Source organism: Pseudomonas sp. LBUM1662 (assembly GCF_059695915.1).
Genome location: NZ_CP166793.1, coordinates 4354744 through 4470086, shown reverse-complemented (window position 1 = coordinate 4470086; position 115343 = coordinate 4354744). Strand labels below are relative to the sequence as shown.

Annotated in this window: 102 protein-coding genes and 2 pseudogenes (1 of these 104 running past the window's edge); 53 read left to right on the top strand and 51 right to left on the bottom strand. The window is 60.6% G+C overall.

The genetic code is table 11. The features are described from left to right. Positions 1–218: 218 nt before the first annotated feature. Both ACA049_RS20240 and ACA049_RS20235 read left to right on the top strand, forming a co-directional pair. Positions 219–641 (top strand): RDD family protein, encoded by a 423-nt coding sequence (locus ACA049_RS20240; protein WP_497329283.1) that lies wholly within the window; start codon positions 219–221, stop codon positions 639–641. Positions 642–1080: 439 nt separating this feature from the next. Further along, entirely contained in the window at positions 1081–1287 is a 207-nt protein-coding gene (locus tag ACA049_RS20235; protein ID WP_497329281.1) for a hypothetical protein, read from the top strand. Between the two features lie 21 nt (positions 1288–1308). Here ACA049_RS20235 and ACA049_RS20230 read toward each other — a convergent pair whose 3' ends face one another. The 3 genes from ACA049_RS20230 to ACA049_RS20220 form a co-directional block, all read right to left on the bottom strand. After that, entirely contained in the window at positions 1309–1581 is a 273-nt protein-coding gene (locus ACA049_RS20230) for a hypothetical protein (RefSeq protein WP_497329279.1), read from the bottom strand. 113 nt (positions 1582–1694) lie between these two features. After that, positions 1695–2402 carry a metallophosphoesterase gene (locus ACA049_RS20225; protein WP_497329277.1) on the bottom strand — a complete coding sequence of 236 codons (708 nt, stop codon included), beginning with the start codon at positions 2400–2402 and terminating at the stop codon, positions 1695–1697. 149 nt (positions 2403–2551) lie between these two features. Further along, positions 2552–2755, bottom strand: coding sequence for a hypothetical protein (locus tag ACA049_RS20220; protein ID WP_497329275.1), 204 nt, complete (start codon positions 2753–2755; stop codon positions 2552–2554). Positions 2756–3221: 466 nt separating this feature from the next. Between ACA049_RS20220 and ACA049_RS20215 the strand changes: the two genes are divergently transcribed. After that, entirely contained in the window at positions 3222–3731 is a 510-nt protein-coding gene (locus ACA049_RS20215) for a hypothetical protein (RefSeq protein ID WP_219095991.1), read from the top strand. 89 nt (positions 3732–3820) lie between these two features. Here the strand turns inward: ACA049_RS20215 and ACA049_RS20210 are convergent, their stop codons facing one another. Continuing rightward, positions 3821–4468: a helix-turn-helix domain-containing protein gene (locus tag ACA049_RS20210; RefSeq protein WP_497329273.1), complete on the bottom strand. Its 648-nt coding sequence runs from the start codon at positions 4466–4468 to the stop codon at positions 3821–3823. Continuing rightward, positions 4465–4626 (bottom strand): hypothetical protein, encoded by a 162-nt coding sequence (locus ACA049_RS20205; protein WP_497329271.1) that lies wholly within the window; start codon positions 4624–4626, stop codon positions 4465–4467. Before ACA049_RS20205 ends, ACA049_RS20210 begins: the two co-directional genes overlap by 4 nt. Before the next feature lie 274 nt (positions 4627–4900). Between ACA049_RS20205 and ACA049_RS20200 the strand changes: the two genes are divergently transcribed. The 3 genes from ACA049_RS20200 (at position 4901) to ACA049_RS20190 (ending at position 7560) form a co-directional block, all read left to right on the top strand. Continuing rightward, the gene (locus tag ACA049_RS20200; protein WP_027921432.1) at positions 4901–5116 is read left to right on the top strand and encodes a TOBE domain-containing protein; all 216 of its coding nucleotides are present in this window, start codon (positions 4901–4903) and stop codon (positions 5114–5116) included. Between the two features lie 181 nt (positions 5117–5297). Then, positions 5298–6317, top strand: a complete 1020-nt coding sequence (locus ACA049_RS20195; protein ID WP_497329269.1) for an ABC transporter substrate-binding protein — start codon at positions 5298–5300, stop codon at positions 6315–6317. Positions 6318–6333: 16 nt separating this feature from the next. Continuing rightward, the gene (locus tag ACA049_RS20190) at positions 6334–7560 is read left to right on the top strand and encodes an RtcB family protein (protein WP_497336922.1); all 1227 of its coding nucleotides are present in this window, start codon (positions 6334–6336) and stop codon (positions 7558–7560) included. A 161-nt stretch (positions 7561–7721) separates the two neighbouring features. Here the strand turns inward: ACA049_RS20190 and ACA049_RS20185 are convergent, their stop codons facing one another. The 4 genes from ACA049_RS20185 to ACA049_RS20170 form a co-directional block, all read right to left on the bottom strand. Further along, the gene (locus ACA049_RS20185; RefSeq protein WP_497329267.1) at positions 7722–8150 is read right to left on the bottom strand and encodes a YajG family lipoprotein; all 429 of its coding nucleotides are present in this window, start codon (positions 8148–8150) and stop codon (positions 7722–7724) included. Positions 8151–8267: 117 nt separating this feature from the next. Then, positions 8268–8681 carry a VOC family protein gene (locus ACA049_RS20180; RefSeq protein WP_497329265.1) on the bottom strand — a complete coding sequence of 138 codons (414 nt, stop codon included), beginning with the start codon at positions 8679–8681 and terminating at the stop codon, positions 8268–8270. A 143-nt stretch (positions 8682–8824) separates the two neighbouring features. Continuing rightward, on the bottom strand, positions 8825–9430 hold the full coding sequence (locus ACA049_RS20175; protein WP_497329263.1) for a TetR/AcrR family transcriptional regulator: 606 nt from the start codon (positions 9428–9430) through the stop codon (positions 8825–8827). Further along, positions 9417–10268: a 3-hydroxybutyryl-CoA dehydrogenase gene (locus tag ACA049_RS20170; protein ID WP_497329261.1), complete on the bottom strand. Its 852-nt coding sequence runs from the start codon at positions 10266–10268 to the stop codon at positions 9417–9419. Before ACA049_RS20170 ends, ACA049_RS20175 begins: the two co-directional genes overlap by 14 nt. A 165-nt stretch (positions 10269–10433) precedes the next feature. Here ACA049_RS20170 and ACA049_RS20165 point away from each other — a divergent pair, with 165 nt between their 5' ends. Together ACA049_RS20165 and ACA049_RS20160 are read left to right on the top strand one after the other, a co-directional pair. After that, entirely contained in the window at positions 10434–11447 is a 1014-nt protein-coding gene (locus tag ACA049_RS20165) for an AraC family transcriptional regulator (protein ID WP_497329259.1), read from the top strand. 2055 nt (positions 11448–13502) lie between these two features. Beyond that, complete coding sequence (locus tag ACA049_RS20160; RefSeq protein ID WP_497329257.1) at positions 13503–15317, top strand: ABC transporter ATP-binding protein; 1815 nt, start codon at positions 13503–13505, stop codon at positions 15315–15317. On the opposite strand, the gene ACA049_RS20155 is transcribed toward ACA049_RS20160, so the two are convergent. Then, positions 15289–16242 carry an alpha/beta hydrolase gene (locus ACA049_RS20155; RefSeq protein ID WP_497329255.1) on the bottom strand — a complete coding sequence of 318 codons (954 nt, stop codon included), beginning with the start codon at positions 16240–16242 and terminating at the stop codon, positions 15289–15291. The genes ACA049_RS20160 and ACA049_RS20155 overlap by 29 nt on opposite strands. Positions 16243–16633: 391 nt before the next feature. Between ACA049_RS20155 and rbsK the strand changes: the two genes are divergently transcribed. The 3 genes from rbsK to ACA049_RS20140 are packed head-to-tail and all read left to right on the top strand — an operon-like array spanning position 16634 to position 19991. Next, the gene (gene rbsK / locus ACA049_RS20150) at positions 16634–17560 is read left to right on the top strand and encodes a ribokinase (protein ID WP_497329253.1); all 927 of its coding nucleotides are present in this window, start codon (positions 16634–16636) and stop codon (positions 17558–17560) included. Between the two features lie 44 nt (positions 17561–17604). Beyond that, entirely contained in the window at positions 17605–18936 is a 1332-nt protein-coding gene (fucP, locus tag ACA049_RS20145; RefSeq protein WP_497329251.1) for an L-fucose:H+ symporter permease, read from the top strand. Continuing rightward, positions 18933–19991: an aldose 1-epimerase family protein gene (locus tag ACA049_RS20140; protein ID WP_497329249.1), complete on the top strand. Its 1059-nt coding sequence runs from the start codon at positions 18933–18935 to the stop codon at positions 19989–19991. Before fucP ends, ACA049_RS20140 begins: the two co-directional genes overlap by 4 nt. Here the strand turns inward: ACA049_RS20140 and deoR are convergent. After that, positions 19984–20754: a DNA-binding transcriptional repressor DeoR gene (gene deoR / locus ACA049_RS20135; RefSeq protein ID WP_497329247.1), complete on the bottom strand. Its 771-nt coding sequence runs from the start codon at positions 20752–20754 to the stop codon at positions 19984–19986. The two genes, ACA049_RS20140 and deoR, sit on opposite strands and share 8 nt — an antisense overlap. 121 nt (positions 20755–20875) lie before the next feature. On the opposite strand from deoR, the gene deoC reads away from it, so the two are divergent. Next, a complete protein-coding gene (gene deoC, locus ACA049_RS20130) occupies positions 20876–21559 on the top strand; it encodes a deoxyribose-phosphate aldolase (protein WP_497329245.1) in 684 nt (227 codons plus the stop codon). A gap of 1 nt (position 21560) precedes the next feature. On the opposite strand, the gene ACA049_RS20125 is transcribed toward deoC, so the two are convergent. Together ACA049_RS20125 and ACA049_RS20120 are read right to left on the bottom strand one after the other, a co-directional pair. Further along, positions 21561–22559: an NAD(P)H-quinone oxidoreductase gene (locus ACA049_RS20125; protein ID WP_497329243.1), complete on the bottom strand. Its 999-nt coding sequence runs from the start codon at positions 22557–22559 to the stop codon at positions 21561–21563. Positions 22560–22715: 156 nt separating this feature from the next. Next, the gene (locus tag ACA049_RS20120) at positions 22716–23930 is read right to left on the bottom strand and encodes a YbfB/YjiJ family MFS transporter (RefSeq protein ID WP_497329241.1); all 1215 of its coding nucleotides are present in this window, start codon (positions 23928–23930) and stop codon (positions 22716–22718) included. Positions 23931–24046: 116 nt separating this feature from the next. Here ACA049_RS20120 and ACA049_RS20115 point away from each other — a divergent pair, with 116 nt between their 5' ends. Beyond that, complete coding sequence (locus ACA049_RS20115; RefSeq protein WP_497329239.1) at positions 24047–24922, top strand: LysR family transcriptional regulator; 876 nt, start codon at positions 24047–24049, stop codon at positions 24920–24922. A 169-nt stretch (positions 24923–25091) separates the two neighbouring features. Here ACA049_RS20115 and ACA049_RS20110 read toward each other — a convergent pair whose 3' ends face one another. Next, on the bottom strand, positions 25092–25814 hold the full coding sequence (locus ACA049_RS20110) for a pirin family protein (protein WP_497309901.1): 723 nt from the start codon (positions 25812–25814) through the stop codon (positions 25092–25094). A 349-nt stretch (positions 25815–26163) separates the two neighbouring features. Here ACA049_RS20110 and ACA049_RS20105 point away from each other — a divergent pair, with 349 nt between their 5' ends. Together ACA049_RS20105 and ACA049_RS20100 are read left to right on the top strand one after the other, a co-directional pair. Beyond that, a complete protein-coding gene (locus ACA049_RS20105; protein WP_497329237.1) occupies positions 26164–27114 on the top strand; it encodes a GlxA family transcriptional regulator in 951 nt (316 codons plus the stop codon). A gap of 184 nt (positions 27115–27298) precedes the next feature. Further along, complete coding sequence (locus ACA049_RS20100; RefSeq protein ID WP_497329235.1) at positions 27299–28783, top strand: ATP-binding protein; 1485 nt, start codon at positions 27299–27301, stop codon at positions 28781–28783. Here ACA049_RS20100 and ACA049_RS20095 read toward each other — a convergent pair. Continuing rightward, positions 28748–31600, bottom strand: coding sequence for an ATP-binding protein (locus tag ACA049_RS20095; protein WP_497329233.1), 2853 nt, complete (start codon positions 31598–31600; stop codon positions 28748–28750). The genes ACA049_RS20100 and ACA049_RS20095 overlap by 36 nt on opposite strands. A gap of 447 nt (positions 31601–32047) precedes the next feature. Between ACA049_RS20095 and ACA049_RS20090 the strand changes: the two genes are divergently transcribed. The 3 genes from ACA049_RS20090 (at position 32048) to ACA049_RS20080 (ending at position 34997) form a co-directional block, all read left to right on the top strand. After that, on the top strand, positions 32048–32623 hold the full coding sequence (locus tag ACA049_RS20090; protein WP_497329231.1) for a flavodoxin family protein: 576 nt from the start codon (positions 32048–32050) through the stop codon (positions 32621–32623). Between the two features lie 31 nt (positions 32624–32654). Continuing rightward, entirely contained in the window at positions 32655–33479 is an 825-nt protein-coding gene (locus ACA049_RS20085) for an alpha/beta fold hydrolase (protein WP_497329229.1), read from the top strand. A gap of 75 nt (positions 33480–33554) precedes the next feature. Beyond that, a complete protein-coding gene (locus ACA049_RS20080) occupies positions 33555–34997 on the top strand; it encodes a catalase (RefSeq protein ID WP_497329227.1) in 1443 nt (480 codons plus the stop codon). Positions 34998–35039: 42 nt separating this feature from the next. Here the strand turns inward: ACA049_RS20080 and ACA049_RS20075 are convergent, their stop codons facing one another. Further along, positions 35040–35486 (bottom strand): helix-turn-helix domain-containing protein, encoded by a 447-nt coding sequence (locus ACA049_RS20075; protein WP_497329225.1) that lies wholly within the window; start codon positions 35484–35486, stop codon positions 35040–35042. Positions 35487–35681: 195 nt separating this feature from the next. On the opposite strand from ACA049_RS20075, the gene ACA049_RS20070 reads away from it, so the two are divergent. The 7 genes from ACA049_RS20070 (at position 35682) to ycaC (ending at position 43015) form a co-directional block, all read left to right on the top strand. Continuing rightward, a complete protein-coding gene (locus ACA049_RS20070) occupies positions 35682–36668 on the top strand; it encodes an MBL fold metallo-hydrolase (RefSeq protein ID WP_497329223.1) in 987 nt (328 codons plus the stop codon). A 34-nt stretch (positions 36669–36702) separates the two neighbouring features. Continuing rightward, positions 36703–37623, top strand: coding sequence for a LysR family transcriptional regulator (locus ACA049_RS20065; RefSeq protein WP_497329221.1), 921 nt, complete (start codon positions 36703–36705; stop codon positions 37621–37623). A gap of 1195 nt (positions 37624–38818) precedes the next feature. Further along, positions 38819–39178: a DUF6124 family protein gene (locus ACA049_RS20060; RefSeq protein ID WP_497329219.1), complete on the top strand. Its 360-nt coding sequence runs from the start codon at positions 38819–38821 to the stop codon at positions 39176–39178. A gap of 304 nt (positions 39179–39482) precedes the next feature. Further along, positions 39483–39899, top strand: a complete 417-nt coding sequence (locus ACA049_RS20055; RefSeq protein WP_497329217.1) for a DoxX family protein — start codon at positions 39483–39485, stop codon at positions 39897–39899. Further along, the gene (locus ACA049_RS20050; protein ID WP_497329215.1) at positions 39892–40485 is read left to right on the top strand and encodes an antibiotic biosynthesis monooxygenase; all 594 of its coding nucleotides are present in this window, start codon (positions 39892–39894) and stop codon (positions 40483–40485) included. The genes ACA049_RS20055 and ACA049_RS20050 overlap by 8 nt, the downstream gene beginning before the upstream one ends. Further along, a complete protein-coding gene (locus ACA049_RS20045; RefSeq protein ID WP_497329213.1) occupies positions 40482–42320 on the top strand; it encodes an amidohydrolase in 1839 nt (612 codons plus the stop codon). The genes ACA049_RS20050 and ACA049_RS20045 overlap by 4 nt, the downstream gene beginning before the upstream one ends. A 68-nt stretch (positions 42321–42388) precedes the next feature. Next, a complete protein-coding gene (ycaC, locus tag ACA049_RS20040) occupies positions 42389–43015 on the top strand; it encodes an isochorismate family cysteine hydrolase YcaC (protein WP_497329211.1) in 627 nt (208 codons plus the stop codon). A 126-nt stretch (positions 43016–43141) separates the two neighbouring features. On the opposite strand, the gene ACA049_RS20035 is transcribed toward ycaC, so the two are convergent. Together ACA049_RS20035 and ACA049_RS20030 are read right to left on the bottom strand one after the other, a co-directional pair. Then, a complete protein-coding gene (locus tag ACA049_RS20035; protein WP_497329209.1) occupies positions 43142–44569 on the bottom strand; it encodes a mechanosensitive ion channel domain-containing protein in 1428 nt (475 codons plus the stop codon). Positions 44570–44725: 156 nt separating this feature from the next. Continuing rightward, the gene (locus ACA049_RS20030; protein WP_497329207.1) at positions 44726–45745 is read right to left on the bottom strand and encodes an alpha/beta hydrolase; all 1020 of its coding nucleotides are present in this window, start codon (positions 45743–45745) and stop codon (positions 44726–44728) included. A gap of 244 nt (positions 45746–45989) precedes the next feature. On the opposite strand from ACA049_RS20030, the gene ACA049_RS20025 reads away from it, so the two are divergent. Continuing rightward, on the top strand, positions 45990–46886 hold the full coding sequence (locus ACA049_RS20025; RefSeq protein WP_497329205.1) for a LysR family transcriptional regulator: 897 nt from the start codon (positions 45990–45992) through the stop codon (positions 46884–46886). A gap of 146 nt (positions 46887–47032) precedes the next feature. Here the strand turns inward: ACA049_RS20025 and ACA049_RS20020 are convergent, their stop codons facing one another. The 3 genes from ACA049_RS20020 to gspG form a co-directional block, all read right to left on the bottom strand. Further along, a complete protein-coding gene (locus ACA049_RS20020) occupies positions 47033–47656 on the bottom strand; it encodes a hypothetical protein (protein WP_497329203.1) in 624 nt (207 codons plus the stop codon). Positions 47657–47806: 150 nt separating this feature from the next. Next, on the bottom strand, positions 47807–48994 hold the full coding sequence (locus tag ACA049_RS20015) for a type II secretion system F family protein (RefSeq protein WP_497329201.1): 1188 nt from the start codon (positions 48992–48994) through the stop codon (positions 47807–47809). A gap of 14 nt (positions 48995–49008) precedes the next feature. Next, positions 49009–49443 carry a type II secretion system major pseudopilin GspG gene (gspG, locus tag ACA049_RS20010; RefSeq protein ID WP_094471703.1) on the bottom strand — a complete coding sequence of 145 codons (435 nt, stop codon included), beginning with the start codon at positions 49441–49443 and terminating at the stop codon, positions 49009–49011. Positions 49444–49638: 195 nt separating this feature from the next. Here gspG and ACA049_RS20005 point away from each other — a divergent pair, with 195 nt between their 5' ends. The 20 genes from ACA049_RS20005 to ACA049_RS19910 all read left to right on the top strand — a co-directional run bounded on the left by ACA049_RS20005 (position 49639) and on the right by ACA049_RS19910 (position 72269). Further along, positions 49639–50247, top strand: coding sequence for a lytic transglycosylase domain-containing protein (locus ACA049_RS20005; RefSeq protein ID WP_010455720.1), 609 nt, complete (start codon positions 49639–49641; stop codon positions 50245–50247). A gap of 402 nt (positions 50248–50649) precedes the next feature. Beyond that, positions 50650–56484 carry a manganese-oxidizing multicopper oxidase MnxG gene (gene mnxG, locus ACA049_RS20000; protein ID WP_497329199.1) on the top strand — a complete coding sequence of 1945 codons (5835 nt, stop codon included), beginning with the start codon at positions 50650–50652 and terminating at the stop codon, positions 56482–56484. 177 nt (positions 56485–56661) lie between these two features. Beyond that, positions 56662–58614, top strand: a complete 1953-nt coding sequence (locus ACA049_RS19995) for a YncE family protein (protein WP_497329197.1) — start codon at positions 56662–56664, stop codon at positions 58612–58614. A 13-nt stretch (positions 58615–58627) separates the two neighbouring features. Further along, entirely contained in the window at positions 58628–59284 is a 657-nt protein-coding gene (locus tag ACA049_RS19990) for an SCO family protein (RefSeq protein WP_497329195.1), read from the top strand. Then, a complete protein-coding gene (locus ACA049_RS19985) occupies positions 59281–59904 on the top strand; it encodes an SCO family protein (protein WP_497329193.1) in 624 nt (207 codons plus the stop codon). The genes ACA049_RS19990 and ACA049_RS19985 overlap by 4 nt, the downstream gene beginning before the upstream one ends. Positions 59905–59913: 9 nt before the next feature. Continuing rightward, positions 59914–61464 (top strand): cytochrome c/ABC transporter substrate-binding protein, encoded by a 1551-nt coding sequence (locus ACA049_RS19980; RefSeq protein WP_497329191.1) that lies wholly within the window; start codon positions 59914–59916, stop codon positions 61462–61464. A gap of 14 nt (positions 61465–61478) precedes the next feature. Further along, positions 61479–62432 (top strand): peptidylprolyl isomerase, encoded by a 954-nt coding sequence (locus tag ACA049_RS19975; RefSeq protein ID WP_497329189.1) that lies wholly within the window; start codon positions 61479–61481, stop codon positions 62430–62432. 218 nt (positions 62433–62650) lie between these two features. After that, positions 62651–63184, top strand: a complete 534-nt coding sequence (locus ACA049_RS19970) for a response regulator (protein ID WP_094471710.1) — start codon at positions 62651–62653, stop codon at positions 63182–63184. Positions 63185–63268: 84 nt separating this feature from the next. Next, complete coding sequence (locus ACA049_RS19965; RefSeq protein WP_497329187.1) at positions 63269–64975, top strand: GspE/PulE family protein; 1707 nt, start codon at positions 63269–63271, stop codon at positions 64973–64975. Beyond that, positions 64956–65759: a hypothetical protein gene (locus ACA049_RS19960; protein ID WP_497329185.1), complete on the top strand. Its 804-nt coding sequence runs from the start codon at positions 64956–64958 to the stop codon at positions 65757–65759. The genes ACA049_RS19965 and ACA049_RS19960 overlap by 20 nt, the downstream gene beginning before the upstream one ends. A 1-nt stretch (position 65760) precedes the next feature. Further along, positions 65761–66306, top strand: coding sequence for a PilN domain-containing protein (locus ACA049_RS19955; RefSeq protein ID WP_131059660.1), 546 nt, complete (start codon positions 65761–65763; stop codon positions 66304–66306). Then, positions 66293–66841: a GspMb/PilO family protein gene (locus tag ACA049_RS19950; protein ID WP_109632942.1), complete on the top strand. Its 549-nt coding sequence runs from the start codon at positions 66293–66295 to the stop codon at positions 66839–66841. Before ACA049_RS19955 ends, ACA049_RS19950 begins: the two co-directional genes overlap by 14 nt. After that, a complete protein-coding gene (locus ACA049_RS19945; protein ID WP_497329183.1) occupies positions 66841–67359 on the top strand; it encodes a hypothetical protein in 519 nt (172 codons plus the stop codon). The genes ACA049_RS19950 and ACA049_RS19945 overlap by 1 nt, the downstream gene beginning before the upstream one ends. Continuing rightward, positions 67356–69191, top strand: a complete 1836-nt coding sequence (locus ACA049_RS19940) for a secretin GspD/PilQ domain-containing protein (protein ID WP_497329181.1) — start codon at positions 67356–67358, stop codon at positions 69189–69191. The genes ACA049_RS19945 and ACA049_RS19940 overlap by 4 nt, the downstream gene beginning before the upstream one ends. A 2-nt stretch (positions 69192–69193) precedes the next feature. Continuing rightward, positions 69194–69667 carry a type II secretion system protein gene (locus tag ACA049_RS19935; RefSeq protein WP_109632936.1) on the top strand — a complete coding sequence of 158 codons (474 nt, stop codon included), beginning with the start codon at positions 69194–69196 and terminating at the stop codon, positions 69665–69667. Positions 69668–69670: 3 nt separating this feature from the next. Next, positions 69671–70045, top strand: coding sequence for a type II secretion system protein (locus ACA049_RS19930; protein ID WP_042932745.1), 375 nt, complete (start codon positions 69671–69673; stop codon positions 70043–70045). Then, complete coding sequence (locus ACA049_RS19925) at positions 70020–70565, top strand: type II secretion system protein (RefSeq protein WP_497329179.1); 546 nt, start codon at positions 70020–70022, stop codon at positions 70563–70565. The genes ACA049_RS19930 and ACA049_RS19925 overlap by 26 nt, the downstream gene beginning before the upstream one ends. Beyond that, complete coding sequence (gene csgE, locus ACA049_RS19920; RefSeq protein ID WP_497329177.1) at positions 70562–70954, top strand: curli production assembly/transport protein CsgE; 393 nt, start codon at positions 70562–70564, stop codon at positions 70952–70954. The genes ACA049_RS19925 and csgE overlap by 4 nt, the downstream gene beginning before the upstream one ends. Then, positions 70951–71370, top strand: a complete 420-nt coding sequence (locus ACA049_RS19915; protein ID WP_109632931.1) for a curli assembly protein CsgF — start codon at positions 70951–70953, stop codon at positions 71368–71370. Before csgE ends, ACA049_RS19915 begins: the two co-directional genes overlap by 4 nt. Positions 71371–71402: 32 nt before the next feature. Then, a complete protein-coding gene (locus ACA049_RS19910) occupies positions 71403–72269 on the top strand; it encodes a CsgG/HfaB family protein (RefSeq protein WP_497329175.1) in 867 nt (288 codons plus the stop codon). Between the two features lie 567 nt (positions 72270–72836). On the opposite strand, the gene ACA049_RS19905 is transcribed toward ACA049_RS19910, so the two are convergent. The 11 genes and pseudogenes from ACA049_RS19905 to ACA049_RS19855 all read right to left on the bottom strand — a co-directional run bounded on the left by ACA049_RS19905 (position 72837) and on the right by ACA049_RS19855 (position 84303). Further along, the gene (locus ACA049_RS19905; protein ID WP_497329173.1) at positions 72837–73226 is read right to left on the bottom strand and encodes a hypothetical protein; all 390 of its coding nucleotides are present in this window, start codon (positions 73224–73226) and stop codon (positions 72837–72839) included. Further along, on the bottom strand, positions 73219–73563 hold the full coding sequence (locus tag ACA049_RS19900) for a hypothetical protein (protein ID WP_497329171.1): 345 nt from the start codon (positions 73561–73563) through the stop codon (positions 73219–73221). The genes ACA049_RS19905 and ACA049_RS19900 overlap by 8 nt, the downstream gene beginning before the upstream one ends. Before the next feature lie 303 nt (positions 73564–73866). Beyond that, positions 73867–74244 (bottom strand): hypothetical protein, encoded by a 378-nt coding sequence (locus ACA049_RS19895; RefSeq protein WP_497329169.1) that lies wholly within the window; start codon positions 74242–74244, stop codon positions 73867–73869. After that, complete coding sequence (locus ACA049_RS19890) at positions 74244–75581, bottom strand: hypothetical protein (RefSeq protein WP_497329167.1); 1338 nt, start codon at positions 75579–75581, stop codon at positions 74244–74246. Before ACA049_RS19890 ends, ACA049_RS19895 begins: the two co-directional genes overlap by 1 nt. A gap of 190 nt (positions 75582–75771) precedes the next feature. Next, positions 75772–76732: pseudogene (locus ACA049_RS19885) on the bottom strand (IS110 family transposase). A gap of 927 nt (positions 76733–77659) precedes the next feature. Next, positions 77660–79108 carry a curlin gene (locus ACA049_RS19880; RefSeq protein ID WP_497329165.1) on the bottom strand — a complete coding sequence of 483 codons (1449 nt, stop codon included), beginning with the start codon at positions 79106–79108 and terminating at the stop codon, positions 77660–77662. A gap of 27 nt (positions 79109–79135) precedes the next feature. Continuing rightward, positions 79136–79597 carry a curlin gene (locus ACA049_RS19875; RefSeq protein ID WP_497329163.1) on the bottom strand — a complete coding sequence of 154 codons (462 nt, stop codon included), beginning with the start codon at positions 79595–79597 and terminating at the stop codon, positions 79136–79138. A gap of 61 nt (positions 79598–79658) precedes the next feature. Continuing rightward, positions 79659–81905: an Ig-like domain-containing protein gene (locus ACA049_RS19870; RefSeq protein WP_497329161.1), complete on the bottom strand. Its 2247-nt coding sequence runs from the start codon at positions 81903–81905 to the stop codon at positions 79659–79661. Positions 81906–81940: 35 nt separating this feature from the next. Then, a complete protein-coding gene (locus ACA049_RS19865) occupies positions 81941–83287 on the bottom strand; it encodes a hypothetical protein (protein ID WP_497329159.1) in 1347 nt (448 codons plus the stop codon). Positions 83288–83629: 342 nt separating this feature from the next. Beyond that, positions 83630–83788, bottom strand: coding sequence for a hypothetical protein (locus ACA049_RS19860; RefSeq protein WP_497329157.1), 159 nt, complete (start codon positions 83786–83788; stop codon positions 83630–83632). A gap of 2 nt (positions 83789–83790) precedes the next feature. Then, a complete protein-coding gene (locus tag ACA049_RS19855; RefSeq protein ID WP_497336920.1) occupies positions 83791–84303 on the bottom strand; it encodes a phage protease in 513 nt (170 codons plus the stop codon). 1387 nt (positions 84304–85690) lie between these two features. Between ACA049_RS19855 and ACA049_RS19850 the strand changes: the two genes are divergently transcribed. From ACA049_RS19850 to ACA049_RS19825, 6 genes are all read left to right on the top strand, one after another. Then, positions 85691–86050: a DUF6124 family protein gene (locus tag ACA049_RS19850; protein ID WP_497329155.1), complete on the top strand. Its 360-nt coding sequence runs from the start codon at positions 85691–85693 to the stop codon at positions 86048–86050. Positions 86051–86407: 357 nt separating this feature from the next. Then, on the top strand, positions 86408–87856 hold the full coding sequence (locus ACA049_RS19845; RefSeq protein ID WP_497329153.1) for a sensor histidine kinase: 1449 nt from the start codon (positions 86408–86410) through the stop codon (positions 87854–87856). 186 nt (positions 87857–88042) lie between these two features. Next, positions 88043–90850, top strand: a complete 2808-nt coding sequence (locus tag ACA049_RS19840; protein WP_497329151.1) for a multicopper oxidase domain-containing protein — start codon at positions 88043–88045, stop codon at positions 90848–90850. Further along, entirely contained in the window at positions 90847–91878 is a 1032-nt protein-coding gene (locus tag ACA049_RS19835; RefSeq protein ID WP_497329149.1) for an SCO family protein, read from the top strand. The genes ACA049_RS19840 and ACA049_RS19835 overlap by 4 nt, the downstream gene beginning before the upstream one ends. 103 nt (positions 91879–91981) lie before the next feature. Further along, entirely contained in the window at positions 91982–93475 is a 1494-nt protein-coding gene (locus ACA049_RS19830; RefSeq protein ID WP_497329147.1) for a sensor histidine kinase, read from the top strand. Continuing rightward, complete coding sequence (locus ACA049_RS19825; RefSeq protein WP_497329145.1) at positions 93444–94871, top strand: sigma-54-dependent transcriptional regulator; 1428 nt, start codon at positions 93444–93446, stop codon at positions 94869–94871. The genes ACA049_RS19830 and ACA049_RS19825 overlap by 32 nt, the downstream gene beginning before the upstream one ends. 3 nt (positions 94872–94874) lie before the next feature. Here ACA049_RS19825 and ACA049_RS19820 read toward each other — a convergent pair whose 3' ends face one another. Continuing rightward, positions 94875–95261 (bottom strand): hypothetical protein, encoded by a 387-nt coding sequence (locus ACA049_RS19820; RefSeq protein ID WP_497329143.1) that lies wholly within the window; start codon positions 95259–95261, stop codon positions 94875–94877. Positions 95262–95439: 178 nt separating this feature from the next. Here ACA049_RS19820 and ACA049_RS19815 point away from each other — a divergent pair, with 178 nt between their 5' ends. After that, the gene (locus tag ACA049_RS19815) at positions 95440–96246 is read left to right on the top strand and encodes a class I SAM-dependent methyltransferase (RefSeq protein ID WP_497329141.1); all 807 of its coding nucleotides are present in this window, start codon (positions 95440–95442) and stop codon (positions 96244–96246) included. Between the two features lie 152 nt (positions 96247–96398). On the opposite strand, the pseudogene ACA049_RS19810 reads toward ACA049_RS19815, so the two are convergent. The 18 genes and pseudogenes from ACA049_RS19810 to ACA049_RS19725 all read right to left on the bottom strand — a co-directional run. Continuing rightward, positions 96399–96533 (bottom strand): annotated as a pseudogene (locus ACA049_RS19810) (addiction module antidote protein); the annotation flags it as partial. A 1036-nt stretch (positions 96534–97569) separates the two neighbouring features. Beyond that, positions 97570–98262, bottom strand: coding sequence for an N-acetyltransferase (locus ACA049_RS19805; protein WP_497329139.1), 693 nt, complete (start codon positions 98260–98262; stop codon positions 97570–97572). A 115-nt stretch (positions 98263–98377) separates the two neighbouring features. Beyond that, positions 98378–99169, bottom strand: a complete 792-nt coding sequence (locus ACA049_RS19800; RefSeq protein WP_497329137.1) for a ChbG/HpnK family deacetylase — start codon at positions 99167–99169, stop codon at positions 98378–98380. Beyond that, entirely contained in the window at positions 99141–100358 is a 1218-nt protein-coding gene (locus ACA049_RS19795) for a GNAT family N-acetyltransferase (RefSeq protein WP_497329135.1), read from the bottom strand. The genes ACA049_RS19800 and ACA049_RS19795 overlap by 29 nt, the downstream gene beginning before the upstream one ends. A 4-nt stretch (positions 100359–100362) precedes the next feature. Next, on the bottom strand, positions 100363–101052 hold the full coding sequence (locus ACA049_RS19790) for an N-acetyltransferase (RefSeq protein WP_497329133.1): 690 nt from the start codon (positions 101050–101052) through the stop codon (positions 100363–100365). Between the two features lie 86 nt (positions 101053–101138). Beyond that, the gene (locus tag ACA049_RS19785) at positions 101139–103058 is read right to left on the bottom strand and encodes a hypothetical protein (RefSeq protein WP_497329131.1); all 1920 of its coding nucleotides are present in this window, start codon (positions 103056–103058) and stop codon (positions 101139–101141) included. After that, positions 103055–104359, bottom strand: coding sequence for a lipopolysaccharide biosynthesis protein (locus tag ACA049_RS19780; protein WP_497329129.1), 1305 nt, complete (start codon positions 104357–104359; stop codon positions 103055–103057). The genes ACA049_RS19785 and ACA049_RS19780 overlap by 4 nt, the downstream gene beginning before the upstream one ends. Further along, on the bottom strand, positions 104356–105357 hold the full coding sequence (locus ACA049_RS19775) for a polysaccharide deacetylase family protein (protein WP_497329127.1): 1002 nt from the start codon (positions 105355–105357) through the stop codon (positions 104356–104358). The genes ACA049_RS19780 and ACA049_RS19775 overlap by 4 nt, the downstream gene beginning before the upstream one ends. Before the next feature lie 12 nt (positions 105358–105369). After that, complete coding sequence (locus ACA049_RS19770; RefSeq protein WP_497329125.1) at positions 105370–106506, bottom strand: glycosyltransferase; 1137 nt, start codon at positions 106504–106506, stop codon at positions 105370–105372. Continuing rightward, on the bottom strand, positions 106499–107467 hold the full coding sequence (locus ACA049_RS19765; RefSeq protein WP_497329123.1) for a glycosyltransferase family 2 protein: 969 nt from the start codon (positions 107465–107467) through the stop codon (positions 106499–106501). Before ACA049_RS19765 ends, ACA049_RS19770 begins: the two co-directional genes overlap by 8 nt. Beyond that, positions 107464–108831 carry an O-antigen ligase family protein gene (locus ACA049_RS19760; protein ID WP_497329121.1) on the bottom strand — a complete coding sequence of 456 codons (1368 nt, stop codon included), beginning with the start codon at positions 108829–108831 and terminating at the stop codon, positions 107464–107466. Before ACA049_RS19760 ends, ACA049_RS19765 begins: the two co-directional genes overlap by 4 nt. After that, a complete protein-coding gene (locus ACA049_RS19755; RefSeq protein ID WP_497329119.1) occupies positions 108828–109916 on the bottom strand; it encodes a glycosyltransferase family 4 protein in 1089 nt (362 codons plus the stop codon). Before ACA049_RS19755 ends, ACA049_RS19760 begins: the two co-directional genes overlap by 4 nt. Further along, on the bottom strand, positions 109913–111505 hold the full coding sequence (locus tag ACA049_RS19750) for a GumC family protein (protein ID WP_497329117.1): 1593 nt from the start codon (positions 111503–111505) through the stop codon (positions 109913–109915). The genes ACA049_RS19755 and ACA049_RS19750 overlap by 4 nt, the downstream gene beginning before the upstream one ends. A 17-nt stretch (positions 111506–111522) precedes the next feature. Beyond that, on the bottom strand, positions 111523–112548 hold the full coding sequence (locus ACA049_RS19745; protein ID WP_497329115.1) for a polysaccharide biosynthesis/export family protein: 1026 nt from the start codon (positions 112546–112548) through the stop codon (positions 111523–111525). 22 nt (positions 112549–112570) lie between these two features. Next, positions 112571–113218 (bottom strand): CpsD/CapB family tyrosine-protein kinase, encoded by a 648-nt coding sequence (locus ACA049_RS19740; RefSeq protein WP_497329113.1) that lies wholly within the window; start codon positions 113216–113218, stop codon positions 112571–112573. Continuing rightward, positions 113219–113965, bottom strand: coding sequence for a sugar transferase (locus ACA049_RS19735; RefSeq protein ID WP_497329111.1), 747 nt, complete (start codon positions 113963–113965; stop codon positions 113219–113221). Continuing rightward, the gene (locus ACA049_RS19730; RefSeq protein ID WP_497329109.1) at positions 113962–115020 is read right to left on the bottom strand and encodes an NAD-dependent epimerase; all 1059 of its coding nucleotides are present in this window, start codon (positions 115018–115020) and stop codon (positions 113962–113964) included. The genes ACA049_RS19735 and ACA049_RS19730 overlap by 4 nt, the downstream gene beginning before the upstream one ends. After that, positions 115017–115343, bottom strand: partial view of a UDP-glucose dehydrogenase family protein gene (locus ACA049_RS19725; RefSeq protein WP_497329107.1) — the end only. It continues 1026 nt past the right edge of the window; only the last 327 of its 1353 coding nucleotides appear in the window; its start codon lies off the right edge, out of view — the gene reads right to left on this strand; it ends in the stop codon at positions 115017–115019. The genes ACA049_RS19730 and ACA049_RS19725 overlap by 4 nt, the downstream gene beginning before the upstream one ends.

The following is a 115343-nucleotide window of genomic DNA, read 5'->3' as shown; positions in this document are numbered from 1 at the left end:
TGTTCGCAGCACTGGCCTTTTTCATGTGCGTGAGATTTGCGTGACTCCTCGATTTTTCACGTCTGCTTCCTCTTCAAAATTATAAGTACCGGTCCATGCGAATCGGTTGCTGATACCAAACTTTGGCCCACCGTTTTCCAGCGCTTCGCTCGCGTACGCTAAATATTCTTTGTGCGGCGCCGATATCTCTGATCCACATACCAACGGAGTGTCAACGCATGGAAGTCAGCAATACCCAAGGCGAGTATCAGAAGCCCAAGAACCTGGCTGGTCTGGGGCGTCGATGGGGAGGGCAAATGATTGACTCCTTTATCACTGTATTTCTCTTTTTCTTCATAGGGCGATCAGCCGATTTTGTTGGCTTGCCGTCAACTGTGGTCGGCGCGCTCGCTCTCGGCTCAGGCGTGGCGTATTACCTGTTTTCCGATGCAATGCCGAACGGCCAAAGCCTTGGCAAAAAGTTGCTGGGCATGTCAGTGATTGATGAGCGCAGCTACCTCAGCTGTAATCTCTATCAATCTTTCATGCGAAACATCACAACGCCTTTCCTGAGTATTTTTGACTGGATATTCATTTTTTTTGGCTCGCGGAAACGATTGGGCGACATGATCGCATCGACGATCGTGATTCGGTCCAAGTAAAGATTAATGCATCGGCGCCGGACTTAAATGGAATTGAAGATATGCACACCTCACATTGCGAGCCTCTTGCTGGCGACGTTTCTCTTGGGATGTAGCAGCGCCCCAAAGGAAAAGACTGAATTTGAGAAGCAGGTCGACGCGGTGCCAATGCCCACGACCGAAGCTGACCGCCTGGAGCAATGCAAGAACCTCAGTAACATGTATCTCTTCGAGTTGCTGGGCTCTGGCGATGCGATGGGCGTTTCGTCACTGTTCCAGTCTCGACAGCCTTCGAGGGCCATAGCCCTCCACCAGCGTATGATCTCGATAAACTGCACCAGAGCAGAAAGACAGCCGTGGCTGGCGTTATAAGCTCAACGGATCAGATTAGTGCGTTCCAGTGGTCGATACGCTTGAGCGGGCAACTGAAGCAAACACCTCCCGGCAAAAGGGTTACTCAATGCCGAAGAAACAACCGGAAAGCAAAGCAGCGACTGCTGCTGAAATCGAGCGCTCCATCCAGGCTTTGAACAAAATGGCAGAACGCCTTTGGGGCGAAGGCCGGGAAGTTGAGGCGAAAGCCCTCCTCGATGCCTTGGACTCTCTGAACCGAGCACTGGATCGAATCAGGATTGGCGAAAGTCGCAGGGTTGTGACGCTCCATTAATGCGGACTAGGGGCTCACCGCTTACTGCTTCGGCTTTGTTCCCTCATTGCCCGATCCACTCGAGCTGGCGGCATCTTTTTCAATCTCCTCCGACTCCGCACCAGAATTAGACCCTGCTGCTTCCTCACCCTTTTTGTCTGCCTTTTCCTTGTTGGACTCTCCCCCCTGGTTAAGCCCCGGGAGGGCACTCGGTGGGATAGTTGCGTCCTCCGTGACCTTCTCGGCCGCGAGAGAGTAGAGCGAGCAGACCGACAGGAGTCCCGCGAGCATAAGAGCGGCAATTTTGTTGTTCATTTTTTGCGCCTACCGTGCGAGTGGATGTATGCATTTGAAGAGCGCGGCGGTTGAACGTGCTGATGCCAGGACGAGCGGTACAAGAGCGCGACACCTGAACTGACAAAAAAACGTCAAGCCGCAGCTTCGAGCGTATCGAGATCCAAAAGGGTGAAATAACCCACATCCGGCTTCCAGCCAGCCGTGTCGATATGAATCACATTGCCAAGCCTGACGGGTTTACGAACGGGTGTATGCCCAACGACCAGCGCGCGCAACCCCTCAACGCCCTGCATCTCCCGCCACTCGAGCCGGCTTCGTGACCACATGCAGCGGTTCTGCACCTGCATCAGCCGCTCGCTGCTCTCTGGCGATTTCAGTGCAACGAGCAGTTGCCCCCATGATGGAAACGGACAATCGGCATGCACGATGCCAATCAGGCCATGGGCTGTTTCGACTTCAATCGCGATAGGCAACTCGGCGAACTTCGCTGCGAACTCTTTCTGCTCGGACAGCGACAGGCCCGTAAACCATAAGCCGCCGTTGTAGATCCAGCTATCAACGTCGCAGGTATCAAAGTGAATCACGTAATCATCATGGTTGCCGCACACTGGGTGGAACCATGGCTTGGCCAGCCAATTGAGCGCGTCACGGCACTCGGGCCCGCGATCAATCAGATCGCCAACGCTGAACAGACGATCAACCGTGGGGTTAAATCTGGCTGCATCCACAGCACCCTGTAACCGAGTGAAGTGGCCATGTATGTCGCCGACGGCGAAATCCCGGCCAACCGTGTTTGCGGCGAAGCGCTTCACCCGCGTCATCGCTGAGATTTCGAACATCGCAGTGCCTCATCCGCCAATCGCCGGCAAGCTTGTGGTCAGTTGAGTTTAGGCCGCGTCGGCGCAAATCGCGGGGGGCATAAGGTAGATCACAAAGAATTAAAGAAAAACCCGGCCATTGCGCCGGGTTTTTTTCGTCAGGGTCAGCGTTAGTAGCCGGCCACCTGGGCGAGGTGGCTGTCCTGCGCCACACCGATGAAGTGCAGTGCAACGTGCGGTTGTTCATCGGGGGTGCGGATTTCAACGCTGCCGACTACTTGAAGGTGTCGCTCACTCAGCCCGGTCGACTCTTCTGCCTTTGCCATAGCCATTTTTCTCGCGTGGTTCGCTGCGATTTCATTGAGAGTTGACACGTTACATCTCCGGGGGGACTGACCAAGCATTGATTAGATGGCTGCCGCGTCAGAATTACGTCGTTCTGGGGCTGCCAAGACCGGCTTGTGCAATCGCTAAGCCAGACAGGGCCGCCAGATACGCGCCAGGTTTTGATATGCGACGAGTGGTTGTCGCGGACATTTTTTTCAGCCCCGGCATGGGCGCGCAAATAGATGACGCTGGTTAGAACGATTATTTCCTTCGGTTATTTATATAGGCTTCTGGCGCATATCCATAACCATGGAAAGCACGTTGCGACTCGCTTGGCGTCTGTCATCCAAGCCACCTGTTCGTTGTGACAGACATGAGTGTCCAGCTGATTCCGTTTGCGTTGCTTCAGCATTCATTCCAGCTGTTTGATCGCCATCTTGTTGTGAGTGGGCCATTGCTTAGAATCCGCTCCATCAGCTTTGTCCAACTATCAATCCTTCAGGGAGCCACACCATGATGAACGCCATGCAGATGCAAATGCCGATGAACGCCAACATGCCGATGATGCCGATGATGGGCATGCCGATGATGATGGCGACCATGAGCTGCGAAATGATGGACGACGGCATGATGTGCAAGATGATGCCGGCCGCTGGCATGGACATGGCCATGTTCAAGAACAGCGCTGAAATGATGCAGATGATGATGAACTGCGGCATGCCAATGATGATGCACTGCGGCAACATGAGCATGATGTGCATGTCTCAGTCGGCCATGGCCATGCCGATGATGAACATGATGATGCCAATGCCGATGATGGGCATGCCGATGCCATCGATGAAGTGCGTGATGGAATGCACCCTGATGGCCGACTGCATGATGTGCAAAATCATGCCGATGGCCGGCATGAACATGGACATGATGAAAAACTGCTGCGCCCTGATGATGAAAATGATGAACGACTGCAGCATGCCGATGATGATGAGCTGCAATGGCATGCCGCTGATGTGCTGCACCTGCTGATCGTCTAAGCAGTCATCAAAACGCCCGGCTAATGCGGATTAGCCGGGCGTTTTGCGTTTGATCTTCGTAGGAGCACGGCTTCGGTGTTTTCAGTCCAGGCGTTCCGGGTAGGTCACCACCAGATACGCCACCGCTTCACTGTCCGCCGGGTTGCGATAGCGGTGAGGCTGGTCGGCATAAAACAGGATCGAATCACCGGTGGAAAGCAGATAGCGCTCATCGTTGACGCTGATTTCCAGCACACCTTGAGCCACTACCAGGTTCTCCTGGACACCAGGTCCATGACCCTCGGAGACGTCCTCCCCCAAAGGGCTCAGCCGCAGTTCGTAAAACTCTGATTGGCGCGCTACGTCGAAAGGGAACAACGCGCGGCTGACAAACGCGCCGCTGGCACTGACCAGGCGTTTGCTCTGGCTTGCCGACAACACCGCCACACCTTCGAAGGCCCGATGCTCAAGAAACGCGGCCACCGACACCTTCAATCCCTTGGCGATTTTGCACAGCACCTTGATCGAGGGCACGCTGCGTCCTGACTCGATCTGCGCGAGCATCGCCCGGCTCACACCGCATTGGCGGGCAAGGGCGTCGAGGGACAGATGACGCTTGCCTCGCAGGCGTTGCAGGTTCTGCGCGACCCGCTCGCAGATCGGGTCTTCTTCCAGTTGCTCCAGGGAATTCAAATCCAGCACAGGTTCGTCCGCGCTCGCCAGAAAGCGCGAGGGTTCGTTCGCGTTCACGCCTGACGTGTCTCGGTCGACTGGCATGCCTGAACCCACTGATAAGCCTGCAGGCCGGCGTTGCGTGCGTACATTTCCCACATGGCCCGTGCCCGTTGCTGAGCCTGTTTGCGTTTGCGGTAGCTGGCGAAGTCGATGAGGTTGTCAGTCGGATTCATGGGGCACTTCACTGTGGATGAATGACGGGATGAGCTGAGACTACGCGGATATTTTTATAACGATAAATACTGATTATCTATTTATTAATTCTTTTTGGTTCTTATCTACGGGGAGAATCAACCCGACCTTCAGGCCGTTTGCAAGCAGCTCTTGATATTCCTAAAAAGCATAAATAGATAATTATATATTCCTTTTGTTGTTTGTTCGGGTGGTGCACTTTGAAGGCCTGCGCATCCATGCGGATGTGTCCGACACCAGACAGGAAGCCTCAACATGACCATCAAAGCGATCAACGTCCGCAACCAGTTCAAAGGCGTCATCAAGGAAATCGTGCAGGGCGAAGTGGTGTCCGAAATCGACGTGCAAACCGCGTCCGGCATCGTCACCTCGGTGATTACCACCCGTTCGGTGCGCGACCTTGAATTGAAAGTGGGCAGCGAGGTGATTGCCTTCGTCAAGTCCACCGAGGTCTCGATCGCCAAGCTCTGAAGTGCCCGTTCGAAGTCCAGCATCTGTGGCCTCGGCAAATGCCGGTAACGACGAAAATCCTGTGGGAGCGAGGCTTGCCCGCGAAGAATCCACCGCGGTTTTTCAGGTATTACGCGTCATCGTTCTTCGCGGGCAAGCCACGCTCCCACAGGTTCTGCGTACCCAAAACGTTGAGGTTTTCATGGCGACTCCCTTCAAGCGCTCCGCGTTTACCCTGCTGGCCGCCTCTGTGGCGGCGGTGAGTGCATTACTCAGTCCCGGCGTTCAGGCCGAAGGCAAAATCAGCATTGCCCAGCAATTTGGCATCGGCTACCTGATCCTCGATGTGATGCGCGATCAGCAACTCATCGAGAAACATGGCAAGGAGCAGGGCCTCGACATCAAGGTCGACTGGAACAGCATCTCCGGTGCCACGGCGATGAACGAGGCGCTGCTGGCCGGTGCGCTGGATGTGGTGTCAGCCGGGGTGCCGCCGATGCTGACGATCTGGGACCGGACCAAGGGCAAACAAAACGTCAAGGCCATCGCTTCGCTGGGGTCGATGCCCAACTACCTGCTGACCAATAACCCGAACGTAAAAAACCTCAAGGACTTAACTGAAAAGGATCGCATTGCCGTTCCAGCGGCGGGAGTCGGCTTCCAGTCGCGCACCTTGCAGATCGAAACAGCCAAGCAGTTTGGCGCTGAGCATTACAAAAAGTTTGACGACATCTCGATCAGCCTGGCCCACCCGGATGCGACGTCGGCGCTGATTGCCGGCGGCTCGGAGATCAATTCACACTTTTCCAGCCCGCCATTCCAGTACCAGGAATTGCAAAGCCCCAACGTGCACAAGGTGCTGAGTTCCTACGACGTATTGGGTGGCCAGGCCACGTTCAACGTGCTGTACACCACCGAGAAATTCCACGACGAAAACCCGAAAACCTACAAGGCGTTTTACGCTGCGCTGGCCGAGGCCGAAAAAATCATCAAGGCCGACAAGCCCGCTGCGGCCCAGACCTATATCCGCGTGGAGCAATCGAAACTATCCTTGCCTTTGGTAGAGAAAATTGTCGCCGACCCCGAAATCGACTTTACCGTGGTGCCACAGCGCACCTTTATCTACGCCGAGCAATTGCAAGCGCTAGGCGTGCTGAAAAACAAGGCAGACAGCTGGAAAGATTACTTCTTTGAGGAAGCACATGGCGGTGCAGGCAGTTGAGAAAATACCGGACATCATGCAAAAGCAGAGCTACCAATTGCTGGAAGTCGCCAACGGCAAACCGATCAAACTCTGGACCGAAGGCGTCCCGGTAGAAAACGAAGCCAGGCAGCAATTGATCAGCACCGCGAAGATGCCGTTCATCTTCAAACACCTGGCGGTGATGCCCGACGTGCATCTGGGCAAGGGCTCGACCATCGGCAGCGTGATCCCGACCGTAGGCGCGATCATTCCCGCTGCTGTCGGCGTCGACATCGGCTGCGGCATGATCGCTGCGCGTACGTCGCTGACGGCCAGTGATTTGCCGGACAACCTGCACGGCTTGCGCTGCGCGATCGAAAAAGCGGTGCCCCACGGCCGCACCGTTGGCCGTGGCGTTCGCGACAAAGGCGCCTGGGACAGCGTTCCGAAACAGGCCGATCAGGCCTGGGCTGCGCTGAACCCACGGTTCAAGGTGATCACCGACAAGTACCCGAAACTCACCAATACCAACAACCGCGGACACCTGGGCACGCTGGGCAGCGGTAACCACTTCATCGAGGTGTGCCTGGATGAAACCAACCGGGTCTGGTTCATGCTGCACAGCGGTTCACGCGGGGTCGGCAACGCCATCGGCAACCTGTTTATTCAACTGGCTCAGGCCGATATGCGCCAGCACCTTGCTGATCTGCCGGACCGTGATCTGGCCTACTTCAAGGAAGGCAGCCGGCATTTTGATGATTACGTAGAAGCCGTGAATTGGGCTCAGGACTTCGCCAAACAGAACCGTGCATTGATGATGCACGCGGTGATTCAGGCTACGAGGAAAGTGATCAGCAAGCCGTTTGAAGTCGCTCTGGAAGCGGTGAACTGCCACCACAACTACGTGCAGAAAGAGCGGCACTTCGGCCAGGATATTCTGGTCACCCGCAAGGGCGCGGTGTCGGCACAGAAGGGCGAGTTGGGGATCATTCCGGGATCGATGGGCGCGAAGAGTTTTATCGTTCGCGGGCTCGGCAACGAGCAATCGTTCTGCTCTTGCAGCCACGGCGCCGGTCGCGTGATGAGCCGCACCAAGGCGAAAAGCCTGTTCACCGTCGAAGACCAGATCCGCGCCACCGCCCACGTCGAGTGCCGCAAGGATGCATCGGTGATCGATGAAATACCGATGGCCTACAAAGACATCGACCACGTCATGCACGCCCAGCGCGAACTGGTGGAAGTGCTGCACACCTTGCGGCAGGTGGTGTGCGTGAAGGGGTAGTAGATCAACGTCAAAAGATCGCAGCCTCGTTTCACTCGACAGCTCCTACAGGAATACGCGTGCACCCCTCGATGGTTTCAACCCCACGCGCCCACGTCGATACAGGAATACGCATCCCAATGTAGGAGCTGTCGAGTGAAACGAGGCTGCGATCTTTTGATCTACCGATACTTGATCACAATCCCCTTGAGTTTGCGCCCCTCGATGGTTTGTACATCGCGAGCCCACAGCGGCCCGTTGACATAAGCACCCACCGCCTGGATATGGTCGTAGACCACTACCACGGCATCACCACCAAGCTTGGCAGCCTCGTCCCGCAGTTTCTCTTCGACCTGGGTGATAGGCGGTGCGGGATCAACACTCGCATCGATCAACACTTCACCCAATCGCACATGGGGACGAAGCGGTTCGGTGCGCAACACCACGACCTCGCTGGGCAGCGTCGGCGCAGGATGCTCGACGCCCACATACGCGGTGGTCTGCGCATCGACGGTGGCGCAACCACTCAGCGCGAGAAGGGTGGCAGCGAGCCCTCCCGCCAGCAGTGACAGTTTCAAACGGGTGGACCAGAGCGCGTCATGAGCAGGCATGGTGGTTTCCTCCAAAGGGTCGCTGCTAGGCGGGGTGGCTTGTTGACGGTAGCAGACGGCCCGGGAGTTTCCACAAAGCCCAACCCTTTCAGGGTGGGCTTTTTCATGCATGAACAGTCATTGATCCTTTTCGCAATTGACCATCCACGACACACCGAAGCGATCCACCAGCATTCCGAAACGCGCCGCCCAGAAAGTCTTTTCCAGTGGCATTTGCACGTTGCCGTCTTCCGCCAAGGCGCCAAAGACACGCTCGGCTTCGGCAATGCTGTCGACATTCAGCGAGACCGAACACCCGCTCATGTCATCAGTCGGGCGATCCGGTGTGGTGTCCGACCCCATGATTGCCTGATCGCCCACCGCCAGACGGGTGTGGATGATCAGGTTGTGCAGGTCCGCGGGAAAATGTTCGCGCGCCGGGCTTTCGCCGAAGGTCATCATCATTTCGATCTGGCCTTGCAGGGCTTGCTCATAGAAGGTGAAAGCGGCTTTGCAGTCGCCGTTGAAGATGAGGTAGGGATTGATTTTCATGTTTTGCTCCCGGTAACCGTGGGGCTGGAGACCCACATTGGCCTTTGAAGTGACTCCAAGTAGCAAAGCGTTAGAGGCGGGGTTGTGCCGGGTTTGTTTAGACGTTTTTTCTATTGAAGAGGCGAGGCTTATTGCCTCAACAATCAGGCCACCGCACGCGTGGCGGATGGGGAGCGCAGCAGGCGCTCGACGGCACCGGTCACCAGGTTTTCCAGCAGCTCGTCACGCTGCGCTTCATCCAGCGGATGCTGCCCCAGCCAGCCGGGGGCGCTGTTGAGGAGGTTGGCGATGGCGTGTCCGGCGGCAATCAAACCCTGTTCGCCGAGACGGGGCGGGGCGCCGAGCATCTTCAGCAACTTACGCTCGTATTGCTCGCGCAACTGGCGAACACGCGCTTGTTGCTCGTCGTTCAGGCAGCCGCTGTCGCGTTCCGCCAGGCGAAAATGCCACGGCATTTCCCGGTGCAGATTCAGGTGTGCGCGAATCAGGTTGGGCAGTTTGTCGCGTTTGGCCGAGGCCTTTTGATCGATGCGCCCCAGGGTCGACAACAGTTCCTCGTAGAACTCCTCGATCAGGTCGAGCAGCAAGTGCTGCTTGCTCGGGTAATGGTGATACAACGAGCCCGGGGACAGCCCCAGGCACGTGGCCAGCTCACGCATGCCGACCTGCCCGAACCCCTTGCTGGCGAACAACTCCAGCACTTTGTCCCGGTACTCGGCGAAGCGCGAGCAACGCTCAGGCATAGGCATGGAAGCCACGTCCTGTCTTGCGTCCCAGGTAGCCGGCGGCGACCATTTCCTTGAGCAATGGAGCGGGGCGGTATTTGCTGTCGTTGAAGCCGTCGTAGAAGGCTTCGAGAATCGCCAGCACGGTGTCCAGGCCGATCAGGTCGGCCAACGCCAGCGGGCCAATCGGCTGGTTGCAGCCCAGGCGCATGCCGGCGTCGATGTCTTCGGCGCTCGCCAAACCTTCCTGAAACACCAGGATCGCTTCGTTGATCATCGGCACCAGAATGCGGTTGACCACGAAGCCCGGGCGGTTGCCGGCGGTAATCGCGGTTTTGCCGAGGGTGGTGGCCATGTCCAGCGCGAGGGCGTGGGTCGCGTCGCTGGTTTGCAGGCCACGGATCACTTCGATCAGGCCCATCACAGGCACCGGGTTGAAGAAGTGCAGGCCGATGAAACGCTCAGGCTGGGTGACGCTGGCGGCGAGTTGCGTAATCGACAGCGATGAAGTGTTGGAGGCGATCACGCACTCGGTGCTGACCTGCGCGGCGATCTGTTGCAGCACGCGCAGCTTCAGGTCGAGGTTTTCGGTGGCGGCTTCGATCACCAGCTGCACGTTCTGCAGGCTGCTGTAATCGGTGCTGGTGCGGATCCTGGCGAGGGCGTCGAGCTTTTGCGACTCGGTCAGGGTTTCCTTGGCAATTTGCCGGTCGAGGTTCTTGCCGACGGTGGCCAGGGCCTTTTGCAGAGCGCTGTCGGAGATGTCGATCAAGGTCACGTTGAAGCCGGCCAGCGCGCAGACTTGCGCGATGCCGTTGCCCATGGTGCCCGCGCCGATCACGCCAATGTTTTGCAGATTCATGTGCCGTCCTTCCGATCAAACCCTGCGATACCTTGGCCGCCGCAACGGCCGAAGGCGTACTATTGGCCGCGAGTCTAGAACCGGCAGGGCGGTTGTCCTATGCCGCAACTGTTCAACGGTGCTGGTGTTTTTTGCCATTCGGGCGATGGGGAGAGAAGCGTTCAAATGCGGGAAAAGGACTCGGTGGCGGCCTACTTCGTGCAGGCGATGATCCATGGGCAAGGGCACAACCTGCAGCGCTCGCGAGCGGCGCTGGAAGAGGCGGGCATCGACCCGGCGTTGATCGAGCAGCCAACCGCACGCGTGCCGGCGAGCGCGTTCGCTGCACTGTGGCTGATTCAAATCCGCGAACTGAACGATGAATTCTTCCGACTCGACTCCCACGGCATGCCGCCCGGCAGCTTCGCGCTGATCTGCCGCGCCTTGATCCAGGAACCCGATCTGCACAAAGCCATGCGCCAATGCCTGGCCAACTTCGCCCTGTTCCTGCGCGACTTTCGCGGCACCCTGACCGTGCGCGGCAAACGCGCGATCATCAGCCTCGACACCCACGCGCAAAACGCAGACGCCAGCCGTTTCGGCGAAGAGACGTTCCTGGTGTTGATGATCAGCCTGCTGTGCTGGCTCGGCGGCCGGCGCATTCCAATCGACCGCGCGGACTTTCGCCATGAGCGCGTTTCCCTCAGCGACGACCGATTGCTCTGGGGTCCCAATCTGACCTTCGGCGCCGAACGCACCGAAATCGAATTCGCCAGCCACTACCTGCGCCTCCCGGTGGTCCAGGACCTGGCGTCACTGAAAGTGTTTTTGCGTACGGCACCGCAATGGCTGGTGATCCGCTTTCGCAACCAGCACGGCCTGGCGTCGCAAGTCCATCAGCGCCTGCGCAACAGCCATTACAGCCAATGGCCGACCTTGCAGGCGTTTGCCCTCGAACAACACCTGAGCCCCAGCACCTTCCGCCGCAAACTGGAGCGGGAAGGGTGTTCGTATCAGGAGATCAAGGACGAAGTGCGGCGCGGGGTGGCGTTTGAGCAGTTGCGTGAGAGTCGGGCGAGTATCAGTGACATTGCTGAACAGTTGGGGTTTCAGGAACCGAGCGCGTTTCATCGGGCGTTCAAGAAGTGGACGGGGGAGAGTCCGGGGCGGTATCGGGCGCGGTTTCAGGATGCCCAGTGAGTGTTTTCCAACAGCATCATGGTGGCGGAGGGGAGCAGGCCACACGTCCCCTTGTAGGAGCTGTCGAGTGAAACGAGGCTGCGATCTTTTGATCTTGCCGTAGCTTTGCCCCGGCCGACGCAATGCGTGCGTTCTGCCTCTGGGGAAGGGGCAGCAGATCAAGATCAAAAGATCGCAGCCTCGTTTTACTCGACAGCTCCTACAAGTAATAAGTGATGCCGGGGTGTGCAGCGGTGCCATTTTTGGGGTCGTTTCGCAGCCCAACCGGCTGACCTGAGCTCAAGCACACACATTCCCTTGTAGGAGCTGTCGAGTGAAACGAGGCTGCGATCTTTTGATCTTGCCGTAGCTTTGCTCCAACCGACGCAATGTGCGCGTTCTGCCTCTGGGAAATGGGCAGCGGATCAAGATCAAAAGATCGCAGCCTCGTTTCACTCGACAGCTCCTACAAGTAATAAGTGATGCCGGGCTGTGCAGCGGTGCCATTTTTGGGGCCGTTTCGCAGCCCAACCGGCTGGCCTGAACTCAAGCACACACGTTCCCCTGTAGGAGCTGTCGAGTGAAACGAGGCTGCGATCTTTTGATCTTGCCGTAGCTTTGCTCCAACCGACGCAATGCGTGCGTTCTGCCTCTGGGGAAGGGGCAGCAGATCAAGATCAAAAGATCGCAGCCTCGTTTCACTCGACAGCTCCTACAAGTAATAAGTGATGCCGGGGTGTGCAGCGGTGCCATTTTTGGGGCCGTTTCGCGGCCCATCCGGCTGACCTGAACTCAAGCACACACATTCCCCTGTAGGAGCTGTCGAGTGAAACGAGGCTGCGATCTTTAGATCTTGCCGTAGCTTTGCCCCGGCCGACGCAATGCGTGCGTTCTGCCTCTGGGAAATGGGCGGCAGATCAAGATCAAAAGATCGCAGCCTCGTTTTACTCGACAGCTCCTACAAGTAATAAGTGATGCCGGGCTTTGCAGCGGTGCCATTTTTGGGGCCGTTTCGCAGCCCAACCGGCTGACCTGAGCTCAAGCACACACGTCCCCTTGTAGGAGCTGTCGAGTGAAACGAGGCTGCGATCTTTTGATCTTGCCGTAGCTTTGCACCGGCCGACGCAATGCGTGCGTTCTGCCTCTGGGGAATGGGCAGCAGATCAAGATCAAAAGATCGCAGCCTCGTTTCACTCGACAGCTCCTACAAGTAATAAGTGATGCAGGGGTTTGCAGCGGTGCCATTTTTGGGGCCGTTTCGCAGTCCAACGGGCTGACCTGAACTCAAGCACACACGTTCCCCTGTAGGAGCTGTCGAGTGAAACGAGGCTGCGATCTTTTGATCTTGCCGTAGCTTTGCCCGACCGACGCAATGCGTGCGTTCTGCCTCTGGGAAATGGGCAGCAGATCAAGATCAAAAGATCGCAGCCTCGTTTTACTCGACAGCTCCTACAAGTAATAAGTGATGCAGGGGTTTGCAGCGGTGCCATTTTTGGGGCCGTTTCGCAGCCCATCCGGCTGGCCTGAGCTCAAGCACACACGTTCCCTTGTAGGAGCTGTCGAGTGAAACGAGGCTGCGATCTTTTGATCTTGCCGTAGCTTTGCCCCGGCCGACGCAATGCGTGCGTTCTGCCTCTGGGGAAGGGGCAGCAGATCAAGATCAAAAGATCGCAGCCTCGTTTCACTCGACAGCTCCTACAAGTAGTAAGTGATGCCGGGCTGTGCAGCGGTGCCATTTTTGGGGCCGCTTCGTAGTCCAACGGGCTGGCCTGAGCTCAAGCACACACGTTGCCGTGTAGGAGCTGTCGAGTGAAACGAGGCTGCGATCTTTTGATCTTGCCGTAGCTTTGCCCCGGCCGATGCGATGCGTGCGCTCTGTCTCTGGGAAATGGGCGGCAGATCAAGATCAAAAGATCGCAGCCTCGTTTTACTCGACAGCTCCTACAGGGGAACACGTGCGCCTGAGCCAGGCTGGAACTCCATGGGGCATGCGAACAACCATTACAGTTGTCCAGCTGAAGTACCATGACGACATTGTCGTGATTAGCGACCCTCATTTGCCGAGTTCATCAATCCATGCCTGCGGCACTTTCCCGTTTCACCTCATTGCTCGACCAGGCCCGACGCGCCTTGCTCCTGGTCTGGGGCACTTCTCGCGGGCTGTTCCTCGGCCTGGTGCTGGCCACCTTGATCGCGGGTGTCCTCCCTGCCTTGGCCGCCTGGCTTGGCCAGCGCATCGTCGACGCGGTGGTTTTCGCCATGCAATTGCACGCGCAGCAGGGCAGTGCGCCGTTGTGGCCTGTAGTGCGTTATGTGTTGTTTGAAGCTGGCGTGCTGGCGTTGCTGTCCGGGACGCAGCGGGCGTTGTCGGTTCAGCAGTCGTTGTTGCGGGTGCAGTTGGGGCAGAAGGTCAACACGATGATTCTGGAGAAGGCCCAGACGTTGTCGCTGGTGCAGTTCGAGAATTCCGAGTTCTACGACAAGTTGGTGCGGGTGCGGCGCGAAGCGTCGACGCGGCCTTTGGCGTTGGTGATGAAGTCGTTGGGGCTGATCCAGAACCTGATTGTGTTGATCAGCTTCGGCGTGTTGCTGGTGCATTTTTCGCCGTGGGCGCTGGTGTTGCTGGTGGTGGGCGCGTTGCCGGTGTTTTTCGCCGAAGCGCATTTTTCCGGGGATGCGTTCAGGCTGTTCACGCGGCGGGCGCCAGAGAGTCGGCAGCAGAATTACATCGAGACGCTGCTCTCCCACGAGGGTTACATCAAGGAGGTCAAGCTGTTCGGCTTCGCGCCTCTGCTGTTGCAGCGTTATCGCGAGACGTTTGCCCGTCTGTATGCCGAGGACCGGCGGCTGACTTTGCGCCGGGATGGCTGGGGATTTGTCCTTGGGTTGCTGGGCACTGCTGCGTTTTATCTGGCTTATGCGTGGGTGGTGGTCGATACCGTTCACGGCCAAATCAGCCTCGGGCAGATGACCATGTACCTGGTGCTGTTCAAGCAGGGCCAGACGGCGGTGAGCAGCAGTTTGAGCGCCATCAGCGGTCTCTACGAGGATGGATTGTACCTGTCGAGTCTCTACGAATACCTCGCCGAACCGGTGGTGGCCGAGGCCGGGCATCTCACGGTGGGCGCGGTGCCCGGCGATGGTTTGCGTTTCGAGAACGTTGGTTTCCGTTATCCGGGGGCGAGTCGTGCGGCCCTTGAAGGCATCGACTTGCACCTGGTGCCGGGACGCAGCCTGGCGCTGGTGGGGGAGAACGGTTCGGGCAAGACCACGCTGATCAAGTTGCTGACCCGTCTGTATCGCCCCGATCACGGGCGCATCCTGCTCGACGGCAGCGATTTACAAACGTGGGAAGAAGACGCGCTACGTCGGCGCATTGGCGTGATTTTTCAGGATTACATCCGCTACCAGTTCTCTGTCGGCGAGAACATCGGCGTCGGCGATACGCTGGCGTTCAACGATGAACAACGCTGGAAAGAAGCCGCCACCGAAGGCATGGCCGCGCCGTTCATCGAGGGACTGGATCGAGGCTACGCCACACAATTGGGCCGCTGGTTTGCCGGCGGCCAGGAGCTGTCCGGTGGGCAGTGGCAGAAGATTGCCTTGTCCCGCGCTTATATGCGCCGTAACGCCGATATCCTGATTCTGGACGAGCCGACCTCAGCCCTCGACCCGGCTGCGGAAGCGGCGGTGTTCGAGCATTTCAGCGAACACACGGAAGGGCGAATGACGCTGCTGATCTCGCACCGGTTTTCCAGCGTGCGCAATGCCGACCACATCATCGTGCTGGATCAGGGATCGATCCTTGAGCGCGGCGATCACGACAGTCTGGTCGCTGCGGGCGGGCGCTATGCGCAGTTGTTCAACCTGCAAGCCCGGGGTTATCGCTAGATCCGGCCACCTGCGCCGGTTTTGCCTTCATCAGGTTCTCGATTGCCTGGCGGTATTGGCTGCCGCCCAGGCTCATGCTGTTGTTGTGCGTGCCGCCGGGTATCAACAGCAGGCGCTTGGGTTCGCTGGCAGCATTGAACAACTGCTGGCTGAACCGCGAGGGCATGAACGGGTCGGCCAGGCCATGCACCACCAACAGCGGCATGTCGATGTCGACGATCTTGTCGATGGAATCGAATTTCTGCGACAGCAGCCAGCGCACCGGCAACCATTTCACCGGCAGGTTGCTGTCGGCCACTTGCGCCACGGCATCGCCCAGCGAGGTGAAGGTGGACTCGATCACCAGACCGCGCACCGGTATCGCGCTGTGGTCCTTTTTCGCTTGCGCGGCCAGGTCTGCCGCGAGGTCGATGGCCACCGCGCCGCCCAGGGAATGACCGTAGATCAGGCGCTTGTTGGCGTCCGGTTGCATCGCCTTGAAGCGCTCCCAGGCGACCCGGGCGTCCTCGTAAACACTGGCTTCCGACGGCAGATCACCCTTGCTCTGGCCAAAGCCGCGATAGTCGATGGCCAGCACCGAATAACCCATCGCGCGCAATTGCTCGATGCGGAAGGCCTGGCCAGTCAGGTTCCAGCGCACCCCATGCAGATACAGGATCGACGGCGCATCACGACGCGCGGCCGGCCACCACCAGGCATGCAGGTTTTGCCCGCCCTTGAAGCTGGCAGGCTTGATGTCGAATTCCTGAACATCCTTTGGCAAACCGCGATACCAGCCGGCGGTGCCCGGCTCGATGCGGAACAGCAGTTCGCGCTCCTTGTATTTGAGCACGCCGCAACCCACGGGCAAGCCGACGACCAGCGCGGCCATGCACAGCCAGGGTAGCCAGCGTCGGCTCAGGCGGCTTATCAGAGTTGAAAACATGCAAAGGCCCGGAGGGTGAAAAGGAAAGTTCGGGTTTTAACAGATGCGTGGGGGCGGTGGGGATAAATTCGACGGTCGTGCGTTGCCCCATAACTAATGTGGGAGCGGGCTTGCTCGCGAAGACGTCGGCACATCCAGCATTAAATTGACTGAAACTCCGCTTTCGCGAGCAAGCCCGCTCCCACAGGGGAACGCATTCTAATGTGGGAGTGAGCCTGCTCGCGATGAGGCCATTTCTACTCACACATCTTTAAAGCCATGCGCAAAGCCATTCGTCTTTGCCTCAAACCCTGCGCAACAAAAAGATTGAATAATCACACATAATGTTATTTAAATAACAAAACAACAACGTCCAGCATCAGTCTGGCAGCCGGATCAAGGTGGGATAGCAATGAGCAAGATCGCAGTCATCGGCAGCAACATGGTGGATCTGATCACTTACATCGACCGCATGCCGGCCCAGGGCGAGACGCTCGAAGCGCCGGGGTTTGCCCTCGGCTGTGGCGGCAAGGGCGCCAATCAGGCGGTGGCTGCGGCGAAGCTCGGGGCGGATGTGCTGATGCTGACCAAGGTTGGCGATGACATGTTTGCCGACAACACCCTGGCCAATTTCCAGCGCTTTGGCATCGACACCCGTTACGTGCAGCGCGTGCCCGGCGTGTCCAGCGGTGTGGCGCCGATCTTCGTCCAGGCCGATTCGCACAACAGCATTCTCATCGTCAAAGGTGCCAACGCCCATCTGGTCCCGGCGGATATCGACGCGGCGGCCCAGGCACTGCGCGAGTGTTCGCTGATCGTTCTACAGCTCGAAATCAACGTCGACACCGTTTACCACGCCATCGAGTTCGGCCGCGCGCACAACATCCCGGTGCTGCTCAACCCGGCGCCGGCCTTGTCGGGCCTCAGCCGTGAGCATTTGGCGCAACTGGATTTCCTGGTGCCCAACGAATCCGAGCTGGCACTGATTACCGGCCAGACCGTGGACTCGCCAGAGTCGGCGCATAAAGCCGCGCAGACACTGGTCGCCAGCGGCATTCGCCACGTCATCGTGACCCTCGGCCAGCAAGGCGCGCTGTACGTGGGCGAGGAGGGCGAGTTCCAGATCCCCGGCCTGTCCGTCGCCGCGCGCGACACCACCGGGGCCGGCGACGCCTTCATTGGCTGCTTCATCCATCACTGGAGTCGCGACCGCGACATCCGCGCCGCCATGACCCAGGCCGTGGCGTATTCCGCTTGCTCGGTCACCGGTCTGGGCACCCAGACCTCCTACCCGGACGCCACTGCATTTGCTGACTTCAAGCGCCAACTCGGCGCTTGAAATCAAGCTGATTCACCCCTCGACACTCACCACGGAGAACAACAATGACAAAGCCTCCGCTCCAACAGACGGCCGATGGTTTCTACCTGAACCGCACGCCCTGGTTCGCCTTCATTTTGCTCTGCAGCATCTTCGCGCTGTGGGCGGCGGCCGCGAGCATGAACGACGTGCTCATCGCGCATTTCAAGAAGGCATTCCTGCTCAGCGATTTCCAGACTGCGTTCGTGCAATCGGCGTTTTACCTGGGCTATTTCTTCGTGGCGATTCCGGCCGCGCTGGTGGTTCGCCGTTTCAGTTACAAGACCACCATCCTCATCGGCCTGATGCTGTACATGTTCGGTTGCCTGCTGTTTTTCCCGGCGGCCTCGACCGCCAAGTACGGCATGTTCCTGCTGGCGCTGTTTGTGATTGCGGCGGGGCTGTCGTTTCTCGAGACCGCGTGCAACACCTATTCGACGCTGATGGGCCCGCGTGAAACCGGCACCCGTCGCCTGAATATTTCCCAGACCTTTCACCCGTTCGGCGCGATGGCCGGGGTGTACGTCGGCAGCTTCGTAATGTTCAAGGACACCGACGCGACCCGCGAGCAGCTCACGCAAATGAGCGCTTCGGACGCGGCGGTCCAGCAACTGCAAATGATCCAGTCCACCTTGCTGCCGTACAAATGGATGATCGCGGTGTTGGTGCTGATGTTCATCCTGATCGCCATCACCCGGTTCCCGAAGTGCAAGGGCAATCAACCGAGCAGCACGAAAACCGCCAGCCTCGGCCAGAGCCTGTCGCGGCTGTGGCGCAACAAGCGCTTCACCTTTGGTGTGTTGGCGCAGTTTCTGTACGTCGGTGCGCAAGTCGGGGTGTGGAGTTTCACCATTCGTTTGGCGATGCAGTTGGGCGGCATGAACGAGCGCAGTGCTTCGTGGTTTTTGCTGACCACCTTTGCCGCGTATTTCGTCGGCAAGCTGATCGCCAACGTGCTGATGCGCAAACTGCACCCGGCCAAGGTGTTGGCGGTGTATGGCGTGCTGTGCATCGCCTTGCTGGCTTATACGATTCTGGTGCCGAACATCACCGCTGTGTACGCAGCCGTCGGCGTCAGCGTGTTCCTCGGTCCGTGCTGGCCGACCATCTACGGCCTGACCATTGATGGCCTCGGCGAAGACACCGGCGTCGGCGGTTCGCTGCTGGTGATGAGCATCGTTGGCGGCGGGGTGATTCCGATCTTCCAGGGCCTGCTGTCCGATTACAGCGGCGGCAATATGCAACTGGCCTACAGCGTGCCGTTGCTGTGCTTCATCGTGATCGTGATGTACGCGGTGCGCTGCCTGCGCCATTCCGACAGCGAGCGGGCGCCGGTGGGTGCGGTGGTGGCTTCATGAACACGCGGATCAATCTGCAGCCGTCGCAGTTCGGCGAGGCGCGCAAAACCTTGCTGGAATCGGAGGCGTTCACCGTCAGTTCCTGGGTTTATCCCAGTGGCGTGCTGGCGCTGGAATTGGCCAACAGCCGTGGCCGTCTGGTGGTGCTGCCGTATCTGGGGCAGATGATCTGGTCGGCCGTGTTCGACGGTTGCGACCTGACCATGAGCAACCTGTTCAGCCAGCCCCGGCCCAGTCCAACGGTGATCGGCACTTACGGCTGTTTCATGTTTCACAGCGGCCTGCTGCGCAACGGTTGCCCGAGTCCCGAGGACGATCATCCGCTGCACGGCGAGATGCCTTGCGCAGCGATGGATCGCGCCTGGCTGGAGGTCGGTGAAGACAGCGCTGTTCAATACCTGAGATTGGGCGGCGAGTATGAATACGCCCAGGGTTTCGGTGACCGATACCTGGCCAAGCCAAGCGTGACTTTGCGCGCTGATTCAGGGCTGTTCGACATCGCCCTGCAGGTGACCAATCTGGCGGGCAAGCCGATGGACCTGATGTACATGGCGCACATGAATTACGCCTATGTCGAAGGCGCTCGTTTCATCGAGCCCTTGGGTTTCGAGCGGGTGCGCTTGCGCAGCAGCGTGCCGGCGCATGTGAAACCGACACCGGCCTGGACTGAGTACATGCAGGTGCTGGCGAAAGATCCGCAGCAATTCAAGCGTCTGGATCAGCCACAGCTCTACGATCCCGAAATCGTGTTTTTCTTCGACGACGTGCGGGCGGACGACAGCGGCCATGCACATTTTCTGCTGAGTCATCCCGACGGCGCCGCGTTCTACACGCGCTACCGTCCGGATCAATTCGACCACGCCGCACGCTGGATTTTGCACAACCCCGATCAGCAGGTGGCAGCGTTCGTGCTGCCATCCACCTGCGAACCGGAAGGCTATCGCGCCGAGTCTGCCAAGGGCCATGTGCGTTCGCTGGCGGCGGGGGCGACGTCTGATTTCAGCTTCACCACCGGTTACCTCAGCGCGGTGGAGCAACAGGCCTTGATCAGATGATCAACTGCGCGCCGCTGGCGCTGATGGCGTCGCGGTAGGCCTTGGGGATTTTCTTGTCGCTGACCACGAAGTGGAAATCCCTGAGGTCGGCGAAATGCGCGGTGCGCACCGTGTCGAACTTGCTGTGGTCGGCCAGCAGCAGCCGCTGTTGCGCTTGGCGCAGGACCTTCTGCTTGACCTCCACTTCATTGAAGTTGAAGCAGGTCACGCCGAAGTCCTGGCTGATGCCGGCCGCGGAAACGAAGGCCCAGGTCAGGCGCACGCTGTCGAGGATGCCGGTTTCGGTGGTGTTCTCGAACACCTGGTTCTTGCGATGAAACGTGCCGCCACACATCACGATCTGGCAGTTGGGTTTTTGCGAGAGCTTGAGCAGCACGTTCAGGGAGTTGCACACGGCGGTGAACTCGAGTTCGTCGGGGATGAAGTCGACCACGAAAGGCGTGGTGGTGCCGCAGTCGAAGAACACCGTGTCGCCCGGCTGGATAAACCCGGCGGCGAGTTTGCCGATGCGGCGTTTTTCTTCGACGTGGCGGGTGTCCTGTTCGGCCACGCGGTAATCGCCGGGCTCGTTGCCATCGTGGATCTTGGTGATGTAGCCACCGAGCAGCCGCAGGTGGTCGGTGTATTTGCTGAGGTCGCGGCGCAGGGTCATCTCGGACACGTCCAGCAATGCCGCCATCTCGCGCAGATGAATGGCGCTCTGGTCTTGCAGGGCTTGTTGAATCAGCTTGAGACGCTCGGCTTTTTTACTGTCCACAGGCATTCCGGGGTTGATTGTTGATGTTATTTAAGTAACATTATTTGTGAGTTTTGTAACGTTTTTGCGCGAATCACCCTCGATTGTGGCGCAGGGGCATTTGAATATACAAACAGGAGTTTTTTCCATGGCACACCTCGAACCCCAAGCGCTGGCGCAGTACATCGATCACACCTTGCTGGCGCCCGATGCTTCCCGCGAGCAAATCGCCGCATTGTGCCGCGAAGCTGCCGAACACGGTTTCTATTCGGTGTGCGTGAACTCGGGCCAGGTGCCCCATGCCGCGCAGTGTCTGGCCGGGCAACGCGTGAATATCTGCGCGGTGGTCGGCTTCCCGCTGGGCGCCGGGCTGAGCGACACCAAGGCCTTCGAAGCTGAGCGGGCGATTGCTGCCGGCGCCGGGGAAGTCGACATGGTGTTGAACATCGGCTGGTTGAAGGACGGCTTGTTTGATCAAGTGCGCGACGATATTGCCCAGGTGTTGCAGGCGTGCGGCAAGGTGCCGTTGAAAGTCATCCTGGAAAACTGCCTGCTCACCGACGCGGAGAAGGTGAAAGCCTGCGAGATCTGCCGTGAGCTGAAGGTCGCGTTCGTCAAGACATCCACCGGTTTCAGCCGCAGCGGCGCCACCGTGGAAGACGTCGCGCTGATGCGCCGCACCGTCGGGCCTGACATCGGCGTCAAGGCCTCCGGTGGCGTGCGTGATTACCCGACCGCACTGGCGATGATCGAAGCCGGCGCCACGCGACTGGGCACCAGCTCGGGCATTGCGATCATCAGTGGCGCAAAATCGGCGGGCGAGGGCTACTGAATCAGTCCACCTGCAACACAATTTTGCCGATGTGATCGCCGGCTTCCATCCGTGCGTGGGCCTGTGCCGCGTCGGTGTATGGGTAAACCTTGTCGATCATCGGCAGGCAACGCCCGGCGGCGAGTACCGGCCACACGTATTCGCGCAGCTGTTCGGCGATCGAGGCTTTTTCTTCGCGGGTGCGCGAGCGCATCAGCGAGCCGGTGATCGTCGCGCGTTTGCCCATGATCGCCATCAGGTCGACATCGTTGGCGCGGGCACCGCCGAGGAAGCCGAGCATCACCAGACGACCTTCCATGCCCAGTGCCGCGATGTTCTGATTCAGGTACGAGCCGCCCATGATGTCGAGGATTACGTTGACGCCTTTGCCGGCGGTTTTTTCCGCGATGACCTGGACGAAATCCTGGTCGCGGTAATTGATCGCCTCGGCGCCCAGCTTGCGGATCGCCGCACACTTTTCCTCACTGCCCGCCGTGGCGAACGCCTTGACGCCGAATTCACGGCAGAGCATCAGCGCGGTAGTGCCGATGCCGCTGGTGCCGCCGTGGATCAACGCACGCTGGCCCTTGCTGGCGCCGCCCATGTCGAACAGATTGGCCCAGACCGTGAAGAAGGTTTCCGGGACCGCCGCTGCGTGTACCCAATCCATGCCTTCAGGAATCGGCAGCGTCTGGCTGGCCGGTGCTACGCAGTATTGCGCGTAGCCGCCACCATTGGTCAGCGCACAGACGTTGTCGCCGACGATGAATTCGCTGACGCCCGCACCGATCGCCACCACTTCACCGGCCACTTCCAGCCCGGGAATCGGGCTCATGCCGGGTTTCATCGGGTACTTGCCGGCGCGTTGAATCACATCGGGACGGTTGACCCCGGCGGCGTGCACGCGAATCAGCACTTCGCCTGCGCCGGCGGTGGGCAGCGGTTCCTGGCGCGGCTTCAGGACTTCGGGGCCGCCGGGTTCGGTGATTTCAATCAGGGTCATGGTGAGGGGGAGCGTCATGTTGGAGTCCTGTAGAGAAGTGTTCAGTAAGTGGGACCGCGTCTTCACGCGGTAGATCAAAAGATCGCAGCCTCGTTTCACTCGACAGCTCCTACAGGGGATCGCGTTCCAAATGTAGGAGCTGTCGAGTGAAACGAGGCTGCGATCTTTTGATCTTCATGGGCAACTCACTGCTATCTGCTGATGGCGACGATTCAGCAAACGCATGGCCTGTTCCAGCAGCAACGCAACCACAATCGCGCCCGCGGCAATCACAAACAACAACCCATGCTGCCCACCGCTGGCATTGAACAACGCCGAATACACAAACCCTGCAATCGCCTGAAACGTGGCAAACGACACCGTGGCGCGGCTCCAGGCGATCTGCTGCTGGTGATGGTTCGGGAGCAGTTCGTGAACCCGGGCCAGCGCCAGGGGAACGATGCCCGGCGGGAATGAACCGAGGATCACGGCCAGCAAGGCCAGCGCCGTGAAGGAGCTGGAAATCGACAGCAGGCCAACGGCAATCACCTGCACCACCAGCACCAACCGGATGCTCAATTTCGCCCCGAGTTGATCGGCCAGAAAACCGTAACTCACCGGCCCGATGATCGCACCGAGGCCGTACATCACCCAGATCAGCGCGCCAACATGCGGCCCGGTGCCGAGCCCGCGGGCCACGTAATCCACCAGGAACACCATCGCCGGCACCAGCCCGGCGGCCATGAACGCGTATTGGGCGAACAACAGGTAAACCCCTGGATCGGTCGGCGTGGTGGTTTTCTCGATCGACACGTCAACGGCTTGATGATGCGCCTCTTTCGGCCAGCCGAACCAACTCGCGGCCGTCAGAACCAGTGACAGCAAGCCAAGGCCAAACCAGGTTTGCTGCAAGCCAAGGCTCAGCAGCGGCGGAACAATCGTTCCCGAGCCGGCAATGCCCAGGCCGATGCCGAGGAAAATCGCACCGCTGGCCAGGCCTCGGCGCGACGCGGGCACATGCGGCAACACCGTCGCGGCCACCAGCACCATGATCGCGCCGCCGGCAACGCCCGACAGCAAGCGCCAGCCGAAGAACCAGCTCACCGACAACGGAAAACCACAGGCGAAAAACGACAAGGTCACGGCCAGCATCATCAGGCGCAGCGCGGTTTTGTTCGACGTGCGGTTGGCCAGTGGCCGGCCGATCAGCGCACCGATCAGGTAACCCACGAGGTTGGCGGCGCCGAGGTAAACCACGTCGCTGGCGGAAAACCAGTGCGCCTGGATCAAAGAGGGAATCAACGGCGTGTAAGCAAACCGCGCCAGGCCGATGCTGACCAGGCTGGCGGCGAGGCCGGCGAAGATCGGCAGCCAGATCGCGCTGCGCGGGGTGGTCGATGTGCTGTGCATGGGGAACGTCCTGTGAGTTTTTACCGCTTGGCCTCCAGACTATCTTGAACAGCTGATGCAATAACGCAGCGATTTTGCGTTATGGTGATGCGATTATGCATCGGCAGGGGAAGGGCATGAATTGGGATGACGCACGGGTGTTTCTGGCGGTGTGCCGGGAGTCGACGCTCCGGGGCGCGGCGCGGGTGCTGGGGGTCGATCAGGCCACGGTCGGTCGACGGATCACGGCGCTGGAGAAGTCGTTGAGTGCGACGTTGTTCCTGCGCACTTCAGAAGGCTATGCGCTGACGGCGGTGGGGGAGGCGGCGCTGGCGGCCGTGGAGAAAATGGAGCATTCAGCGCTGGAACTGGAGCGTCAGATTCAAGGGCTCGACGACCGACTGACCGGGCTGGTGCGGGTCAGCACCACCGACTCCCTGGCCATCGATTTCCTGATCCCGGCCATTGCTAACCTGCATGAACAGCACCCCGACGTGCGGGTGCAACTGGACGCCTCCACGCAGATTCTCAGCCTGGCCAAACGCGAAGCCGACATCGCCGTGCGCAATACCCGGCCGGACAACCCGGACCTGATCGCCCGCCGCATCGCGCGCTGGCCGGTGGGCCTGTTTGCTTCTCAGGCGTATGTGGACGCCCATGGCGTGCCGGCGCCGGGGTCGGCGTTCGAGGGGCATGATCTGGTGGTGTATCAGCCGTATCTGCAGGGCAACAAAGACCTGACGCTGGTCTCGGAACCGCTGGGGCGTGGGCGGATTGTGGCGAGTCTGAGTTCCAGCCTGCTGGTGCGCCGATCCCTTGCGGCGGGGCTCGGGGTCGGGGAAATTCCGGTGTACATGGGGGAGCGGGACGGGCTGGTCAGGCTGTGGCCGGAGCGCACGCGACCGGTGCCGTATGACGTGTGGCTGGTGACCCACGCGGATTTGCGGCATACCGCGCGGGTTCGGGCGGTGATTGATGAAATTGTTGCGGTGTTTTCCGGTACCGGTGAGTGAAGATCAAAAGATCGCAGCCTCGTTTCACTCGACAGCTCCTACAGGTGTACGCCAATTCCTTACCGCCCGGGTTCGGGCGGTAATCGATGAAATTGTCGCGGTGTTTCAGGGGCCGCAGCCAATCCCTGTAGGAGCTGTCGAGTAAAACGAGGCTGCGATCTCTTGATCTTTATGGCATTTCCGGCAGCTCTTGCGGGCGTAAATCAAACACCAGCACCTCGGCATCCACGCCGTTGCTCAACGCGAGCACCTGCTCATCACGAACCCGCACACCATCGCCTTCCTGCAGCTGCACGCCGTTGAGTTCGACGCTGCCACGGGCCACGTGCACATAGGCGTAGCGGTTGGCGGCCAGTTCCAGGGTGGCGCTTTCCTTGCCATCGATCAGCGCGGCATACACCCGTGCGTCCTGACGCACCTTCAGCGAACCCTTGGCCCCGTCGGGGGAGATGATCAGTTGCAGGCGCCCGCGTTTTTTCTGGGTGCTGAAGTGCTCTTGCTGATAACGCGGTTTGGCGCCGCTGACTTCCGGCACGATCCAGATTTGCAGGAAGTGCACCGGCCGCGTGGCCGAATGGTTGTACTCACTGTGCGCCACGCCGCTGCCGGCGCTCATCAATTGCACATCACCGGGGCGGATCACCGAACCGGTGCCCAGGGTGTCCTTGTGTTCCAGCGCGCCTTCGAGCACGTAGGAGAAAATCTCCATGTCGCGGTGCGGGTGCTGGCCGAAACCTTTACCGGCCGCTACGCGGTCATCGTTGATCACCAGCAGGTCGGAAAAACCCTGCTCTTTCGGGTTGCGGTAGTTGGCGAAGGAAAAGGTGTGGAACGACTTCAACCAACCGTGATTGGCGGCGCCGCGATCAGAGGCTTTGCGAAGGGTCAGCATGATGAAATCTCCTGTGGGGACGTTGATTCGTCCGAGTGAGGAGAAGGTTAATGGTTACTGGTTGATGCAATAAGTAGATGGATATTGAAATACTGTCTCGTTCAAGTTGACAGTGATGAACGGGCAATGAGGTATTTCCTCCTACGCTGGCGCCGTACATTGGCCATAATGCACAGCATCTTTCTAATGCCCGAACACAAAACCCCTGTGGGAGCGGGCTTGCTCGCGAATGCGGTATCACATTCAACATCTTGGGTGACTGATACACCGCTTTCGCGAGCAAGCCCGCTCCCACAGGGGGTTGGGTTTGGCAGATGGACCTTCTTTTGACTTCAGTGATTTTGAACCCATGAAAACCGTGGCTATGGTGTTGTTTCCGGACTTTCTGCTGCTCGACATGGCCGGGCCCATGGAAGTGTTTTCCATCGCCAATCGATACCTGGCAGCGGATGACCGCTATGAGCTGTCGACCCTCGGCACCGAACATGGCGCGCTGCGCGCTTCCAACGGCGTCAGCGTGCAGGCCGATCTGCACATCGATCAGGCCGATCAAGCCTATGACCTGTTGCTGGTGCCGGGCGGCCCGGGCGCCTACAACGAAAAACATCCCCCGTTGCTGTGCTGGCTCAAAGACGCTGTGCATCGCGCCGAGCGCTACGGCTCGATCTGCACCGGCGCGTTCGTGCTGGGGCATGCCGGTCTGCTGGACGGGTATCGCGTAACTACCCACTGGCATTACACCGAACGCCTGATCAAAGGTTTTCCCAAGGCAACAGTGGAGACTGACCAGATTTACGTGCAGGACCGCAACCTCATCACCTCCGGCGGCGTCACCGCCGGCATCGACCTGGCCCTGTCGGTGGTCGCCGAAGATCACGGCAAGAAGGTCGCCCAGGACGTGGCCAAGGTGCTGCTGGTGGTGATGAAACGCCAAGGCGGGCAGGCGCAGTTCAGTCCGTTGATGGCCGCCGTCGCACCGCAGGAAACGCCGATCACCCGCGTGCAGAACCATGTACTCGAGCACCTCGACGAAGCCTTCAGCATCGAACGCATGGCCAGCCTGGCGAACATGAGCACGCGGCACTTCGCCCGGATGTTTGCCCGGGACGTGAACATGACGCCCATGGAGTTTCTGCAAAGCGCGCGCATCGACTGCGCGCGGAACCTGCTGGAAACCAGCGACTTGCCACTCAAGACCGTAGCCTTTAAAAGTGGCTTTGGCAGCGTGCGGCATATGCGCTTTCTGTTCGCTGAAAAACTCGGTCTGACCCCGACGCAATACCGCGAACAGTTCAGCTAGAGCGTTCTTGGCCGTTGTGCGCACCGCAATGGCCGTGACGCTCCCACCGTGGCAGTTGTACCGTCACGGAGGCCTGCCAAGATACCCGTGAACTCTTTGCAATGGAGGTGCGGGAGCCTGGAAGGTGGGTGCGATGGATATTTCCGCACTGTGAACCGGGCCAGGTTTCAGCACGCAAACGTGCATGAACAGCCTCAGAGATTTAAACAGCGACACGGTGCTGCGGTTCGGCCCCTACGCATTCCACCAGCGGCAACGGCTGATCCTGGACGGTGATCGGCCGTTGCGCATGGGCGGTCGCGCCCTGGATATCCTCCAGGTGCTGGTCGAGCGTGCTGGCAACGTCGTCAGCAAGGACGAGTTGATTGCCCAGGTCTGGCCGACGTCGGTGGTCGAAGAGATCAACCTGCGCGTGCACATTGCGGCCTTGCGTCGAGCCCTCGGCGACGGGCAGGATGGCCAGCGCTACATCGTCAACATTCCCCAGCGCGGCTACAGCTTTATCGCCCCGGTGGACCCGGTGCCTGCGGGCTCGCTGGTGTCGATCGAGGCCGTGCAAAAACATCAACACAACCTGCCGGCACGACTCACGCACGTGACGGGTCGGGATTCGATTGTCGGCAGTCTGGTCCGGCAGTTGCCGCTTCGGCGTCTTCTGACCCTGGTCGGTCCCGGTGGCATCGGCAAGACCACCGTGGCGCTGCGCGTGGCCGAATTGCTGTTGCAGCACTATGAAGATGGCGTGTGGCTGGTGGATTTCGCAGCACTCGATGACCCTGCGCGCGTAGTCGATCATCTGACGCAAACCCTTGAGCTGGAGGTCGGCACGACCCTGGACGTGCTGGCGCAACGGCACACGTTGCTGGTGCTCGACAACTGTGAACACCTGCTGGAGCGCTGCCGGACCCTGGTCGAAGACTTGCTGGCGTCGGCGCCACGGCTGTCGATTCTGGTCACCAGCCGTGAACCGCTGCTGGCGACGGGAGAAACGGTGCAGCGCTTGCCGTCCCTGGCGGTGCCACCCGCGTCGGTGTTGCACAGTGTGGCCGAGGCCATGGGCTATTCGGCAGTGCAGCTGTTTGTCAGTCGCGCCCGGACCCGCCAACAAGGGTTTGCGTTGCGCGAACAGGACCTGAAAGCGGTGCGTGAAATCTGTCGTCGGCTCGACGGTTTGCCGCTGGCCATTGAACTGGCGGCCGCACAGATCGATGCGCTGGCGTTGGTCGGTTTACAAGCTCAGCTGGATAACTGTTTTCAGTTGCTGACCCTGGGCCGGCGCACGGCCGTGCCCCGGCATCAGACCCTTAAAGCCGCGCTGGACTGGAGTTATGAGCGGCTGACCCAGCTGGAGCAAATCGCTTTGCAGCGCCTCTCGGTGTTCAAAATGTCTTTCACCCTGGACGCCGCCATTGGCGTGAGCAGTTGCGAGGTGCTCAAGGCCAACCCACTGGCGGCGCTGGTGCAGCGCCTGGTGGCCAAGTCGTTGCTCTCGATGGATCAGGTCAACGGCACAACGCGATATCGCTTGCTCAACACCACGCGCACCTATGCGCTGGAGAAGCTCGAACACAGCGGCCACCTGCGCACGTTCGAGCGGCGTTACTCGCATTACATCAGCCGTGCACGCTGGGTCTCAGGCGTGCAGTTGCCCATGGAGCTCGTCGAGTAGCCGCCGGACTTTGCTCAGGTCCGGCGTGGCAAAACCTTCGGTGAAGCGGTTGTAGATCGGCGCCAGCAGTTCATGGGCTTGCTGATACCGACCCTGACGCTGCCACAGTTGCGCCAATGAGGTGGCGCTGCGCAGTTCCCAGGCCAGGGCGCCCTGATGCCTGGCCACATTCAACGCCCGAACCAATATCTCCTCGGCTGCGACGACCGTGCAGGAGCGAGCCTGCTCGCGATGGCGTCCACCCAGGCAATCCATCTGCGGCTGATTATCCTCCGCCAACAATGCATCGGCCCCGGCCCGCAATACCTCCGCCGTGCTCCATCCCGCCGCCCCCGTATCGGCCCGTTGCAACAAGGCTTCATCGACGAACGCGGTGTCCAGCGTGACCATGATTTCCTTGATCAGCCCGGCGTCCGGTGCTGGGGTTGACGGTGCTTCAGCCTGGTCAATCACCCGCGCATACTGTTGCGCCCACGTATAAAACAGCAGCACCGAATGTTTCTGCGCCTGCTCCAGCAGCAGCTGTAAAAGTGTGCGCGCGGTTTTACTGTCGCCGTTGTAGTGGGCGATCAGGCAGCCGGCCAGCGCCAGGGTGTAGCAAATGGAAGTGCCGTGGTTGATCTGGATCGCGATGTCCAGTGCCTGGCGGGCGGTGCGCCAGGCTTGTTCCGGTTGACCTTGCAGCCAGAGGATGCGCGCCAGAATCGTCAGGGCGGCCACGCTCTGATCGTATTGCACGCCGAAACCGTGGGTGAAGCGGTTGAGGTGTCCGCTGTGGGCCATGCGCTGGATGACCTGTTCGGCATTCACCCGGGCCAGGTGCTGATTGCCGGCAAAGTGCAGGGCCAGCACGCGCAAGCGGTGCGTGCTCAGCGACAGCACGGGGTCACCCTGCGCGCCCAGTCGATCGAACAGCTGGCTCTGTTCCAGCGCCATTTGGTAATGGCCGCAACTGAGGTTGACCGCCATGTGCCCGGACACCGCCCGCAGTTGGCCGGCCACGTCGTTGTTGTGTTTGGCCAGGGTTCTGGCGCTGACGAACGCGGCGATGGTTTCGGCCGTGCCGCCCTGGGTGTGGTAGCAGGAGCTGCCGAGGGCCAGTTTGAGGGACATCTGCAAGTGAGGGCAGGGCTCGGGCGCCGCCTCAAGCAAGGCCAGGGCTTTGCGTACGTAAACGCCGTGTTCCTTGAGCAGCGACAGTTCCTGCCAGAGTGGCGTCGAAGTCGCGGTTAAACGGATCGCCAGTGCCTGCGGACCTTGAGCGTTCAAGCCCCAGTCGAGGGCGGAACGAATGTCATCCAGGCTGCGAGCGTAACGCTCGATCCACAGGCCGGTGGAGATCAGTTCCCAGTCGGTTTGAGCCTGATGCATCAAGGCCAGGCAGCGCTCGGCGTGGCGCTTTCGCGTGTCCGGCAGATCCACGGTCTGGTCGAGTTTTTCCAGGGCGTAGCTGCGCGTGGTGTCGAGCAAGCGATAGAACACTTCTTCGTCGCCCACTTCCACGTTCAGCAACGACTTGGCCACCAGTTGCGTGATCGAACCAAACACTTCGCCGGGCTCGATGTGTTCGCCGACGATCACCGCCGCGGCCGATTCCAGCGTGAAGCCGCCCCTGAACACACCCAAGCGGCGCAGGCAGGTTTGTTCGCAGGCGTTCAGCAGTTCGAAACTCCAGTCGAGCGTGGCGCGCAGGGTCTGGTGTCGCCCCAGCGTCGACGGACAGCCTTGGGTGAGCAGGCGAAAACTGCCTTGCAGCTGCGTCAGCAACCCGCTCAGGCCGAAGTTGCCGACTTGCGCTGCCGCCAGTTCAATGGCCAGCGGAATACCGTCCAGACGGTGGCAAATTTCAATCAACAGCGGCAGGTCGTCGTCGCTCAGCTCGAAGCTGTCGTGGCTGGCCATGGCCCGCTCGACGAACAGTTGCAGCGCGGAAAAGGTCAGCGCCTGGGCGCGGTCCAGCACCGCGATGGGCGGTGGGCAATCGAGGGATTCGAGGCGCTGGACGAACTCACCTTCGGCCCGCAGGCTCTCGCGGCTGGTGGCCAGGATGTGCACGTGTGGCGCGGCGCGCAGGATGCTTTCGCAAAGCAGGGCGACGGCGTCGAGCAGGTGCTCGCAGTTGTCGATCACCAGCAGCATCCGTCGCTCGCGCAGGAACGCGGCAAGGCTGCTCGTCGGTTCGGTGTCGTGCAGGGACAAATCCAGCAGCGTCGCCAGATGGGCGGTGATCAGCGCCGGGTCATTGATCGGCGCCAGGTCCAGCAGGCGAATGCCGTCCCGATAGCGACCGATCAGCAGTTCGGCGACGCGCAGCGCCACGGTGGTCTTGCCGATGCCGCCGGGGCCGACGAGGGTGATGAAGCGCTGGCGTGACAGCTGCGTGACCAGGCTTTCGACGAGCAACTGGCGCCCGATCATGCGCGTGCGACGGACGGGCAGGTTATGGGCGCTCGGCTCGATGCTGTCGCTCGCGGGCTGCCGCTCGATCGGTTCCAGCGAGAACGGCGCGACAAAACTGTAGCCGCGCTGGGCGACGGTGACGATATAGCGCTGACCGGCCTGGCCGTCGCCGAGGGCTTTGCGCAGGGCCGCCATGTGCACGCGCAAATTGATGTCTTCGACGACGCTTTTGGGCCAGACCCCGGCGATCAGTTGCTGTTTGCTGACCACGTTTCCTGCGTGTTCCAACAGGATCAACAGAATATCCATGGCGCGCCGGCCCAGGCGCAGGGGCTGGTCGGCCTCCAGCACCAGGCGTTGTCCGGGATAGATCCGGTAGGGGCCGAAATGAATGGCCTGCTCGGGGGAAAGGGTCAACGTGGCGCTCCTGCTTGCATCCGTCTAATTCGCGGTTTTCGAGCATATTCGTCAGGTTTTTCCGGTAACGCAACGAGGGTTCCGGTGACTGTCTGGTGTTCGCTGCGACCGGCTGTACCAGGCACCACGGGCGGGCGCCGTGTTTATTGGGTGCAACCGTCGCAAAGCAGGTGTTCAGGCTTTTGGCGCGCCAATGAAAATTAACAACGTTTAACTCGTCCTGCGTCTGGTCTACGCCCAAAACTCCCACCTTTAGGCGCTGTATAGGAGCCGTGTAGGAGCCGTGTAGGAGCTGTCGAGTGCAACGAGGCTGCGATCTTTTGACTTTGATTTTTACGAACAAGATCAAAAGATCGCAGCCTCGTTGCACTCGACAGCTCCTACACGGCTCCTGCATGGCTCCCGCACAGCTCCTGCAAGGATAGAACATGTCATGAGGACGCCGGGATGAGCAACGTGGTGGTGGTTTATCACAGTGGCTACGGGCACACCCGGGTCATGGCCGAAGCCGTGGCCCAGGGTGTGCAACGCCATTTGGGCAGCACCTGCCTGCTGGTTCCGGTCGACGAAGTGGAGCAGCACTGGGACCGACTGCACAGCGCCGACGCCATCATCTTCGGCGCCCCGACCTACATGGGCAGCGCGTCGGCACCATTCAAAGGCTTCATGGAGTCCACAGCGGCGTTCTACCTCGCCCAGCCGTGGCGCGACAAACTGGCCGCCGGCTTCACCAATTCCGGCTGCCTGTGCGGCGACAAACTCAACACCTTGCTGCAGATGGCGGTGTTCGCCGCGCAGCATTCGATGATCTGGGTCGGCCTCGACCTGCTGCCGGCGCGCTCCAGCACCGGCGCCTTCGACGGGCAAATGAATCGCCTCGGCAGCTCGCTCGGCGCCATGGCCCAGTCGAATGTCGAACAGTCCCCCGACCTTGCCCCACCTGCCGAAGACCGTTGCACCGCCGCTCATCTGGGCGAGCGGGTGGCGCGTCTGGCCGAACGCATGGCCTCCCCACCAATTTGATCCACCCCCACACTCGCAAAGGAGACATCGCATGAGTACGTTCACGACTCGAGACGGCACCGAGATTTACTACAAGGATTGGGGCACCGGCCAACCCATCGTCTTCAGCCACGGCTGGCCGTTGAACGCCGACAGCTGGGAATCGCAGATGATCTTCCTGGCCTCCAAAGGCTACCGGGTGATCGCCCACGACCGTCGTGGTCACGGTCGCTCCAGCCAGCCGTGGACCGGCAACGACATGGACACCTACGCCGATGATCTGGCGCAGTTGATCGAGTTGCTCGACCTCAAGGACGCCGTGCTGTTCGGCTTCTCCACCGGCGGCGGCGAAGTGGCGCGCTACATCGGTCGCCATGGCACCGGTCGCGTGGCCAAGGCCGGGCTGATTTCCTCGGTGCCGCCGCTGATGCTCAAGACCGAAGCCAACCCCGGCGGTCTGCCGATCGAAGTGTTCGACGGCATTCGCCAGGCGTCCCTGGCCGACCGTTCGCAACTGTACATCGACCTCGCCAGCGGGCCGTTTTTCGGCTTCAACAAACCGGGCGCCAAGCCGTCCCAGGGCATGATCGACTGGTTCTGGATGCAAGGCATGACGGCCGGCCACAAGAACGCTTATGACTGCATCAAGGCGTTCTCGGAAACCGACTTCACCGAAGACCTGAAGAAATTCGACATCCCGACACTGGTGCTGCACGGCGACGCGGACCAGGTGGTGCCGATCGAAGCGGCGGGCATTGCCTCAGCAAAACTGGTGAAAGGTTCTACGCTGAAGATCTACCCCGGCGCGCCCCACGGCTTGACTGATACCCACAAGGATCAGCTCAACGCTGACCTGCTGGCGTTCCTCAAGGGTTGATGTACCCCGGCGCGGGCGTAGATCCGCGCCGGTTTTCGCTCCTGATGAGAGCAGACAACCATCGAGATCAAGTTCATGAAAAAGCTCACAAACGCCACCGGCGCCCCGGTGGTCGACAACCTTAATATTCAGACCGCCGGCCCTCGTGGACCGGCGCTCTTGCAAGACATCTGGCTGCTGGAAAAACTCGCCCACTTCGACCGCGAACTGATCCCCGAACGACGCATGCACGCCAAGGGTGCGGGCGCCTACGGCACCTTCACTGTCACCAATGACATTACTCGTTACACAAAAGCCAATATCTTCAGTTCAGTGGGCAAGGAAACACCGCTGTTCGTGCGCTTTTCCTCGGTGGCCGGCGAACGTGGTGCGGCGGATGCCGAGCGCGACATCCGTGGTTTCGCGGTGAAGTTCTACACCGACGAAGGCAACTGGGACATTGTCGGCAACAACACGCCAGTGATTTTCTTCCGCGACCCGCTGCGTTTCTCCGACCTCAATCACGTGGTCAAGCGCGACCCGCGCACCGGCCTGCGCAACGCCACCAGCAACTGGGACTTCTGGACCCTGCTGCCCGAGGCGCTGCACCAGGTGACCATCGTCATGAGTGATCGCGGGATTCCCACCAGCTTCCGCCACATGCACGGCTTCGGCAGCCACACGTTCAGCCTGATCAACAGTGACAACCAGCGCGTGTGGGTGAAGTTTCACTTTGTCTGCCAGCAAGGCATCGAAAACCTCTCGGACGCCGAGGCGGCAGCGGTGGTCGGCAAGGACCGCGAAAGCAATCTGCGGGACCTGTATGAAGTCATCGAGCAGGGCAATTTCCCGCGCTGGAAACTGTGCATCCAGGTGATGGAAGAACAGCAGGCGCTCAACTACCGGCATAACCCGTTCGACCTGACCAAAGTCTGGCCCCACGGCGAGTTTCCGCTGATCGAAGTCGGCATCATGGAGCTCAATCGCAACGCCGAGAACCACTTCGCCGAGATCGAACAAGCGGCGTTTTCGCCAGCCAACGTGGTGCCGGGCGTGAGCTTCTCGCCGGACCGCATGCTGCAGGCGCGGTTGTTTTCCTATGGTGATGCCCAGCGCTATCGCCTGGGGGTGAACTTCAATCACATCCCGGTCAACGCTCCACGCTGCCCGGCCCACAGCTACCACCGCGACGGCGCCATGCGCACCGACGGCAACCTCGGCGGCACCGCCAGTTATTTCCCGAACAGCCTGGGTGAGTGGCAGGATTCGCCGGAACTGGCCGAGCCGCCGCTGCCGCTGGAAGGCTTCGCGCAGCACTACGATCATCGGCTGGAAGAGGACCATTACGAGCAGCCGGGTAACCTGTTCCGCTTGCTCGACCCGGTGCGCAAACAACTGCTGTTCGACAACACCGCGCGGGCCATGAACGGCGTGCCGCAAGCGATTCGTCAGCGCCATATCGATAACTGCAGGAAGGCTGATCCGGCGTATGGGTTTGGCGTGGCTGAGGCGTTGGAGCGGTTGAGTCCGTTGGGGTAAGGCAGGATCAAAAGATCGCAGCCTCGTTTCACTCGACAGCTCCTACAGGTGAACACCAAAACCTGTAGGGGTTGGCGTCGCCTGCGATCTTTTGCTCTTGAAAACCTGACAACGCCAGGCAAACGGGTTGATCCCTTCGCTGCGGGTGAAGATGTGGCAGAAGTGCGCCTGATCGCAGAAGCCGCATTCGAGGCTGATTTGCGTCAATGTCAGGTCGGTGCTCTGGATCAATTGCTTGGCCCGGGCGATGCGCTGGTGGCGAATCCAGTCCTGCGGCGAGAGCCCGGTGCTGCACTTGAACGCGCGGGAGAAATGACTGCGGGAGAGGGCGCAGGCGCGGGCCAGTTCGGTCACTTCAACGGTTTCACCGAGGCGCTCGAGGATCAGTTGCTTGGCCAGGCTTTCGCGCCACGGGGTCAAGCCACCGGTGGTTTTCTTTGGCGCGTCAGTGACAGGCGCGCGGGCGACGTTTTGCTGAGAATGGGCCATGACAGATGTCCGTGTCGGTGAGCTTCATTCTTGGTCGCAGGGCTCTGGCAGGCGAGTTAAACGTTGTTAATTCCGTCCGTGCGCGGCGCTAACTCAGCACATGGCTGCAATTTCCATGGGCGTGTCCCGTGCAGAATCGACGTCATCCGGCGGCGTTTACCTCGCCGCTTTTCTGACTCGATCAAGGGTGAATGCATGAAACATTCTCTGGTTTGCGCGCTGGGGCTCGCGGTTGCGCTGGCGTCCGGTATTGCCTCGGCACAGGCACCGACGCAGGTCGGCACACAAGTGCCGGGTTATTTCCGCCTGGCGGTGGGCGATTACGAAGTGACGGCGCTGTTCGATGGCTATAACGACCTGTCGCCCAAACTGCTCAAGGGCCTGACCCAGAGTCAGATCCGCGCGCTGCTGGCCCGTCGCTCGATTGAAACGCCAGGCGTGCAGACCGCGTTCAATGCCTTTCTGATCAACACCGGCAAGCAACTGATCCTGGTGGACACCGGCGCCGGCCAGTGCATCGGCGAAACGGCCGGCATGCTCTCGGACAACATCAAAGCGGCCGGTTACGAGCCTGCGCAAGTCGACACCATCCTGTTGACCCACCTGCACCTGGACCACGTTTGCGGACTGGTCGACGGCCAGCAGAAACCGGTTTTTGCCAACGCAACGGTGTTTGCGGCAAAGGCAGAGGCCGATTACTGGCTTGATCCGCAGGCGCTCGCCAAGGCCCCGGAGGGCGCCAAGCCGTACTTCAAAATCGCCCAGGACTCGACCGCGCCGTACGTAGCCGAAGGCCGTTTCAAGACCTTCGCCGCCGGCCAGTCGCCGGTGCCGGGCGTGGTCGAAGCCGAGCTGGAAAGCGGGCACACGCCGGGCAGCACCACGTATCGCTTCACCTCCCAGGGCCAGAGCATTCTGTTCATGGGTGATCTGGTGCATAACCTCGCGGTGCAGTTCGAACACCCGGAAGTGTCGATCGGTTTTGACGTCAACAGTCAGCAGGCAATCAAGAGCCGCGCCAAGGTGTTCAGCGATGCGGCGGTGAGCAAGACCTGGGTGACGGCGGCGCACTTGCCGTTTCCGGGCATCGGCCACATCGCCGCAGAGGGTAAGCACTTCCAGTGGGTGCCGGTCGAATACGGTCCTTACAAACGTGCGGCCAAAGTGCCGCTGATCGAGTAAAGTCCCCGGCTGAACACACAAGGAAACCGTGCCTATGAACCGTAACGATCTGCGTCGCGTCGACATGAACCTGCTGGTGATTTTCGAAGCGTTGATGTTCGAGAAGAACCTGACCCGTGTGGCCGAAAAGCTGTTCATGGGGCAACCGGCGGTGAGCGCGGCGCTAGGACGATTACGGGATCTGTTCGACGATCCGTTGTTGCTGCGCAATGGCCGCGGCATGGAGCCGACGGCGCGGGCGCTGGCGATTCTCAAGGAGCTGCAACCGGCGATGGATGTGATTTCCGGTGCGGTCAGTCGCGCCAAGGAATTCGATCCGACGACCAGTTGCGATGTGTTCCGCATTGGTTTGTCGGACGATGCCGAGTTCGGTTTGTTTCCGCCGTTGTTGCGGCAATTGCAGGAGGAGGCGCCGGGGATTGTCGTGGTGGTGCGTCGTGCCAACTATCTGTTGATGCCGGCATTGCTGGCCTCGGGAGAAATTTCCGTGGGGGTGAGTTACACCACGGATTTGCCGGCGAATGCCAAGTGCAAGAAGTTGCGGGACATTCCCTGCAAGGTGCTGCGTGGGGACAAGCGACCGGGGACGCTGACGCTCGATGAATACTGCGAACGCCCGCATGCCATGGTGTCGTTCTCGGGTGACTTGAGCGGCAATATCGATCTGGATCTGGCCAAGGTTGGCCGCAGCCGTCGGGTGGTGTTGGGTGTGCCGCAGTTCAGCGGGTTGCGGGCGTTGCTGGCCGGGACTGAGATGATTGCGACTGTGCCGGATTATGCGGCGTGTGCGTTGGTTGAGGGGTGTGCGTTGCGGGCGGAGGATCCGCCGTTTCCCATTGATGCGGCGCAACTTTCGATGGCGTGGAGTGGGGTGCATGATAATGATCCGGCGGAGCGGTGGTTGCGGTCGCGGATCAGTGAGTTCATGTCTAGGCCTTTGCCGATTTCGGCTTGAACGTGGCGGCCTCCGGGCCGACCAGGTTCTTTCAGGTGTACATATCCATTGCTGCGGTAGCGGCGGCTGGCGGTTTCGCCCTTACGGCGACTCACTTTTTTTTCAAACGCCAAAAAAAAGTAAGCAAAAAAAGGCTCGCCCCAAACGTCCGGCCCCTCGCTTAGGCTCGGCGTTCCTTCGCTCCGGTATCCATCCGGGGACACTGCCCTACGGTTGGCTTCGCTGCACCTACATGCAGCGTGTTCGACTGCGTCGAACGGCGCTGCGCGCCACTCCCCGGATGAACACCTGCACTCAGCCTCCCGAAGGGGCGGGTGGATCAAGATCAAGAGCTGCAGGCGAGCTAACGCTCGGCCTGTTGAGTGGTGAAAAGCTTACGGTGTGCACCGTCCCCTGTAGGAGCTGTCGAGTGCAACGAGGCTGCGATCTTTTGATCCTGATCTTGACGGCCTGACAGCCAACCAGTCTCTTGCCGATGTGGGAGCTGGCCTGCCAGCGATAGAGCCCCGAAAGCCAACCAGTTTCTTGCTGGTACACATCCTTCCACTGTAGGAGTTGTCGAGTGCAACGAGGCTGCGATCTTTTGATCTTGATCTTGACGGCCCGCCAGCCGACCAATTTCTTGCAGATGGACACCAACCCTTGTGGGAGCTGGCTTGTCGGGTCGCCGCATCGCTGCGATGGCGGCCTGATAGCCGACCAGTCTCCTGCAGGGACACACCATTCCCCTGTGGGAGCGGGCTTGCTCGCGAATGCGGTGTGCCATTCAGCATTGAAGTTGGCTGGCACTCCGTATTCGCGAGCAAGCCCGCTCCCACAGCGGAAATGTGTTGATTCGAGGGCTGTGTTTAATGGTGTTTAAGGTTACGTCCTGAAAGCTACAGATCCTTGCGCCGTTGCCTACGACTGCGCCAGAATCCGCCGGCTTGTGTGCTTTGACCCTGGTCTTTATCGTTTCCGCATCGCTGTCAATCAGCGGTCGGGTTTAGCGACCTGAACAGGTATAAGCGCAACAACGCTCCGTCTTATTGCAGGCGTTCCCTGTCTGCAGTTTCGATATGGTGGCTGTGCGCGGGAGGCCTTCGGGTCTGCCGGGTCTTATACCTCTCGGTTCGCTAACCTGCGTACAGCCGCCACCCTTACTTGTTTAGCGACAGGTGCTGGTGGTTCCAACAGGTATAACTGGAGTCTCACCATGTTCAAAGCCACACCCAATCCCCCGGAACCCGACGACGTTTCCCCCTACGATCCTCTCGATCCCAAAAAGCTCAAGGAAGCCGCCGACCGCGCGCTGGATCACTATCTCAATCCGTCTGCCCTGAAAGCCCCCGTCATCCGGAAACCCAGCACAATGTTTATCATCGCCCCAGATATCGATAACGAAAGCCTGTTGGTCCACGCTTGCGAGTCTCTGGCGTCGGCGAGTGTGCTGGCCGGTGATTTTGCGGGGCATTTGGAGGGGCCGCAGCGGCATACGATGCTGGGCATTCAGCAGGTCAGCATGCTGGCCGAGCTGGCGGTGAATCGGGCGCTGGATGGTGTTGATCCGCGGTAACGGCGTCAGGTGAAAAGAACGGTCTCGATGAGGCCGTTTTTTGTGCCTGGCAGAAACCTGCCGAGCGATGAAGATTCCTGTGGGAGCGGGCTCGCGAAAGCGGAGTGTCAGCCAACATCAATGCTCAATGACACTCCGCTTTCGCGAGCAAGCCCGCTCCCACAGGGATCTTCAGTGGATTGGAGGTCGCAGCCCCCCGCAGAAAAGAGCACGTACATTCAATTTTTCCCGCCCCCACACCGGCACTATCGAATGACGTCCCGGCGCATCGTTGCCGGTGGTTTTTCATTTGTGCAGGTAGCCCATGAACGCTTCACGATGGGATGAACGGGCCCAAGACTGGGGGCTGCTTTTTCTGCGGGTCAGTGGCGGTGTGTTTCTGCTCTGGGTGCACGGTCTGCCGAAGCTGCTTAACTTCAGCGCTCAACTGCAGGTCATCGAAGACCCTTTTCACCTGGGCGCGAACGTCACGCTGATGCTGGCGATTTTTGCCGAGGTGGTGTGCCCATTGCTGATCATCGCCGGGGTGTTAGTGCGTTTGGCGTGCCTGCCGATTTTGGCGGTGCTGCTGATTGCGCTGCTGGTGGTGCATGCGCAATGGAGTCTCGAGGAAGGGCAGTTCGGCTGGCTGCTGTTGATTGTGTTCACCAGCCTTTTTATCGCCGGGCCGGGACGGCTGGCGTTCAATGTCCGATTTGCCGGAGCTTTGCGTTATGCCTGAATCCAATCGTTTCGAGGAAGTCGTGACCCTGGTGATCAAGCACCGGGTCAGGGCTGGTTTTGAAGTGCCCTACGAAGCCTGGTTGCGCAACATTGTCAGCATCGCCGGGCAGCAGGAAGGGCATTTGGGCGTGGACGTGATGCGCGGTAAAAACGCCGGCCTCGACATGTACACCTGCGTGCTGCGCTTTTGCTCCACTGACGCGATGCAGCACTGGCTTGATTCGCCGCAGCGGCTTGAACTGGTCAACGAAGCCACACCGATGCTCGCCGACGGCGACCAGACCGAGGTCAATCCGGTCAATGAATTCTGGTTCGCGCCGCAAGCCGACGCCGCTTCGCCACCGCCGCCGCGCTGGAAGCAGGCCGTGGTGACGTTGCTGGTGATTCTGCCGCACACCTTGCTGGTGCCGCTGCTCTGGGGGCCGCTGCTGCAACTCAACGCCATCCTGTCCAATTACGTGGTCGCGACGTTTCTGATCACGCTGACCATCGTCGTCTCGGTGGTGTACCTGTTCATGCCGATGGCGACGCGTCTGTTCGCGCCCTGGCTGTCTCATTCCCCTCAGTCCAAGGAAACGCGATGAACGCCGATCTGATTTTATTCAATGGCCAATTTCATACCGTTGACCGTGAAAACCCGCGCGCCAGTGCAGTCGCGATCAGCGAAGGTCGCTTCGTTGCGGTCGGCACCGATGCCGAGGCCATGGCCCTGCGCGGGTCGGGCACGCAGGTCATCGACCTCAAGGGCCGTTGCGTCATTCCCGGCCTCAACGACTCGCACTTGCACCTGATTCGTGGCGGTCTGAATTACAACCTCGAACTGCGTTGGGAAGGCGTGCCGTCGGTGGTTGATGCCTTGCGCATGCTCAAGGACCAGGCCGATCGCACGCCGACGCCGCAATGGGTGCGCGTGGTCGGTGGCTGGAACGAATTCCAGTTCGCCGAAAAGCGCATGCCGACCCTCGAAGAGCTCAACCAGGCCGCGCCGGACACCCCGGTGTTTGTCTTGCATTTGTATGACCGCGCCTTGCTTAACCGCGCTGCATTGCGCGTGGCCGGTTACACCCGCAATACGCCGAACCCGCCGGGTGGCGAGATTGTGCGCGATAGCAACGGTGAGCCGACCGGCATGCTGGTGGCGCGTCCCAACGCGATGATTCTGTACTCGACGCTGGCCAAGGGCCCGAAGTTGCCGCTGGAGTATCAGGTCAACTCGACCCGCCAGTTCATGCGCGAGCTCAACCGTCTCGGCCTGACCAGCGCCATCGATGCTGGCGGCGGTTTCCAGAATTATCCGGACGATTACCAGGTGATCGAGCAGTTGGCCAAGGACCAACAACTGACCATTCGCATCGCCTACAACCTGTTCACGCAGAAGCCAAAAGAAGAGCTGACTGACTTCAAGAACTGGACGTCGAGCGTGACCCTGCATCAGGGCGACGATTACCTGCGACACAACGGCGCCGGGGAAATGCTGGTGTTCTCGGCGGCGGATTTCGAGGACTTCCTCGAGCCGCGTCCGGACTTGCCGCAAACCATGGAAGACGAGTTGGAACCGGTGGTGCGCCACCTCGTCGAGCAGCGCTGGCCGTTCCGTTTGCACGCGACGTACAACGAATCCATCAGCCGCATGCTCGACGTGTTCGAGAAGGTCAACCGCGACATTCCGTTCAACGGTTTGCCGTGGTTTTTCGACCACGCTGAAACCATCACACCGCAGAACATCGAGCGGGTGAGGGCGCTGGGTGGCGGGATTGCGATTCAGGATCGCATGGCGTTTCAGGGCGAATATTTTGTCGAGCGTTACGGCGCCAAAGCGGCTGAAGCCACGCCGCCGATCAAGCGCATGCTGGCCGAAGGCGTACCGGTCGGCGCCGGCACCGATGCCACGCGGGTGTCCAGCTACAATCCATGGACTTCGTTGTACTGGATGGTCAGCGGCCGCACCGTCGGTGGCCTGGAGCTGCACGCCGAGGGGCTTTCGCGGCAGACCGCGCTGGAACTGTTCACCCACGGCAGCGCCTGGTTCTCTTCCGAGCAGGGCAAGAAAGGCATGATCAAGGTCGGCCAGTTGGCTGACTTGGCAGCCTTGAGCGCGGACTTTTTCAGCGTCGATGAAGAAGCGATCAAGTGGATTGAGTCAGTGTTGACCGTGGTCGGTGGCAAGGTGGTGTACGCCGCCGCAGATTACGAAAAGCTGGGACCTGCCAGCGTGCCGGTGCTGCCGGACTGGTCGCCGGTGGTCAAGGTGCCGGGTCATTGGCGTCCGACATCGCCGATGCAGGCGCAGGTTCACCATTGCAGCGGGCCGTGCGGCGTGCATTCCCACAGCCATGAGAAGGCCCGTTTATCGAACGCGCCGGTCAGCGATTTTGCCGGTTTCTGGGGCGCGTTCGGCTGCTCGTGCTTCGCGTTCTGACGATCTCAATCAGCGCCGATGCAGTGCGTCGGCGCCATGCGTAATACCCATCCATCGAGGAGTTTCACATGAGCAACGTTTCGTACAAACGCCTGAACAAAGACGATGCTGTTGTCCTGTTGGTCGACCACCAGACTGGCCTGATCTCGCTGGTCCAGGATTTCTCGCCGAACGAATTCAAGAACAACGTGCTGGCCCTCGCGGACCTGGCCAAGTTCTTCAAGCTGCCGACCATCCTCACCACCAGTTTCGAAAACGGCCCGAACGGCCCGATCGTGCCTGAGCTCAAGGAACTGTTCCCGGACGCGCCGTACATCCCGCGTCCAGGCCAGATCAATGCCTGGGACAACGAAGATTTCGTCAAAGCCGTTAAAGCCACAGGCCGCAAGCAACTGATCATCGCCGGTGTGGTAACCGACGTGTGCGTGACGTTCCCTACGTTGTCGGCACTGGCGGAAGGCTTTGAAGTGTTTGTGGTGACCGACGCCTCGGGCACCTTCAACGAAACCGTGCAGCAAGCCGCGTGGGCACGCATGACCGCAGCCGGCGCACAACTGGTGAACTGGTTCTCGGTGGCGTGCGAGCTGCAGGGCGACTGGCGCAACGACATGGAAGGCCTGGCGAACCTGCTGTCGCCGCGCATTCCGAACTACCGCAATTTGATGAACAGCTACGCCGTACTCACCTCCAAATAAAACGCGATGACAACCCCTGTAGGAGCTGTCGAGTGAAACGAGGCTGCGATCTTTTGATCTTGTTTTTTAAAAATCAAAGTCAAAAGATCGCAGCCTCGTTTCACTCGACAGCTCCTACAGGGGGCGTCAGCGATTTTGTAGCCAGCTCAGGAAGCCGCTTTTCTTGATTTGCACCGGTTTGGCCATCAACGCCAACCGGCTGTTCTGCTGCCGCACCGCCTGCAGCTTGTTCAACGCCCGACCCACTTCAACCCGTTGTTCCATGCAACCACGGGTCAGGGATTTGTCGATCCGGTAAATGATGCACGAGGTCAAGGTGGTGAAGGTGGCCTGGGACGGCGTGTCGGTGAGGATGCTTTGTTCACCCATCACCTCACTCGGCCCCATGCGACCCGCTTCGGTTTGCCCGCTGCCATCGGGCACGGTAGCGCTGACCACGCCCGTGGCGATCACCATCAGGCTGTCCGGCACTTCGCCCAATTCCAATACCACCTGGCCAGCCGCGTATTGCTGCGCGACCATGGACTGAGCCAATTGATCGCGCTCGTCCTCGCTCAGGGAACGGAAGACCTTCACCTCATCCAGCAACGCCCGCGCACGGGTTGTCGGTTCAATCACGCCATCGATCTGCCGGGAAATCCCTGCCGCTTCGAGGTGCCGATGGGCCAGGTCGAACAGCTGATTACGCACTTCGCTCTTCTTGCCGAGTTCGGCGATAAAGCCGCTGGCCACGTACTCGGACATGGTTTCTCCGGCCTCTTTCAATACCGCTTTCGGCGCCGGGGTCAGCAGTAAACTGCTGCTGCCTTGAAGCGTGCGCTCCAGGGCATCCAGCACCCGACGCGGGCGAATGTGGTTAGGCACCTGGATGCTGATCGACACGCCGTGCATGTTGTTCGGCCGGCTCAGATTGACGATTTTCGCCTTGGCCGCCACCGAGTTCGGCACCACGGCCGTGCTACCGGCGCTGGTCAACATATGCGTGGCGCGCCAATCGATGTCGAGCACTTTGCCCTCAACGCCATCGATCATGATCCAGTCGTCCACCTGATACGGTTTGGTGGTGTTCAGCACGATCCCGGAAAACACGTCGCTCAACGTGCTTTGCAACGCCAGGCCGACCACGATCGCCACCACGCCAGACGTCGCGAGCAAGCCTTTCACCGGCAACTCCAACACATAACCGGCCGCGGCGACGACGGCGATCAGAAACACCAGCGCGCCGATGACGTCCTGCAACAAGCGACCGCTGTGACCGATGCGGCGCATCAACACCAGGCCGATGACTTCGGTGAGTACTCGCGCGGCGTACAGCCACCAGAGAATCCCCAGCGCCGTGGCGCCCAGTTGCGCGACGCGATCTTCGGCCAACAGCGGCGCCTGCAACGGGCTCACACCGGCATTGATCACCAGTGCGCTGAACAGCACAAACAGCGCCAGCCGCACGCCAACCCGCGTGACGCGATGCGTGAACGGCGCGAGGTGCCAGAGCACGGCGTCGATCACCAGCAGCAGGGCACTCAGGGACAGCAGATGGGCGAGGACAAAGGACATGGGAGAACTCCGGCAGACTGGTTTTGGTTGGCGGTTGTTTTTTGTAGGAGCCAGGCTTGCCGGCGAAGGCGTCTTCAAGTACGCCTTCGCCGGCAAGCCTGGCTCCTACAAAAAAGCAGCTTCGCCACGCATTTCTGTGTGGCGAAGGGGAGGGACTCAGTTCAAATGCGTCTTGAGTTCCAATGCCGCCTGACGAACCGCAGCCTTGACTTCCGGAATCTGGCTCAGCGGGTTGAGCAGGCCGAAGTCGTGGATCATGCCGTTGTAACGCACCGCGGTGACCGGCACGCCGGCCGCGTCGAGGTGGCGGGCGTAGGCTTCGCCTTCGTCACGCAGCACGTCGAACTCGGTGGTTTGCACCAGGGCGGCGGGCAGGCCTTTGAGCTGTTCGGCGCTGGCTTGCAGTGGCGAGGCATGGATCTGCGCACGCTCGGATTGATCCGTGGTGTAGCTGTCCCAGAACCAGTTCATCATGCCCTTGGTCAGGAAGTGGCCTTCGGCAAATTGCTGGTACGAGCCGCTGTCGAACTGCGCATTGGTCACCGGCCACATCAACAACTGGAAGCGCAACGCCGGGGTTTTCTGTTCCTTGGCCATCAACGCCACGACCGCCGCCATGTTGCCGCCGACGCTGTTGCCGGCCACCGCCAAGCGTTTGCCATCGACGCCGATGTCCTTGCCATGCTCGGCCACCCAACGGGTCGCGGCGTAGGCCTGGTTGATCGCGGTCGGGTAGTGCGCTTCCGGCGACGGCGTGTAATCGACATACACCGCGACGGCGCCGGAGCCCACCACAAGGTCGTGGATCAGACGCTGGTGAGTCGGGTAATCGCCCAGCACCCAGCCGCCACCGTGGAAGAACATGAACACCGGCAATTCACCTTTGACCTTGGCCGGCCGGACGATTTTCAGGTTGATGGTTTGCCCGTCGACCTTGATCGCCCGGTCGCTGACGTCTACACCCGACAGATCAACCTTCACCGAATTTTGCGCACCGGTCAGCACCGCACGGGCATCTTTCGGGCTCAGTTGCTCAAGCGGCTTGCCACCGCCGGCGGCGAGGGCTTCGAGGAAGGCCTGGGTGTTGTGTTCGACACCCGGGCTGCCGGCGGCGAATGCGTTGCCGATGGAAAGGGCGAGGAGGGACGCGGTCAGGGTTTTCTGGAAAGTGTTCATGCTTAATTCCTTTTTAATTGTGTGTAAGGTCCTTGTAGGAGCTGTGTAGGAGCTGTCGAGTGAAACGAGGCTGCGATCTTTTGACCTTGATCTTTAAAAAAACAAGATCAAAAGATCGCAGCCTCGTTTCACTCGACAGCTCCTACACAGCTCCTACAGGTGTTGGGTTGGAACACAGATTAATAGGTCGCCCAAAAGGGAAAAAGCGGCTATAAAGTGTTTGACTGTCAACCAGGGCGTGACAATGAACCCGTTCGAAGATATGCGTATTTTTTGCCAGGTCATGGACTCTGGCAGCTTCACCTCGGCCGCCGATCAATTGGGCCTGTCCAAGCAGTTTGTCAGCCGTCGCCTGATGCAACTCGAAGAGCGCCTGGGCGTGCGGTTGCTCAATCGCTCCACACGACGGCTGGACGTCACGCCGCTGGGCCAGAGCTATTACGAGTCGGCGTTACGTCTGTTGGGCGAAGTCGAGCAGGTGGAGCAGGGCATCGCCGGCCAGACCACCGAGCCGCGCGGCACCATTCGCGTGAGCGCGCCGTTGTCGTTTGCGCTGGCGCACTTGGGGTGTCTGCTGCCATTGTTTTTGCAGCGCTATCGCGATGTCACGGTGGAAGTGGATCTGAGCGATCGGCCGGTGGACTTGCTCAGCGAGGGTTACGACCTGGCGTTGCGCATCGGCATCCTGGAAGACTCGACCCTGATCGCCCGCCGTATCGCCTCGATTCAGCGGGTGTACTGCGCCAGCCCGACTTACCTGGCCGAGCGCGGTACGCCGCTCAAACCCGAAGACTTGCACAGCCATGACTGCCTGCCTTACGGCCACGGGCGTCAGGTGCAATGGCGTTTTGAAGGGCAGGGCAAGCCGCTGACTGTCAACGTGACGGGCAGGATGCGGGTCAACAACGGTGAGTTGCTCAAGGATGCGGCGGTGGCCGGGATGGGCATTACGTACTTGCCGACGTTCATTGTCGGCTCGGCGCTGAAGGAGGGGCGGCTGGTGCCGGTGCTGGATGAGTTTCGCCCGCAGCCGCTGACGTTGTCGGCGGTGTATCCGCAGCATCGCCAGAGTTCGCGGCCGGTGCAGGCGTTGATCGAGTTTCTGCGCGAGCGGCTGGATCGGGTTGAGGGTGGGTTGTAGAGCGTCGGATCACACCATTCCTGTAGGAGCGACGCTTGCCCGCGAAGGCGTCATGACATTCAACACGAGTGTTAACTGATACGACGCCTTCGCGGGCAAGCCTCGCTCCTACAGGGGATTTGTGGCGTTTTGAAGGTCAGCGTCTATCAGGTCCTTTTGTCATCGCCTGGCTCGCCACCGACATGCACGCCGCGGTCGTCGCCGACCTCGCCAGCGCGATGAACACCGCGGTCATCACCGATTTCACCGGAACGATGCACGCCGTGGTCGTCGCCCACTTCACCCGAGCGATGAACCCCATGATCGTCACCCGGTTCGGCGTGAGTGCCGCTGCGCCCAGAGGAGGATGAGGCGGTGTTGCCGGAATGTCCCGAACCATGGTCGCTGCTGCTGTGACCGCTGCCGCTGTTGCCGCCATTGCCGTTCCCGCTGTGGCCGCCGCCATTGCCACCGCCACCGCTGCCGCTTCCACCGTGACCACCGCCATTGCCGCCGCCACCGCTTCCACCGCCACCACCAGAACCACCGCCGCCGTGACCGCCGCCACCGCCGCCAGATCCACCGCCGCCGTGACCGCCGCCACCGCCGCCAGATCCACCGCCGCCATGACCACCGCCACCGCCGCCAGAACCACCACCTCCACCGCCACCACTACCACCGTCCCTGGCCTGGGCACTCGACACCCCGGACAAACTGTCCGGGATCAATACGGTAGACGCCGACAGAACTGCGCCAATCGCTACTGCCAGTAAAAGCTTGTTGATGTGCATGTCGTTCTCCGTCTTCTTATTCAGGTTGGAACGTTGATGAACAATGCAACTTGCTGCTCGATTCAAAAGGTGAACACCACAGCGCGCTGATTAATTCAGTTGCAACGTGGATGAACGATGAACGGTACAACCCGACGCTGTTCCGTCGCGTCAGTGAATACTCGAGGCCAGCTCGAAGATCGGGATGTACATCAGGATCACGATGACCCCGATCAGCAGGCCGATGAAGGTCATGAGCAAGGGTTCGAACAGCCGCACGAACCATTCGATCCAGCGGCTGATTTCTTCGTCGTAGAAGTCGGCGCTGCGCTCCATCATCTGCCCGAGGTTGCCGGACTGTTCGCCGGCGCGCAGCAAACGCAGGGACACCGGGGTCACCAGGTGATTGAGTTCCAGCGCGGCCGACAGCGATTGACCCTCACGCACCCGTTCGCAGGCCTGGTCCAGGCGCACGCGGGAGGCAGGGGTGAGCAGGCCGCGAACCATGCCCATGGCGGTGACGAGGGGGATGCCGCCCTGCAGCAGGATGCCCAGGGAGCGATAGAAGCGCGCCAGTTCGTACATGAAGATGCGTTGATGGACCGCCGGGAGTTTTTCGATCACCCGGTCGACGCCCCGACGAAAGGCCGGTTGGCGCTGGAGGAAACCGAGGGCGACGATAATTGCCGCCAAACCACCGAAGAATTCACCCTGGTGGGCATGCAGGAACATACCGCAGCTCATCAGCACTTGTGACAGCCACGGCAGGTTCGACCCCAGCCCTTCGAACACCAGGCTGAAGCGCGGCACCACGTAACCCATCAAGAACAACACCACGCCACCGCCGACCACCAGCAACAGCAGCGGGTAGATCGACGCGCTGACGATTTTTTGCCGGACCTCGTCCATGCGCTGGCGATAGCTGACATAACGGCCCAGGGCATCGCCCACGGCGCCGGTCTTCTCGCTGGACTGCACCAGCGCCACGTAGAGCGGAGGGAACACCGCCGACAGCTGGGCCAATGCCTGGGAGAACGATTTGCCTTCATACAGCAGACGCACCAGTTCGCTCAGGGTTTTACGGGCCTGTGGCGCGTTCTCTTTTTCCGCCAGGCTTTCCAGCGCATCGATCAACGGCAGGCCGGCATTGAGCAAGGTGGTCAGTTCCTGGCTGAACAACACCAGGTTGAAGGTCTCGCGTTTTTGCAAACGCAACGCGCGCCAGTGCCGCTCGGCGTGCAGGCTGACGACCCGTAAACCCTGGTCTTCGACGATGCGCCGGGCTTCGCTGTCCCCTTGGGCCTCGACGGTCATCGAGACCACGCCGGCCTTGCCCACGGCCTTTAGATGAAAGCGCATGGTCGCCACCCCCGTCATTGCCAGCTGGTGACTTCGGCGTTCTCGCCTTCGCCGCCGGGTTGGCCGTCCTTGCCCATGGACAGCAGATCGTATTCGCCGTTTTCGCCGGGGTAGCGGTAGTTGTAGTTACGGCCCCACGGGTCTTGCGGCAGTTTTTTCTGCAAATAAGGGCCGGTCCATTTGGTTTCATCGCTCGGCGCGGTGACCAGTGCCTGCAATCCCTGTTCGGTCGACGGGTAATGGCCGACCTCCAGACGGTACAGGTCCAGTGCCTTGCCCAGGCCTTCGATTTGCGCCTTGGCCACCTTCACTTCGGAGCGGCCCAGTTGGGCGAAATACTTCGGCGCGACGATGCCGGCCAACAGCCCCAGCACCACCAGCACCACCAACAGTTCGAGCAGGGTGAACCCGCTTTGAGTACGCGGGGCGGAACGCAAACGCTGATTCATGATGACCTCACACAGTCGGCAGAAGGGTCGCCTTGAAGTCCTATGCAATTGCCATGCTCAGCCCCGTTCATCCTTGCGAAACCCCTGTAATCCGGGCCTTTGCGCTTTCGGCACAGTGCTTGCGTATGGCTTGTTTACTACCGGCCATTGGGGCATTACCCCCATTTTTCGGGGCCGGGCAGGGGAGGCAAAATAATGAAAACACTCACCACAGGACTGCTCGGCTGCTTGCTGCTGACGAGCGTCGTACAGGCCGATGTGTTCGTTTCCGTGGACGCCAAGGGCAGCTACGTGCTGTCCAATGTCCACCGTCCCGGCCGCACCTATGAACGGGTCATTCACGAACCCCAATCCTCGCTGGTCGGCCTCGATCAGCAGCCCCAGATGATTGCCAGACAGCCTTATGCAGAGCTGGTTTCGGCGGCCGCCACGGCCAATGAACTACCGGCGGCGTTGCTGCACGCCGTCATCCGCGAAGAGTCCCGCTACAACTCGGATGCGACGTCCCCCAAAGGCGCCGGTGGGCTGATGCAATTGATGCCCGATACCGCCCGGGAAATGGGGGTGAAAAACGTCTATGACCCCAAAGCCAACATCCAGGGCGGGGCCAAATACCTCAAGCGCCTGCTGACCCTCTTCGACAACGACATCACCCTCGCCGTGGCGGCCTACAACGCCGGGCCACAAGCGGTGCTGAGCCGTGGCGGAGTGGTCCCGCCGTTCGCTGAAACCCAGCGTTATGTGCCCAGCGTCTTGCGCCAATACCGCCGCTTGCAGGGCCTGGCCATGGACGCACCGCTGTGATGGGGGGGATCCCCCATATGTGGGGCAACCCGATTTGTACCACTGACCGAAGACCGCATTCGCCTCGTAGCAGCTGTCGAGCTTGCGAGGCTGCGTTCGGCGGCGAAGCCGTCGTGAGATCTGGCTACGCGGTGTTTCAGGAAACCTCGCATTCAGGTTTTACGACGGCTTCGCCGCCGAACGCAGCCTCGCAAGCTCGACAGCTGCTACGGGATTTGAGTGTTGGGGGAGGTTCTGATGCCCCCGGAAAAAGTGGGGAATAAGTGGGGAATAATCCCCCGGGTTGTTAAGTCGTTGCTTCAAGTAACTGAAAAATAACTGAATTTTTTATGGCATGCGGATTGCTCAAGGGGATTTGTCGAGAATTATTCCCTGTGAGCACCCACAGCGAGGCCCGTGATCATGACCGGCATACCGTACGCTTCGTCCTTGTTTAAATTTGCGCTGATGGTGGCGTCGATGTTTGGCATCGAGCTGGCTGAAGCAGCCCTGCGCTGCGAGCGCAATCTGGTGGCGAACGTCGTGGCACTGGATCAGCCGCTGATGTTCAACCGCCTCGGCGCGCAAAACGTCAATGGCATGATGTTCGCCCTGCGCCGCGACGTGGTCGACGACCATAATGTGTCCCTGGCCCAGGGCGGTGCGGCAGTGCCGGGCAAAGTCTCGCTGCGTCCCGACAAGCGTCCGCGCCCCTTGGTGTTGCGTGTGGCCGCCGGTGACTGCCTGACCATCAACCTGCAGAACCTGCTGGCGTATCAGGCCAACCCCGGCTCGCACGACGGCGGCGAGGAAGAAGAGGGCGAGATTGAGGGTGAAGTCGAAGTCGGTGCAGTGGACGACTTCAAAGTCGATGAGCAGGTCACTGACCGCCATGTCGGCTTCCAGGTCAACGGCATGCAAGCGGTCAACAGCATCGACGACATCGCCTCCTACACCGGGCGCAACGGCAATTCATTGGTGGCCCCGGGCGGCACTCGTTCCTACACCTTGTTTGCTGAGCGCGAAGGTGCATTCGCTGCCAGCAGCCGTGGCGCGACCTTCGGTGGTGAAGGCGATGCCGGCAACGTTGCTAATGGCCTGTTCGGCCAGGTGGTGGTGGTGCCCAAGGGTGGCCGCAGCTTCCGCAACACCGTGACCGAAGAAGAGATGCGCCTGGCCAGCAGCGGCCGCACCCCAGCCGGTCAACCGATCGTCGATTACCAGGCGCGCTACCCGCAACGCCAACCGTGGATTCGTGAAGGCAAGGCCGGCACGCCGATCATCAACATGGTCGACGGCAATGAAATCATCTCCAGCGAAAGCGACGCGATTGTGATGGGCAGCAACGCCGACGGCAGCTTCCCGCCTTCAACCTATCCGCTGGAAGCCGTGGGCAAACGCAACCCGGCGATTCCGAATCGGCTGGAGCCGTTCCGCGATTTCGCCTCGCAGTTCCAGGACGAAACCGCCGCGACCCAGGCATTCCCCGCTTATTGGGCAGACCCGGTGATGGCCCACGTGCTGGAGCCGACCCGCGACTCGTTCATGATCAACTATGGCTCCGGCGGCATGGGCGCCGAGGTGGTGGCCAACCGCTTGGGTGTCGGGCCGATGCACGATTGCCTGTCCTGCGCCTATGAAGAATTCTTCCTCAGTTCGCACACCGTCGGCGACGTGGCGATGCTGGTGGACGTACCGGCCAACGCCGGCCTGGAAGGCATTCTTCCAGGGCAGGTTCCGCGCGCCGATCAGATCGGCGTCAAGGCGACCATGGCGCTGTATCCGTCGGAGCCGTCCAACGTCAACCACAGTTACATCGGCGATTTCGTCAAATTCCGCAACACCCACAACGGCCACGAGCAACACATCTTCCACCTGCACGGCCACCAATGGCTGTTCAACCCCAACGACGACAACTCCGACTATGTGGATGCCCAAGGCATCGGCCCGGGCGCCGGCTACACCTATGAAATCGCCAACGGCGGTTCGGGCAACCGCAACCGCGTCGCGGGCGATGCGATCTACCACTGCCACTTCTACCCGCACTTTGCCCAGGGCATGTGGAGCATGTGGCGGGTGCACGACGTGTTTGAAGAAGGCACGAAGCTCGAAGTCTCCCAACAAGGCACAGACGGTTTCCACAGCGAACCTTACGCCTTGCGCAGCGGCAAACCGGCCTCGGGCGCCCGGGCCTTGCCCGATGGCGAGATCATTGCCGGTACCCCGATTCCTGCGGTTGTGCCGCTGCCGGGCAAAGCCATGGCGCCGATGCCAGGCAAGGTCGCGGTGGTGCCGAAAATCGGCGAAACCCTGGTTGCCGGTGGTGGTGACGACGATGACGAAGAAGATGACGACGGCGAACATCACGGCGGCAGCGGCGGGCCTCAGGCCATCGGCTCCCTGGCCCTGGTGGATCGCAGCGAAGCCAACCGCAATGCCGACGGCAGCCTGAAAAACCCTGGCTATCCATTCTGGATCGGCGGCATGGAAACCTCGGTCGGCCAACGTCCACCGACTCCACCGCTGGACATGCTCGACGCGGCCAAGGCCCAGTCCTTGAAAACCAGCGGCAACGCCTTGTGGGCCAACCTCGACCCGGCTTCGTCCGGTGGCTGGGACGGTGGCCTGGGGCGGCATTCCCTGGACGGTTTCTCCGCCGGTGGCGTGGCGAACACCATTACCACGTCCCTGGATTTCTCCAAGGAAGTGACCCGCGCCAAACCGATCTACATGCCGGAAGAGGGCACCGAAGTCGAACAGGCGGCCATGGCGTTCCACGCCAAAAAGGACCATCCAAGCTTTGCCTTGCTGCCCGGTAATCAAATCGTGGCGAAGGCCTTCCGCACCAACGGCGCCTTGCCGATTGCCGGCGCGCCGTACTACGAACCGTGCATGGACGACCGGCAAAAACGCCTGACCAGCAGCGCCGGCACCGGCGAGTTTGCCAGCGGCGAACGCATCGATGGCATGTCCTACACCGGTTCCTCGGCCTTCACCGCCGACCGTCCACGGATCTACAAAGCGGCGAACATCCAGTTCGATGCGGTGTACAACAAGGTCGGCTACCACTTCCCGCAAGCGCGCATCCTGGCGCTGTGGGAAGACGCCTGGCCGGTCATCACCAAGCAGCGTCCGCCAGAGCCGCTGGTAATGCGCATGAACACCTTCGACTGCGTGCAATACCAGCAAACCAACCTGGTGCCGGCCACTTATGAGATGGATGACTATCAAGTGCGCACGCCGACCGACGTGATCGGCCAGCACATTCACTTGCCGAAATGGGACCTGACGGCGGCCGACGGTTCGGCCAACGGCTGGAACTATGAAGACGGCGTGCTTTCCCCGGGTGCCGTGCAAGAACGCATCCACGCCATTCGCGAGTTCAACCAGTGCACCGGCACCGATCCACGTGACGGAACGCCGGCTTGTCCGAAAGCCAAAACTCACCCGTACTTCGGTCAATTTGGCCGGGCGGATTGGGTCGGGGCGCGCACGGCAATGCAACGCTGGTTTGTCGATCCGGTGGTGAACGCCAAAGGTGTCGACCGTGGCCTGGGGACCATTTTCACCCACGACCACCTCGGCCCATCGACTCACCAACAGATTGGCCTGTACGCCACCGTGCTGGCTGAGCCGGCCGGTTCCACCTGGTTCCACGCTGAAACCGGCGAGCCGTTGTACAGCGGCGCGCGTCAGGACGGCGGGCCGACTTCGTGGCAAGCGGTGGTGTCCACCGGGGACATCGACGGCGACGGCAAGAACGACAGCTTCCGTGAGTTCTTCCTCGAATACAGCGACTTCCAGCACGCCTATGAAGCCGGTGTGTATGTGGGCGCTGGCCCGAACGGCGTGCCTAATCCGCAAGCCTTCCCGGCCACTGCGGACAGCTTCCGCTACGCGATCAACCCGCCAGTGCGCAACAACGCCAGCACCTTGCTCGACGGCATTATCGAAGTGCAGGGCGGCATGGTGCCGGGTTGCCCGACCCGGCCATGCCCACAGGCGATCTCGGTCGATGACCCCGGCATGTTCGTGGTCAATTACCGCAACGAACCGCTGGCCCTGCGGGTGTACGACCCGAACAAGGTCGGCCCGGACGGCAAGCGCGGCATGCAGGCCGACGGCCTCGGCGGCGACCTGGCGTACGCCATGCAAAGCCGCACCGACCGCGCCATCCCGGCGATGAACCTGGCGCCTAACCTGGTCACCTCGGCCACCGGCCCAACCGGCGGCACCACGCTGTTCCCACCGCACGTCAACCGTGGCGGCGCGGAACCGGGTGACCCGTTCACCCCGATGTTGCGCACCTACACCGGTGACAACGTGCGGCTGCGGGTGCATGCCGGCGGTCACGAGGAAGAGCACAACGTGACCTTGCACGGGGTGAAATGGCTGCAAAGCGGCTCCGGCTTCGGCAACAGCTCCAACTCCGGCTGGCGCTCGTCGCAGATGGTCGGTATCTCCGAGCAGATGGGCTTCAACGCGCCGGTCTCGATGCTTTCCAGCTCGGCGGCGACCACCGGGGATTACCTGTACTCGATGGACGCTTCGATTGAAGGTTATTGGAACGGTATCTGGGGCGTGATGCGTAACTACACGGCCCAGCGCAGCGATCTGTTCGCCGTGCCGAATAACCCCAAACCAGCGGGCATGCGCAACACCGTGGCATTTGATGGCTCCTGCCCACGGATCAGTGCCAACCCCAACGGCATCGGCACCCGGCCGACCGTGCAACGCAACTATGAAGTGGTGGCGGCGCTGGCCAACGACATCCTGCGCAATCCGTTGAACCTGACCATCGGCGATCCGGCCGGCATCGGGCAACACGTCGGTGGGCCGTTGAATCCGGCGGGTGGCACCCTGGTGTTCAACTCGCGGCCGGTGAATATCCCGCAGGTCACCGTGGTCGATCCTGAGGATGGCGAAACCATCACCGTTGGCGGTCAAAGCGGCCCGTTGCATGATCCGACTGCGATCCTGTACGTGCGCAAATCCGACCTCGATCCGGTCACCGGCAAGCTCAAAGCCGGCGTGCCTGTCGAACCGCTGGTATTGCGCGCAACGGCGGGTGATTGCATCAACGTCACCCTGGAGAACCGCTTGCCTGTGAACATGCCGGACCTGACCCAGACCGCCGTGATGCAAGGGCTGGTCAAGCGTGACCGCAACAGTGGCCAGGGCTCGACCATCTTCTCCAACAACTTGCTGCGGCCATCGAGCCACGTGGGTCTGCACGCGCAACTGCTGTCGTATGACATCACCAAATCCGACGGCACTAACGTTGGCGCCAACCCGATCCAGACCGTGCCACCGCGCATCGGCAACAGCGGCGCGTACCCGACCCGTACTTATCAGTACTACGCCGGGCACCTGGAACGTGAAGGCAAACCGGTGACGCAACTGGGCCGAAGTGTCGACAACATCAACGCCACGGCGGTGGAGTTCGGCGGACTGAATATCACCCCGGCGGACCTCATCAAACAACCGCAGAAAGGCTTGGGTGGGGCGATGACCATCCTGCCGGTCGGCGCAACCTGGGTTGAGGATGCGCGCAAAACCAACGCAACGGTCACGGCGCCAGGGCAGACCACTTACCGCGACTTTGCGATGGTCTGGCAAAAAGCGTTGAACATCCGTTGGGCCAACGGTCGGCCGGTGGAAGGCATTGCCGCCGAAGGATTCGGGGTACCGACCGATCCGCAGGACAACTCGAGCATGGCCATCAACTACAAGGCCGAGCCGATCTGGTTCCGCTTCGGGTTGGCGCCGGATGCGCCGTTCGGGCATGCCAACGGTGCCGGTTACGGGGACGTGCCGAACGCGCACATGGCCTACAGCAATGCGCTGATCGGGGGCGATCCGCAGACACCGGTGCTGTATGTGAAACCGGGGCAACCGTTCCGCACCCACATCATGATGCCGACCGGTGGCAGTCGCGGCACGACCTTCCAACTGGACGGTCACGTCTGGTCGGTCAACCCGTTCCAGTCGGAGAAGAGCGATGTCGGTGGTTATCCGCTGGCCACGCCTGGGGTGGGGTCGGTGCGGTTCGGCTACAACCCGATGTCGATGTACATCGGCGCGCGGGAAAGCATCCTGCCGGCGGCGCACTTCAGCTTCATGCACCCGAGCGCCGGGGGCAGCAACGCGATACCGGGCGATTACCTGTACCGCGACTACGGCGCCTACGGCAACACCGCCGGGCTTTGGGGATTGCTGCGGGTGACCAACGAACCTGAGCCGGCACCGGCACCATAACGCCAGGGATGGGGGGGCTGACACCCCCCAATCCCTGTAGGAGCGAGGCTTGCCCGCGAAGGGTTCACCTCGGTGTAGGTGGTGTCACAGATGACGCCTTCGCGGGCAAGTCGGATCGCCGCACCGCTCGCTCCTACAAAGGACAAGGCAGGCACAGATCTGTAAGGGGAGAGTTTTATGAACAGGACTATCGGATTCGCCGTTTGCGTGTTGGTTGTCGGGGGCGCGCTGATCAGCTTCGGCGTCTGGCGCACCGCGCCGCCTGACATGCTGAGCCAGGTCGCGCTGCCGGACACCTGGAGCAGTCAGAACCTCTCCCGTGACGGGGTGTCGGTGGCGCTTGAGGTCAAGTCGCTGGCCGAGGACGGCGTGTTGCGTGAAGGCGAGTTTGCCGACGTGCAGTTCCGCGTCAGTGACAGTGCCTCTGGCCAGCCGCTGTCGGGCATCAATCCCGGTGCCTGGCTCGATCCGGAAACCGTCGCCGCCGACAAGGCCCAGGGCCGCGAGAAAAGTTGCAAAGCCAGGGTCGGCGTCTTCCTGAAGTCCAGCATCGGCGCACGGCCAATGCTCGATCTGAACAGCTACTTCCTGTTGGTGATGAATCGCGACGCCAGTGTCACAGTGGTCGATCCGTCGGTGTCGGTGGGCGGCATCACCAGCACCATGGCGCGCATCGACATCAAGAAACCGCCGATGGACTGGACTACGCCCAAGGACAACAAACGGGTGTTCGTCTCCATGCCGACCGCCGATGAAGTGGCGGTGATCGACAGCACGCAATTCAAGTTGGCCGCCTCGGTCGCGGCCGGCAGCAACCCGGTGCGCGTGGCCTTGCAACCGGACGAGCGTCTGCTGTGGGTGGGCAACAATGCGCAAACGGCCGAGCAGTCGGGCGTGACGATCATCGACACCCTTAGCCTCAAGCCGCTCAAACACCTGGCCACCGGGGTCGGTCACCACGAAATCGCCTTCAGCAAAGACAGCCGCTACGCCTTCGTCAGCAACCGCGACGACGGCACCGTCAGCATCATCGACATCGCCAGCCTGACCATCAGCAAGCAGCTCAAGACCGGTTCACACCCGCTCTCGGTGGTGTACTCGTCACTGTCCGGGGCGGTGTATGTCGCTGACGGCAAGGACGGCACCGTGACGGTGATCGACGGCGCCAGCCTGGCCGTGCGCCGGGTAATCAAGATGAAACAGGGCCTGGGCCCGATGGGGTTCAGCGAGGACGGACGTTTCGGCATTGTCCTCAACACCCTGGAAAACCAGGCGGCGGTGATCGACGCGGCCACCGATTCGATGATCCATGAGCTGGACGTGTCCGCCGAACCCTACCAAGTGGTGTTCACCAAGGCCTACGCCTATATCCGCGGCCTGGCCTCGGCCAAAGTCACGATGCTCAACCTCTCGTCGTTGGGCGCAGGCCGCACGCCGATCAGCCAGGGCTTCGAAGCCGGGCCTCAGGCGCCACGGCTGGCCGGTGATTTGCCGCTGGCCTCGAGCCTGGCGGTGTCGCGGGACGACAACGCGGTGTTCGTGGTCAACCCGGTGGACAACACCACCTACTTCTACGCCGAAGGCATGAACGCACCGATGTCCGGCTACCCCAATCGCGGGCAGGTGGCGCGGGCGGCCATGGTCATCGACCGCAGCCTGCGCGAAATCGAGCCCGGGCTTTACAGTTCGCGGATCAAGCTGCCAGTCGCCGGGCGTTTCGACGTGGCGTTCCTGCTCAACCAACCGAACATCATCCATTGCTTCACGGCGCTGGTTGAACCCGACAAGAACCTCGCCAAGCTCCCGGGCGTGCCCAAAGTCGAGTTCATGCTCGATACCTCCACCGCCGCCCTCGGCAGCCCCTACACCGTGCGGTTCCGTATCGTCCAGGGCCACCAGAAAACACAGCGCAGCGGGGTCAAGGACGTCCAGGTGCGCTACTTCCGCGCCCCGACGTCCCGGGCCCAACAAGTCGCCGCCCTTGAAGTGGGCAACGGCATCTACGAAGCCCCGGTGACCCTCGACCAGAACGGCGCCTGGTACCTGCACGTTCGCGCGGCGTCCCTGGGCGCGAGTTTCGATGACAAGACCTTTGCCAGCGTTCGGGTGATTCCCGGCAATGCCCACTGAAGAGGAAACAGACATGAACCGATTCGCACACCGTGGACTGCTGACGTTCTGCCTGTTGGCCGTCGGCATCGGCCAGGCCCTGGCGCACTCGGCGGATGAACACGCCGGGCACGACATGCCGGCCAAAAGCGCCAGTTCGGAGAGCGCCCAGGTCAAATTCGCCGACGTCGCGCTGGTGGACCAGAACGGCAAGCCGGTGCGACTGGAAAAGGATCTGGTGACCAACAAGATCGTGGTCATGAGTTTCATCTACACCAGTTGCACCACGGTGTGCCCGGTGGTGTCGTCGATCATGGGCAAGGTGCAGAAGCAACTCGGCGCCCGGGTCGGTGACGAAGTGCAGCTGGTGTCGATCAGCATCGACCCGCAGCGCGATGACGCCAAGCGCCTCAATGATTACGCCCGCAGCTTCCAGAAGGGGCCGGGCTGGAGCTGGCTGACCGGCAGCTCGCAATCGATCAACGAAACCCTCAAGGGCCTCGGCTCATTCAGCGGTGACTTCAAAAGCCATCAGCCGCTGATCCTCGTGGGTGACGGCAACAGCCGACACTGGACGCGTTATTACGGTTTTACCGACCCGGCGGTGCTCACACGTGAAGTCGAGAAACTCAGCGGCAAGCGTAAGACCCACGCCAAACACACTGCCATTGCCATGGAGCATCAGCCATGAAAGCCCTCGTTTTGATCTTCCTGACGATGTGTTTTTGCGTGATCAGTTTTATGGCGTTTTCCCACGAAGGACACCAGGAGCCGGCGCCGGCGGTGGCCGCCGCCGCACAACCGGCCGGCGGCACCCGGGATGCGAAAACCTGGTTCACCGACACGCCCTTGCAAGACCAGAACGGCAACACGCTGCGCTTCTACAGTGATGCGCTGCAAAACCGCGTGGTGCTGCTGAACGTGATTTTCACCAGTTGCAACGATGCCTGCCCGCTGATCACCCAGAAGCTCAAGGAAGTTCGCGAGGTACTGGGCGACAAGGCCGACGGCATCACCTTTATCTCCCTTACCAGTGATCCGCTGCGCGATACGCCGGCGGTACTCAAGGCTTACACCTTGAAGCAGGGCGTCGATGGCCCCCACTGGCTTTTTCTCACCGGCGACAAGGCACAAATGGACCTTGTACTGGGGCGCATCGGCCAGATTGTGCCGACTCCCGAGCAGCACTCGACGCAGCTGATTGTCGGTGATGTGGCCAACAAGCGCTGGAGCAAGATCCGTCCCGATGCACCGGCCGCCGCCATTGCCCAGCGCTTGCAGTTGCTGACAATGCCCGTGGCCGGTCGTTGAGCGCGCGCCATGAAAACCGCCCTCGTCCTCAGCCTGCTACTGCTTGGAGGCATCAGCCTCTGCGCCCATGCGTTGCCGCTGACCCCCAGCGAAAGCGCCGGTAAACGGCTGTATCGCGAGGGCGTGTCCGGAAGCGGTGAACCGATCATGGCCCGGGTGGGCGCGGCCGGCATGCTGCTGCCGGCCACCAGCCTGCCCTGCGCCAATTGCCATGGCGCCGATGCCCAGGGGCGACCCGAAGGCGGGGTCCGGCCGCCAGACATCAGCTGGCCGCGCCTCTCCAGCCGTTACGGGCAGCAACAGATCAACGGTCGCAATTACCCGGCCTACACCGAGGGCACACTGGCCCGGGCGATTCAGGAAGGGCGCGATTCGGCGAATAATCGGCTGGACCCGGCGATGCCACGGTTCGTGTTGTCGATGAATGACCAGCGCAACCTCACGGCCTACCTCAAACGCGTGGCCGAAGACCGCGATCCCGGGTTGACCGCCGACAGCCTGCACCTGGGCACCTTGTTGCCGAGCCAGGGACCGCTCGGCACGGAGGGCGCTACGGTGGCGGCGGTGCTCAAGGGCAGCGTGGCACGGATTAACCAGGCAGGCGGGATTCATGGTCGGCAACTGCGCCTGACGATCCTCGATCCGGGCCCGGACCGCGCCAGTGCCGAACAGGCGCTGGACCGCTTGATCGAGCAGGAGCAGGTGTTCGCCCTGATCGCGCCGCTGGCACCCGCGCTCGACACTGAAATGGTCACGCGGCTGGAACGCGCCGGCATTCCGCTGATCGGGCCGCTTTCGCTGCAGGGCATGGCCCCGGCCAGTCGACAGATTTTCGAACCCCTGTCTGGGCTGCGCGAGCAACTGATCGCCCTGGCCGACTACGGCGCCGCCAGTTTGCGCGTGCTCCAGGGGCCGACGCTGATTGCCTACCCGGACGAGCCGAGCCAACGGCTGGCGGCGCAGAACCTTGGCCAGTACTTGCAAGATCACGCCTGGCAACAAGTGCGGCTGCTGGCCTACACCTCGGCGCAGGACGAGCTGCCGCTGGGGGCGCGTTCGGTGTTTTACCTGGGCAGCGGCGGCGGGTTCAGTCGCCTCGCCGAGCGTTTGCAAACGGCGGGACAGGTGCCTTACCTGTTCGCCGCCTCGAATCAGGTGGCAGGCGACCTGTTTCAATTGCCCAGTGGCTTTTCCCGGCGGGTATTTCTGGCCTATCCGTTCGTGCCCAGTGACTGGACGCTGGCCGGGCGCCTGGCCTTGACCCAACTGCGCCAGAACCAGGGGTTGGGCGGTGAACACGCGGTGCTGCAAGTCGGCGCCTTCAGTTCGATGCTGCTGCTGAGCGAAGGCATGAAACAGGCCGGGCGCGACGCCAGCCGCGAGAAGCTCATCAGTGCCCTGGAAGGCTTGCACGATTTCGACACCGGGCTGACTCCGCTGCTCAGCTTCGGCCCGGGTCGCCGACTGGGCTTGAGCGGTGCCCACATCGTCACCGTAGATTTGCCCGACCAGCGCTTCTTTCTGGTCGCTCCATACAAACCCATTGCCGCGACACCCTGACGGGAGGCCTGATAATGAACCTCAAGACGTTGCTGATCCTACTGACCTTGTGGGGCCCCATGGCGTTCGCCAGCAGTGGCCCGGCCGCCGCGCGAGTCAACGGCGAGGAAATTTCGGAGTTCCGCCTGGAGCGTTATTTCGCCGAATTCCTGGAGGACCAGGGCCGCGCCGTGGGCAGCATTCGCAGCCCCAAGGCGTACAAACAATTGCGCCAGAAAGCGCTGGACGCCCTGATCGACAAAGAGTTGCTGTGGCAGGAAGCGCGCAAGCGCGGGGTAAAGATCAGCGATGAGGTGGTGCAAAGCCAGGTCGAGCAGACGCGGCAAGCGATCGGTGGTGCCGAGGTGTTCGCCCGCAGGCTCGAAGACGCCGGTTTCGACGAAGCCAGTTTTACCGAGTACACCCGGCGTGAGCTTGCGGCGCAGAAAGTGTTCGCCGACCTTGTCCAGGTGAAGGAACCGGACGAAAAACAAGTCCGCGCGTTCTACGAGGAACATCGCGCCGAGATGAGCACCCCCGAGCAAATCCAGGCGCGGCACATCCTGGTCAAAGTGCCTCAGGGCGCCGATGCCGCCACAGTTGAAGCAGCCCGGCTACGCTTAGAGGAGATGCAGGTGAAAATCAGCCAGGGCGAAGACTTTGCCAGCGTCGCCCGGGCCGGCTCCGAAGACGCTTCCGCCACCGAAGGCGGGGATCTGGGCTATTTTCCTCGTGGGCGCATGATGCCGGAGTTCGAAGCAGCGGCATTTGCCCTGGCACCGGGCGCGGTCAGCGCGCCGGTGCGCACGCCTGTGGGTTGGCATTTGATTTATCTACAGAACCACCAGGAGGCAGCCGATGTCTCAGAATCTCAGGGGCTTGAAATGGTTCGGGCTTACCTTGCCCGACAGCAAAAGGATCAGGCTCGTCTACAGGTTCTGGCGCAGTTGCGATCTAGCAATCGCATCGAACGGATTGACGATGATTGAAGCGTCCCCCCCAAATGTGGGGAAAGCTTCAGGGCAAATCCGAGCGCTTCCCCGCCTTTGGGGGACGGGGTTCCTGAACGAAAAGATTTTTTCATGAAAATCATAGAGATGAAGCGGTCGAAAACCGGCGCTCAGTCTGGCATGAAGTGTGCGTTAGCCTAATTAAGGCGCGTACTCCCAGGCACGAATATCGGACCTGCGGTTTCAAGGAGTCCACCTTGTTAAACAAAGTACTGGTTGTTGAAGACGAACAGTTGCTGGCGGAAAACCTCCAGGGTTACCTGCAGGCGCAAGCGCTGGAAGTCCGGATAGCTCACAACGGTGAAACAGCCATCGGCGAAGCCGAACGTTTTTCACCCGATGTGATGGTGTTCGATTACCGCTTGCCCGATATGGAAGGCTTTCAGGTGCTCGATGCCGTCCGCCAGAACAGGAAGTGCCATTTTGTGCTGATTACCGGGCACCCAACCGCTGAAGTGTGTGAGCGGGCCCGGCAACTGGGAGTCAGCCATATCCTGTTCAAACCGTTTCCGTTGGCGGAATTGGCCCGTGCAGTCTGTGACCTTTTAGGGATGGAGCGGGAAAACCGAACAGGCGCGAGCCCATCCGAAGGATTCGTCGAACGACGCCAGAGCAGGACCGAAAGCTTCCCGCTGCAGCTGTACGACGGTAGTTGGGTGCTGGCAGATCGTCGACGAAGTTCATCGACCTCCAAGGCACCAGACGACGAACAATTGCTCACCGGGGAGTAGTGGCGCGACAAGCCGTTCCGGTACATGCCGTAATTGCTCGCCGCGTCGACAGGGCTCAAAGCCCCCGGCGTTGGAGAGCATGCCATGGACCGTCTATCCCTTGCCGTAGAACCGGCGCAGTTGGAATGTGTACCGTCTCGCTTTTCCAGTGAACAACTGGCCCAGGCCCGGGTCCGGGCAACCAGTTCCGGCGAGCGGGTTCTGGAGGCCCTCGGGGTGTTGTGCGAACTGGCCCCCATGCCCTTCATCCAGTGCCTCGGCGCTACCCTGCATTATCCGGTGCTCGACACCGACACCCTGTTTCAAGCCACCCCGGTGTTCGACCGGGTCACCCTGGCCCAATGCCTCAAGCGCGAATTCATCCTGCTGCGTCACGACGATGCGGTCATTGGCGTGTTTGCCGACCCGTTCGACACGTCGCGCCTGGCCTGGATCGATGATTGCCTGCACGGCGCGCCGCTGTACCTGGTACATGCCGACGACCTGAAGGCTTACCTGGCGCGCCACGAAGAGAGTTTCCACGCGGTGGAATCGCTCAACGCCCAGGCCGACGCCAATGTCGAAATCGACACCCTGCAAAGTCTGTCCCTGACCAGCATCAGCGAAGACGCCAGCGTCGTCGTCAAACTGGTCAACTCGACCCTCTACGACGCGCTGAAAATGCACGCCAGCGACATCCATCTGGGCACCACCGGCAGCGGCCTGGTGATCAAGTACCGGATCGACGGCGTGCTGAACAACATCAGCAAGATCCAGGGCAGCGAGTTCGCCGAGCAGGTGATCTCCCGGGTCAAAGTCATGGCCGAACTGGACATCGGCGAAAAACGCGTGCCCCAGGACGGTCGCTTCAAGATTGGCATCAGCGGCCGCCAGATCGACTTCCGGGTCTCGATCATGCCGAGCATTTTTGGCGAAGACGCGGTGCTGCGGGTACTCGACAAACAGGACCTGGCAGACAAGGTCAGCGGTGTGCAATTGCAGGCCCTGGGCTTCGAAGACGAAACACTGCGCGCGCTGCGCCGGTTGGCCGCCGAACCCTACGGCATGGTGCTGGTGACCGGCCCGACCGGTAGCGGCAAGACCACCACGCTCTACGCGATGATCACCGAGATCAACCACGGCGTGGACAAGATCATCACCATTGAAGACCCGGTGGAATACCAACTGCCGGGCGTGCTGCAAATCCCGGTCAATGAAAAGAAAGGCCTGACCTTTGCCCGTGGCCTGCGCTCGATCCTGCGCCATGACCCGGACAAGATCATGGTCGGTGAAATCCGCGACCCCGATACGGCGCAGATCGCCGTGCAATCGGCCCTCACCGGTCACCTGGTGTTCACCACCATTCACGCCAACAACGTGTTCGACGTGATCGGCCGCTTTACCCAGATGGAAATCGACCCCTACAGCCTCGTTTCGGCCCTCAACGCTGTGCTCGCCCAGCGGCTGATCCGCCTGGTGTGCGCCAGTTGCAGCGCGCCGAGCAACCCGACCGATGAAGAACTGCGCCTCTCCGGGCTCGATCCGCAAAAGGTCGATCACTACCACTTCGTCCACGGCAAAGGCTGCGGCCATTGCCGCGGCACCGGTTATCGCGGGCGGACTGCGATTGCCGAGCTGCTGCACCTGGACGACGAACTGCGGCAAATGATCGTCGAGCGCCAACCCGTTTCGAAGATCAAGGCACACGCTTGCAAACGTGGCTTGCGCTTGTTGCGCGAGTCGGCCCTGGAACTGGTGCAAGAGGGGCGGACCACGCTCGAGGAGATCAATCGTGTCACTTTTGTCTCGTGATCGTTATGTCGCCGTGCTCGGCGCCAGTGGTGTCGGCCTGGGCCAGCGCAAAGGTGGCGACACCCTGTGGCTGGGCAGCGTCGGCTTTATCGACGAAGGCTTCCATGCCTGGGCCGTCGCCCTCGAAACCCTCGACCGCTTGCTGGGCGAGCATGCGCCGGCCGGTGCGGAATTGAGCGTGGTGGTCTCCGGTCACTTCAGCCGCTTCTGCCTGGTGCCCTGGAGCGAACAAATCAGCAGCCCTGACGAATTGCTCGGGTTTGCCCAACTGTGTTTCGAAGACCTTTACGGCGTACCGACCCAACCCTGGAACATGGTGCTGTCGGCCGAACCTTCGGGTTACGACCGGATCGCCACCGCGCTGCCGCAAGACTTGCTGGCGCGTCTGCGCAGCCTGGTCAGCGGTCGGGGCCTGCGCCTGCGTTCGGTGCAGCCGTACCTGATGGCGGCGTTCAATCACTTCGATAAAAGCCTTGATGCCGGCGACTTCCTGTTCGTAGTCGCCGAGCCGGTACGCAGTGTCTTGCTGCTGGCGAGGGAAGGGCGCTGGACCTCGGTGCGTTCGGTGGGCAGCAGCGACAGCGATGCCGCACTGACCGCGCTGATCGGCCGGGAAAGCCAGTTGCAGGCCTCCACCAGCGAGCGGCCGCTGAACGTTTACCTGCACGCGCCGGCTCGCATCGATGTGCAGCCCGACGTACCCGGTGTGCATTTGCGCACCCTCGAAGAGGACCGGACTGGCGTACGCGATTGTTTGTACGTGATGTCCCGGGCGGTGGCCTGACATGCGCGCCCTGACGCTCGACTTCCAGCCACGCCGCCGCTCTGGCCCATTGGGTTGGAGCCTGTTGGCGGGCGGCGTGGTGCTGGTGGTGACCTGTTTTGTCGCCCAGCAGCATGTCGCCGAACAGGCCTCGCAACAGCAAGGCCATTTGCAACACGCCCAGCGCGAACTCACCGGCGACACCGGCAGCAAAGTCACCCTGAGCCCGGCCGAAACCCGCGAGCAGGCACAGAACCTGGCGGAAATGCGCAAGGTTTCGCAGCAATTGCGCCGGCCCTGGGAGCGCCTGTTCGCCATGCTCGAAGCCATGCCGCGCGACAACATCGCCTTGCTGACCCTGACCCCGGATGCTCGCAAAGGCCAGGTGCGCATCAGCGCCGAGGCCCGGGACCTGGAAGCGATGCTCGATTTCCACCGCCGCCTCGAAGCCAGCGACGAGCTCTCCGATGTGTCGCTGCTCAGCCACGAAATCGTCGTGAAATCGCCGGAGCAACCGGTGCAATTCAACCTGTCGGCTAGCTGGGAGATCGGCGATGCGAATCTCTAGATTGATCGTCCACGAATACCTGCAAGGCCTGGGCGTGCCGGGTCTGGCAGGGCTGGCGATGCTGCTGCTGGCGCTGGTCTGGGCCTTGGGTGGCTTGATGCCGGACTGGAATTCGCTGCAAACCCTCAGCCAGCAGACCCGTGAAGCCGGCGAGTACCTGGCCAAGGTCGAAGACGGCAGCGTCGCCGCTCCAGTGATACCGCAACGTCAGCTCGACGACTTCCGCAGCAAGCTGCCATCGCAGCCTCAAGCCACCGTGGCCATCGACAAGATCTACGCGCTGGCGGCCCAGGAACACATCACCCTGGCCCGCGGTGAATATTCACTGGGCATCGACCCCAAGACCCATCTGGCCCGCTATCAGATTCTGCTGCCGGTGCGGGGCAGCTACCCGCAACTGCGGCGCTTCCTGCACGCGTTGCTCGGCCAGTTGCCGGCCGTGGTGGTGGAGGACGTGGAGTTCCAGCGTAAAAAGATCGCCGACACCGACCTGACCGGGCGGATCCGCATGACCCTTTACCTGTCGAGGTCATGATGAATACCAAACGCGCAGTGGGTTGGGTGGCGTTCTTCGGTGTGGCCGCGGCGCTGACCTGGGGGCCTGATTACTTCATGCCGTCGGACGAAGTCGAGGCGTCGGTTGCGACCGCGACTACCCCCCTCAAAAGCAAAACCCGCGGCACGCTGCCGGCTGCTGCAGCCAGCGGCAAACCGGCGGTGATCAAAGACCTGACCCCGTCCGGCGACCTGTTTGCCGCCCGCAGCTGGAAGGCTGCGCCGACGCTGGCCAGCGTCACCGAACAACCCGTCAACCAAACCCCGGTGGTGCAAGTCCCCAGCGTACCGCCGATGCCTTTCCAGTTCGTCGGCAAGCTCAATGACCGTACCGACCTGCAAGTGTTTTTGCAGAACGGCGAAAAAATATACGTCGTACGCAAAGGGGATGTGATCGACGACACCTGGCGGATCGAGGGGATTTCCGATGTGGAACTCAGCTTTGTCTACCTGCCTCTGCATTTGTCCCAGACCTTGTCTGTGGGGAGCACGCAATGAACAGTTCCCGTTTGCTGTTGAACCTTTGTGTATGCGTAGGGCTGGCCGCGTGCAGTTCGGCGCAGGTCGCCAAGCAGGAGGGCACCGACCTGATGGCGGCGGGGCAGTACGAAGCCGGCCTGGCGCGTATTGAGGAGGGGTTGAAGGAAAACCCTCGCGACACCGAGTTGCACCTGGCCCTGACCAGCGGCCGTGCCCGTGCGGTGACGGCGTTGTTGACCCAGGGCGACCTGGAACGCACCCAGCGTGATTTCGCTTCGGCCAGAATGTCGTATGGCCGGGTGTTGACCATTGAACCGAACAACCGCCGTGCACAGGACAACCTGCGCCAACTCGAACACATGCGCAGTCTCGACGACAAACTCGAACTGGCCCGGGGCGACCTGCGGCGCGGCGACATCTACGGCGCCGATCGCCAGGTCAAACAGATCCTCGAACTGGACCCCAAGAATGACGGCGCCCTGGAACTGCAAGGCAACATCCGCCTGGTGCAAAGCCGCAACGTGATTCCTTACCCGCAACTGCGCACCCGTCTCGACCGGCCGGTGACCCTGGAATTTCGCGACGCCAACCTGAAAACCATCTTCGAAGTGCTGTCCCAGGTCGCCGGTTTGAACTTCATCTTCGACAAGGACCTGCGCCCAGACATGAAGGCCACCATCTTCGTGCGTGACGTGCGCATCGAAGACGCCGTGGAACTGCTGCTGCAACAGAACCAGCTGCACCAGAAAGTGGTGAACGAAAACACTTTGCTGATCTACCCGGACTCGCCGCAAAAGCTCAAGGATTATCAAGAGCTGGTGATGCGCACCTTCTACCTGACCAGCATCGATGCCAACACCGCGCTGAACATGATCAAAACCATGCTCAAGACCCGTGACGTGTTCGTCGATGAACGCCTCAACACCCTGACCATGCGCGACACCGAAGACGCCGTGCGCATGGCCGAGAAACTCCTGCAATCGCAAGACCAGTCCAACCCGGAAGTGGTGCTGGAAGTGGAGGTGATGGAAGTCGCCACCCAACGCATTCTCGACCTTGGCCTGCAATGGCCGAACACCTTCGGCGTGGTCAACAGCGACGGCTCGGCGGTGACCCTGCTCGATCAACTCAAAGGCATCAACTCCAGCCGGATCAGCATTTCGCCGTCGCCGCAGGCCAAGATCAACGCCCAGGACAACGACATCAACACCCTGGCGAGCCCGGTGATCCGCGTCAGCAACCGTGAACAGGCGCGCATCCACATCGGTCAGCGGGTGCCGATCATCAGCGCCACTTCGGTGCCGTCGACTCAAGGCCCGGTCATCACCGAAAGCGTCACCTACCTGGACGTCGGTCTGAAGCTCGAAGTGCAGCCGACCGTGCACCTGAACAACGAAGTGGCGATCAAGATCGCCCTGGAAGTCAGCAACGCCACGCCACTGGAACCGACTCGCCAAGGGACGATTCCGGTGCAGGTCGACACCCGCAACGCCCAGACCACCCTGCGTCTGCATGACGGTGAAACCCAGGTCCTGGCCGGCCTGATGCGCGACGACCATGGCGCCACCGGCAACAAGATTCCGGGCCTTGGCGACATCCCGGGTCTGGGCCGCTTGTTCGGCAGCAACAAGGACACCGTCGGCAAGTCGGAACTGGTGCTGTCGATCACCCCACGGATCGTGCGCAACCTGCCGTACCAGAGCCCGTCGGACATGGAATTCCCTACCGGCACCGAAACCAGCATGCACATCCAGGCGCCTGATCGCCGGCTGCAACCGGCGATTCAGAACGAACACATCGACCGGCCGGTTGCGTCCAATTCCACCACTGTTGTCGTCGAGAAGCCTTGATCATGAACGCCTCGCAACGTGGTTTTACCTTGATCGAAGTCGTGGTGACGCTGGCCCTGATCGGCCTGCTGGCCGGCATGGCCGCGCCGCTGACCGAGACCGTGGTGCGCCGGGGCAAAGAGCAGGAATTGCGCACGGCGCTGTACCAGATCCGCGACGCCATCGACGCCTACAAACGCGCCTTTGACGCCGGTTACATCGAGAAGTCGCTGAACAGCAGCGGCTATCCACCGAGCCTGCAAGTGCTGGTGGAAGGCGTGCGTGATGTGCGCAGCGCCAAGGGGGCCAAGTTCTACTTTCTACGGCGCGTGCCGCATGACCCGCTGACGCCGGTCAAGCGTGACGACGACGGTGGCTGGGGCTTGCGCTCTTACGACAGTACGGCTCAAAACCCGCGGGAGGGCGAAGACGTCTTCGACGTTTACTCCCATGCACGCGGCAAGGGGCTCAACGGCATCGCGTACAAGGAGTGGTGAATCATGCGTCGGGAAAAGGGTTTTACCCTGCTGGAACTGATGGTGGTCATGGCAATCATCGCGACCCTGATGACCATCGCCTTGCCACGCTATTTCAACAGCCTCGAGGCCTCGAAAGAAACCACGCTGCGCCAGAGCCTGTCGGCCATGCGCGAAGCCCTGGATCACTACTACGGCGACACCGGGCGCTATCCCGATTCCCTGGAACAATTGGTGGAGCAGCGCTACTTGCGCAACCCGCCGATGGACCCGATTTCCGAACGCAAGGACCTCTGGGTGCTGGTCGCGCCGCCTGACGGCGTACCGGGCGGGGTTGCCGATATCAAAAGCGGTGCCACAGGGAGGGCGCGTGATGGCAGCCTTTATTCCGAGTGGTAAGCCCGCCGACGAGGCCGGGTTCACTTACCTGGGCGTGCTGTTTCTGATCATGGTGATGGGCATGGGCCTGGCCAGTGCCGGCGAGTTGTGGTCCACCGCCTCGCGCCGTGATCGCGAACGCCAGTTGCTGTGGGTCGGCACTCAATACGCCCAGGCGTTGCGCAGTTATTACCGCAGTTCGCCGGGCCTGGCGCAGTACCCCAAAGAGCTTGAAGACCTGTTGCAGGACGAGCGTTTTCCGTCGCCCAAACATCACATTCGCCAGCTGTACCCGGACCCGATTGGCGGCGGTGAATGGACCTTGATGCGTGGGTTCGACGGGCGCATCACCGGCCTCAGCAGTCCTTCCACGGACCTGCCGTTGAAGCAGTCGGATTTTCCCAGCCAGTGGTCGGACTTCACCGGCATGGCGAGCTACAAGGACTGGCAGTTCGTGGCCGAGAAAGCCTTCCTCGATGGCGCCACGGGGCCGGTGAAAAACCAGGCCGGATCATCTTCGCCTCAGGCGATGACGCCATGAACCGCCAGTGGCTGTCGGCCCTGATCCTCGCGTGTGTGGCGACGTTCGCCAGCGCCAGCGAGGAGGACGAAATGAAGGGTTTTATCGTCGATGACACGATCTCGCACATCGGCCACGACTTTTACTACTCGTTCAGCGAACGCCTGCGCGCCACCAGCCCGATGGATTTCAACCTGGTGGTACGCGAACGACCTTCGGCACGCTGGGGCAGCCTGGTGACCGTGGAATATCAGCAGCGACTGGTTTATCGGCGCTTCCTGCCGCCGAACACCGTGGAACTCAAGGACGAGGCCTACGACGCCGCCGACTGGGTACGCGGACAGATTGTCCAGCGCAAGCTGGAAGCCTTGTTGCAAGACACTACGGACCTTGAGAGGGACGAATTATGAAAACGAAAACTGTCTCACGGAACCTCGGGCTCTGGTTGATCGGGCTGGGCAGTTGCAGCCTGGTGCACGCCACGGAGCTGGTTTACACGCCCATCAACCCTTCGTTCGGTGGTAACCCGCTGAACGGCACCTGGTTGCTGAACAACGCTCAGGCGCAAAACGATTACGACGATCCAGACCTGAAAAACCGCACCTCGGTGGCCGGGACTTCGGCCCTCGAACGCTTCACCAGCCAGTTGCAATCGCGACTGCTGGGGCAGTTGCTGGACAACATCTCCACGGGCAATACCGGGAGCCTGTCCACCGACGCTTTTATCGTCAACGTCGTCGACGACTCCGGTGCACTGACCATTGAAGTGACCGACCGAGCGACCGGTGAAATTTCGGAAATCCAGGTGAATGGCCTCGCCCCTTGACGGGGATTCGGGTCGGATGGGGAGAGACGGACATGAAAAAAATAATAGCGCTGGGGCTGATGCTGGCGGCATTGCAAGGGTGCAGTTTGCGCGAGAACGTGGGTGCCGAGCAGGACACCGAATCACCGACCCTGACACCTCGGGCGTCGACCTATTACGACTTGTTGAACATGCCACGACCCAAAGGCCGGTTGATGGCGGTGGTGTACGGCTTCCGGGACCAGACCGGGCAGTACAAACCGACCCCGGCCAGTTCGTTTTCGACCAGCGTGACCCAGGGCGCGGCGAGCATGTTGATGGATGCGTTGCAGGCCAGTGGCTGGTTTGTGGTGCTGGAACGTGAGGGGCTGCAGAACCTGCTGACCGAGCGCAAGATCATCCGCGCTTCGCAGAAGAAGCCTAATACGCCGGTGAACATTCAGGGCGAGTTGCCACCGTTACAGGCGGCGAATCTGATGCTGGAAGGCGGGATCATTGCCTATGACACGAACGTGCGCAGTGGCGGGGAAGGGGCGCGGTATCTGGGGATCGATATTTCCCGGGAGTATCGGGTGGATCAGGTGTCGGTGAACCTTCGTGCGGTGGATGTGCGCAGTGGGCAGGTGCTGGCGAATGTGATGACCAGCAAGACGATTTACTCGGTGGGTCGCAGTGCCGGGGTGTTCAAGTTTATCGAGTTCAAGAAGTTGCTTGAGGCGGAGGTCGGGTACACCACGAACGAGCCGGCGCAGTTGTGTGTGTTGTCGGCGATCGAGGCGGCTGTCGGGCACCTTTTGGCCCAGGGGATCGAGCGGCATTTGTGGCAGGTGGCCGGGGATAATTCTTCGCCTGAGAATAATGCGACGCTGGATCGTTATTTGACTCAGGCCAAGGTTGTGCCTGAGGGTGAGGACGAGTGAACCGAGGCGGCCTTCGGGCCGACCTGGTTCTCCCAGGCGTACTTGATCCCCTGTACATATCCATTTCTGCGGTAACGGCCACTTATGGTTTCGCCCTTACGGCGAGTCCCTTTTGGCAAACGCCCCAAAAGGAACCAAAAAGTCTCGCCCCAAACGTCCGGCCCCTCGCTAAGGCTCGGCGTTCCTTCGCTCCGGTATCCATCCGGGGACACTGCCCTACGGTCTGCTTCGCGACGACCTACATGCAGCGTGTTCGACTGCGTCGAACGGCGCTACGCGCCACTCCCCGGATGAACACCTGCACTCAGCCTCCCGAGGGGGCGGGTGGATCAAGATCAAGAGCTGCAGGCGAGCTAACGCTCGGCCTGTTGAGTGGTGAAAAGCTTACGGTGTGCACCGCCCCTTGTAGGAACTGTCGAGTGCAACGAGGCTGCGATCTTTTGATCTTGCCCTTGACCTTGGCGGCCTGAAAGCCGACCAATCTCTTACAGATGTACACCGAAACCTGTGGGAGCGGGCTTGCCCGCGAAGGCGTCCTGACAGCCGACTTGGTTCCGGTGATAGAACTCACTCCAGCAGGCCGATGTATTTGCCCCAACCGTATACAACAAACATCCCTATAAACGAACACGCATTCATGCGATAGGGGATCTCGATCCAACGTCGCAAATGCAGAGGAAAGCAGCGAATATCTTCAAGTGCACGAGGATCGTCCAGTAAGAGTAAAGAAGGTGGTTTGCTTAGCATGGCCGTAATTAAGTTGAGCCTGTATCTACGGCTGAAGAAGCCGAATCCATTTTCCCGACGGTTGGCCTGGATGAGATAACAATTTTTAAGATGTGATTCCATTTCTTTGAGCTTGAAAAGTCCTACATAAACCATAATCGCCAAGTTGATAGTCGCCACAGTGAACAAAGAGATCACGACGGCTGCGTAGAGCAGTCTTGTTTCAGTCATGGGTACTCGATTCGTATAAAACTTCAGCGGTTGACTCGACGGCTTTCGAACCTGCGTTACCTCCAAGCGACGCTTCCGCACCGCTTATTACCAAAACGCAAATCACTCCACCGATACCACGCGTTTTCAGTGCCACACCTGCGCAGTACTTCATTGTTATAGGTGCGGTGTACGAAGTTGCAATGGCAGCCCCTCCAACGTTGCCCGCCAGTTTTGCTCCTTCGATATATTTCACCTTCCGGCAGGGCTCATCAGCTCCTGCCCGACAGACTTCATTGATCCGCATACTGGCTGCTGCTGTCGCCAAGCCAATTCCGACATAACCACCGGCTTTCATATATTTTGCCGCTCGCGAGACACCCTCAATGTTTGTTGCATACCCAGGCAACTGTGTCGGCGCCCCTGCCTTTTCCCACCGATGAATCACTCTGCGAGTTGACAACCCCAAGGCTCGCTTAAGTTTTGGGTGATCCGCAATGCCGGTGCCTTTGCGTATGAGCGGCCCTAGCGACTTTCGACCATCCCTATCGAGAATCTATTTAAGCGCCGGGCTCAAGGCGGCAAAGTGATTGCCTGACTGATGAATAAGTAGAAAAACCACCCTCATAAAGCGAGGGGATAGGATTCAGGGAGGGAGTCATCACAGGAAATCCTTAACATTAATCCATATCAAGATACCGCCCCCCCAGACGAGGCAAAACGCATTGATATGGCCGGGAACAATTACCCAAGGCCTCAAATGTCTAGGGAAGAGCTTAACTTCCTCGATTGCGTCAGGATCCATTTTTCGGAAGAACTTGAACATCAATAGCGACCATATCAACACCAAGCTTCCGGCACGGAAAATGATCGGGGTACTGGTATCACTTCGGTGGGAAGTAACCAGGCGGGAGTTTGTAAAGTGATTTTGTATCTCTTTGAATTTATAGGTCACTACATAAGCCATAAATGCGCAATTCATAATAAATAGCGCAAAGAGTAGAATGCCGGACAAGCCTATAACCTGGTCAAGACTCATCACTCAATAACCTCATGTAACTTCTCACCGATGTATTCACCGGCTTGACCTCCACTGTCTCCCATTTCCGCAGCTAGCATTCCGCTTACCACTAGTAGGCAAACCATCCCGCCCAGTCCGTAAGTCCCTGCGCCAATGGCTAAACAAGTGCCCTCAGCGACTGTTGCTCCAATGGCCCCCGCAAGAACGCCTCCGGTGACATTCCCCAAGAGTTTCCCGCCCTGTACAAACTTGACCTTTTGGCATTCATCTTCGCGCCCGACTCGGCACGTTTCGTGAATTTTCATCGCCGCTGAACCAGCGCCAAAACCTATCGCTACATAACCACCTGCTTTTATGTATTTGGAGGCTCGCGCCACGCCATCGATATGGGTGGCATAGCCGGGCAACTGACCAGGCGCGCCAGCCTTGTTCCAATGGTGAACTACGCGACGCGTAGAAAGCCCCAAAGCACGTTTTAGCTTGGGATGATCCGGGATCCCTGTGCCTTTGCGAACCAAAGGCCCCAAACCGGCATCCAGTTTCGTCATGAGTCGCTTACGCTTTGCAAAAAAATCGGGAGATTTAAGGTGGCCGTATTCACGATATTGTTCCGAATGTAAACGCTCAAGTTCTTTGAGGGTCCCTTTCAGCGTTTCCAGGTGCTGGCCAACCATGAACGACGCTACGCCCAATCCACCCGAGCCAACTCCCAAAAACGGCTCAATCACCTCATGGTGCTCAACCATGAATGAAGCCTCTTCATCACTCAGATCCTTGAGCGCCTCGTTGACCTTCTGCGCAGCAATCATCATCTGCGCCTCTTCACGCCGGCACATGTAATGCCGTGAATCGCTGAAGATCACCATTTGCCCTGGCTTCACGTACTCACCCAGATGGCGGTTGAGCGAACGGAATTCGCGGCGTAACGCATCGCTGGGCGAGTTCTCGTACAGCGAACGTTCCAGGGACTCCAGGCTCATGGGCTTTTCCACAATGTGAAAACCCGACTCCGCCGGTTTGGGTTGGGTGAAGGCGTGATCTTCGACCAGATGTTGCGCCGGGGGTGGTTCGGGTTGGGGCTTGAATCCATTCCACGAGCCGCCGCCGTTATCCGGATTGACGCGAGGCGTGACCACTGCCCAATAGCCGCTGCTCACGGCGTTGATCAGTTTCTGCTGGTGGGCGGCCTGCATGTAGTTGGAGCTGTTGGCGCCCACGGCATTCAGCAGGTCGTCGAAGCCTTGCAAGTCGTATGGGTAGTTGAGGGCTTGGCGAAGCGCGTCGGCAGCTTGATGGCTGTCGAGTACCTGGCCGTGCTCGCCAACGAGTTGGTCTTGGGGGATGAGTTTGGTCACGCGTTGTGCCCGATCCTTGGAAATGGGGCACTTTGGCGATGGGGCTTGCGGGTGGATGCCGGGGGATTCGGTTTGGCTTGTAGGGGAAGTCCGAATTTTTCGCGGTGTTTGGGGGAGGGTGGTTTGTCAGTAGGTTATTGGCTGAATGACAGGCCCCATCGCGGATGTACTCAATCCCCTGTGGGAGATTCTATGTTGCAGGGGAACCCTGCTGCCTCAAATTCGGCTGGTATTCGCTCTGATTTCATGAGCGCGAATGCCACCCGGCACAGCTTGCGAGCGAGGATGACCAGGGCTTGGGTTTTGGCCAGGCCTCTGGCCAGATAGGATTCATAGAACGGTTTCCAGGTGAGAGACCTGCAAGCCGCCATTGCCGCGTTGTGAGCCAGACGCCGTAACTCTGTATCGCCTTTTTTGCTCAGGCGACGGGGGCTGTTCTTTTTCCCGGAGTCTTTGGGCCTCAAGTCCATTCCCAAAAAGGCAATGAACGCATCGCCGCTGGCGAAGTGGCCGCGCATGAAAGCGGTCGCCAAGCCGATAGCCGTCAGATCACCAATCCCCTCAATGGCTTTGCAGCGCTTGATGTTTTCGGTAATGCCGGCCCTTTTACTGACTTTGAACAGTAACTTCTGAATGGCCTGTTCAGATTGTTTGAGGGACTTCAACAGCCGGGCCAGCTCATCGTTCAAGAGCAGTTCGCTCGACCAGCTCAACGTGAGACTCACACGCAAGTTGACCAGTTCTGCGCGTCGATGCAGCAGACTTTTCAACACCTTGTAGTCCTGCGGAGGTGGACTCCAGACGCGCAGCCGCTGCTGTTCACTGCTCAGGTAACGCGCCAGAAGGCGCGCGTCACAAGGGTCGGTTTTCGCCCGCTGGCCAATGCTTTCGCGGTAATGGCTCAGCCGATAAGCATCCACCACGTAAACCCGGTGCCCCATTTCATGGGCCAGTTCAACCGTGTCCAAGTGGTAAATGCTGGTGGCTTCCAGGGCAATTGAGCTTTGCGCAGGCAGCATTTTGAGCCAACGGCCAAGAGCCTCACGGTCGTTGTTGATGTGTTGAGTGGTTTTCAGGTCTTCGCGGTAAGCCACGATTTGGGCCTTGGCCACATCGATACCAATCACCGTTGGTGAAGTAAGGATTGTCATGACGAATCCTCGGAGCTAGGGTTTAGGTGCTTGTCGGGGTTTACCCTTGCGCTGGCTTGCCTCTATCGTCGGTTTTACCGATGAATTCCTTATCGGCGCTTTGGGTAGAAAGGGCGGGACGAGAAGTCTCCCACGGTCCGTACTGGCAAGAGTCGGAATCGAGCTTTTAGTCCCGCCCACCCCTTCAAGTCTAAACATACAAGCGAGCTTGCTCGCGAAGGCGGCCTGACAGCGGACCATTCTTCCCCGGATATACCCCATCCAACTGTAGAAGCGAGCCTGCTCGCGATGGCGGAGTGTCATTCTGCATTGATGTCTGCTGATACTCCGCCTTCGCGAGCAAGCCCGCTCCCACAGGGGGGGGTCGTCGTTCACAAAATCCGCGTCCCATGAAAATCAAAATGTGGGAGCGGGCTTGCTCGCGAAAGCGGCCTGACAGCGGGCCATTCTTCCCCGGATATACCCCATCCAACTGTAGGAGCGAGCCTGCTCGCGATGGCGGAGTGTCATTCTGCATTGATGTCTGCTGATACTCCGCCTTCGCGAGCAAGCCCGCTCCCACAGGGGGGGTTCGTCGTTCACAAAATCCGCGTCCCATGAAAATCAAAATGTGGGAGCGGGCTTGCTCGCGAAGGCGGCCTGACAGCGGACCATTCTTCCCCGGATATACCCCATCCAACTGTAGGAGCGAGCCTGCTCGCGATGGCGGAGTGTCATTCTGCATTGATGTCTGCTGATACTCCGCCTTCGCGAGCAAGCCCGCTCCCACAGGGGATCTTCGTCGCTCACAAAATCCGTGTTCCATGAAAGATCAAATGTCGGCGCGAGGTTTGCCCGAGAAGGCGGCTCCAAAGCAGACACCTCTCCATCAAGCACAAAAAAAACCGCGACCCACCCCCGAGGGCCGCGGTTTTTTATGCCTTGCGATTATTGCTGCAGCACAGTCGCCCGGTTGTCAGCACCCATCTGTTGAATCGTCGCCGTCTGGGTCACGCCACTCTGATCAACACTGGCCGTGTTGCCAGTACCGCCCTGGGTCACGTACGCGACGTTCATGGTGTCAGCCTGTTTGACGGTGATCATGTTGTCGCTGCCATACAGCTGCGTGGTGAACGCCTGGTTGCCGGTGCCGGACTGGTCGAACTCGGTGGTGTTGCCGGTGCCGTTGGTGGTGCCCTGGGCCAGGTTGGTGGTGCCGCGCTGGTCGGCGATCAGGATGTTGTCGCTGCCGTTCTGGTCGAAGTACAGCTCGTTATAGTTTTCAGCCTGGCTGACGGTGGTTTTGTTGCCGCTACCGGTCTGGTTGGTGGTCATGATGTGGCCGACGCCATCCTGTTTGAAGCTGGCGATGTTGCCGTTGCCGGCCTGGGTGACGGTCGCACGCTGGTTGCTGCCGAATTGACCGCCCAGTTGCGGGCCTTTCCAGTTGCTGGCGTAGACCTTGTTTTCGGTGCCCACGGAGGTGGCGGTCAGCACATGGCTGTCGCCGCTCTGATAGGTGAAGTGCACGTTGCCGGTGCCTTGCTGGTACAGCCCGAGCACCGAGCCGACGGAGTCGAACTGGTCGGCGTAGATGGCGTTGACGTCGCCGACTTGCAGGACCTGGGCGTTGTTGTTTTGGCCGAAGCTCTGGTCGACCACCGCTTCGTTGGTTTGCCCGTACTGGTTGACGGTGGCCTCGCTCGCGGTTTGTGCGCCTTGCCAGACCTCACTGCCGTTGAAATCACCGAACTGGTTGATGGTGATGACGCCGCCGTTGCCGTCGCGCTGGTCGCCATAGGCATAGTTGCCTTCGCCGGCCTGGTTGATGTTGATCTCGCCGCCCATGTGCGCGATCTGTTCGGCGGTGCCGTAGTTGGCGGTGCCGTACTGGATGATCGTCGCGGTGTTGGCGATGCCGAGTTGAATCTGCTCGATATTGGCCTCGTTGGCGTCACCGAACTGGAAGCTCTGGCCTTTCGCGGCTTCCTGCTCTTCTTGATAAAGGAACGAGAAGTTGCCGCTGCCCGTCTGTTGTTGCAGCGCCTGGTTTTCGCCCATGCCGATCGACTGGCTGGCATGGCTGGTGTTGAAGCTGCCGACCTGCTGCTGGACGATGGTGCTGCCGTTCTCGAACAGTTGCTCACCGTAGCCGGCGTTGTAGTCGCCGACCTGATCCTGGGTGATGGTGCCGGTGGCGGTGTCTTGCACCGCCGCGGCATCGTTGCCTTGGCCGAGTTGCTGTTGGGTGGCGGTACTGAACGGGGCCGCGGTCTGTTTCACGTCGGCAATGTTGGCGGTGCCGAGCTGGGCCTGGGTGGATACGCTGTCGTCGGCCATCGCCTGGGCACTGACCATGACCAGGATGGCGGCGGTGAGGGGCGTCAGTTTGAACATGATGAAACCTCCAAGTGGTGCAGTGCTTTAGCGATACTGTTTGACCGAAACGCTCATGCCGTTCCCCGACTGGGTCACGGCGCTTGAAAGCCCCGTACCGGCCTGGTCGATGCTGGCGTCGTTGTTATTACCGTTCTGGGAAATCTGCGCGCGGTTATGGCTGCCGTTCTGGGTGATTGAGGCGGCGTTGCCGGAACCTTGCTGGGTGATCATTGCCATGAGGTCGCTGCCTTGTTGCAGGATGTAGGCTTCCTGGTTACTGCCCGACTGGACGATGGTGCCGAGCAACGATTGGCCGTTCTGTTGAATCAGCGCCACGTTGGCCTGGCCGTTCTGGTCGATCAGCGCGTGCTGGCCCACCGGTGGAGGCAACTCGCCGAGGTCGGCGGAAGGTGCCAGGTCGTCGTTCTCCATCAAATCGTCGGCGCGCACGCCTGCTCCGCTGCAGAGCAGAAGCAGGCAGAGCAGGGCGGCGGTCGGCGTTTTCATGGCGTTGTCCTGTGGGAAGAGGCCGGCCCCACCCACCGACATCGGCGGGTGGGGCGAGGGCTTAGTTGGCGGTGACCGTCACGGTACGCACGGTGCCTTGGGAGGAGCGGATGGTGGCCGTCGGATTAGCGGACGGGATCACCGTGGTGCTGTTGTTCACCGTCAACCTCCAGCGGCCAGTCACTGGCACCGTGGTGGTGCCCAGGGTTACCAACCCGGTCGGGGTGGTGACCTGTACGGTGATGGTGTTGCCGGTGATCACCGATGAGGTGCCCGCAAAGTCCCAGGTGAAGCGGTTATTGGAGCGGGCCGACACCGTTGCCGTGGTCACCGTGAAGGTTTCCGCAGCAGGCCGTGGCGAGACTTGCACCGTGACGGTCGCCGGTGTCGACAGGGCGCCGAAGCTGTCCCGGGCGATGTAGGTGAAGGTCGTGGTGAAGGCCGTGGTGACCGTGGCCGGTGGGTTGTAGGTGATGACGGTGCCGTCGGTCGTGACGGTGCCGCGCCCGGCTGCCGGTTGGGTCACGCTGGCGACGGCGAGCGGCACGTTGCCTTCCGGATCGGTGTCGTTGGCCAGCACGCTGATCGGTACCGACACGCCCAGGGTTGCGATGCTGTCGGCGACGGCCACCGGAGACTGATTAGGCGCCACGGTGATGGTCACGGTCGCCGGGGCGGTCGAGGCCAGGCCTTTGACGTCTTGAGCCTTGTAGGTGAAGGTCGTTGTCAGCGGTGCAGTGACCACGGCAGGTGGGGTGTAGACCACCGAAGTCGTGCCGCTCAATGCCACGGTGCCTTGCCCGGCCGCCGGTTGGGTCAGCGCGGTGATGCTCAGCGGCGTGTTGCCGTCGGGGTCACTGTCGTTGGCCAGCAGGTTGAGGGTCAGCGGGACGCCGAAGCTGGTGCTGCCGGCGTCGGCGACGGAGAGCGGCGCCTGGTTCTCGCCGCTATCCGGAGCAGTCCCGACCACGACGACAGGCTCGGTATCGCTGCCGCCCGAAGCGGATTTGACCGTGACGGTCGCCGGTGGCTGAGTCAGGTCGGCAATGGTCAGGCGTTGCAGGGTGCCGGATTTCGACAGACGTCCGTAACCCTGCGCGACCATGTCCGGCACCGCCACTTCATCGGTGGAGGTGGCCTCGATCAGCAGGCTGTGATTGCTCCAGTTGTAGCGAGCGGTCTGGATTTTCACCAGGTCGGTGACCTTGCTCGATACCGCCGTAGGTCGGGTGGTGCCGGCCGGGTTGGTGGCGGTGAGCACCACTACCGGAGGCACGGTGGAACCCGTCAGGCGCTGGCCGAAGAACTGGCCATTATTGTCACCGAGCATGGTGGTCAGGCAGGGCGACTGCGGAGGTCCGACCACCAGGGCCACGGTTTCGCGGAAGCACAAGCTCGAGCCGTTGGTCGATTTGCCGAACACTTCCACTCGGGTAGTGCTGGTGCCCGGGCCTGAAGCGGTGCGCCGGTAAGTGGCGCGGCCAATTTCCACCGGCGTTTGCGCACGGTTGTCGAGGACTTTGCCGGACACGGTAAAGAGGGTGGTCTGGATGGTCCCGGCCGGCCCCTGTACACGCAGGAAGTTGTTATTGAACGGGCTGCCGGTGACCGCTTCGGTGAGGTTCGGATCGCCGACGAACGTTTCGATGGCGCCCGTGTCCGGGTTCACTTCGGTGTAGGGGCCGTTGACGCTGCGCAGGAATGGCCCGACTTCCCCGTTGAGGGCACCCGAGAAATTGCCCGGTGCGCCGATGCCGATGTCGCGGGTGATGTTGATCGCCCGACGGCCCGGCGTGGTGACGTTGACCGTTTCCACGCCATACGGGTGGGTGATGGTGTAGGTCCCGGCGACCGGCACGTTCACCCGCAGACGAATCCGCGCGAAGCTTGCCTGATCGCCGTCGACAGGGTTTTCCGCCGCGAAGGCCGCTTCGATCCCGGCCACGTAGGCATCCACGCCATAGCCTCCGACATCATTGATGCTGGTCTCGGCGAGGTACCAGAACGCTTCCGGTGGCCAGTTATCCGGAAACACCATCGGCAGGGTGTCGTCGAAAACCCCGGGCTCCGGATTGAGGATGCACATGTAGGAAGGCGCGCCCGGTGCACCAGGCGACCGCGAGCTGGTTGCCCGCGACTGGCACAGTTCCAGCGACAGCAGATTGTTGTCCTGATACCACATCGGGAATTTCCCGGTGGCAAAGGTGTAGGGGCCGGGGTCGACGGCATTGAGCTGCGCGAAAGCGCTGCCGGACAGCGATAGAGTCAGTCCCAGGGCGTTGAGCGCCAGGCGTGGCAATTTGTTCATGATGCCTCCTGATGAGGATCTGGGCATGAGTGCGTTCATTGCACGATGACCACTTCTTCGGTGTCGCTGCCGCCATTGGATGACGTCACTCGAACCTTGGCCGGTGGAATCGGCGAGATGCCGGTCGCCAGGGATTTCACTGCGCCGTCGCCGCTGAGAGAGCCGATGGCAACACCCGTTCCGGAGGTGGCCGTGAGGACCGGCGGCGATGTTTCATCGCTGGTCGAAGCCACGATCGTGATCTGCCCGGTGCTCAGGCTGTATTGGGCCTGCGAGATCACCACCAGGTCAGTCAACGCCATGGGCACCGTGGTCGGCGTGCTGGTGGGGATGGCCAGGTGGTTGTCGGCGGTCACCTGCAAGGTGCTCGGCAATGTCGGGTTGGTGGCGGACTGGGCGTACCAGTGGCCGGTGGTGTTGGCTTCGGTCAGGTTCAGCACCGGGCTGTTGCTGTCCAGGGTTACGGTGGCCGGTGGCGGCGGGGCCATGACGAAAACATCCTGCTGGGCGACCGGGGCACTGGCACCGGCCTTGCGCGAGTAAGTGCTGCGCTCGGCGATGATCGGGGTGGGGCGAACCACCGTCGACAACTTGCCGGAAATGGCCATCACGGTCGTGCGCAGATCCAGCCCGTTAGGCCCTTCGATGCGGATGTAGTTGGTGTTGAAAGGGCTGCCGGTGAAGGCTTCTTCCAGGTTCGGATCGCCCACGAATTTTTCTGCCTGACCGGTGACCGGGTTGGTTTCGGTGTAGGGGCCGTTGACGCTGCGCAGGAACGGGCCGATATCACTCTTGAGGGCGCCGTCGTAGGTTTTCGGCGTGCCGATACCGATGTCGCGGGTCATGTTGATGGCGCGAGTCCCACCGGCGGGAACGTCAAAGATGTCGACGCCGTACGGGTGGGTGACGGTGTAGACGCCCGCGGTAGGCACATCCACCCGAATGCGGATGCGGCCAAAACTGACCTGGTCGCCTTCTTTCGGTTCTTCAGCGGCGAAGGCGGCTTCCACGGCGCTGACATAGGTCAGGTCGATGCCCCGTGCGGCATCGACGATGGAGCCGTCGCCGGTAAACCAGAACGCCTCATCGGGAAAGTTGCTCGGGAAAACGATGGGCTGCGTGTCATCGAAAACGCCGGGGGTCGCACCCAACAGGCACATGTACGAGGGAGCGCCGGGAGCACTCGGGACTCGCGAACTGAGCGCCTTGGACAGGCACAGATCGAGGGTTCGACCATGGGAGTCCTGATACCAGGCAGCGAACGATCCGTTGGCGGGTACATAGGGGCCGGGGTCTACGGCAAACAGCGCTGCCTGGGCAACACCTTGGGCGAGAGCGCTGACGACCAGGGCGGCCGCCGTTTTGGACAGTAAAGGGTGCATGAGTATTCCCTCTATCAGATTACCTGCCCCTTAGGGATGGGTCAGTTGAGAGGGCTTCGGCAACTTCCATACCAATCTTTTAAAACGGCCGGGAGAGGCCCGCAGTGAAGGCGTGTAGCACGCAAACGACTTCACGGCGCCGAGCGCGCAAGCGGGCGACATTCCCCAGCATTGGGGGTAGGTGGGGGCAGTGGGGTATGCGGGGAATTGGTGGGGGGACAAAACCCGAAGTCGGGCAAAGACTGATGCCGAGCGCGAAAAACTCGGGCGCTGGTGCGAGGTAAATGGGGTTTAGGTTTGTTGTGTGTGGTGCAAGGGAATTTCGGAAACTGAAGGGTTGGGTTAGATAGCGGAGATGGTGTCTTCGCAGCCTTTGTTTTTTTTGCTTGCCTTGATTATTTTTTCGGCAATTCCATTGCGCGATTTGCGTAACGACGGCGTTTGCGGTAGCGAAAGCTTCTGCAAGGTTGGACGCTTCCAGTCCGAGGCAAATCCCATCATTTTCAGACGCTCGTTATCGCTGAGCCATCTGCGCTGAATTGTGCGATGAACCATTCGCGGAAGCGGTGCCAGAGGTCGGCGCTGAGGTAGTGGCCGTGGTCGCTGAATTCGATGACGCCTTGTTCGACGTCAGCGAGTTCGTTGGAGCGTAGGCCTTTGACCGAGGGAGGTTGCGCGCCGAGGAATCCGACGTGGCGCAAATAGTAGACGCCGGGCACGGGGTTGTTGGCTGCGTCTGGGTGGTAGAACGAGGCGGAGATTTTTTTGTAGCTGCCCTTGGCGATGTATTCGGCGAAGGTGGCGCCGACTTGTTGGGGGTCGGCGATGAGGCCTTGGGGTGTGGTTGACAAGGATTTGACCCAGCCGGCGGCTGGGGCCTCGTGCCTGAGATGGTCGATGACCATGGGGGCTTCGTGGCGCGAGGAGTTGTAGGCGGCGACGGTGGCGGTTAGGTCGGATTCGGTGAAGTTGAAGGTGGTGCCGCATTGGGCGGTGTGGGTGCCGGGTTTGAAGATGTGGAGGGGTTTCCTGGTGGGGCGCTGCGCTAAGGGGATTCGCAGAGCTTGAGCTTGAAAGCGGGCTTGGGCTTTTAATCGGGTTTAAGGTTTGGGGGCGCTGAACGCAAGCGCGCAGGATGATGACTTACTGCTGTGACCTGCGGATAGCGGGATTTAAGGGACTGTCAGATTTTTTTGTGCGCGGGCCCTTATTCGTGCCTTCTAAGTCAACTGCGTACATCCTTCGTATATTTAACTTCACTTCGTTCTAAAGCATTAGGGGGCTTATTGCCAATCGATATCACATACCTGTTATTTCTAACAGTAGACAACATTGCGAGGGAGACTTAGCGTGTCGGTGAGCGCCACTATGTCATCTCCGAAACTGAATTGCGCAGTGTTGGTTGTAAGCTCATTATCAAAATATCTTTTGATAAAGACGTCGATGAAGTATTTCGGCGCGAGAGTGATGAGGGCGATTGATAAAGCACTAGGCGAGCCTGTTGTTATAGCACTTTGTAGCGAATAGAAAGACAGTCTCGCCACATGCGAATATTGATGTTTGGCAACCATTCTTGATGGGTCACTAAAGGAATTTGTTTATGAAGACTATGAAAAAAAGCTGTCTATATGCGCTGTGCCTTGCCGCATCGGCGAGCTTCCTGGTGGCAACCTCAACGGTGCATGCTGAACCGGAAAACCAGATCGACATCTGTAAAAAATATTTCAGTGACCCTTCAAGTCCATTCAGGTCCGCATTCAAACTCGTTAACCCAGAATTATATTTACGTAGGTGCCTCGAGGACTCAGGCATTTGTAGAGTCGCGGCTACATACCTGATGAAATCAAGACGTCTGGGGGTTAATATCGAGACGCCTAGTGCCTGTGAAATAGAAGCCACCGAATAGAGCCTTTAGTTGTGAACTTGGCGGTCTCAATTATGCTGTAAATTTCATCGCTGTCGACTACAGGTCAATTTATAGTTGCCATACCGCTTGGCCTTTAACGCAGCCCCCATTTCACTATTGCGAGTAGACGTGTCAGCGCTTTAAACATCCCTGGGGATTTCTTGTTTAACTGCTCACACGGTTACGTCCTGAAAGCTACAAAACCTTGCGCCGTTGCCTACGGCTGCGCCAGAATCCGCCGGCTTGTGCGCCTTGGGGCCGCTCGGTAACTTGATACCCGTCACTGCCCTTCAGTGATCGGGTTTAGTCGCCCGCGGTTCTAGTGTGCACATCCTCTATCAGTCAGTCATTTCCATGCCTGCGCTCGATGGTAGCTGTGCGTAGGGCGTCTTCGGGCGCGCCGGTTTGCTAGATCCCCGGTCGACTAACCTGCGTACAGCTGCCTCCCCTTACGTTTAGTCGCAAGAGGGGTGGCGCTCCACACATGGATCTAGCATATGTTCAAAGTAACGCCCAATCCGCCGGACACCGATCCGGCCTCTCCGTACGAACCCGATTCAAAGAAGCTCAATGAGGCCGCCGAGCGGGCGCTCGACTTTCATTTTCCGTCGAATGCCGACATCAAAGCGACCACGCGAACACGCAGTACCCTGTTTTCTGTGGACCCAGAGGCTACGGCCGAAACCCTGGCGGTTTATCTGGTTGAAATACTGGCCTCAGTCGATGTGATGGTCCATCAGCTGGTGGATCATCTGGAGGGCGAGTCGCGCTACGCGCTGCTGGGTATTTCCAACAGCATCATGATGGCGGAGATCACCGCGAATCGGGTGTTGGATAAGATTGATCTGCCCAGGTAGGTGCGGTCTGTTGTGATGAGTGGGTGATTGATGTTGGGCTGTGAAGCGGTTCCTTTCTGGGGCCGCTTCGCGGCCCAACGGGGAGGTGCGGCATTCCGCTAAATCCCCTCGCCACGGATGAGATTGCACGCCACCAAGTCGATATGTTCGCCCCGTCAGTTGTTGGCTGATCGGGGCGTTTTCTATTGCGTATGCAGCGACCGTATTGCCAACGTTGCCAGCCTTTCCCGAAATGTACCGCGTTTATCTCGCTTGGCCGGTTGGGGGGCGACCCTAGACAGGGGGACCAAACCCGAAGTCGGGCAAAGACCAGACAGTGGGCTATAACCCTATAGGGACTTTCCGGGAACAACGTCCATGACCATTCAGACCACAACCCTCCAGAAAGAAGAGGGCGATGTCCGCTTGAGCTCGCGCAAACAGCCGTTCAATTTGCTGCGCTGGTTCTCGCTTATCAGCATGGCCGTGATCGGCACGGTGGCCGTGGCGCTGGGGGCGGTGTCGACGCGTTTTGTGATTACCGAAAGCGTGCAGCGCGATGCGTTGCTCACGTCTCAGTTCATTCAGGCGATTGCCTCGGCCGAGGTGCGCCATGTCTCGATCCCCAACGTGCGGACCATGGGTGAGCTGCTGGACCCGCGCAAAGACAAGGACTTTCCCGAGGTTGACCCCATGGCTCGCGCCAGTGCCCGTGGCGAATTCCTCGACCATATCGAGCACTTGCCCGACGTGATCCTGGCCAACATCTATGCCCCTGACCGCATGGTGATCTGGTCCACCAACCCGGCCCTGATGGGCACCACGATTCACTCCGACGAGGACCTCGACCAGGCCTTCACTTCCAGGACGCCGGTGTCGGCCAGTTATCACAACGTCGACAAAAGCCGCATGGAGCAGAAATTCGTCACGCCACCGGACTACATCTTCATCGAGAACTACATTCCGCTGTTCGATGCTGACGGCGATACCGTCACGGCGATGGTCGAGATCTACAAGGAACCCAAGGACCTGATCGACCGCATGGAGCGCGGCCTGGTGCTGATCTGGCTGGCCACGGCCCTGGGCGGCGGACTGATTTATCTGGGGCTGTACTGGATCGTGCGACGGGCCGCGATCCTGCTGGCGACCCAGCAAAAACAACTGATCACCAACGAAACCTTCGTCGCGCTCGGGGAGATGTCCTCGGCGGTCGCCCATAGTCTGCGCAACCCGTTGGCGACCATCCGCTCCAGTGCCGAACTGGCCCTGGAGTTCGACACTGGCCCGGCCCACAAGAACATCAACGACATCATCGGTCAGGTGGATCGCATGTCGAAGTGGGTCAGGGAGTTGCTGCAGTCATTACGCCCGCTCAACGACGAGGCCGAACCGGTGAACCTGGTGGCGGCCTTGCATGACAGCCTCATGGCCTTCGAGCATCAAATTACCAAGGCCGGGGTGACGGTGGTGTTCGAGCCCCAGGAGACGCCGATGGTGTTGAGCCAGCAAGTGCAGCTCACGCAGATCCTCAACAGCCTGCTGGCCAATGCCGTGGAAGCGATGGACCGGGGCGGCACGCTGACCATCACGCTGGAGCCGACCGATCCCCGGGGGATTTGCGTGGTCGTGAACGACACCGGCAAAGGCATGAATGAAGAACAACGCAGGATGGCGTTCCGGCCGTTCTTCACCACCAAGCAAGGCGGGCTGGGTGTCGGGCTGGTGCTGGTGAAGCGGATCATGGAGCGTTTCGGCGGCGCGGTAAGCCTGGGCAGTCGTGAAGGCGAGGGCACGAGTGTCCGTCTGTCGTTCAAGCGGATTCCCTGAAGATGGGTGTGAACTTTCCCCGCTAGCGGGTGTCAGGACCCAGTCGTTTTCCCCGGTCATGGCACATTGATGTTGATAAGCCATTGTTTTACCGAGTGTTAGTGCATTTGTATAAAACTGTTACAAATTTGGCGAGGTCCTTGCAAATCCACCACTACCCCCTTCAAAAATTCGAGGCGGCTGGTGATGGACAGAAAAGCGCGGTACCCCTTCAAGTGGTTCGGCCTCCTGACGCCGTTGGGCGTCCTCCTGACAATGACGCTCGGCACCGCGACACTGCGTGCCAGCCCGATCGATGACGAGCGACAGCCAGAACCTTCCGACCCCTCGGCTTACTACGATGAACCGGCTGACGAAGCCACGGCGCTGAATGCCATCCTGACCATGCCCGAGGCCAACGAAGATTCCTTCGATTTGCCTGATGGCGTCAAAGGCAGCCGAGACACGACGCGCAAGGAAAACATCCTGCCGCCGGCCGTGCAGACCAGTTTCAATTACCCCACCAATGGCAAACCGAGCCCGCTGTTTGGTGCTCAACCGTTTACCCAACAATTGGTGTTGTTCGAAGAGTTCGGCCCGGAAAAACTCGACCCCACCACACCGGCGGCGCCGTTGGGTTTTCCGCCGGCGGCGATTGGACCGTTGCCTCAGCAAGATCCCACCAGCGCGGCCCGCAGTGCACCACCCAGTGCGGCACTGGATGCCTTTATGCGCCAACCAGGACTGACGCCATTCCCCAGCCAGTACTCCAACGTGGTGGATCGCAACCCGTGGCAATCGCAGATCGAATACTTCCTCAATCGCCATATCGGTTCTTCGGCTGAAGGTCGTCCGCCAGGAAAAGGCTGGTCGCATCAGCGCTGGAACGAGTTCTACCCGCAAATGGCCTACAAAACCGTGCAAACCGGGGCGCGGGTCAACAGCGGCTGGCGTGACAGCCATCAAATGCATGGCTATGCGCTGGGTGAGTTCGGCCCCGGTGGCCTCTATCACAACGTCGCCGGTGTGCCGGCTACCGATGGCACCGCCAAAGGCGTCGATGCGCGTTTCCACCCGAGCATGCCGGTGCAGAACCACAACTCGGTCTGGACCTTCGACGGCACCTTGCCGCCCAAATTGCTCATGGTGCGTTACGGTCAACCGGTGCTGATGCGCCATTACAACGGCTTGCCGATCGACCCGGCGGCCAACATGGGCTTCGGTCTGCACACCATCAGCACCCACGAACACAACGGTCACGCACCGGCGGAAAGCGACGGCTATGCCAACGCCTTTTTCTTCCCGGGGCAGTATTACGATTATCGCTGGCCGATCCAGCTGGCCGGTTACGACAGCATCAACACCGACGCCCATGATCCGCGCGCGGCGTTCCCTTGCTCGCCGGGCGAAACCCTGTGGACCAACGACTTGAGCCCCAGCCGCAAGACCTGCGACCACGGCACAATCAAAATCCGCGGCGACTGGCGCGAAACGATGAGCACCCACTGGTTCCACGACCACATGCTCGATTTCACCGCGCAGAACGTCTACAAGGGCAACGCGGCGATGATGAATTACTACAGCGCCCTGGACCGTGGCAACGAGTCGGTGAACGACGGCGTCAACCTGCGTTTCCCCAGCGGCAGCGCCTTGCCGTGGGGCAACCGCGACTACGACGTCAACCTGGTGTTCGCCGACAAGGCGTGGGATCAGGCCGGTCAGTTGTGGTTCAACCCGTTCAACACCGACGGCTTCCTTGGTGACCAAGTGCTGGTCAACTGGCAGTGGAAACCGACCCTGGACGTGCGCGCCCGCAGCTATCGGTTCCGCATGCTCAACGGTTCGGTGTCGCGTTACTACAAGCTGGCGCTCGTGCGTGAAATCAAGGGCACCAGTGGCGAGTTTCAGGGGCCGAAAAACTCTGGTGTGTCCTATGCCCGAGTGCCGTTCCACATGATTGCCAACGACGGCAACATCATGGAACACAGCGTGCCATTCGACGGCACCATGGACCTCGACGCCGACGGCGATAAACAGAACCACAACGCAATCCTGCCAACCCAGGGCATTGCCGAGCGCTTCGACATCATCGTCAACTTCGCCAAAAACGGCATCAAGCCAGGCGACAAGATTTTCTTCGTCAACCTGCTCGCCCATGACGACGGCAAAGGTCCGAAAGAACCTGTCTCGCTGAGCGATGTGCTGTCGGAGAAATACCTGGCGGTGATCAAGCAAAGCAGCAAAGGGCCGCAGTGGGACAAGGGCGACCCGGCGGTAGGCAAGGTGTTGCAACTGAACGTCAAGGCCTACACCGGCCAGGACCTGGCCATGGACCCGGCGGCGTACGAACCGGCCAAACCGGGTAAAGCCGAAGGCCTGGTGATGATCCCGCTGAAAATCCATCGCGACAATGCGGCCGACAAGGTCCTGCTGTCCCAGGCCCGCCACCGCACCTTCACCTTCGGCCGTTCCGACGGCACCGATGAAGCGCCGTGGACGGTCAAGACCGATGGCGGCTTCGGCTTCCACATGGACCCGCGTCGCTTGAACACGGCAACCCAGTTGAAAACCGGTCCGACCGATGCCGGCGTCAGTGGCTTCGGCACCCTGGAAGTGTGGAACATCAAGGCCGGCGGCAAGGGCTGGAGCCACCCGGTGCACGTGCACTTCGAGGAGGGGATCATCCTCAGCCGCGGCGGCAAGGCGCCACCGGAATGGGAAAAATGGGCACGCAAGGACGTGTACCGCATCGGTTCGGAAAACGATGGCCTGGACAGCGTCGAGATGGCGATCAACTTCCGCGAATTTGCCGGGACGTATATGGAGCACTGTCACAACACTCAGCATGAGGACAACTCGATGCTGCTGCGCTGGGACATTGAGAAACCCGGGCAATTCCAGTTGATGCCGACACCGCTGCCGAGCTGGGATGGCGTGCGTTACGTCAACTCCGCCGCGTTGCCAACCTTCCGCAACGGCGATGGCTTCGGCCCACAAGTGGCGGTGAAAAAATGAAGCGCAGGGGAGCCGACACACCCGTGCATACGCCGCGCTCCCGCGCCTTGGGCATGCACCTGATTCTGGTCCTGGTCACCTGCCTGTTGGCCAGTCAGGTGCTGCTCGCTCACGAAGGGGTGCTGTCGCCAACGGAATCGGCGACGCCCTGGGGCAGCGATTACTTCCCCAACACCCTGCTGACCGATCAGGACGGTCGGCAGGTGCGTTTCTTCGATGACTTGATCAGGGACAAGGTGGTGGTGATCAATTTCATATTTACTTCGTGCAGCGACTCCTGCCCCCTGGAAACCGCGCGCCTGCGTCAGGTGCAAAAATTGCTCGGCGACCGGGTCGGCCAGGACGTCTTCTTCTACTCCATCAGCATCGACCCGCTCAGCGACACGCCCGAGGTGCTGAAGGCTTACGCACAACGCTTCAAGGTCGGGCCGGGCTGGAAGTTCCTGACCGGTGAATTCGAAGCGGTCACCGACCTGCGAAAAAAACTCGGCCTGTTCATCGAAGGCGTCGACAACGGACGCAGCAAAGACCACAACCTGAGCCTGATCGTCGGCAACCAGAGCACCGGTCGCTGGATGAAAGCCTCGCCGTTCGAGAACCCGTGGATCCTTGCGGATCAGTTGGCCAACACGCTGCAGAACTGGAAGAAACCCAGTGTTGAAGAAAGCTACGCCGATGCACCCGAGATCCGTCCGCCGAGCAATGGTGAAGAACTGTTTCGCACCCGCTGCGCGTCGTGCCACAGCCTCGGGCCGCTGGATGGGCAGGGCATTGGCTTGCGCAGTATCGGCCCGGACTTGATTGGCGTGACTCGCCAACGCGACCCGGCCTGGCTCAGCCGCTGGATTCGGGAACCGGACCGCATGCTCGCGGAAAAGGACCCGGTGGCGATGGAGCTGTTTGAACGTTTCGACAAAATCCCGATGCCCAACCTGCGTCTGGATGAGAACGCTGCGCAGTCAATTATGGGATTTTTGCAGGAAGAAACCGATCGTCAGCAACCGCTGCAAGCGGCGCAAGTGCAATAGCGGCGAAATACTATCAGTGAAGCCGTCGACCATGATCAATGCGACCTACACTGATCCGAGACACGGCGGAATAGGCTTGGTGCAAGCCTCCTGGACAATACCCATGCAGATACTAAAACAACAAAAAGTACCTGCGCCGGACTCACCGGCAGCAGAAGGCCCGTGTCGAAGTGGACAATTCAATCTGCTGCGCTGGTTTTCGCTGGGCAGCTTTCTCATCATCGCTGCCGTGGCGCTGGGGTTGGGTTATGTGTCGACGCGTTTTGTCGTCGATGAGAGCATCGAGCGTGATTCGATGCTGACGGCGCAGTTCATTCAGGCCATTGGTGATGCAGAAATTCGCCATGCCGGCATCACCCGCGAAAGAACCATGGGCGAGATGCTCGATCCGCGCGATGACAACGCCTATCACGACGTAGATCCCGGCTCCCGTGCCGCTGCCCGGACAGAGTTTCTCGATCATGTCGAGCACTTGCCGGACTCGCTGTTGGCGGTGGTGTACGCACTGGATCGCACGGTGGTCTGGTCGACCAATCCACAGATGATCGGCATGCGCATCGAAGGTGATGAAGAACTGGATGAATCCTTTGAAATGAAGGAACTGGTGTCCACCAGCTACCACGAGATCGACGACGAGCGTCCTGAACAGAAACTGCTACGTGAGCCTGAGTATCTGTTCATCGAGAATTACATCCCGATGTTCAATGCCGACAAAAGCAAAGTCATCGCCATGGTCGAGATCTACAAGGAACCGACGGATCTGGTGGCGCGCATCCAGCGTGGCTTCAAGGCGATCTGGCTGGCGACCCTGCTCGGCGGCGCGGTGATCTACCTTGGGCTGTTCTGGATCGTGCGGCGTGCGTCCATGTTGCTGCAGAGCCAGCAGAAACAACTGATCAGTAACGAGACCTTCGTCGCCCTGGGGGAAATGTCCTCGGCGGTCGCCCACAGCTTGCGCAATCCGCTGGCGAACATTCGCTCCAGCGCCGAACTGGCCCAGGACATCGCCAGCCAGAGTGCGCAAAAGAACATTGGCGACATCATCAACCAGGTCGATCGCATGTCGCGCTGGGTCCGGGAGTTGCTGGTGTCGTTGCGCCCCATGAACGACGACTTCGAAACCGTCGATCTGGTGCTGGCCATCGACGACACCCTGAGCGCGTTCGACGCGCTGATCCGACGCTCGAACGTGGAGGTGCGCTTCACGCCGCAGACCTGTCCACCGGTCGTCAGCCAACAGGTGCTGCTCACGCAGATTCTTAATAGCCTGTTTGCCAACGCCCTGGAGGCGATGCCCAAGGGCGGCCTGCTCAGTATCGATATTGACCAGCCGCGGTCCGGACACGTGCAGATGACTTTGAGTGATACCGGCAAAGGCATGAACAAGCAGCAACAGCAAATGGTCTTCAAGCCGTTTTTCACCACCAAACAGGGAGGGTTGGGCGTTGGCCTGGCCCTCGTCAAACGAATAATGGAGCGTTTCGAAGGCTCGGTCGAACTGACCAGCCAGGAGCAGGAAGGAACCCGCGTCTGTCTCAATTTCAAAGTGGCAACGGGAGGGGAATATGGAGCACAGCATACTGCTGGTCGAGGATGATGAACTCCTGGCCGAGAATATTCAGACCTACCTGGAGCGCAAAGACTTCGAGGTGACGGTCTGCCACTCGGCTGAAGAGGCGTTGGATAAACTGGGTACGTTCACCCCGGATGTGGTGTTGACCGACAACTCGCTGCCGGGCATGAGCGGTCATGACCTGATCCAGAAGCTGCGCATCAGCGCGCCGGATCTGAAAGTGATCATGATGACCGGCTACGGCAATGTCGAAGATGCCGTGGTGGCGATGAAAGAGGGCGCTTTTCATTACGTCACCAAACCGGTGGCCTTGCCGGAGCTCAAGCTGTTGCTGGACAAGGCCCTGGCCACTGATCGAATGGAGCGCACGCTGTCGTTTTATCAGGAGCGCGAGGCGCAGAAGTCAGGAGTACAGGCGTTGATTGGCGAATCGGCTCCGATGCAATACTTGAAAAGCACCATCGCCCAGTTGCTCGACGCCGAGCGGCGCATGGCCAACACCGACTTGCCGCCGGTGCTGGTGGAAGGCGAGACTGGTACAGGCAAGGAACTGGTGGCCCGGGCGCTGCACTTCGACGGCCCGCGTGCCAAAGGCCCATTCATTGAATTCAACTGCGCCTCGATCCCGTCCAACCTGGTGGAGTCGGAACTGTTCGGCCACGAGAAGGGCGCCTTCACCGACGCCAAGGACCGTCGTGTCGGCCTGGTGGAAGCGGCTGATGGCGGCACGCTGTTCCTCGATGAGGTCGGTGAAATGGACCTGCTGCTGCAAGCCAAACTGCTGAAGCTGCTGGAAGACCGGACCATTCGCCGGGTCGGCTCGGTGAAGGAGCGCAAGGTCGATTTGCGGGTCATCAGCGCGACCAACTGCAACCTTGAACAAATGGTGCAACAGGGCAAGTTTCGTCGAGACCTGTTCTTTCGCTTGAGGATCATCTCGATCAAGGTCCCGCGCCTGTATGCCCGTGGCGCCGACATCTTGCTGCTGGCCCGGCACTTCCTGGGGACCCACGGCAAACGCTATGGCAAACCGAACCTGCATTTCAGCGACCAGGCTGAAGAATTGCTGCTCAGCTACAGCTGGCCGGGCAACGTGCGCGAATTGCGCAACATGCTCGAGCAAACCGTGCTGCTGGCGCAAAGCGACACGATTGCCGCCCATCAGCTCAACGTGTGCCTGAGCCTGGTGGATGATCCGATCATCCTGCAGGAAGCCCAGCATCACGAGCCGCGACCGGCCTACAACGGCACCGAGTCGATGAACCTGCCGGAAGTCGAGCGCGACATGGTGCGCAAGATGCTCGACAAGACCGACTGGAACGTCACCAAGTCCGCACGGTTGCTGGGCCTGAGCCGTGACATGCTGCGTTACCGAATTGAAAAACTCGGCCTCGCGCGCCCGGACAAACGCCAGTGGTGAGGTTTATTGCAACGTCGCCCCCTGACGGATGAGGCATTCGAGCACGCACGAGGGGTCGAGGACCTCTTCGTTGACGTAGACGCCGTGTACCGCGTCGTAGGAGCGGATGAACACTCGAACGGAGGCATCCGCGACGGTCGGCAGTCTGGAGTCGTAGAACTCATGCTGGCTGGCAATCGGGATGAAGTCCTGAGGCGCTGTCGGAATGTACGACCGAGGCGGCACCGTGCTCAGGGAGGGCGGTACCGGGTGGGCAAAGGGCTGGTCGGCCCCGTAATAGTTGAATTCACTGCTGTAGTCGGTGGTAGGTGTCAGCGTGTCGTCCGCATGGACGCCGGTGATGGCGCTCAGGCTGAGGGCGAATAACAGCGTCAGATCAGTTGTGGTCATGGCAGCACCTGCGAATCGGTTATCCCGCACTTCCCCAAGGCCATTAACTATAGCTGCCGTACGGGCACGCGTTCGCGATGCCCGGCTTACAACATTCCAACAAACGCCCAATGGGTTTTCTTCGGGCCCTGACCTAGACTCGTGTCCGTCAATAAAGCCCCGAATCCTGGAGTGCGCAATGGAAATGCCGACCAAAGAAAACGCCATCGCCAGCAATCGCGATGCCTGGAATGATTCCGCCCGACACCACAAAGATTCCCCCGATTGGCAGGCCCTGGTGAAGGCGGTCAGTCATCGAGATTTTTCCTGCATCGACGACACACTTCGCGGCGTGCTGGAGCAGGTCGGCGTCGAGGGCAAGGACGTGGTGCAACTGGGCTGCAACAACGGCCGGGAAAGTCTTTCGCTGTTTGCGCTGGGGGCCCGCAGCGTGATGGGCGTTGACCAGTCCGAGGCGTTTCTCGGTCAGGCGCGAGAACTGGCGGGCCTCTCACCCCATGAGCCCGAGTTCATCGAGGCCGATATTCATCACCTGCCAACCGAACTTCATGACCGCTTCGACGTGGCGCTGATCACCATCGGCGTCTTGAACTGGATGCCCGACATCGGCGAATTCTTCCGCCATGTCGCGCAAACCCTCAAGCCAGGCGGTGCGTTGGTGGTGTACGAAACCCATCCCTTCCTGGAAATGGTCGACCCCGAGGCCGCCGATCCTTATCGCCTGGACAGCTCGTACTTTCGCAGCGAGCCGTTCGTGCAGGACCAGCCCATCGTCTACGAAGGCAAAGTCGACCAGCAAACCGCGTCGTCCTACTGGTTCGTCCACACCCTGGGCGCCATCTTCACCGGCGCCATCGAGGCGGGGCTACAGATCAGCCACTTCAAGGAATACCCGCATTCCAACCGCGAGGAAGTCTATGACCGGTATGAAAAGCAGACGGCACAGTTGCCGTTGTGTTTTACGTGGGTGGGGGTGAAGCGCTGAGACCGAGTCGCGGCCATCGCGAGCAAGCTCGCTCACACATTTGATCGTCGTCGAACACAAAATCTGTGTGCGCTGGAGATCTACTGTGGGAGCTAGCCTGCTAGCGAAGGCCGCGACTCGGTCTCAGGATCCGCTCGCCGGCGCTGATGAACCTCGATCACATAGTCGATAGCGCGACGGATCTCTAAATCATCACTGTCGGCCAATACCTGCGATAGGTATTCGCTCATGGCTTCGTCGTTGTCGAGCAATGCTGCCATATCGAAATCTGTTAGTTTTTGGCTCACGGATCTAGCTCCTCATTCCCGGCTGAATGTATTTAATAAAGCAGGAATGAGCAGTCAGGCGCCTCTTGGTTTAGGTATGACTTTTCCGAGAGGTGTGTGGGACGTATGACGCCATCGCGAGCAGGCTCACTCCCACATTTGATCGTCGTCGAGCACAAATCAGCGTGCGCCGGAGATCCACTGTGGGAGCGGGCTTGCTCGCGAAAGCTATCTGTCAGTCACATCAATGCTGAATGTGCCGCCGCCTTCGCGAGCAAGCCCGCTCCCACATTTGAATCCCGCCGTACACAAATGCTGCGTGCGCTGGAGATCCACTGTGGGAGCGGGCTTGCTCGCGAAAGCTATCTATCAGTCACATCAATGCCGAATGTGCCGCCGCCTTCGCGAGCAAGCCCGCTCCCACATTTGAATCCCGCCGTACACAAATGCTGTGTGCGCTGGAGATCCACTGTGGGAGCGGGCTTGCTCGCGATAGCTATCTGTCCGTCACATCAATGCCGAATGTGCCGCCGCCTTCGCGAGCAAGCCCGCTCCCACATTTGATCGTCGTCGAACACAAAATCTGTGTGCGCCGGAGATCCACTGTGGGAGCGGGCTTGCTCGCGAAAGCTATCTGTCAGTCACATCAATGCTGAATGTGCCGCCGCCTTCGCGAGCAAGCCCGCTCCCACATTTGAATCCCGCCGTACACAAATGCTGTGTGCGCCGGAGATCCACTGTGGGAGCGGGCTTGCTCGCGAAAGCTATCTGTCAGTCACATCAATGCCGAATGTGCCGCCGCCTTCGCGAGCAAGCCCGCTCCCACATTTGAATCCCGCCGTACACAAATGCTGTGTGCGCTGGAGATCCACTGTGGGAGCGGGCTTGCTCGCGATAGCTATCTGTCCGTCACATCAATGCCGAATGTGCCGCCGCCTTCGCGAGCAAGCCCGCTCCCACATTTGATCGTCGTCGAACACAAAATCTGCGTGCGCCGGAGATCCACTGTGGGAGCGGGCTTGCTCGCGATGGCCGCGACTCGGTCTCGGCCCAGTAATCAGGCGCTGGCCGCCCCGGTCACTACTGGTCGTCCCGGTTTGCGCAGCGGATCAAGACGCGAGCCGGTGTAGCGGGTTTCGCGGTAGAAGCGCCAGCGGCCGAACAGGCCGTAGACGTGGGTGACGCGGCCCTGTTCGTGATAGCCCATGCGGATGTGCAGCTTCAGGGCCGGGATGTTGTGGGTTTCGCAGACGTCCACCACTTTGTGGCAGCCCTGGGCGCGCATCGCGTCCCACAGGGCGACCTGGACGTCCACCGACAGGCTGGTGCCGAAGTAGGCGCGGGTCATTTCGCCGCCGAATTCGAAAAACTCCCCGGGTTTGACCGGGAACCAGCAGCCGTAATAGTGGCGGTCGTGGTAATCGCGCACGCTGCCCCAGATGAACCCGATCGCGTGGCCGTCTTCGTCCAGGTACATGTGCCCGGTGTGACCTTCGGCCGCGAGCTCGGCCATGGTCTCGACGCGGTCACCAAAATTCTTGGTGAAAGCGATGGCATTTTGCGGGGTGATGGTCTCCATGCGCACGCCCGAATAAGGACGCAATTTGTGCGGCGGTACCGGGCTGATCAGGTCGCGTTCCATCCATAAAAGCTCCCAGTGGAAGAACACGTAGCGTTTCCACAGCGTGTTGAACGTGCGGCTCAAGCCCTTTTGTTTTATGCGTTCGCGAAGCTTTTCGATGATGCTCATGACGCTCTCCTTAGCCAAGGCCAGGGTGTGGTTGGAAACGCTTTTGATGGGTATAGATCAAGCTTGAAAGTTCATGTCAAAGCGCCAGCTTTGAATATGTTGCAACGTATGTAACTCATTCGAGCGCTGCTTCACCTGTCATCAATTGGCTCTTTGCGGCGCTATAGGACACTCGCGGCACACCGTGAAGGCGCCGCTCTAGAACAAGGGTTAGCGACTCGTCTGCCGGCAAATAGGCATCGCCGAAATCCGCGCCCAGCTGCGTCGGATGAGCCATGATTTCCAGCAGGCCGTCGGTCGGCATGACCTCATTGCGCAGGTCCATCGGATTACACATATAATCCGCGGTCGCACCCGCCAGGCTCTGCAAACGATTATTCAGCAAGGTCTTGAACACACGCTTGGGCAAGCTCAAGTTATGCCCCAGATTGCGCGCAACGCGCACGGGCACCCCTTGGCTGGCGGCGAAGCGGGCGACGATTTCACCGATAGGCCAGATGTTGTGCACGTGTTGATGGGAATCGATGTGGCTGGGCCGTACGCCGTTGTCGACGCAGCGTTGCCATTGCGCCTTGAGTTCCTCGAGCACCGCGTCGCGGTCCCGGCGGCTGAGCCACAGGCGGTGGCGGGGCAGGTTGAGATCGAATACCCCGTTGCTGTCGCAGAAGTTCGTTCGCCCCAGAATCGACTGGCTCAACGGACGCCCGTACGTGAGGTTGAAGTGCAGACCGATCCGGCCCTTGAGCAACGGATGCTGTGCCATGACGCACGCCGCTTCGAAGGCCGGCATATTGGCCATGGCCGTGGCGGAGCTGATCACCCCGGCCTGGAAAGCACCGAGGATCACCGCGTTTTCACACGGGCTGAGACCGAAGTCGTCAGCGTTGACTATGACTTGGCGAGGCATGGTCGCTCTCCCTGTTTATGTCGGTTGGCTTCGCTGCTTTGACCACCGCGGCGACGGGTGCCGGTGCGGCGGCAACGGTCGTTGCCGCCCGTTTGGCGCGCCGTTTCTGCAACAAGGGTTTGAGTTGCTGCCAGAGTCTCAGAGCCAGGCCGAGCGCCAGGCCGCTGGGACGCCAGGAGTAAAAACTCCAGCGCCAGTGTTCCAGTTGCCCGGTCATGCGTTCGTGAAGTTGATGGCTGGAGTTGTCGAGGCTCACCCGCGAGGCATCGATCCAGCGCCAATGCTCATCCAGGCCCCAGCGAATCCACTCTTCGAGCAGCACCCGACCGCTGCCCAGATCGGCGTATTGCGGCAGGAACGCCAGGTTGTAGTCGTACAGTCGGCCCTGCTCCAGCAACCCGAGGCGGTAGCTGATGCAGCGGCCGTCCAGTTCCAGCACCACGACCCGCACCAGCCCCTGTTCGGCGAGGGCGGTAAAGGCATGGTCCATCCATTGTCGGTGGCGTTCGTCGGCGAAAATCCCGACGCCTTCATCACCTTTCCAGCTGACCGCTTCGACTTCACTGATGACCTGCAACAACGGACCCATGGTCGACGCGTCGGGGGTGATCCGCCGAACCTGGGCACCACACGCCGCGATGCGCTTGCGTGCGCGGCGCAGTTTATAACGCGGGTCACCAGAGACTTCCTGGTGATCCGCGTCGCTGATCACATGCACCGGCACCCGACAGCTGAGGCGTCGTTCACCGGTCGAGCTGTGCGCCATCCACTCGGTCAGTGCACTTTCTTCGCCGACCGGTTCCGACAACTCGTTGAGTTGCAGCAGGGCATGGGGAAGCTGTCGACGGATCTCGACCAGTGCCTTTCGAATATTCTCCGAGTCCGTTTTCGCGAGGAGCGCGAGGCGGTCGGCGAGGGGATAGCCAAGGTGATGCAGCACGCGAAACGGCAGCCTGCCGAAACGTTCGACGCAGGCCACCAACGGCAGGCACAAGACCAGCTCCTTGCCGTGCCAGCCGAGCAACACGTGCAAGCGTTGCCCGGTGGTCAGTGCCTGTTCGGACGCGCGCATCCAGGCCAGGGTGTTGAACGGCGTGTGGTCCGTCACTCGCAGACGCAACGCTTCATAAGCCGTTGCCGGGAAGTCATCGGCGCACAGCGAAGTGCGCCATTCGAATCGTACTGCCATAGGGTCAGGTCACCGCTGCTGTGGCAGGTTCACGCGCCGGTTTGCGCAAGGCATCCAGGCGTGAGCCGCTGTAATGGGTTTCGCGGTAGAAGCGCCAGCGGCCAAACAGCTCGTAGACGTTCATGATCCGCCCTTGTTCCTTGTAGCCGGTGCGTATGTGCAGTTTGAGGGCCGGCACATTGTGGTACTCACAGACATCCACCACCGTGTGGCAACCCTGGGCCAGCATGGCTTTCCACAACTCCGTCTGCAGGTCCATCGAGAGCGCAGTGCCCCAATAGGCACGGGTCAGCTCGCCGCCGAATTCGAAGAACTCGCCTTCTTTCACCGGGAACCAGCAGCCGTAATAGTGCTTGTCGTGGTAGTTGCGTGCCGCGCCCCAGATGAAGGCCACGGCGTCGCCCTGATCGTCCAGGTGCATCTGCCCGGTGTACCCTTCGCGGGCCAGTTCGGCCATGGTGTCCACGCGGTCGCCGAAGTAACGGGTGAAGGCCACGGCGTTCTCCGGGGTGATGCTGACCACCTGCAGCGGTGGGTAGGGCCTGAGTTTGTACGGCGGCACCGGACTGACCAGGTCGCGCTCCATCCACAGCAGTTCCTGATGGGAAAACACGTAGTGCTTCCAGATTTTATTGAGGGTGGCGCGCAAGCCTTTTTGTCTGATGTGTTGGATGAGTTTCCGCAAAACGCTCATGTTATTGACTCCTGACGGTCTTGGCCGTGAGTGGAGTGATGCGAGGCACGGCCAATGGCCGGGTTCGCAATGCAATAGTGGGCAATTCATGAGGCGCTCCAGCTGAGATTGAACAGGGTCCGTCCTGGCAGCTCGAAGCTGACGCGACCGTCCTGGCAATTGAACGGCGCGTCGCGGGCACGGTTGTCGGCGCCGAAGTAGCGCAAAGAACCGTTGACCAGCGGGCACGGGGCCCCGGTCAGGGCCACACGCTGCAAACGCGTGGCTTTATTGACGCCCAAAAGGCTGCGCTTCTGGTCCTCGACCATGGCCAGCACGTCGACCTCGAAAGCGTCGTTTTCGAGGAGCATCACGTTGCGCAGCCAATGCTCGCGGATAAACTGCTGGGCCAGGCCCACGGGCTTGAGTTCGAAGCGATCGGCGCCGAGTACGCGCAACATGCCTTTGGGGTAGTTCGGTTCGTCAGCGGCCTGGAACCAGCTCAGCATCTCCAGCAAGCCGTCCTGGGACGAGTTGATGACGACCGACGCCCACCACAATGAGGCGTAGTCGGTTTCCTGATCGTAAGGGCTGAGGCTGGAGCCGCTGGACATGTTGGTCTGGTCCAGCAGCAAGGCCTTGCGCGGCCGACCCTGGGCGTCAAGGCCGACCAGCTCGGCGGCGCGGCGCACGCTGTCACGGTAGACCCGTGTCGCCAGCAGGTCGCGAATCATCCATTCGTGCCAGGCCAGGGCATCGATGTTGTCGCCGGATTCGGCCAGCAAGCGTTTGGCCCAGTCGATGCCGCGTTTGTCGGCGGCGTTGTCGGCGAACGGGCCATTGACCAGCCGCGAGCTGGCGGGCATGGCGATGCGCACGCCGGCCTTGGCGTTGGCAGGGTTGCTGCGCACTTGCCGGGCCATGCTGTTGAAGATGCTTTGGTAGTTGGCGTAGTCCGGGTAGTTGAGGTTCGGCTCGTCGGCAAAACCGATGTAATGCGTGCCTTTTCCGCCCAAGGCGCGGGTCGACGCGAGCCAGGCGTCGAGCCCGGCGTTGCTCATGGTGTCGGCGCGCAAGTCAGCCTGGCGCTGACTCCCGGCCAACAGCGTGATGTCCTGGGTGATGCCGAAACGGTCCTGATACAGCCGACGGAAATCATCTTCGTACTGCGGATTCTTCGCCGTGATGTCGACGAAACTGTAATACGTCCCGGCCTGTGGCTTGAGCGCATCGAGTACTGCGTAACTCGATTCCGGCACCTTGACGTAGGGCAGGGCGATGCCCAGGTTCGGGGTCGGCCCCAGCATTTTGTTGTGCAACGTCAGCCGGACCTGGCCATCGTCTTCGCGCAGGGGCTTGAGCTGCTGCGGGTTCTGGGCGAAGAGGTTGGCGGTGCCGTCGAGCCAGAACGCCACTTTGCCGCTGCCTTGCAGGCGCAGGCGCCACACCTGTGGCTCGGTGGCGACGGGTAACTCGACCTTGTCGAACTGCCAATAGCCTCGATACGGTTTCAGCGCCAGCGCCACTTGTTTGCCGTCGCCCACGCGTTGCGCCTGCAGGGCGCTGACGCCGCCGTGGAACTTGCCGGCCAGCACCGCGTGTTCACCCGGCGCCACCTTGAAGTACAGCTCATCGCCATTGTGGGTTTCGGCGCTGAAATGCACCTTGGCCGGGGCGAACAGCGCCACCGTGCGCTCGTCGTGTTCAACCCGGTAGCGACGGAAGCTGTACCCCGGGATTTCCAGTTGATAACTGGAGGCACTCGGCGCCAACGGCCAGCTCTGGCTGCCGCGCGATTCACTGGCGGCGATCAGGCGTTCGTTCTGCAGTTTGCCTTGGCCGTCGAGCAGGTACAGGCGTTCTTCGTTGGCATCCGCCTGCCATGCCGGCGCCCAGCGAATGGTCAGGGTGTCGGGCCGGTCCGGTTGCAGGTACAGGCTGCCGTCGCGAATGTCGGCCCAACGCATCGGCGCCGCCTGGGCGCTCAGCGTGAGGCCCAGACTCAACAGCAAGGCCAGGCGTTTCATGCCGACTTCCGTTGCAGCATCTGCAGCATCGGCGCTACATCGCTGGGCAGGATGATCAGGGTTTGCCAGACCGGCACGCCGCTCAACCGGCAGTACATCACCAGCAGCGCGAGGGTCACCGCGACGTAGGCGATGGACGAGGCTGCCGCCGCGCCGACGATCCCGTAGGCCGGAATCAACACCAGGTTCAGCGCCAGATTCAGCAGCGCACCCAGTCCCATCAACAGCGAGATTGTGCCGGGCCGGTTTTTGCCCAGCAGGTCCAGGCGCAGGATGCTCGCGTAGCACAGGCCGAGCAGGCCCGGCAGCAGCGCCAACAAGGCCGGATACGCCGGCTGATAGGCCGCGCCGAACAGCGTCACGATCAGCCATTCGCCGATCACGGCCATGGTCACGCAGGCGCCGAGCATCACCGTGGCGGTCAGGCGTAGCGCCAACGGCGTCACTTTGTCGATACCTTCTTCCTGTTGCAGCAGGCGTTTCATCAACGGCGTGGTCACCGCTTCCGGGACGATCAGCAGCAGTTCGGCGGCGGCGCTGGCCATGGCGTAATGACCGAGCGCGGTGCTGCCGAGCAGGGCACCGATGAACAGGTAATCGGAACGCAGAATCACTTGCTGGAACAGCAGGTCCGGATGGCTGCGGGCGCTGTAGCGCAGCAGTTCATTCTGACTGGCGCGGTCCCATTGCAGTTTCAAGGGCTGAGCACGTTTGAGCCAGAACCAGCCCGCCAGCACCACCAGGCTGATGCCTGCCAGCCAACTGATCAGCGCCGCTTCCAGCGCCGAGTCTTTCCACATCCAGAACAAGGCGAGAAACAGCAACAGCGGCGCCAGGGATTCCACCAGGCGCAACGCGTTGAATGCCACCACGCCGCCGGAGGCGTTATGCAAGGTCAGCAGTCCGCTTTTGAGCACGGTCAGCGGCACTGCCAGCAGTAACAGCCAGGCGAGCAGGCCCAGTTGCGTGGTGACGTCGAGTTCACTGCCGAACTCGCGCACCAGGGCGACCACCAGCAAGGTCAAGAGACCCGCCAGCAGGCAACCGAACACCAACACCTGACTCAGCAGCAAACCCATCGGCCGCTGCTTGGCCGCCTGAAAACCCACCGCCGAATTCAGCCCGCCACTGGTGGCGGCGCTGATCAGGTCGGGCAGGGTGCTGAGCAAGGCAAACAAGCCGCGTTCGCTCGGCCCGAGGATCCGCGCGAGCAGCACGTTGCGCATCAGCCGCAAACCGATCATTGCCAGTTTGGTGCCCATGCTCAGGGCCAGGTGCTTGAGGTAATGGCTGCGGCTCATGCGCGTGCCCCGCGATACAGGCGCCACGAAAGCAGCTGCGGATTGCGCGCCACCCGTTGGCTGACGCCGAAGCGAGGCAAGTTCAAGGGATCGTCGGTGCCCCGATAAATCCCGGTGCCGGTGCCCAGGGCGAACGGGTAATCATGATCGGAAACGTGTTCGCGCACCCGCGCATCGTTGTCGCCGTTGGGGTAGCAGTAAACCGGCAGCGGCCGGTTGCAGCCATTGTGCAAGGCATCGCGACTGCGGCTCAGTTCTTCATGCAAACGCTGATCGTCAAGACCGGTGAGAATCGAATGGCTGGCGCCGTGCGGGCCGAACCGCACCAGTCCCGAGGCTTCCAGGGCGCGCACCTGATGCCAGTCCAGTGCCTGGGGCAATGACTCGTCCGGGCACTCGTCGGTCAGGCGATTCAGGTCAGCTGGGCTGAGGGTTTTCAGGCTTTGCAGAAAATGCAGCAAGGCCAGGCTGCGACGCTCTACATCCAGTTCATCGAAGGGCACCGGCAGCGGCCGACCGACCTCTTTCAGGCAGTCGATCAATTGCTTCCGGGCCCGTTCGCCGTGGCTGCCCCAGAGGGTTTCACCGATGCTTTCCCACCAGAACCGCTGACGGCTGCCGATGAAATCGGTGGAGAGAAAAATACTCGCCGGCACCTGATATTTTTGCAGCAGCGGGAAGGCATTCAGCGCATTGTCGCGCCAGCCGTCGTCGAAGGTCAGGGTGATTTTCGGGCGATCCGATCTCACCTTTCCGGGTTGCAGGATGTCCATCAACGACACGCAGTCGAAGTGTTTTTTCAGCCACACCAGCAAATGTTCGAACGCCTTCGGCCCGACGCACAGTTCATTGCGGTGCGGCAGGTCGGCGGCGTGGTCGGTGGCCAGCACCCGATGCAGCATCAGGATCACGCCGGCGCCTTGCAGCTGATTGCGGCCCACCGACGAGTTGAGATAAAGCCAGCCACTGGTACGTTTTAATAATTGTTTGATCGCCATGGCTCAGTCCTTTCAACGGTTTTGCTCAGGGTTCCACTGGGCGTACCGCTGCCCCCGCAGGAACTGCCACAGACCGATACTCATCCCGGCCAGGGTGACCAGCAGGAACGCGGCGAGGCGGAAGGGTTTGGGCAATCGGTGTTGCGAATCCAGCAGGCCGGCGATGGCCACGGCGTAGCCGAGCAGTTGCGCGACCAGGCTCAGGCGATAGAAACCGTGTTCTTCCCACAGCCAGAAATTGCTCAGCAGCAGTGGCAACAACAGGATCGGCGCCAGCCGGCGGATCAACTTGTGGCTGATCAAGGCAATCGAATACAGGCCATGCTTCAGCGGATTGAGCAGCTCGCTGCGTTGGGCCAGGCTTTGCAGACCCCCGACGGTGACCCGCTGGCGACGGCGGAATTGTTTGTCCGCTTCGTCGACGCCGTGGTCGATCACCTGCGCCTCGGGCACATAGACAATGCGCTTGAACGCCACTGGCGCGCAGGTGCTGATGAAGAAGTCATCGTTGACCTCGGCCGGCACGTCCTGGAACAACTCGCGACGCAGGGCGAGCAGGGCGCCGTCGGCGGAGACCATGCAACCGGTGCGGTTCTCCACGCGGCGCAGCCAGCCTTCGTAATGCCGATAGAGGCTGTCGCCGACACTCAGGCCACCGCCGGTGACCGGGATCACCATGTGCCCGGCGCATGCTCCGACCTGTGGATCGCACAGGGGCGCAAGCAGGTGGCCGAGGGTGTCGCGGGACCATTGGTTGTCGGCATCGGTGAACACCAGAATATCGCAGGTGCTCAACGCAACGCCGGCATTCAGGGTCGCGGCCTTCCCCTGGCGGGGCAGGTCGAGAATAGTGATGCGCGGGTCGATGACTTTGCGTGCACACGCCACGGTGTCATCGGTCGAACCGTCGCTGGCCAGAATGATCTGCAGCGAGGCCGGCTGATAATCCTGGGCGAGCAAGGTGCGCAGCTTGTGTTCGATGTGCCGCGCCTCGTTGTGCGCGGCAATCACGATGCTGATGTTCATCGGTTCCGGCGCCCCATGACGCCGCGCCGCAAACAACGGCGTCAGTAGCGTCAACAGCAGCGGGTAACCGATATAGGCGTACACCGGCAACAACAGGCACAACCAGAAAATGAATTCAGCCACGGGCAGGCCTCCTGGCTTTCCAATGACACATGCTGAGGAGGAACGCGGCGCCGGCCAGGTGCAGACGCAACCAGTGCAGGCCCCAGAGTTGCAGGGTCAGAAGCAGATCACGGTGCTTGAGGGTCTGGCGCAGGCTCAAGGCGAGCGCCGGAATACTGGTCAGGAACACCATGAGCGCCGCATGATGAGGGAAGCCATCGAGCAGGGCGGAGATCGCCAGGAAATCCAGGAACCAGGCGGCGAGTGACATCAACGGAAAGCGCAGCAACCGCAGACTCATCCCGTGGCTGCGCAGGAGCTGTAGATGGCTGCCCTGACGCCAGAATTCCTTGCCCATCCATTCACGCCAACTGCATTCATACCCCCAATGCAGCGCGACAGTCTGGTTGACCGAGAGCAGGCGGGCGCCGGCGTGGGACAGGCGCATGGTGAAGTCCTTGTCCTCGCCGGTACGCAGGTTTTCATCGAAGCCGCCGACCTTGTCGAACCAGGGGCGGCGCATCAACAGGTTGGAGCTGGGCAGCCAGCGCACCGTTTGCACCGTCTCGTTGTTCGGGCGCAACGTGCGGCGTTGCCAGGCGTTGGCGTACCACGGGGCTTCGGCCGGGGTGTGCAAATCCAGCCCGAGGACGTCGACCTGAACCGCTGGCTCGATTTTCAACAACAGCGTGAGCCAGTCCTCGGGCATCTCGACATCGGCATCAATGAAGGCCAGCCAGTCTCCGGTGGCGACAGCGGCACCGCGGTTGCGCAGGGCACCGATCATCAAGCCCGGCAGCACCAGCACCTGCGCGCCCAGTTGCCGGGCAATGTGCGGGCCCTGATCCTCGGAGCCGTTGTCGGCCACGATCAGCTCACATTCCAGCCCGGCGGAGATGGCGGCGCGTTGCGCAGCCAGCAGGGTCCGGGCGATGTGATGGGCTTCGTTGTACATCGGGATGACAATACTGATGCGGCTCATGCCTTGGCCTCCACGAGTGGGCTTTCTTCGGCTTTCAAACGCAGCACGCTGGTCAGGGCGAGCATGATCCACACGTACTTCTGGTTGGGTGCGCTGAGGAACATCAGGAACAGGGCCAGCGACAGAAAGCTCATGCTCAGGTGCGTCAGCAGATCCGCCTGCTCGCGGTTGCTTCGCTGTATCCAGGCACGACGGGCGCGGACCAGGTTGTACAAACCGAGGCCGAGCATGCCGACGAACAACAGGCCGGCGGGAATCCCCAGTTCACTGAAGATTTCCAGGTAGGTGTTGTGGGCGCGGCGGTATAGGTCACCGATTTTGCGGTTGGCCGAAAACGCCTTGGCGTAACCGGTGGTGGCGTAGTGCAGCGGGAAGGTGCCGGGGCCGGTGCCCAGTAGCGGGTTCTCACGGATCATCTCGCTGCCGACCACAATGTACGAGGCACGACGGCCGAGGGATTGGTCCTGGCTCTTGGCGCCGGCGCTCAAGATGCTCAAGGACTGTATGCGCTCGATGTAACCCTTCGGCATCGCATACAGGGCCAGCGGAATCACGATCACCAGGCCCAGCATGGCAAACCCCAGATGCCGTGGACGGATGCGTTTGAGCTCGAGGCGGTAGTGCCAGACGCCGATCATCAGGCTGAGGAACAGCACCACCAGCCCCGAACGGGATTCGGTCTTGGTCATGCCGCCCAGCAGCAAAATGCAGCAAGCGACCCAGAACACCCGATGCAGGAAGTGCGGGCTGCGCACCACCAGCAGCAAGGCGAGTGGCACGGCGAAGGCGATCAGCATGGCAAAGGCGTTCGGGTCTTCCAGCAGGCCGGCAGCGCGCCCCTGGTCCTGATATTTACTGGAGAACATTGCCAGCACGCAGGTCGCCGTGACACTGATAGTGACCATTTTGGCGAACAGGTTCATGTTCATCTCGCGGCCGATCAGCAGGGTGATCACAAACAGCACCAGGCCGACACTCAGCTCCCGCAGATGCCCCATCGACATGTCCATGTTGTCGGTGTTGATCGTGCTCAGCAGGTACAACGCCATGAACCAGATCAGGTAGCGCCAGATATTGCTGCGCAGACGATCGGAGGGAATCTGGTGGATGGCCAGCTGCAGCATCAGGATCACGGCCAGTGACGCGCCGAGGAACTTGGTGCCCGACAGCGAACTGTCCTTGAAGAAACCTTCGAACGGCACCAGCGCTGCAATCCCGAGCAAACCCCAGGTGGGTTTTCGGTAAAGCAGCGCGACACCTACCAGGCCCAGCACCGCCCCCGGCGCCAGATACGGATAAGGGCTGGCCAACAAACCGAGGCAGACCAGGCCAAACAAACTGACGATCGAGAGCGGAAAGATCACGCGCGTGCCTCCCGTGCAGTACGGAGATAAAGTTGCGACCAGCGTTCGGCCAGGGCCTTGAGGTCGTAACGGTCCAATTGCGTACGTTTTGCGTTGTCGATCAGTTGGCGAGCCATGGCCGGTTCATTCAGTAACGAACCGATCTGGCCGGCGAGGGCGGCGCTGTCGGCGGGTGTCGCCAGCAGGCCGTTGTGCCCGTCTTGCAGCACATCGGGAATTCCGCCGACACCGAATGCCACCACCGGCACGCCGGCTTGCATCGCTTCGAGCAGAATCATCGGCGTGCCTTCGGTGCGCGAGCTGATCACCAGCGTATCGAGTTGTCGCCACCACACACTCATGTCGGTCTGGTAACCGGGCAGAGTGATGCGGTCCTGCAAACCCGCCTCGTTGATGCGCGCCAGCAGCGTCTCCCGCTCCGGGCCGTCGCCGAGCATCACGGCGTCCAGTTGCGGGTGTTGCCGGCAGAGTGGAATCAGCGCATCGAGAAAAAAGTCCGGGCCTTTTTCACTGCTCAGCCGCCCGACGTACCCCGCCAGCCAACGCTGGCGGTTCACGTTGTGCGGCGGCAATCCGGTAGCCGCCGGTAAACCATTGGGAATCACTTGCAGCTTTTCCGCACGTACGCTGGCCTGACGGCACAGCACGGCGATGCTTTCGGCGACGCAGACCACGCGATTCACCGAGGCAGTGCGGCACAGTTGCAGGCTCAGCCAGGTGTAGAACTTCTGCTTGCGGCTGCGCGGTGTAAAACCGTGCTGGGTAATCACCAGCGGCAGGCGCAACAGCGTTGCGCCCACCCAGCCGAACAACAGGCCCTTGAAGTTGTGCGTATTGATCAACGGCCGTTCCGCCCGGCGCTGGCGTAAATGCGTGAGCAGTTGCCCCAGCCCCGCGCAACCCCGGCAGTCGACTCCCGCCTGGCGAAACCGCGCGATCAACGCTGGCGGTGCATCGAGAAACAGCACCTGGTGCTGCCCCGGCGTCGCCAGGCAATGGTCCAGCAGCATCCGCTCAGCCCCGTAGAAGCCGCCGCTGCTGAGCAAATGAATGATCGGCAGGGAAGGGGTGAGCGGCGCGTTCAATTGCGCACCCAATGCACGAGGCCAGGCACGGACCAGTTGCTGTGAGGATTGGTCGGTTCCACGTTCTGATCGTTGATCACCAACAGCACCGGCAAGCCCAGTTCGTGGGTGATTTGCGCTGGGTGTTTGAAACGGTGATCGAAGAACTCACGCACGTAGACCAGGGCAATCGCCAGCAACAGACCGGTGAACAAGCCGAACGGAATGATCAGCATCGGTTTCGGGAACGCTGCTTCGGTGGGCTCGTACGGCGGGCTGAGCACCCGTGCGTTGGACAGGTCGTTGTCCAGCGAGCGTGCGCTGCTGCTTTCGGCGAAACGCTGGGCATAGGTCGAGAACGCCGCGTGCAACGCGTTGATCTCGGTGTCCATCTGCCGCAGCTTGCTCTGGGTTTCCTGCAACTGGTGGATGCGGTCCTTGAACTCGGCAATGCGCTTGGTTTTCTGGTCGATCACCGAGCTGACAATCGCCAGATCAGTGTTGCGCTCCTGAATCCGGTTGCTGACCACTTTCAGAAACTGCTGACGGGTGCGGGCGATTTGCTCGCGGGTCAGCAACATCGGTTCGCTGCCGGGCTGGAAGATCGCCAGGTCGTTCATGTAGCGACTGACCTGAGTGGTCAGGGCTTCGCCCATCTGTTTGATCTCACGATCCTCGAACGCCACATTGTCCACGGTGGTGGTGAAGGTGTAGGGGAAGGTGTAATCGTTGAGTTTCGAATTGCTCGCTGCAGCCAGGCTGGTTTTCAGGTATTCGAGCCAGCGTTGGCTTTGCAGCAGGCGATCGCGGTACAGGTTGAGCGCTTGCTCCTCGGTGTTGATGGCGTTGAGGCGGAAAGTGATTTCTTCCTTCGGATCGGACGAGCCGACCGCTTCCAGCAAGCCGAGTCGAGTGCCTTCCAGGCCATCGAGACGCACTTGATACTGCTTCTTCTTGGTTTCGTAGAACGACTGCGGCAAGTCGATCGATTGCAGCTCCTGACGGCTGGTCAGGTAGTTCTGCAGCAAGGCCGCAACAAACTTGGTGCCCTGTGCCGGATCGCCGAAGCTGTAGATGATAGAGATGACGTTGGAGCCTGGCAGCGTCTCGATTTTCAGACTGTCCATCGCCTGTTGAGTCAGTGCGTCCAGCGCCGTGTCGCGCACCGGATCGGTTTCCAGGCCCAGGGCGTCTTTCATCGGGTTGATCACGTATTCGCGCAGTGGCGTGGTCACGTACTGTTTGAATGGCTGGGTCACCAGCTTGTTGAAGACGCCAGGGGTGGGCGTGTACTCACCCTTGTCGCGCAACTCGCTGATGGTCTGCCGGATCAAGGCTGGCGAGCGCAGGATATTGCTCTCGGTTTCCATGTCCGCCAGGGACGGTGGAATGAACGAGGCGTTCTCCTGGTTGAGGGACGTGGTGGCGTCTCCCTGTGAGAGTTTTTTGGACTGCACGATCACCTGGGCGGTGATATCGAAGCTCTGTTTGAGCATCAGCGGCAAGACCAGGGCGATCACTGCAAAGACCAGGAAGACTCGTTTCACCAACTGCTTGTTGGCGAAAAAGATCCTGAAGAACTCGTGCAGGTAGTTTTCCTTTGGATTCATGGTCGGTCACCTGAGAGTTAGTTGCTGTCACTGTCTTTGTTGTCGACGCGGTAGCCGAAGCTGAAGCCCACGCCCTGGAACAACACCACGTCTGCCAATTGCCGCGCGAGCTCACCGGCGCTGGCCAGTTTGGTCTTGGGCACATAGAGCATGTCGTCTGGTTGCAAGTACGCAATCTGCGACGCATCGCCGGCCAACGCTTTTTCGACGTCGTAGTGCACGGCCTGCACCTGGTTGCCGTTGCGGCGCATGATCACCACCGAATCAAGGCGCGCCTTGACGTTGGAGCCTCGGGCCAGGGTTAGCGCTTCAAGCACCGAGACCGGCCGGCGGATCGGGTAGGAACCCGGTTGGCCGACTTCGCCCAGCACATAGATTTCGTTACCCGCCGTGGACTTCAGCAGCACGTCGACGGTCATCCGCCCCGGCAGCTTCGCGTAGCGTTGGTTGAGGAAGGTTTCCAGTTGATTGACGGTCATGCCTTGCAACGGCACGGCGCCGATTTCTGGGAAGCTGGCGTAGCCGTCGGTGCCCACGGTGATCTCCCGGCTCATGCCGGTCGCGGGGTGGTTCAGCGCACTTTTGAGGTTCGACTCGTTGCTCAGCGGGCTGATGACCTGCACGGACAGCTGGTTGCGGTTAGGCTGGAACAGCTGTTTGCGCTGATAGGCGCGCTGGATTTCTTCACGCGCCTGTTCGGAGGTCAGCCCGGCGATCTTCACCGAGGTGTTGGCGCCCGGCAGTTCAATGGAGCCATCGGGCAGCACCAGTTGATTGCCGTTGAGCTGGCTGGCGGCGGTGAAGTTCAGGCCGATCTGGTCGCCGGACTGGATGCGGTAGGCGTCCGAGCCGCTGGTGCTGATGTGGAAGATCACATCCAGCACGTCCTGTGGCCGCAAGGTCTGTTCGACCTTGGGCATGTCGGTGGCCTGGGCGTTGGCCGGTGAGGCCGTGAGGATATTCACCGGCATGGTCTGGGTTTCGGAAGTGCTGGAGCAACCTGCAAGCGGCAGCAACAGCAGGACAAGCATTTTGGCGTTCATGTCGTCATCCTTTTCTGATTGCTTACAGGTTTTTGTACAGCCACTTCGGCATGTAGTACTTGCGTCGGTTGAACACGCTGCCGACCAGTTTCGCGCCGGCCTGGGTCAGGCGCTGAACCGCCGCCTGGGCCACTTCCCAGCGCGTGTCTTCGGAGCGCACGACCATGATCACGCCGTCCACCTGGGTGCTGATGATCATGGTGTCGGCGGCGGAATACACGGCGTCGCCGTCGATCACCACAAAGCGATACTGACTGCCGAGCTGATCGAGCAACGGGCCCAGGCGTTCGGGTGTCAGGTGTTCGGTGCCGCGCACATACCGGCCGTTAGGCAAGATGTGGAAGGGCAGGCTGGACACGTTCACCACGCAGTCCTGCAACAACGGCGGGCTCTGGGTGTTGAACAGCAGGTCGCGAAAACCGCGCTCCTTGGTCAGCCCCAGTTGCTGCGTGAGGTTGGTCGCCGACTGGCTGGCATCGACCAGCAGCACCTCGCCGCTACTCATTTGTGCCAGCTGACTGGCCAGCGCCAGGGCACTGGTGGTCGTACCTGCGCCGGGGTTGGCGGCGGTCAGAAATAGGATCCGCAGATCTTGATCGAGCACGGTCGACGTCAGGTTGGACTCGCTCGGGTTGGCAATGCTTAGGCTTTTGGCTGATGAACCGTCCATTTAACTCGCTCCGTGGCCGCTGAATACTTTGAAGGGGGTTTTCAACAGGATCTTCAGATCAAGCAACAGGCTCTGCTCGGCGATATAGCTGAGGTCCAACTCAACGCGCTGGTCGAAGTCGATATTGCTGCGCCCGGAGATCTGCCAAAGGCCGGTCATGCCGGGGTAGATGCTCAGGCGTGCAAGGTGATTGTCCTTGTAGCGGTAGGCGTTGAACGAGGTTGGGCGCGGGCCCACCAGGCGCATGTCGCCCATCACCACATTGATCAGGTTCGGCAGCTCGTCCAGGCTGCTGCGCCGCAGGAAACCGCCGATGCCGGTGATGCGCGGGTCCTTGTCGATCTTGAAATCGATCGCGTCGGCACCGTGCTTGTTCAGGTGGCGCAGGGACTCCTTGAGCTCCTCGGCGTTGGCCACCATGGTGCGGAACTTGTACATGCCGAACTTGCGACCGCGGTAGCCCGTGCGTTTTTGCACGAACATCACCGGTCCCGGGCTGCTGAATTTGATCGCCAGTGCCAGGCCCAACAAGATGGGCGAGATCAGCAGCAGAATCAGCAGCGCACCGACGCAAGCGACCACGCGGTTGGTGCGTGACAGCGTCCACGGCCGACCGCCATCACGGCCGGTCATCCAGCCACGACCCTGCATATGGATCGCGGTGTCGAGACGCATTCGGTGCTCTGGGTCCAGACGCTTGTCTCGACGCATCTGTTGCAGGGGCACCGTTTTTTCATGTCCAGTCATAGAATCCTCCGCTGAAGTTCAGCCGCTAGCGGCGCGTGGGCGATAGGCAGTGGGTAGTAGTCGCGGAACCAGGCGATGAAGCGCCCGAGTCCTTCATCCAGCTCAATACAAGGCTGAAATCCGGTTGCCCGAGCCAGGTCGCTGGCATCGGCGCAGGTGTTGAGCACGTCGCCCGGCTGCAGCGGCAGCAACTCGACGAGGGCTTTTTGTCCAAGGTGTTTTTCCAGCAGCGCCAGGTAATCCTTGAGCTCCACCGGGTGTTGCCCGCCGATGTTGAAGATCCGCCAAGGTGCCATGCTGCTGGCCGGGTCCGGTTGTTCACGGTCCCATTCGGCGTTGGCGTGCGGTGGACGCTCGATCAGGCGCGCGATGCTCTCGATGATGTCGTCGATGTAGGTGAAGTCGCGCTGGTGCTCGCCGTAGTTGAACAACTTCAGCGGCTGCCCTTCGGCAATCGCCCGGGCGAACTGGATCGGCGACATGTCCGGCCGTCCCCACGGCCCGTACACGGTGAAAAAGCGCAGGCCGGTGCACGCAATGCCGAACAAATGGCTGTAGCTGTGGGCCATCAGCTCGTTGGCTTTCTTGGTCGCGGCGTACAGCGACAGCGGGTGGTTGACGCCATCCTTCACCGAGTAAGGCGTGTGCTGGTTGGCGCCGTACACCGAACTGGACGAGGCGTAGATCAGGTGCTTGACCGGGTGGTTGCGGCAGCTTTCGAGGATGTTGAGGAACCCGCTCAAATTGCTGTCGAGGTAGGCCCGAGGGTTTTCCAGCGAGTAACGCACCCCGGCCTGGGCCGCGAGGTGAATCACCACCTCGGGTTGTTCTCGGACAAACAGGGCCTCGATGGCCGGACCGTCGGCCAGGTCAACCGTCGCGAGCTGGAAAGCGCCGACCTGCTCCTGCACCCAATCCACGCGATCGTGTTTGAGTTGCGGGTCGTAGTAATCATTGAAATTGTCGAGGCCGAACACCTGGTGCCCGTCACGGATCAGCCGCAACACGCAATGGGCACCAATGAAACCGGCCGCTCCGGTGACGAGAATCTTCATGGTCGCGGCGCCTCGGGAACAATGTGCCGCAGGCCAATGCCGCTGTAGTGCAAACCGGCCGCCGCCACTTGTTCCGGGTTGTAGAGGTTGCGACCGTCGACAATGACCCGCGAGCGCAGTTTGCTCGCCAGCAAGTCAAAGTCGACCACACGGAAGTTCTTCCACTCGGTGCAGATCACCAGGGCGTCGGCATCTTCCAGGGTGTCGTCGCGGGTGGCGCACAGGTGCAAGTTATTGCGGTAGCCGTAAATGCGCCGGCATTCGGACATGGCTTCCGGGTCATAGGCCTGCACGCTCGCGCCTTCGGCCCACAGCGCTTCCAT

What these genes read in the sequence shown, in the direction of transcription:
- ACA049_RS19940 (WP_497329181.1), top strand. Translation starts at nt 67,356, where the DNA reads ATGAACAGTTCCCGTTTGCTGTTGAACCTTTGTGTATGCGTAGGGCTG.
- ACA049_RS19900 (WP_497329171.1), bottom strand. Translation starts at nt 73,563, where the DNA reads ATGAAAGCCGGTGGTTATGTCGGAATTGGCTTGGCGACAGCAGCAGCC.
- fucP (WP_497329251.1), top strand. Translation starts at nt 17,605, where the DNA reads ATGACAAAGCCTCCGCTCCAACAGACGGCCGATGGTTTCTACCTGAAC.
- rbsK (WP_497329253.1), top strand. Translation starts at nt 16,634, where the DNA reads ATGAGCAAGATCGCAGTCATCGGCAGCAACATGGTGGATCTGATCACT.
- ACA049_RS19795 (WP_497329135.1), bottom strand. Translation starts at nt 100,358, where the DNA reads ATGGCAGTACGATTCGAATGGCGCACTTCGCTGTGCGCCGATGACTTC.
- ACA049_RS19825 (WP_497329145.1), top strand. Translation starts at nt 93,444, where the DNA reads ATGGAGCACAGCATACTGCTGGTCGAGGATGATGAACTCCTGGCCGAG.
- ACA049_RS19955 (WP_131059660.1), top strand. Translation starts at nt 65,761, where the DNA reads ATGCGCGCCCTGACGCTCGACTTCCAGCCACGCCGCCGCTCTGGCCCA.
- ACA049_RS19875 (WP_497329163.1), bottom strand. Translation starts at nt 79,597, where the DNA reads ATGAAAACGCCGACCGCCGCCCTGCTCTGCCTGCTTCTGCTCTGCAGC.
- csgE (WP_497329177.1), top strand. Translation starts at nt 70,562, where the DNA reads ATGAACCGCCAGTGGCTGTCGGCCCTGATCCTCGCGTGTGTGGCGACG.
- ACA049_RS20205 (WP_497329271.1), bottom strand. Translation starts at nt 4,626, where the DNA reads ATGAATCCGACTGACAACCTCATCGACTTCGCCAGCTACCGCAAACGC.
- ACA049_RS19975 (WP_497329189.1), top strand. Translation starts at nt 61,479, where the DNA reads ATGAACCTCAAGACGTTGCTGATCCTACTGACCTTGTGGGGCCCCATG.
- ACA049_RS20105 (WP_497329237.1), top strand. Translation starts at nt 26,164, where the DNA reads ATGAAAACCGTGGCTATGGTGTTGTTTCCGGACTTTCTGCTGCTCGAC.
- ACA049_RS20015 (WP_497329201.1), bottom strand. Translation starts at nt 48,994, where the DNA reads ATGCGCTTTCATCTAAAGGCCGTGGGCAAGGCCGGCGTGGTCTCGATG.
- ACA049_RS20060 (WP_497329219.1), top strand. Translation starts at nt 38,819, where the DNA reads ATGTTCAAAGCCACACCCAATCCCCCGGAACCCGACGACGTTTCCCCC.
- ACA049_RS20230 (WP_497329279.1), bottom strand. Translation starts at nt 1,581, where the DNA reads ATGAACAACAAAATTGCCGCTCTTATGCTCGCGGGACTCCTGTCGGTC.
- deoR (WP_497329247.1), bottom strand. Translation starts at nt 20,754, where the DNA reads ATGCCTGTGGACAGTAAAAAAGCCGAGCGTCTCAAGCTGATTCAACAA.
- ACA049_RS20050 (WP_497329215.1), top strand. Translation starts at nt 39,892, where the DNA reads ATGCCTGAATCCAATCGTTTCGAGGAAGTCGTGACCCTGGTGATCAAG.
- ACA049_RS20065 (WP_497329221.1), top strand. Translation starts at nt 36,703, where the DNA reads ATGAACCGTAACGATCTGCGTCGCGTCGACATGAACCTGCTGGTGATT.
- ACA049_RS19990 (WP_497329195.1), top strand. Translation starts at nt 58,628, where the DNA reads ATGAACCGATTCGCACACCGTGGACTGCTGACGTTCTGCCTGTTGGCC.
- ACA049_RS20070 (WP_497329223.1), top strand. Translation starts at nt 35,682, where the DNA reads ATGAAACATTCTCTGGTTTGCGCGCTGGGGCTCGCGGTTGCGCTGGCG.
- ACA049_RS20165 (WP_497329259.1), top strand. Translation starts at nt 10,434, where the DNA reads ATGCGGGAAAAGGACTCGGTGGCGGCCTACTTCGTGCAGGCGATGATC.
- ACA049_RS19785 (WP_497329131.1), bottom strand. Translation starts at nt 103,058, where the DNA reads ATGAAACGCCTGGCCTTGCTGTTGAGTCTGGGCCTCACGCTGAGCGCC.
- ACA049_RS20110 (WP_497309901.1), bottom strand. Translation starts at nt 25,814, where the DNA reads ATGCTGACCCTTCGCAAAGCCTCTGATCGCGGCGCCGCCAATCACGGT.
- ACA049_RS20140 (WP_497329249.1), top strand. Translation starts at nt 18,933, where the DNA reads ATGAACACGCGGATCAATCTGCAGCCGTCGCAGTTCGGCGAGGCGCGC.
- ACA049_RS20085 (WP_497329229.1), top strand. Translation starts at nt 32,655, where the DNA reads ATGAGTACGTTCACGACTCGAGACGGCACCGAGATTTACTACAAGGAT.
- ACA049_RS19845 (WP_497329153.1), top strand. Translation starts at nt 86,408, where the DNA reads ATGACCATTCAGACCACAACCCTCCAGAAAGAAGAGGGCGATGTCCGC.
- ACA049_RS20215 (WP_219095991.1), top strand. Translation starts at nt 3,222, where the DNA reads ATGATGAACGCCATGCAGATGCAAATGCCGATGAACGCCAACATGCCG.
- ACA049_RS19730 (WP_497329109.1), bottom strand. Translation starts at nt 115,020, where the DNA reads ATGAAGATTCTCGTCACCGGAGCGGCCGGTTTCATTGGTGCCCATTGC.
- ACA049_RS20185 (WP_497329267.1), bottom strand. Translation starts at nt 8,150, where the DNA reads ATGCCTGCTCATGACGCGCTCTGGTCCACCCGTTTGAAACTGTCACTG.
- ACA049_RS20115 (WP_497329239.1), top strand. Translation starts at nt 24,047, where the DNA reads ATGAATTGGGATGACGCACGGGTGTTTCTGGCGGTGTGCCGGGAGTCG.
- ACA049_RS19775 (WP_497329127.1), bottom strand. Translation starts at nt 105,357, where the DNA reads ATGGCGATCAAACAATTATTAAAACGTACCAGTGGCTGGCTTTATCTC.
- ACA049_RS19745 (WP_497329115.1), bottom strand. Translation starts at nt 112,548, where the DNA reads ATGAACGCCAAAATGCTTGTCCTGCTGTTGCTGCCGCTTGCAGGTTGC.
- ACA049_RS19895 (WP_497329169.1), bottom strand. Translation starts at nt 74,244, where the DNA reads ATGAGTCTTGACCAGGTTATAGGCTTGTCCGGCATTCTACTCTTTGCG.
- ACA049_RS20075 (WP_497329225.1), bottom strand. Translation starts at nt 35,486, where the DNA reads ATGGCCCATTCTCAGCAAAACGTCGCCCGCGCGCCTGTCACTGACGCG.
- ACA049_RS20055 (WP_497329217.1), top strand. Translation starts at nt 39,483, where the DNA reads ATGAACGCTTCACGATGGGATGAACGGGCCCAAGACTGGGGGCTGCTT.
- ACA049_RS19950 (WP_109632942.1), top strand. Translation starts at nt 66,293, where the DNA reads ATGCGAATCTCTAGATTGATCGTCCACGAATACCTGCAAGGCCTGGGC.
- ACA049_RS19880 (WP_497329165.1), bottom strand. Translation starts at nt 79,108, where the DNA reads ATGTTCAAACTGACGCCCCTCACCGCCGCCATCCTGGTCATGGTCAGT.
- ACA049_RS20190 (WP_497336922.1), top strand. Translation starts at nt 6,334, where the DNA reads ATGCAAAAGCAGAGCTACCAATTGCTGGAAGTCGCCAACGGCAAACCG.
- gspG (WP_094471703.1), bottom strand. Translation starts at nt 49,443, where the DNA reads ATGAATCAGCGTTTGCGTTCCGCCCCGCGTACTCAAAGCGGGTTCACC.
- ACA049_RS19830 (WP_497329147.1), top strand. Translation starts at nt 91,982, where the DNA reads ATGCAGATACTAAAACAACAAAAAGTACCTGCGCCGGACTCACCGGCA.
- ACA049_RS19740 (WP_497329113.1), bottom strand. Translation starts at nt 113,218, where the DNA reads ATGGACGGTTCATCAGCCAAAAGCCTAAGCATTGCCAACCCGAGCGAG.
- ACA049_RS19865 (WP_497329159.1), bottom strand. Translation starts at nt 83,287, where the DNA reads ATGCACCCTTTACTGTCCAAAACGGCGGCCGCCCTGGTCGTCAGCGCT.
- ACA049_RS20240 (WP_497329283.1), top strand. Translation starts at nt 219, where the DNA reads ATGGAAGTCAGCAATACCCAAGGCGAGTATCAGAAGCCCAAGAACCTG.
- ACA049_RS20005 (WP_010455720.1), top strand. Translation starts at nt 49,639, where the DNA reads ATGAAAACACTCACCACAGGACTGCTCGGCTGCTTGCTGCTGACGAGC.
- ACA049_RS20090 (WP_497329231.1), top strand. Translation starts at nt 32,048, where the DNA reads ATGAGCAACGTGGTGGTGGTTTATCACAGTGGCTACGGGCACACCCGG.
- ACA049_RS20155 (WP_497329255.1), bottom strand. Translation starts at nt 16,242, where the DNA reads ATGTTTTCAACTCTGATAAGCCGCCTGAGCCGACGCTGGCTACCCTGG.
- ACA049_RS20125 (WP_497329243.1), bottom strand. Translation starts at nt 22,559, where the DNA reads ATGACGCTCCCCCTCACCATGACCCTGATTGAAATCACCGAACCCGGC.
- ACA049_RS20035 (WP_497329209.1), bottom strand. Translation starts at nt 44,569, where the DNA reads ATGTCCTTTGTCCTCGCCCATCTGCTGTCCCTGAGTGCCCTGCTGCTG.
- ACA049_RS19800 (WP_497329137.1), bottom strand. Translation starts at nt 99,169, where the DNA reads ATGCCTCGCCAAGTCATAGTCAACGCTGACGACTTCGGTCTCAGCCCG.
- ACA049_RS19735 (WP_497329111.1), bottom strand. Translation starts at nt 113,965, where the DNA reads ATGACTGGACATGAAAAAACGGTGCCCCTGCAACAGATGCGTCGAGAC.
- ACA049_RS20170 (WP_497329261.1), bottom strand. Translation starts at nt 10,268, where the DNA reads ATGAATCTGCAAAACATTGGCGTGATCGGCGCGGGCACCATGGGCAAC.
- ACA049_RS20200 (WP_027921432.1), top strand. Translation starts at nt 4,901, where the DNA reads ATGACCATCAAAGCGATCAACGTCCGCAACCAGTTCAAAGGCGTCATC.
- ACA049_RS20235 (WP_497329281.1), top strand. Translation starts at nt 1,081, where the DNA reads ATGCCGAAGAAACAACCGGAAAGCAAAGCAGCGACTGCTGCTGAAATC.
- ACA049_RS19910 (WP_497329175.1), top strand. Translation starts at nt 71,403, where the DNA reads ATGAAAAAAATAATAGCGCTGGGGCTGATGCTGGCGGCATTGCAAGGG.
- ACA049_RS20030 (WP_497329207.1), bottom strand. Translation starts at nt 45,745, where the DNA reads ATGAACACTTTCCAGAAAACCCTGACCGCGTCCCTCCTCGCCCTTTCC.
- ACA049_RS19965 (WP_497329187.1), top strand. Translation starts at nt 63,269, where the DNA reads ATGGACCGTCTATCCCTTGCCGTAGAACCGGCGCAGTTGGAATGTGTA.
- ACA049_RS19835 (WP_497329149.1), top strand. Translation starts at nt 90,847, where the DNA reads ATGAAGCGCAGGGGAGCCGACACACCCGTGCATACGCCGCGCTCCCGC.
- ACA049_RS19985 (WP_497329193.1), top strand. Translation starts at nt 59,281, where the DNA reads ATGAAAGCCCTCGTTTTGATCTTCCTGACGATGTGTTTTTGCGTGATC.
- ACA049_RS20100 (WP_497329235.1), top strand. Translation starts at nt 27,299, where the DNA reads ATGAACAGCCTCAGAGATTTAAACAGCGACACGGTGCTGCGGTTCGGC.
- ACA049_RS19860 (WP_497329157.1), bottom strand. Translation starts at nt 83,788, where the DNA reads ATGATGGGATTTGCCTCGGACTGGAAGCGTCCAACCTTGCAGAAGCTT.
- ACA049_RS19750 (WP_497329117.1), bottom strand. Translation starts at nt 111,505, where the DNA reads ATGAATCCAAAGGAAAACTACCTGCACGAGTTCTTCAGGATCTTTTTC.
- ACA049_RS20225 (WP_497329277.1), bottom strand. Translation starts at nt 2,402, where the DNA reads ATGTTCGAAATCTCAGCGATGACGCGGGTGAAGCGCTTCGCCGCAAAC.
- ACA049_RS20080 (WP_497329227.1), top strand. Translation starts at nt 33,555, where the DNA reads ATGAAAAAGCTCACAAACGCCACCGGCGCCCCGGTGGTCGACAACCTT.
- ACA049_RS19935 (WP_109632936.1), top strand. Translation starts at nt 69,194, where the DNA reads ATGAACGCCTCGCAACGTGGTTTTACCTTGATCGAAGTCGTGGTGACG.
- ACA049_RS20160 (WP_497329257.1), top strand. Translation starts at nt 13,503, where the DNA reads ATGCCTGCGGCACTTTCCCGTTTCACCTCATTGCTCGACCAGGCCCGA.
- ycaC (WP_497329211.1), top strand. Translation starts at nt 42,389, where the DNA reads ATGAGCAACGTTTCGTACAAACGCCTGAACAAAGACGATGCTGTTGTC.
- ACA049_RS19765 (WP_497329123.1), bottom strand. Translation starts at nt 107,467, where the DNA reads ATGAGCCGCATCAGTATTGTCATCCCGATGTACAACGAAGCCCATCAC.
- ACA049_RS19870 (WP_497329161.1), bottom strand. Translation starts at nt 81,905, where the DNA reads ATGAACAAATTGCCACGCCTGGCGCTCAACGCCCTGGGACTGACTCTA.
- ACA049_RS19995 (WP_497329197.1), top strand. Translation starts at nt 56,662, where the DNA reads ATGAACAGGACTATCGGATTCGCCGTTTGCGTGTTGGTTGTCGGGGGC.
- mnxG (WP_497329199.1), top strand. Translation starts at nt 50,650, where the DNA reads ATGACCGGCATACCGTACGCTTCGTCCTTGTTTAAATTTGCGCTGATG.
- ACA049_RS19780 (WP_497329129.1), bottom strand. Translation starts at nt 104,359, where the DNA reads ATGAGCCGCAGCCATTACCTCAAGCACCTGGCCCTGAGCATGGGCACC.
- ACA049_RS20120 (WP_497329241.1), bottom strand. Translation starts at nt 23,930, where the DNA reads ATGCACAGCACATCGACCACCCCGCGCAGCGCGATCTGGCTGCCGATC.
- ACA049_RS19915 (WP_109632931.1), top strand. Translation starts at nt 70,951, where the DNA reads ATGAAAACGAAAACTGTCTCACGGAACCTCGGGCTCTGGTTGATCGGG.
- deoC (WP_497329245.1), top strand. Translation starts at nt 20,876, where the DNA reads ATGGCACACCTCGAACCCCAAGCGCTGGCGCAGTACATCGATCACACC.
- ACA049_RS20025 (WP_497329205.1), top strand. Translation starts at nt 45,990, where the DNA reads ATGAACCCGTTCGAAGATATGCGTATTTTTTGCCAGGTCATGGACTCT.
- ACA049_RS20175 (WP_497329263.1), bottom strand. Translation starts at nt 9,430, where the DNA reads ATGCCTATGCCTGAGCGTTGCTCGCGCTTCGCCGAGTACCGGGACAAA.
- ACA049_RS20180 (WP_497329265.1), bottom strand. Translation starts at nt 8,681, where the DNA reads ATGAAAATCAATCCCTACCTCATCTTCAACGGCGACTGCAAAGCCGCT.
- ACA049_RS19925 (WP_497329179.1), top strand. Translation starts at nt 70,020, where the DNA reads ATGGCAGCCTTTATTCCGAGTGGTAAGCCCGCCGACGAGGCCGGGTTC.
- ACA049_RS19850 (WP_497329155.1), top strand. Translation starts at nt 85,691, where the DNA reads ATGTTCAAAGTAACGCCCAATCCGCCGGACACCGATCCGGCCTCTCCG.
- ACA049_RS20020 (WP_497329203.1), bottom strand. Translation starts at nt 47,656, where the DNA reads ATGCACATCAACAAGCTTTTACTGGCAGTAGCGATTGGCGCAGTTCTG.
- ACA049_RS19840 (WP_497329151.1), top strand. Translation starts at nt 88,043, where the DNA reads ATGGACAGAAAAGCGCGGTACCCCTTCAAGTGGTTCGGCCTCCTGACG.
- ACA049_RS19805 (WP_497329139.1), bottom strand. Translation starts at nt 98,262, where the DNA reads ATGAGCATCATCGAAAAGCTTCGCGAACGCATAAAACAAAAGGGCTTG.
- ACA049_RS19945 (WP_497329183.1), top strand. Translation starts at nt 66,841, where the DNA reads ATGAATACCAAACGCGCAGTGGGTTGGGTGGCGTTCTTCGGTGTGGCC.
- ACA049_RS19980 (WP_497329191.1), top strand. Translation starts at nt 59,914, where the DNA reads ATGAAAACCGCCCTCGTCCTCAGCCTGCTACTGCTTGGAGGCATCAGC.
- ACA049_RS20195 (WP_497329269.1), top strand. Translation starts at nt 5,298, where the DNA reads ATGGCGACTCCCTTCAAGCGCTCCGCGTTTACCCTGCTGGCCGCCTCT.
- ACA049_RS19820 (WP_497329143.1), bottom strand. Translation starts at nt 95,261, where the DNA reads ATGACCACAACTGATCTGACGCTGTTATTCGCCCTCAGCCTGAGCGCC.
- ACA049_RS19930 (WP_042932745.1), top strand. Translation starts at nt 69,671, where the DNA reads ATGCGTCGGGAAAAGGGTTTTACCCTGCTGGAACTGATGGTGGTCATG.
- ACA049_RS19815 (WP_497329141.1), top strand. Translation starts at nt 95,440, where the DNA reads ATGGAAATGCCGACCAAAGAAAACGCCATCGCCAGCAATCGCGATGCC.
- ACA049_RS20045 (WP_497329213.1), top strand. Translation starts at nt 40,482, where the DNA reads ATGAACGCCGATCTGATTTTATTCAATGGCCAATTTCATACCGTTGAC.
- ACA049_RS19790 (WP_497329133.1), bottom strand. Translation starts at nt 101,052, where the DNA reads ATGAGCGTTTTGCGGAAACTCATCCAACACATCAGACAAAAAGGCTTG.
- ACA049_RS19905 (WP_497329173.1), bottom strand. Translation starts at nt 73,226, where the DNA reads ATGACTGAAACAAGACTGCTCTACGCAGCCGTCGTGATCTCTTTGTTC.